The sequence below is a fragment of the Pseudoalteromonas rubra genome, assembly GCF_001482385.1.
Taxonomy (GTDB): domain Bacteria; phylum Pseudomonadota; class Gammaproteobacteria; order Enterobacterales; family Alteromonadaceae; genus Pseudoalteromonas; species Pseudoalteromonas ardens.
Map to the genome: position 1 here is coordinate 3,222,312 of NZ_CP013611.1, position 115,343 is coordinate 3,337,654.

At 49.3% G+C, this 115,343-nt stretch carries 101 protein-coding genes, 1 other RNA gene, 1 pseudogene and 1 riboswitch (2 of these 104 cut by a window edge); of the genes and pseudogenes, 61 read left to right on the forward strand and 42 right to left on the reverse strand.

What is annotated here, in order from left to right:
- The 3 genes in view from kdsC to AT705_RS14055 are tightly spaced (at most 9 nt apart) and all read right to left on the reverse strand, a layout consistent with a single transcriptional unit that may run on beyond the window.
- Positions 1-429 carry the 5' portion of a 3-deoxy-manno-octulosonate-8-phosphatase KdsC gene (gene kdsC, locus AT705_RS14045; protein WP_058797044.1) on the reverse strand. 123 nt of this gene lie to the left of the window's left edge, so only the first 429 of its 552 coding nucleotides appear in the window; the start codon lies at positions 427-429; the stop codon falls past the left edge of the window.
- Positions 430-1,401, reverse strand: coding sequence for a KpsF/GutQ family sugar-phosphate isomerase (locus tag AT705_RS14050; RefSeq protein WP_058797045.1), 972 nt, complete (start codon positions 1,399-1,401; stop codon positions 430-432).
- 9 nt (positions 1,402-1,410) lie between these two features.
- The gene (locus AT705_RS14055; RefSeq protein ID WP_058797046.1) at positions 1,411-2,370 is read right to left on the reverse strand and encodes a calcium/sodium antiporter; all 960 of its coding nucleotides are present in this window, start codon (positions 2,368-2,370) and stop codon (positions 1,411-1,413) included.
- 229 nt (positions 2,371-2,599) lie between these two features.
- Here AT705_RS14055 and AT705_RS14060 point away from each other — a divergent pair, with 229 nt between their 5' ends.
- The 7 genes from AT705_RS14060 to murA are packed head-to-tail and all read left to right on the forward strand — an operon-like array spanning position 2,600 to position 7,258.
- Positions 2,600-3,406, forward strand: coding sequence for an ATP-binding cassette domain-containing protein (locus AT705_RS14060; protein ID WP_157576792.1), 807 nt, complete (start codon positions 2,600-2,602; stop codon positions 3,404-3,406).
- The gene (mlaE, locus tag AT705_RS14065; RefSeq protein ID WP_058797048.1) at positions 3,403-4,182 is read left to right on the forward strand and encodes a lipid asymmetry maintenance ABC transporter permease subunit MlaE; all 780 of its coding nucleotides are present in this window, start codon (positions 3,403-3,405) and stop codon (positions 4,180-4,182) included. Before AT705_RS14060 ends, mlaE begins: the two co-directional genes overlap by 4 nt.
- A gap of 14 nt (positions 4,183-4,196) precedes the next feature.
- Positions 4,197-4,742, forward strand: a complete 546-nt coding sequence (mlaD, locus tag AT705_RS14070) for an outer membrane lipid asymmetry maintenance protein MlaD (RefSeq protein ID WP_058797049.1) — start codon at positions 4,197-4,199, stop codon at positions 4,740-4,742.
- A 5-nt stretch (positions 4,743-4,747) separates the two neighbouring features.
- A complete protein-coding gene (locus AT705_RS14075; RefSeq protein ID WP_208856737.1) occupies positions 4,748-5,431 on the forward strand; it encodes an MlaC/ttg2D family ABC transporter substrate-binding protein in 684 nt (227 codons plus the stop codon).
- A complete protein-coding gene (locus tag AT705_RS14080; protein ID WP_058797050.1) occupies positions 5,424-5,717 on the forward strand; it encodes an STAS domain-containing protein in 294 nt (97 codons plus the stop codon). The genes AT705_RS14075 and AT705_RS14080 overlap by 8 nt, the downstream gene beginning before the upstream one ends.
- 5 nt (positions 5,718-5,722) lie before the next feature.
- Positions 5,723-5,980: a BolA family protein gene (locus tag AT705_RS14085; RefSeq protein ID WP_010386610.1), complete on the forward strand. Its 258-nt coding sequence runs from the start codon at positions 5,723-5,725 to the stop codon at positions 5,978-5,980.
- Between the two features lie 12 nt (positions 5,981-5,992).
- Positions 5,993-7,258, forward strand: a complete 1,266-nt coding sequence (gene murA / locus AT705_RS14090; RefSeq protein ID WP_058797051.1) for a UDP-N-acetylglucosamine 1-carboxyvinyltransferase — start codon at positions 5,993-5,995, stop codon at positions 7,256-7,258.
- A gap of 68 nt (positions 7,259-7,326) precedes the next feature.
- On the opposite strand, the gene AT705_RS14095 is transcribed toward murA, so the two are convergent.
- The 3 genes from AT705_RS14095 to AT705_RS14105 all read right to left on the reverse strand — a co-directional run bounded on the left by AT705_RS14095 (position 7,327) and on the right by AT705_RS14105 (position 10,598).
- Positions 7,327-8,409, reverse strand: coding sequence for a trypsin-like peptidase domain-containing protein (locus tag AT705_RS14095; RefSeq protein ID WP_058797052.1), 1,083 nt, complete (start codon positions 8,407-8,409; stop codon positions 7,327-7,329).
- A 272-nt stretch (positions 8,410-8,681) separates the two neighbouring features.
- Positions 8,682-10,034, reverse strand: a complete 1,353-nt coding sequence (locus tag AT705_RS14100) for a DegQ family serine endoprotease (RefSeq protein ID WP_010386607.1) — start codon at positions 10,032-10,034, stop codon at positions 8,682-8,684.
- A 111-nt stretch (positions 10,035-10,145) separates the two neighbouring features.
- Entirely contained in the window at positions 10,146-10,598 is a 453-nt protein-coding gene (locus AT705_RS14105; protein WP_058797053.1) for a YhcB family protein, read from the reverse strand.
- Between the two features lie 143 nt (positions 10,599-10,741).
- On the opposite strand from AT705_RS14105, the gene zapE reads away from it, so the two are divergent.
- From zapE to AT705_RS14145, 8 genes are all read left to right on the forward strand, one after another.
- On the forward strand, positions 10,742-11,836 hold the full coding sequence (gene zapE / locus AT705_RS14110) for a cell division protein ZapE (protein ID WP_058798006.1): 1,095 nt from the start codon (positions 10,742-10,744) through the stop codon (positions 11,834-11,836).
- 260 nt (positions 11,837-12,096) lie between these two features.
- Positions 12,097-12,525: a 50S ribosomal protein L13 gene (gene rplM, locus AT705_RS14115; protein ID WP_010386604.1), complete on the forward strand. Its 429-nt coding sequence runs from the start codon at positions 12,097-12,099 to the stop codon at positions 12,523-12,525.
- A 12-nt stretch (positions 12,526-12,537) separates the two neighbouring features.
- Positions 12,538-12,927 (forward strand): 30S ribosomal protein S9, encoded by a 390-nt coding sequence (rpsI, locus tag AT705_RS14120; protein ID WP_049862864.1) that lies wholly within the window; start codon positions 12,538-12,540, stop codon positions 12,925-12,927.
- Positions 12,928-13,432: 505 nt separating this feature from the next.
- Positions 13,433-14,023, forward strand: coding sequence for a ubiquinol-cytochrome c reductase iron-sulfur subunit (petA, locus tag AT705_RS14125; RefSeq protein WP_010386601.1), 591 nt, complete (start codon positions 13,433-13,435; stop codon positions 14,021-14,023).
- Positions 14,023-15,315, forward strand: a complete 1,293-nt coding sequence (locus AT705_RS14130) for a cytochrome b (protein WP_049862863.1) — start codon at positions 14,023-14,025, stop codon at positions 15,313-15,315. Before petA ends, AT705_RS14130 begins: the two co-directional genes overlap by 1 nt.
- Positions 15,312-16,049 (forward strand): cytochrome c1, encoded by a 738-nt coding sequence (locus AT705_RS14135; protein WP_058797054.1) that lies wholly within the window; start codon positions 15,312-15,314, stop codon positions 16,047-16,049. Before AT705_RS14130 ends, AT705_RS14135 begins: the two co-directional genes overlap by 4 nt.
- Positions 16,050-16,176: 127 nt before the next feature.
- Positions 16,177-16,803, forward strand: a complete 627-nt coding sequence (sspA, locus tag AT705_RS14140) for a stringent starvation protein SspA (RefSeq protein WP_049862862.1) — start codon at positions 16,177-16,179, stop codon at positions 16,801-16,803.
- Positions 16,803-17,252: a ClpXP protease specificity-enhancing factor gene (locus AT705_RS14145; RefSeq protein WP_058797055.1), complete on the forward strand. Its 450-nt coding sequence runs from the start codon at positions 16,803-16,805 to the stop codon at positions 17,250-17,252. The genes sspA and AT705_RS14145 overlap by 1 nt, the downstream gene beginning before the upstream one ends.
- A gap of 271 nt (positions 17,253-17,523) precedes the next feature.
- Here AT705_RS14145 and dolP read toward each other — a convergent pair whose 3' ends face one another.
- Genes dolP through AT705_RS14165 form a run of 4 tightly spaced genes read right to left on the reverse strand, consistent with a single transcriptional unit; the run spans position 17,524 to position 20,941 of the window.
- The gene (dolP, locus tag AT705_RS14150) at positions 17,524-18,090 is read right to left on the reverse strand and encodes a division/outer membrane stress-associated lipid-binding lipoprotein (protein ID WP_058797056.1); all 567 of its coding nucleotides are present in this window, start codon (positions 18,088-18,090) and stop codon (positions 17,524-17,526) included.
- 3 nt (positions 18,091-18,093) lie between these two features.
- Positions 18,094-18,678 carry an SIS domain-containing protein gene (locus tag AT705_RS14155; protein WP_010386593.1) on the reverse strand — a complete coding sequence of 195 codons (585 nt, stop codon included), beginning with the start codon at positions 18,676-18,678 and terminating at the stop codon, positions 18,094-18,096.
- 1 nt (position 18,679) lies between these two features.
- On the reverse strand, positions 18,680-19,045 hold the full coding sequence (locus tag AT705_RS14160) for a YraN family protein (protein ID WP_058797057.1): 366 nt from the start codon (positions 19,043-19,045) through the stop codon (positions 18,680-18,682).
- Between the two features lie 3 nt (positions 19,046-19,048).
- The gene (locus tag AT705_RS14165) at positions 19,049-20,941 is read right to left on the reverse strand and encodes a penicillin-binding protein activator (RefSeq protein ID WP_058798007.1); all 1,893 of its coding nucleotides are present in this window, start codon (positions 20,939-20,941) and stop codon (positions 19,049-19,051) included.
- Positions 20,942-21,004: 63 nt separating this feature from the next.
- Here AT705_RS14165 and rsmI point away from each other — a divergent pair, with 63 nt between their 5' ends.
- A complete protein-coding gene (gene rsmI / locus AT705_RS14170; protein ID WP_058797058.1) occupies positions 21,005-21,868 on the forward strand; it encodes a 16S rRNA (cytidine(1402)-2'-O)-methyltransferase in 864 nt (287 codons plus the stop codon).
- A 59-nt stretch (positions 21,869-21,927) separates the two neighbouring features.
- An RNA gene (gene rnpB / locus AT705_RS19530) (RNase P RNA component class A) lies at positions 21,928-22,298 on the forward strand.
- A gap of 169 nt (positions 22,299-22,467) precedes the next feature.
- Here rnpB and AT705_RS14175 read toward each other — a convergent pair.
- Entirely contained in the window at positions 22,468-24,606 is a 2,139-nt protein-coding gene (locus tag AT705_RS14175) for a winged helix-turn-helix domain-containing protein (RefSeq protein ID WP_058797059.1), read from the reverse strand.
- Positions 24,607-24,732: 126 nt separating this feature from the next.
- Between AT705_RS14175 and AT705_RS14180 the strand changes: the two genes are divergently transcribed.
- The 4 genes from AT705_RS14180 to secF all read left to right on the forward strand — a co-directional run bounded on the left by AT705_RS14180 (position 24,733) and on the right by secF (position 29,799).
- Complete coding sequence (locus AT705_RS14180; RefSeq protein WP_157576794.1) at positions 24,733-26,274, forward strand: serine hydrolase domain-containing protein; 1,542 nt, start codon at positions 24,733-24,735, stop codon at positions 26,272-26,274.
- Between the two features lie 220 nt (positions 26,275-26,494).
- The gene (locus tag AT705_RS14185; protein ID WP_157576796.1) at positions 26,495-26,968 is read left to right on the forward strand and encodes a hypothetical protein; all 474 of its coding nucleotides are present in this window, start codon (positions 26,495-26,497) and stop codon (positions 26,966-26,968) included.
- Between the two features lie 112 nt (positions 26,969-27,080).
- On the forward strand, positions 27,081-28,895 hold the full coding sequence (secD, locus tag AT705_RS14190; RefSeq protein WP_058797062.1) for a protein translocase subunit SecD: 1,815 nt from the start codon (positions 27,081-27,083) through the stop codon (positions 28,893-28,895).
- 1 nt (position 28,896) lies between these two features.
- Positions 28,897-29,799 carry a protein translocase subunit SecF gene (gene secF, locus AT705_RS14195; RefSeq protein ID WP_058797063.1) on the forward strand — a complete coding sequence of 301 codons (903 nt, stop codon included), beginning with the start codon at positions 28,897-28,899 and terminating at the stop codon, positions 29,797-29,799.
- Positions 29,800-29,853: 54 nt separating this feature from the next.
- On the opposite strand, the gene AT705_RS14200 is transcribed toward secF, so the two are convergent.
- Positions 29,854-31,962 (reverse strand): winged helix-turn-helix domain-containing protein, encoded by a 2,109-nt coding sequence (locus AT705_RS14200; RefSeq protein ID WP_058797064.1) that lies wholly within the window; start codon positions 31,960-31,962, stop codon positions 29,854-29,856.
- A gap of 192 nt (positions 31,963-32,154) precedes the next feature.
- On the opposite strand from AT705_RS14200, the gene AT705_RS14205 reads away from it, so the two are divergent.
- The 4 genes from AT705_RS14205 (at position 32,155) to AT705_RS14220 (ending at position 34,546) form a co-directional block, all read left to right on the forward strand.
- Entirely contained in the window at positions 32,155-33,048 is an 894-nt protein-coding gene (locus tag AT705_RS14205; protein WP_237113732.1) for a hypothetical protein, read from the forward strand.
- 159 nt (positions 33,049-33,207) lie between these two features.
- Positions 33,208-33,717, forward strand: a complete 510-nt coding sequence (locus AT705_RS14210; protein ID WP_058798009.1) for a hypothetical protein — start codon at positions 33,208-33,210, stop codon at positions 33,715-33,717.
- Positions 33,710-33,934 (forward strand): helix-turn-helix transcriptional regulator, encoded by a 225-nt coding sequence (locus AT705_RS14215; RefSeq protein ID WP_010383398.1) that lies wholly within the window; start codon positions 33,710-33,712, stop codon positions 33,932-33,934. The genes AT705_RS14210 and AT705_RS14215 overlap by 8 nt, the downstream gene beginning before the upstream one ends.
- Positions 33,935-34,084: 150 nt before the next feature.
- Positions 34,085-34,546, forward strand: coding sequence for a hypothetical protein (locus AT705_RS14220; RefSeq protein ID WP_049862843.1), 462 nt, complete (start codon positions 34,085-34,087; stop codon positions 34,544-34,546).
- A 44-nt stretch (positions 34,547-34,590) separates the two neighbouring features.
- Here AT705_RS14220 and AT705_RS14225 read toward each other — a convergent pair whose 3' ends face one another.
- On the reverse strand, positions 34,591-35,160 hold the full coding sequence (locus AT705_RS14225) for a DUF4879 domain-containing protein (RefSeq protein WP_237113733.1): 570 nt from the start codon (positions 35,158-35,160) through the stop codon (positions 34,591-34,593).
- Positions 35,161-35,434: 274 nt separating this feature from the next.
- Between AT705_RS14225 and AT705_RS14230 the strand changes: the two genes are divergently transcribed.
- The 3 genes from AT705_RS14230 to AT705_RS25295 all read left to right on the forward strand — a co-directional run bounded on the left by AT705_RS14230 (position 35,435) and on the right by AT705_RS25295 (position 39,628).
- Positions 35,435-38,290 (forward strand): WD40/YVTN/BNR-like repeat-containing protein, encoded by a 2,856-nt coding sequence (locus AT705_RS14230; protein ID WP_058797065.1) that lies wholly within the window; start codon positions 35,435-35,437, stop codon positions 38,288-38,290.
- A gap of 214 nt (positions 38,291-38,504) precedes the next feature.
- A complete protein-coding gene (locus AT705_RS14235; RefSeq protein WP_208856738.1) occupies positions 38,505-39,365 on the forward strand; it encodes a PD40 domain-containing protein in 861 nt (286 codons plus the stop codon).
- Between the two features lie 110 nt (positions 39,366-39,475).
- A complete protein-coding gene (locus AT705_RS25295; RefSeq protein WP_156202128.1) occupies positions 39,476-39,628 on the forward strand; it encodes a hypothetical protein in 153 nt (50 codons plus the stop codon).
- Positions 39,629-39,685: 57 nt separating this feature from the next.
- Here the strand turns inward: AT705_RS25295 and AT705_RS14240 are convergent, their stop codons facing one another.
- A complete protein-coding gene (locus tag AT705_RS14240) occupies positions 39,686-40,009 on the reverse strand; it encodes a putative quinol monooxygenase (RefSeq protein WP_058797066.1) in 324 nt (107 codons plus the stop codon).
- The gene (locus AT705_RS14245; protein ID WP_058797067.1) at positions 39,999-40,220 is read right to left on the reverse strand and encodes a DUF2798 domain-containing protein; all 222 of its coding nucleotides are present in this window, start codon (positions 40,218-40,220) and stop codon (positions 39,999-40,001) included. The genes AT705_RS14240 and AT705_RS14245 overlap by 11 nt, the downstream gene beginning before the upstream one ends.
- An 86-nt stretch (positions 40,221-40,306) precedes the next feature.
- Between AT705_RS14245 and AT705_RS14250 the strand changes: the two genes are divergently transcribed.
- Positions 40,307-41,161: a LysR family transcriptional regulator gene (locus AT705_RS14250; RefSeq protein ID WP_058797068.1), complete on the forward strand. Its 855-nt coding sequence runs from the start codon at positions 40,307-40,309 to the stop codon at positions 41,159-41,161.
- Positions 41,162-41,322: 161 nt separating this feature from the next.
- On the opposite strand, the gene AT705_RS14255 is transcribed toward AT705_RS14250, so the two are convergent.
- Complete coding sequence (locus AT705_RS14255; protein WP_058797069.1) at positions 41,323-42,354, reverse strand: hypothetical protein; 1,032 nt, start codon at positions 42,352-42,354, stop codon at positions 41,323-41,325.
- Positions 42,355-42,627: 273 nt separating this feature from the next.
- Between AT705_RS14255 and AT705_RS14260 the strand changes: the two genes are divergently transcribed.
- The 3 genes from AT705_RS14260 (at position 42,628) to mutM (ending at position 45,652) form a co-directional block, all read left to right on the forward strand.
- A complete protein-coding gene (locus AT705_RS14260; RefSeq protein ID WP_082668999.1) occupies positions 42,628-44,271 on the forward strand; it encodes a methyl-accepting chemotaxis protein in 1,644 nt (547 codons plus the stop codon).
- Between the two features lie 83 nt (positions 44,272-44,354).
- The gene (locus AT705_RS14265) at positions 44,355-44,843 is read left to right on the forward strand and encodes a hypothetical protein (protein WP_058797070.1); all 489 of its coding nucleotides are present in this window, start codon (positions 44,355-44,357) and stop codon (positions 44,841-44,843) included.
- The gene (gene mutM / locus AT705_RS14270) at positions 44,843-45,652 is read left to right on the forward strand and encodes a bifunctional DNA-formamidopyrimidine glycosylase/DNA-(apurinic or apyrimidinic site) lyase (protein WP_058797071.1); all 810 of its coding nucleotides are present in this window, start codon (positions 44,843-44,845) and stop codon (positions 45,650-45,652) included. Before AT705_RS14265 ends, mutM begins: the two co-directional genes overlap by 1 nt.
- Here the strand turns inward: mutM and AT705_RS14275 are convergent.
- Positions 45,649-46,779 (reverse strand): M20 family metallopeptidase, encoded by a 1,131-nt coding sequence (locus AT705_RS14275; protein WP_058797072.1) that lies wholly within the window; start codon positions 46,777-46,779, stop codon positions 45,649-45,651. The two genes, mutM and AT705_RS14275, sit on opposite strands and share 4 nt — an antisense overlap.
- Before the next feature lie 189 nt (positions 46,780-46,968).
- Here AT705_RS14275 and AT705_RS14280 point away from each other — a divergent pair, with 189 nt between their 5' ends.
- From AT705_RS14280 to AT705_RS25300, 5 genes are all read left to right on the forward strand, one after another.
- Positions 46,969-47,916 (forward strand): ATP-grasp domain-containing protein, encoded by a 948-nt coding sequence (locus tag AT705_RS14280; RefSeq protein WP_058797073.1) that lies wholly within the window; start codon positions 46,969-46,971, stop codon positions 47,914-47,916.
- Between the two features lie 58 nt (positions 47,917-47,974).
- On the forward strand, positions 47,975-49,369 hold the full coding sequence (locus AT705_RS14285) for an ATP-grasp domain-containing protein (RefSeq protein ID WP_058797074.1): 1,395 nt from the start codon (positions 47,975-47,977) through the stop codon (positions 49,367-49,369).
- A 75-nt stretch (positions 49,370-49,444) separates the two neighbouring features.
- Positions 49,445-52,036, forward strand: coding sequence for a M14 family zinc carboxypeptidase (locus tag AT705_RS14290; protein ID WP_058797075.1), 2,592 nt, complete (start codon positions 49,445-49,447; stop codon positions 52,034-52,036).
- Between the two features lie 82 nt (positions 52,037-52,118).
- Complete coding sequence (locus tag AT705_RS14295) at positions 52,119-54,593, forward strand: cation:proton antiporter (protein ID WP_058797076.1); 2,475 nt, start codon at positions 52,119-52,121, stop codon at positions 54,591-54,593.
- 82 nt (positions 54,594-54,675) lie between these two features.
- Positions 54,676-54,849 (forward strand): hypothetical protein, encoded by a 174-nt coding sequence (locus AT705_RS25300; RefSeq protein ID WP_156202127.1) that lies wholly within the window; start codon positions 54,676-54,678, stop codon positions 54,847-54,849.
- Between the two features lie 59 nt (positions 54,850-54,908).
- Here the strand turns inward: AT705_RS25300 and AT705_RS14300 are convergent, their stop codons facing one another.
- From AT705_RS14300 to AT705_RS14310, 3 genes are read right to left on the reverse strand one after another with little or no spacing between them, the layout of a single operon-like run.
- Positions 54,909-55,364 (reverse strand): DUF3299 domain-containing protein, encoded by a 456-nt coding sequence (locus AT705_RS14300; protein WP_237113831.1) that lies wholly within the window; start codon positions 55,362-55,364, stop codon positions 54,909-54,911.
- Between the two features lie 52 nt (positions 55,365-55,416).
- The gene (locus AT705_RS14305) at positions 55,417-56,913 is read right to left on the reverse strand and encodes an ABC transporter permease (protein WP_058797077.1); all 1,497 of its coding nucleotides are present in this window, start codon (positions 56,911-56,913) and stop codon (positions 55,417-55,419) included.
- The gene (locus AT705_RS14310; protein WP_058797078.1) at positions 56,910-57,596 is read right to left on the reverse strand and encodes an ABC transporter ATP-binding protein; all 687 of its coding nucleotides are present in this window, start codon (positions 57,594-57,596) and stop codon (positions 56,910-56,912) included. Before AT705_RS14310 ends, AT705_RS14305 begins: the two co-directional genes overlap by 4 nt.
- Positions 57,597-57,791: 195 nt before the next feature.
- On the opposite strand from AT705_RS14310, the gene AT705_RS14315 reads away from it, so the two are divergent.
- The 5 genes and pseudogenes from AT705_RS14315 to AT705_RS14335 all read left to right on the forward strand — a co-directional run bounded on the left by AT705_RS14315 (position 57,792) and on the right by AT705_RS14335 (position 63,563).
- Positions 57,792-58,895 (forward strand): phosphoribosylaminoimidazolesuccinocarboxamide synthase, encoded by a 1,104-nt coding sequence (locus AT705_RS14315; protein WP_058797079.1) that lies wholly within the window; start codon positions 57,792-57,794, stop codon positions 58,893-58,895.
- Positions 58,896-59,045: 150 nt separating this feature from the next.
- The gene (locus AT705_RS14320) at positions 59,046-59,831 is read left to right on the forward strand and encodes a methylamine utilization protein (protein ID WP_237113734.1); all 786 of its coding nucleotides are present in this window, start codon (positions 59,046-59,048) and stop codon (positions 59,829-59,831) included.
- Positions 59,821-62,136 (forward strand): putative bifunctional diguanylate cyclase/phosphodiesterase, encoded by a 2,316-nt coding sequence (locus tag AT705_RS14325; protein WP_058797080.1) that lies wholly within the window; start codon positions 59,821-59,823, stop codon positions 62,134-62,136. Before AT705_RS14320 ends, AT705_RS14325 begins: the two co-directional genes overlap by 11 nt.
- Positions 62,123-62,338, forward strand: a pseudogene (locus AT705_RS24950) (DUF3034 family protein); the annotation flags it as partial. The gene AT705_RS14325 and the pseudogene AT705_RS24950, both read left to right, overlap by 14 nt.
- Positions 62,339-62,999: 661 nt before the next feature.
- Complete coding sequence (locus AT705_RS14335) at positions 63,000-63,563, forward strand: hypothetical protein (RefSeq protein ID WP_237113735.1); 564 nt, start codon at positions 63,000-63,002, stop codon at positions 63,561-63,563.
- Between the two features lie 179 nt (positions 63,564-63,742).
- Here the strand turns inward: AT705_RS14335 and AT705_RS14340 are convergent, their stop codons facing one another.
- Together AT705_RS14340 and AT705_RS14345 are read right to left on the reverse strand one after the other, a co-directional pair.
- Positions 63,743-64,552 (reverse strand): FkbM family methyltransferase, encoded by an 810-nt coding sequence (locus AT705_RS14340; RefSeq protein ID WP_058797082.1) that lies wholly within the window; start codon positions 64,550-64,552, stop codon positions 63,743-63,745.
- A gap of 242 nt (positions 64,553-64,794) precedes the next feature.
- A complete protein-coding gene (locus AT705_RS14345) occupies positions 64,795-65,808 on the reverse strand; it encodes a glycosyltransferase family 9 protein (protein ID WP_058797083.1) in 1,014 nt (337 codons plus the stop codon).
- Positions 65,809-66,088: 280 nt separating this feature from the next.
- On the opposite strand from AT705_RS14345, the gene AT705_RS14350 reads away from it, so the two are divergent.
- Positions 66,089-66,463 (forward strand): hypothetical protein, encoded by a 375-nt coding sequence (locus AT705_RS14350; protein WP_058797084.1) that lies wholly within the window; start codon positions 66,089-66,091, stop codon positions 66,461-66,463.
- Between the two features lie 133 nt (positions 66,464-66,596).
- Positions 66,597-67,427, forward strand: coding sequence for a sulfurtransferase (locus AT705_RS14355; protein ID WP_058797085.1), 831 nt, complete (start codon positions 66,597-66,599; stop codon positions 67,425-67,427).
- Between the two features lie 12 nt (positions 67,428-67,439).
- Here AT705_RS14355 and AT705_RS14360 read toward each other — a convergent pair whose 3' ends face one another.
- The gene (locus AT705_RS14360) at positions 67,440-68,621 is read right to left on the reverse strand and encodes an ROK family transcriptional regulator (RefSeq protein ID WP_058797086.1); all 1,182 of its coding nucleotides are present in this window, start codon (positions 68,619-68,621) and stop codon (positions 67,440-67,442) included.
- Positions 68,622-68,915: 294 nt separating this feature from the next.
- Here AT705_RS14360 and AT705_RS14365 point away from each other — a divergent pair, with 294 nt between their 5' ends.
- From AT705_RS14365 to AT705_RS14390, 6 genes are all read left to right on the forward strand, one after another.
- Entirely contained in the window at positions 68,916-70,001 is a 1,086-nt protein-coding gene (locus AT705_RS14365; protein ID WP_237113736.1) for a substrate-binding domain-containing protein, read from the forward strand.
- 8 nt (positions 70,002-70,009) lie between these two features.
- Positions 70,010-70,978, forward strand: a complete 969-nt coding sequence (locus AT705_RS14370; protein WP_010383359.1) for an ABC transporter permease — start codon at positions 70,010-70,012, stop codon at positions 70,976-70,978.
- On the forward strand, positions 70,971-71,744 hold the full coding sequence (locus AT705_RS14375; protein ID WP_010383357.1) for an ATP-binding cassette domain-containing protein: 774 nt from the start codon (positions 70,971-70,973) through the stop codon (positions 71,742-71,744). The genes AT705_RS14370 and AT705_RS14375 overlap by 8 nt, the downstream gene beginning before the upstream one ends.
- 197 nt (positions 71,745-71,941) lie before the next feature.
- Entirely contained in the window at positions 71,942-73,540 is a 1,599-nt protein-coding gene (locus AT705_RS14380; RefSeq protein ID WP_058797088.1) for a glycoside hydrolase family 3 protein, read from the forward strand.
- Positions 73,541-73,706: 166 nt separating this feature from the next.
- Positions 73,707-76,310 carry a TonB-dependent receptor gene (locus AT705_RS14385; protein ID WP_058797089.1) on the forward strand — a complete coding sequence of 868 codons (2,604 nt, stop codon included), beginning with the start codon at positions 73,707-73,709 and terminating at the stop codon, positions 76,308-76,310.
- A gap of 541 nt (positions 76,311-76,851) precedes the next feature.
- Positions 76,852-79,026, forward strand: coding sequence for a carbohydrate-binding protein (locus AT705_RS14390; RefSeq protein WP_058797090.1), 2,175 nt, complete (start codon positions 76,852-76,854; stop codon positions 79,024-79,026).
- A gap of 220 nt (positions 79,027-79,246) precedes the next feature.
- Here AT705_RS14390 and AT705_RS14395 read toward each other — a convergent pair whose 3' ends face one another.
- On the reverse strand, positions 79,247-80,020 hold the full coding sequence (locus AT705_RS14395) for a hypothetical protein (RefSeq protein ID WP_058797091.1): 774 nt from the start codon (positions 80,018-80,020) through the stop codon (positions 79,247-79,249).
- Positions 80,021-80,159: 139 nt separating this feature from the next.
- On the reverse strand, positions 80,160-81,128 hold the full coding sequence (locus AT705_RS14400; RefSeq protein ID WP_058797092.1) for a class 1 fructose-bisphosphatase: 969 nt from the start codon (positions 81,126-81,128) through the stop codon (positions 80,160-80,162).
- A 159-nt stretch (positions 81,129-81,287) separates the two neighbouring features.
- Between AT705_RS14400 and AT705_RS14405 the strand changes: the two genes are divergently transcribed.
- Entirely contained in the window at positions 81,288-83,714 is a 2,427-nt protein-coding gene (locus tag AT705_RS14405) for a zinc-dependent metalloprotease (protein ID WP_058797093.1), read from the forward strand.
- Positions 83,715-83,771: 57 nt separating this feature from the next.
- Here AT705_RS14405 and AT705_RS14410 read toward each other — a convergent pair whose 3' ends face one another.
- The 6 genes from AT705_RS14410 to argE form a co-directional block, all read right to left on the reverse strand.
- The gene (locus AT705_RS14410; protein ID WP_237113737.1) at positions 83,772-84,803 is read right to left on the reverse strand and encodes a heme-binding protein; all 1,032 of its coding nucleotides are present in this window, start codon (positions 84,801-84,803) and stop codon (positions 83,772-83,774) included.
- 113 nt (positions 84,804-84,916) lie between these two features.
- Positions 84,917-86,890: an alkaline phosphatase family protein gene (locus AT705_RS14415; RefSeq protein WP_058797095.1), complete on the reverse strand. Its 1,974-nt coding sequence runs from the start codon at positions 86,888-86,890 to the stop codon at positions 84,917-84,919.
- A gap of 1 nt (position 86,891) precedes the next feature.
- Positions 86,892-87,980 carry a ferritin-like domain-containing protein gene (locus AT705_RS14420; RefSeq protein ID WP_058797096.1) on the reverse strand — a complete coding sequence of 363 codons (1,089 nt, stop codon included), beginning with the start codon at positions 87,978-87,980 and terminating at the stop codon, positions 86,892-86,894.
- Between the two features lie 13 nt (positions 87,981-87,993).
- A complete protein-coding gene (locus AT705_RS14425) occupies positions 87,994-89,829 on the reverse strand; it encodes a GMC family oxidoreductase (RefSeq protein ID WP_058797097.1) in 1,836 nt (611 codons plus the stop codon).
- Positions 89,830-89,839: 10 nt separating this feature from the next.
- Positions 89,840-90,328 carry a hypothetical protein gene (locus tag AT705_RS14430; protein WP_058797098.1) on the reverse strand — a complete coding sequence of 163 codons (489 nt, stop codon included), beginning with the start codon at positions 90,326-90,328 and terminating at the stop codon, positions 89,840-89,842.
- A 399-nt stretch (positions 90,329-90,727) separates the two neighbouring features.
- The gene (gene argE, locus AT705_RS14435) at positions 90,728-91,900 is read right to left on the reverse strand and encodes an acetylornithine deacetylase (RefSeq protein ID WP_058797099.1); all 1,173 of its coding nucleotides are present in this window, start codon (positions 91,898-91,900) and stop codon (positions 90,728-90,730) included.
- 173 nt (positions 91,901-92,073) lie between these two features.
- Between argE and argC the strand changes: the two genes are divergently transcribed.
- The 6 genes from argC (at position 92,074) to AT705_RS14465 (ending at position 98,666) form a co-directional block, all read left to right on the forward strand.
- Positions 92,074-93,084 (forward strand): N-acetyl-gamma-glutamyl-phosphate reductase, encoded by a 1,011-nt coding sequence (gene argC / locus AT705_RS14440; protein ID WP_058797100.1) that lies wholly within the window; start codon positions 92,074-92,076, stop codon positions 93,082-93,084.
- A 3-nt stretch (positions 93,085-93,087) separates the two neighbouring features.
- Positions 93,088-93,870, forward strand: coding sequence for an acetylglutamate kinase (gene argB / locus AT705_RS14445; protein WP_058797101.1), 783 nt, complete (start codon positions 93,088-93,090; stop codon positions 93,868-93,870).
- Positions 93,871-93,878: 8 nt separating this feature from the next.
- Positions 93,879-94,799 carry an ornithine carbamoyltransferase gene (locus AT705_RS14450; RefSeq protein ID WP_058797102.1) on the forward strand — a complete coding sequence of 307 codons (921 nt, stop codon included), beginning with the start codon at positions 93,879-93,881 and terminating at the stop codon, positions 94,797-94,799.
- A 31-nt stretch (positions 94,800-94,830) separates the two neighbouring features.
- A complete protein-coding gene (locus AT705_RS14455; RefSeq protein ID WP_058797103.1) occupies positions 94,831-96,045 on the forward strand; it encodes an argininosuccinate synthase in 1,215 nt (404 codons plus the stop codon).
- A 24-nt stretch (positions 96,046-96,069) separates the two neighbouring features.
- Complete coding sequence (gene argH / locus AT705_RS14460) at positions 96,070-97,935, forward strand: argininosuccinate lyase (protein WP_058797104.1); 1,866 nt, start codon at positions 96,070-96,072, stop codon at positions 97,933-97,935.
- Positions 97,936-98,147: 212 nt separating this feature from the next.
- Entirely contained in the window at positions 98,148-98,666 is a 519-nt protein-coding gene (locus AT705_RS14465) for a hypothetical protein (RefSeq protein WP_058797105.1), read from the forward strand.
- 49 nt (positions 98,667-98,715) lie between these two features.
- On the opposite strand, the gene AT705_RS14470 is transcribed toward AT705_RS14465, so the two are convergent.
- Complete coding sequence (locus tag AT705_RS14470; protein WP_058797106.1) at positions 98,716-100,080, reverse strand: capsule assembly Wzi family protein; 1,365 nt, start codon at positions 100,078-100,080, stop codon at positions 98,716-98,718.
- Positions 100,077-100,559 (reverse strand): pantetheine-phosphate adenylyltransferase, encoded by a 483-nt coding sequence (gene coaD, locus AT705_RS14475; RefSeq protein ID WP_058798014.1) that lies wholly within the window; start codon positions 100,557-100,559, stop codon positions 100,077-100,079. Before coaD ends, AT705_RS14470 begins: the two co-directional genes overlap by 4 nt.
- A 176-nt stretch (positions 100,560-100,735) precedes the next feature.
- Between coaD and AT705_RS14480 the strand changes: the two genes are divergently transcribed.
- Together AT705_RS14480 and thiI are read left to right on the forward strand one after the other, a co-directional pair.
- The gene (locus tag AT705_RS14480; protein ID WP_058797107.1) at positions 100,736-101,392 is read left to right on the forward strand and encodes a TetR/AcrR family transcriptional regulator; all 657 of its coding nucleotides are present in this window, start codon (positions 100,736-100,738) and stop codon (positions 101,390-101,392) included.
- 125 nt (positions 101,393-101,517) lie between these two features.
- On the forward strand, positions 101,518-102,975 hold the full coding sequence (gene thiI, locus AT705_RS14485) for a tRNA uracil 4-sulfurtransferase ThiI (RefSeq protein WP_058797108.1): 1,458 nt from the start codon (positions 101,518-101,520) through the stop codon (positions 102,973-102,975).
- Positions 102,976-103,026: 51 nt separating this feature from the next.
- Here the strand turns inward: thiI and AT705_RS14490 are convergent, their stop codons facing one another.
- The 7 genes from AT705_RS14490 to AT705_RS14520 form a co-directional block, all read right to left on the reverse strand.
- Positions 103,027-104,040 carry a twin-arginine translocation signal domain-containing protein gene (locus AT705_RS14490; protein WP_058797109.1) on the reverse strand — a complete coding sequence of 338 codons (1,014 nt, stop codon included), beginning with the start codon at positions 104,038-104,040 and terminating at the stop codon, positions 103,027-103,029.
- 3 nt (positions 104,041-104,043) lie between these two features.
- Entirely contained in the window at positions 104,044-104,976 is a 933-nt protein-coding gene (locus AT705_RS14495; protein ID WP_058797110.1) for a hypothetical protein, read from the reverse strand.
- Between the two features lie 70 nt (positions 104,977-105,046).
- Complete coding sequence (locus AT705_RS14500; RefSeq protein WP_058797111.1) at positions 105,047-106,741, reverse strand: thiamine pyrophosphate-binding protein; 1,695 nt, start codon at positions 106,739-106,741, stop codon at positions 105,047-105,049.
- Positions 106,742-106,759: 18 nt separating this feature from the next.
- The gene (locus AT705_RS14505; RefSeq protein WP_058797112.1) at positions 106,760-108,253 is read right to left on the reverse strand and encodes a flavin monoamine oxidase family protein; all 1,494 of its coding nucleotides are present in this window, start codon (positions 108,251-108,253) and stop codon (positions 106,760-106,762) included.
- A gap of 24 nt (positions 108,254-108,277) precedes the next feature.
- Positions 108,278-109,108: an alpha/beta hydrolase gene (locus AT705_RS14510; protein WP_058797113.1), complete on the reverse strand. Its 831-nt coding sequence runs from the start codon at positions 109,106-109,108 to the stop codon at positions 108,278-108,280.
- A 589-nt stretch (positions 109,109-109,697) separates the two neighbouring features.
- Complete coding sequence (locus AT705_RS14515) at positions 109,698-110,612, reverse strand: ketopantoate reductase family protein (RefSeq protein ID WP_058797114.1); 915 nt, start codon at positions 110,610-110,612, stop codon at positions 109,698-109,700.
- Positions 110,605-110,958, reverse strand: a complete 354-nt coding sequence (locus AT705_RS14520) for a VanZ family protein (RefSeq protein WP_208856739.1) — start codon at positions 110,956-110,958, stop codon at positions 110,605-110,607. The genes AT705_RS14515 and AT705_RS14520 overlap by 8 nt, the downstream gene beginning before the upstream one ends.
- Before the next feature lie 169 nt (positions 110,959-111,127).
- On the opposite strand from AT705_RS14520, the gene AT705_RS14525 reads away from it, so the two are divergent.
- A complete protein-coding gene (locus AT705_RS14525; RefSeq protein WP_049863200.1) occupies positions 111,128-111,610 on the forward strand; it encodes a YajQ family cyclic di-GMP-binding protein in 483 nt (160 codons plus the stop codon).
- Positions 111,611-111,715: 105 nt separating this feature from the next.
- A riboswitch (cobalamin riboswitch) is annotated at positions 111,716-111,897 on the forward strand.
- A gap of 39 nt (positions 111,898-111,936) precedes the next feature.
- Positions 111,937-113,808: a TonB-dependent receptor domain-containing protein gene (locus AT705_RS14530; protein WP_058797115.1), complete on the forward strand. Its 1,872-nt coding sequence runs from the start codon at positions 111,937-111,939 to the stop codon at positions 113,806-113,808.
- 57 nt (positions 113,809-113,865) lie between these two features.
- On the opposite strand, the gene msrA is transcribed toward AT705_RS14530, so the two are convergent.
- Together msrA and AT705_RS14540 are read right to left on the reverse strand one after the other, a co-directional pair.
- Positions 113,866-114,399, reverse strand: coding sequence for a peptide-methionine (S)-S-oxide reductase MsrA (gene msrA, locus AT705_RS14535; RefSeq protein ID WP_058797116.1), 534 nt, complete (start codon positions 114,397-114,399; stop codon positions 113,866-113,868).
- On the reverse strand, positions 114,399-115,343 hold the 3' portion of the coding sequence (locus AT705_RS14540) for an efflux RND transporter permease subunit (protein WP_058797117.1). 2,166 nt of this gene lie beyond the right edge of the window; the window shows 945 of its 3,111 coding nt (coding positions 2,167-3,111); the start codon falls outside the window, past its right edge; it ends in the stop codon at positions 114,399-114,401. Before AT705_RS14540 ends, msrA begins: the two co-directional genes overlap by 1 nt.

Sequence of the window (115,343 nt, forward strand, 5' to 3'; positions counted from 1 at the left end):
CATAGGGTGAGCGTCTTGCACGGCCACAGACAGACCGACTTTGAGCATCACAGGTAAGTCGGGTGCATCATCGCCAATATAGGCAATCTCGTGATCCGCCAGCTGTAATTTGTCTTTCAACTCAGCATAGCCTTGCAACTTGTCTTCCATACCCTGATAGATGTGCTTAACGTTAAGGCTAGTCATACGCTGCTGAACAATGTGTGAATGACGTCCCGTGATCACAGCCACTTCAACGCCGCCATTGATCAGGGCTTTAATGCCGAAACCATCTTTGGTATTAAATGCTTTTAGCTCCTCTCCCTGGTTGCCCAAATAGATGCGGCCATCAGAAAATACCCCATCGATGTCGCAGATCAGCAGCTTAATCGCCTGCGCTTTTTGTACAACGGTATCGTCGATGGGTTGATATAGGTCGGAAAACAGCATTTATAATACTCCTGCTCGCAGCAAATCCTGCATATTTAACGCGCCGATTGGGCAATTTTGCTCATCAATGACAACCAGGCCATTAATACGTTTTTTCTCCATGATATGCAACGCTTCAGCAGCCAACATATCTTGTGTCGCTGTAGTACAGTGCTTTGTCATGACCGAGTCTATCGGGGTACTGTGTAAATCCAGTCTTTGCTCGATAATACGGCGTAAATCGCCATCTGTGAACAAGCCCTGTAACTGCCCCTGTGCATCGACGATGGTGGTCATGCCCAGGCCTTTGCCTGACATCTCAAATAAGGCATCGGTTACCGTGCAGCCTTGCGATACAACAGGCACCGCATTGCCCGAATGCATTACATCCGCCAGTGTCAGCAACAGACGCTTACCCAGGCTGCCTCCAGGATGGGACAAGGCAAAATCATCTGCCGTGAAGCCGCGGGCTTCGAGCAGTGCCACAGCTAAGGCGTCTCCCATGACCAGAGTGGCCGTGGTGCTGGCCGTTGGTGCAAGCCCTAACGGGCAGGCTTCTTTGGAGACTTTAATGCACAAATGAATATCCGCCAGCTTTGCCATGTTGGACTCGGGATTACCGGTCATGCTGATGATTTGTGCGCCAATGCGTTTGATTACCGGCACGATGGCCAATACTTCGTGCGTCTCACCTGAGTTAGAGATCAGCAATACTACATCATCAGCTGTGATCATGCCTAAATCACCATGACTCGCTTCACCAGGGTGAACAAAAAATGCTGGTGTGCCCGTGCTGGCCAGTGTCGCCGCTATTTTATTGCCAATATGACCTGACTTACCCATGCCGATCACTATGATTCGACCACGGCATTGCAACATGAGTTCACAGGCAGCAGAAAATCGTGCATCAACATACTGGGCAATTTCGACAATCGCTTGTTGTTCGATTTCTAGTACCTGTTTGGCTGAATCAATAAAATTGTGCGTGCTCATGCTGAACCCTTAAATAATAAAGTACATATAACCACAGAATGCACCAAGGAGTAGCCCGCCTTCAACACGGTTAATTTGACGGTGCCCTTTGAGGCTGAGACTCATCAGCACCAGCGCGGCTGTTGCACCGAGCATGACATAGATATCCCGGTTTGCAATATTGCTGTCCAGTGTTGCCGGATTCAGGATCCCCGCAATAGATAACACCGCCAGAATATTAAAGATGTTTGAACCAATAATATTACCCAGTACCAGGTCGTCTTCATTTTTGAGCACGCCGGCCACACAGGCGGCCAGCTCTGGTAAACTGGTTCCAATGGCGATAATCGTCAGGCCGATCAGCAGGTCGCTCATGCCAAAGTATTTTGCAATGTCGACGGCTGCGTCGACCAGGTAGTCGGCACTCACGGGCAATAAAATCATCCCTACAACCAGCCAGAATATGGCTTTACTCATGGGCACATCACTAGGGACTTCATCACATGCTTCTGAAATAAGCGGATCGTCCTCGTCGGCTTTACCTGTTTTTGAGATATAGATTAGGCCACCGATAAACACGCAGAAGCCAATTAACAGCAGCCAGCCTTCCAGCGCGCTAAACTGGTTATCACTGATGATCAACCACGCGCCCAGTGACACGACCACCAACAGCGGCATTTCACGCTTTAAAATGCCAGAGCCAACCGCTAGTGGGCGCAATAATGCAGTGATACCAAGTACCATGAGGATATTGGCGATGTTGGAGCCAACAGCATTACCAACAGCGGTGTCAGTTTTGTCAACCAGTGCAGCTTGCGCAGCGACCATCATTTCAGGTGCTGAGGAGCCCATTGCAACGATAGTCAAACCCACAATTAACGTTGGTACCCCGAGGTTTTTGGCCAGCGCCGCAGCGCCATATACGAAGCGATCGGCACTCCATACCAGGGCAATGAATCCAAGAATGAGTATGACAAACGATAAAACCATGAAGTCTAAGCCAAGTTACTAAATTCAATGGCGCAGATAGTATCAAATCGCTCATCAAATGTATAAATAAAGTCATCGCTTTTGCGAGCGGACAAAACCCCGAGAGGCGCCCATTTCGCACAACAAATATGGCGAATCAATTACAAAATTTTACCATTAAGGGTTTTCCATCTCACAGCAAAACAACGTATTATTCCACAATTGAAAAAAGTATGATGTGGAGAGCGACTTGACGCAGTCAATAGTTGAAGTCAGGGATTTGACCTTTTCTCGTGGTGAAAGGACAATCTACAAAAATATGAGTTTCTCCGTCCCTAAAGGGAAAATTACGGCCATTATGGGGCCCAGTGGTATTGGTAAAACCACTATGCTAAGACTGATCGGTGGTCAGCTTAAGCCCGATAGCGGGGAAATCCTCTTCTCTGGTGACAGTATTCCATCTATGTCCCGCCAGACACTGTATCAGGCGCGTAAGCGAATGAGCATGCTGTTTCAAAGTGGTGCCTTGTTCACGGACATGTCTGTATTTGACAACATTGCTTTCCCGCTAAGAGAGCACACTAAGCTCAGTGAAGAATTAATTCGTCTTGTGGTACTGATGAAATTACAGGCGGTTGGTTTGCGTGGTGCGCGCGATCTTATGCCATCTGAGTTATCGGGTGGCATGGCTCGGCGTGCCGCTTTGGCCAGAGCCATTGCGCTTGACCCTGAGTTGATCATGTATGACGAGCCGTTTGCAGGGCAAGATCCGATATCGATGGGCGTACTGGTACGTCTGATTAAATCACTCAATGAAGTACTGGGTTTGTCGTCTTTAATCGTCACCCACGATGTAACTGAAGTACTCAGTATTGCCGATCATGTCGTGATCATCGCTGAACAAGGCGTGATTGGTAGTGGTACTCCTGAACAAATGTTGGCGCATGACTCGCCACTGGTACAGCAGTTCCTGCAAGGCCACTCCGACGGGCCGGTGCCGTTCCATTTTGATGCCGCACCGTATGAGGATGAGTTACTGGCAGGAGGAAGCCATTGATGGATTTTTTGCAGAAGTTAGGTCACAAAACACTGAGCCGCTTTGCGTCGCTGGGCCGGGCAACTCGCATGTTATTGGGGGCTTTGTGCAGCATGCCCAATTTCAGAAAAGGTGGCCCTTTACTGATCCGTCAACTGTACATGGTGGGCCATCAGTCGTTGCTTATTATTATGGTATCAGGCCTGTTTATCGGCATGGTACTGGCGTTACAGGGCTACACTGTACTAGTCGAATATGGGGCAGAAGACAGCCTGGGGCCACTGGTGGCACTGAGTTTGTTACGTGAACTGGGACCTGTGGTCACTGCATTATTGTTTGCCGGGCGGGCGGGCAGTGCATTGACAGCGGAGATTGGTCTGATGAAGGCCACTGAGCAACTTTCCAGTTTGGAAATGATGGCCATTGACCCACTGAAACGCGTGATTTCTCCCCGTTTTTGGGCAGGTTTTATCAGTATGCCGCTGTTAGCCTTGATTTTCTCAGCTATTGCGATTCTCGGCGCACACCTGGTTGGTGTTGACTGGCTTGGGGTCGATTCAGGTAGCTTCTGGTCCATTATGCAATCTCAGGTGTCTTTTGAGCAGGATATTGTCAATGGTCTGATTAAAAGTTTTGTATTTGCGCTCATCGTGACCTGGATTGCGCTATACAAAGGGTATGACTGTATCCCAACTTCCGAGGGGATCAGTAAAGCCACCACAGAAACGGTGGTTCATTCTTCTCTTGCTGTTCTGGGCTTCGATTTTGTTCTGACAGCAGTGATGTTTTCAAGTTAAGGGTTTGTAGAAACATGAATACACGGAAAATAGAAATACTGGTCGGCCTGTTCGTGGCTTTGGGCGTGGCCGCCTTTGTAATGCTGGCACTAAAAGTGGCCAATGCAGGGATCAGCGGTAATGGTGAAACCTATACTTTACAGGCTAAATTTGACAACATCGGCTCGCTTAAAACGCGTGCGCCAATCAAAGTCGGCGGTGTGGTGATAGGTCGTGTCGAGGGGATCAGCATCCACCCGCAAGAATTTGTACCGGTCGTAAACATGAGCATTGATAGCCATTATGAATGTCAGTTTTCGGATACCACATCAGTGTCGATCCTGACGTCAGGCATTTTGGGTGAGCAGTATCTGGGGATTTCTCCGGTGATTGCATCTCAATCTGCTAAACAGACTTGCCTGGGTGAAGAAGTGGTAAGCAATGATGAGCTCGACCTGGGCGATTTGTTTGGCGTTGAAAGTGCCGCACTGAAAAATGGTGACATGATCACGGACACCAAATCGGCATTGGTTCTGGAAGAACTGATTGGCCAATTCTTGTTTAATCAAAGTAGTGAGTAATGACCATGATGGCGAAAGTTTTGGGTTTCTTCGCAAGTATTTTTCTAATTGGACTTGCCTGCACAGTATCTGCCAGTGAGGTAGATATGACCAACCCTTACACTATGGTGCAACAAGTTGCAGACAATACCTTTAAGCGCGTGACCAAAGATCAGGATAAGATTGAGTTGGATAAAGAGCACCTGCGCGTGATTGTGGAAGAAGAGCTACTGCCTTATATCGACTACAAATACGCCGCTTATCGCGTACTGGGCAGCCACATTCAAAAAGTCCGCAATATTGAGGACAAAGAAGAGAAACGTCAGGCAATCGAGCACATTCGTACGTTTATCGACGTGTTTAAATCTTATCTGGTTGCGACCTATGCAGGGGTGTTTACTCAGTACACAGATCAGAAGGTTGAGTTTGAACCTGCTCGCGATGCTGATAGTGACAAAATCGCCATAGTTAAAACCAAGATAATTGAAGCGGGAAAACCGGATATTAAAATTGATTTTAAAGTGCGTCGCGACAGTAATGGCGAATGGCGTGCCTTTGACATGATGGCAGAAGGGATCAGCCTGCTTGATGCAAAGCAATCTGAACTGCATGGCATTCTACGCCAGCAGGGCATTGAGCGTGTGATTGAGTTACTGGACAAGAAAAGCAAACTGCCTGTGCAGTTTCGAGGTGACGACGGCAATGCCTAATTTGCAATTTAATAAACCCGCGGCTGACACAGTCGCGGTGATCGGTGAACTCACTCGAGATAGCCTGACAAATGAATCGCTTCTTAACCAGTTGTTAGAAAATGCGCAGTCAGTCCTGTATTTTGACCTTTCTGAGGTATCCAGGGTTGACACCGCGGGCTTAGCTTGGTTAATTCACTCTTTAGGCAAATTAAAACAGCAAGACGTGCGTCTTGAGTTAAAAAACGTGCCTGACCAGCTACAAAATCTGATGGCGCTGGGACAGGTCAGCAACCTATTTGAGTGAGTCCAATGGAAACAAACCAAGTCGAAGCTTTACTACAAGAAGCGCTGGAACTTGACGAAGTCAAAGTTAAATCAGAAGGCAGTCATTATGAAGTTATCGCGGTTGGCGGTTGCTTTGAAGATTTGCGCCGGGTTAAGCGCGAACAAATGGTCTATGCCCCTCTGATGGAAGTGATTAAAGATGGCACTATTCATGCCGTCAGCATTAAAGCCTTTACGCCAACTGAGTGGCAACGCGAGCGCAAATTTATCTTACCTCAATAATCTGGAGCCACAATGGATCAGTTTGTTATCCAAGGTGGCACCACTTTAAACGGTGAAGTCACTATTTCCGGGGCTAAAAATGCAGCCCTGCCAATTCTGTTTGCGGCGATTCTGGCCGATGGAAAAAGCACATTCAGTAATGTACCCAGACTCAGGGATATAGGGACTACAGAAGCCTTACTGCGCACCTTAGGGGCTGAGGTGAACTGGCGCGGTCAGTTGTTGGAAATTGATGGTGCTAAGGTCGATAAAGTACTGGCACCTTATGAACTCGTTAAGCAGATGCGGGCATCCGTGCTGGCGCTAGGGCCACTCCTTGCACGGTTTGGTAAAGCGCAGGTGTCATTACCGGGGGGGTGTGCCATTGGGGCACGACCCGTGGATCTGCACATTGCCGGCCTGGAAAAAATGGGCGCGACCATTCGTGTTGAGAATGGTTATATCAATGCACACATCGCACAAGGTGAGCGTTTGCATGGTGCCGAAGTCTTCATGGAAACCGTGTCAGTTGGTGCGACTGAAAATCTCTTAATGGCAGCAACATTGGCCGAGGGCAAAACGGTGCTGGAAAATGCCGCGCGCGAGCCTGAAATTGTCAATTTGGCTGAGTGCCTGGTTGCCATGGGGGCCAAGATATCCGGAGCTGGTACAAGTCGTATCGAAATCGAAGGGGTAGAAGCCCTGCAAGGGTGTGAACACAAGATCCTCCCGGACCGGATCGAAACTGGCACCTTCTTGGTGGCAGCGGCGATGAGTCACGGTGAAGTGCTGTGTAAAAATACAGACTACCACAGCTTGGAACCTGTGCTGGATAAACTGCGCGACGCAAATGCACTGGTTGAAGTCTCGCAAGACAGCATTTTTGTCAGTATGCGTGATCGGGAATTGCAGGGGGTGAATATCAAAACGATGCCACACCCGGGTTTTCCAACCGATATGCAGGCACAGTTTACCGCGCTGAATGTGGTCGCGAATGGCAGTGCAACCATCACTGAAACCATCTTTGAAAATCGCTTTATGCATGTCCCTGAACTGCAACGTATGGGAGCAAATATTCGACTTGAAGGTAACACTGCGTATTGTGGTGAAACGGCATTTCTGTCTGGTGCACAGGTGATGGCGACCGATCTGCGGGCATCGGCCAGTTTGATCTTAACTGGGATCGTGGCTGAAGGTGAAACTGTGGTTGACCGTATTTATCATGTTGACCGGGGTTATCAGCGCATTGAGGATAAACTTAGTCAGCTGGGTGCTAAGATAAAGCGACGCCATAATTAGGCTGAACAGGTATGATAAAAAAAGCGAGCAATGCTCGCTTTTTTGTTGCTTTGAATTCGTTTAAGGCGTTAATAAATCGGGGTTTCCAGTTCAGCTACTTCTACCATAAAGGTGAGGTGATGATTGCCCCGATACACCTCAAACTCCAGTTGTGTGCCTGGTGCTGTGTTACCTATCTTACGCAAAGTCTGCTGCGGATTTTTAACTGGCTCACCTGCCACTTTTGTAACTATGTCATTTTCTTTCATACCGGCTTGCCAGGCAGGGCCCAGCGGGTCCAAGTCGCTGATCCGTAAACCCACAATGGTGGTGTAGACATTCGTTACCTCCTGACCTGTATTGTCGACTGGTGTGCCTCTGAAGCCGAGGTAGCCACGGATCACCCGGCCATCTTTGATCAGTTTAGCCATCACATCTTTGGCCAGTGAGTAAGGTACGGCAAACGAAATGCCCTGGATATCGATATTGTATCGGGCTCTGAATTGTGCAGATGTGATCCCGACCAGATCGCCGTTGGAATTGACCAGTGCGCCACCCGAGTTGCCCATGTTTACCGCTGCATCCATTTGCAGCAGGCTGTTGTACTGGCTGTCAGTGAGGGTTTGCTTGCCGGTAGCACTGATGATCCCCTGAGTGATGGTTTGTCCCAGGTTTAACGGGTTACCTATGGCCAGCACGACATCTCCGACTTGCGGGGTAAAGGCATCGTCAACCGGGATAACGGGCAGGTGCTCTGCCTTGATTTTTAACAGCGCGAGATCCGTAATGGTGTCATACCCCACCAGTTGCACTTCATTGAATAAACGGCCATCCGGCAGCAACACAATGATCTGATCGGCGTTATTAACAACGTGATAGTTAGTCAGGATATAGCCTTCACGGCTCATGATCACACCAGAGCCGAGTTCCTGGACGGTATTTTGTCGTTTGAATCTCGGTTGATTACTGAAGCTCTCAGAAAAAATCGATACCACGGCTGGGGCTGCGCGATTCACACCGGATGCAAAGCTCATGTGCTGCGCTGTGTAATGGCCGTTGAGGTCAAGGCGCAGGGCATTCTGGCGCAAGTCGGGCGTGAACCAGATGATAATCAATGCCAGACCTAATCCGACAAAGACTGGAGGCAGAATAAGCTTGAGTAATTTGAACACGGTTATTTTTTATCTAGTTATCTGTGTAGAGGGTAATAATGGCATAATTAACAGCAATCTGCATTAATACATAGCTGATTGGAGCGCTAAGCTGATCATACTATGTATAAAAAATTATTCATCAGAACAAAAGAGTAGAAAATTTCACAGAAGCTCTCGCTGCGCTTTTTGTTCGCTTAAGGTGGTTTGTTTACTGCGCTGAACAAATAAAAACACAGCGACAAGTGTCGCTGTGTTTTCGTAACTATAGTGAATGGGGTGGCGTTAGTTCATTACTGAATAAGGTAAAAGACTGAATCGCGTCCACGTTTAATACCCAGTACAATATTGCCCTGAATGTCGTCTATCAGGCGTTTCATGTCCCGCACAGAGGCAACACGTTGGCGGTTGACCTGCATAATCACATCGCCTTCTTGCAGGCCCACTCTGGCGGCAGGTGAGCGCTCTTCAACGGAGACAACGACGATGCCTTGATTACCGTTACGTTCACCGCTTTCCAGCACGGCGCCTTGCAGGCTCGGGTGAATACGGTCGGCTTCGGCGCGTTGTTCACTCTGACCTTTTAATTCAACCTTAAGCGTCCGAGTATCGCCATCACGATAGACGTCAATCTTAACTTTTTTACCTTCGCCGAGGGTCGCAATCTTACCGCGCAGCTCTTCAAAGCTCTCAATCTTGTCGCCATTAAGGGCGATGATCACGTCATTGGCTTTAATGCCTGCCTCATCTGCGGCGGAGTCTTTAACGACCTCCTGAACAAAGGCACCTTGTTTGACATCAAAGCCCTGTGCTTTGGCCAGGCCTGCGTCCAATGTACGGCCTCGGATCCCCAGCGAGCCGCGACGTACCTGGCCATATTCAATAATTTGGTCGACCAGGTTTTTCATCATATTTGAGGGGATAGCAAAGCCAATGCCGACATTCCCGCCTGAGGCACCCAGGATCGCGGTATTAATACCAATGAGTTCTCCGCGCAAATTAACCAGTGCACCACCTGAGTTGCCCTGGTTAATGGCGGCATCGGTCTGAATAAAGTCTTCGTACCCTTCGATGTTCAGTCCACTGCGGCCCAGGGCACTGACGATGCCTGAGGTCACAGTGTGGCTGAGGCCAAACGGGTTACCGATAGCCACGGAGAAGTCACCGACTCTGAGCTTGTCAGAGTCTGCCAGCTTCACTTCGGTGAGATCCTCACCTTCAATTTGTAATAGTGCAATATCTGATTCTTTGTCTGTACCGACCAGCTCAGCTTTAAACTCCCGGCCATCTTTGAGGGTGACCACGATATTGTCTGCTTCGTCGATAACGTGGTTATTGGTAACCACATACCCTTCATCTGCATCTATGATGACGCCGGAGCCCAGACCACTGAAGGGGCGTTTTTGAGAGCGCGGGGCAGGGTTACCAAAAAAGAAATCAAATGGATCAACGCGTCGGCGTACTTCTTTGGCACCAGAGACCTGGATACTGACCACCCCAGGGGTGACCTTTTCGAGCATTGGAGCCAGCGTTGGTAGCTGTTGGCCATCAACAGCTACCGGCAGGCGCGCATGACCGGTTTCTGGTAATAAAAATAAGCTTGAAGAAAGTAGCGCTGCGGTAAGTAATGATAATTTCAGTTTCATAGTCGTGGAATTCTCCTGGAAACAGCGTTAGTCCGTTGGGCGACGCGCATTCGCGCATCTCCCATTATTCAATTGCTATTTCTACTGACTATGGGGTCAAAAAAAAGTTCATCAAGAAGCTTTTAATTGCTCACTTTGTGACCCTTCTCCTTTGAACAGACCGCTTTCTCCTTCGACATAATCACTTGGCGGGGCGTCGTGTGTTTGCTCATTGGCACGACGTTTTTCACCTCGCATGTGTAATGAAGCGTGTAATTGCTCAGTGGTCTCTTTTGAGAAGAAAGGCTCGCTTGGTGCAGATTTCTCCTGGCTAAGGAGCTGTTTGCCGTCTTCAAAGTGACGGTTCAAAAGGGCGTAGTTTTCTTCCAGTTTGGCCATCAGCTTTTTGCTGTCTGCAAGATGATCGCTGACATCCTGGCGATACTGTTCCAGTGCATGCTGTGCTTCTTGCGCTTTTTGCTCCAGCTCATCATGCTTAAAGCGTTTTTTAGTCAATTGCGTACCGGCAATAAATGCGGCCACTGCAACGAGTACAAGGATCCCGAACCAGGCGATTGTCGTCATAAAATACTCCTGTTGATGATGCGACTAAGCGGCGCACCGAATGCAAAAAAATAATCGACTTTGATAGCTTAAATATACGCTGAGTTTCGATGCGTGTTAATATAGCGGGCAAATAAAACTGCTCTTCGACAATAAAAAAGATGATGACGCCCTGGGAAAAGTACCAACAAGACTTACAGCGTGATGATTTTCATCACGACAGCGCACAGGAAAATGCCGTCCGGCACCTGCAGAGACTTTATGATGATCTGGTTAATCAGGTGCCGGTCAAAAAAAGCCTGCTGGGTAGCTTGTTTGGACTGAAAAAGACACAACAGCCCAAAGTCAAAGGGCTATATTTCTGGGGTGGCGTAGGGCGTGGAAAAACTTATCTGGTTGATACGTTTTATGAGGCTTTGCCCACTGAGCGTAAGATGCGGGTCCATTTTCACCGCTTTATGCATCGCGTTCATGATGAGCTCAAAAAACTGAAAGAAGTGAAAAACCCACTGGAAGTGGTGGCAGACATTTTTAAAGCCGAAACGGATATCATCTGTTTCGATGAGTTCTTTGTGCAGGACATTACCGATGCCATGTTGCTCGGAGGCTTAATGGAAGCGCTGTTTGAGCGCGGCATTGTGCTGGTTGCAACGTCCAATATCATTCCCGATGAGCTGTACCGTAATGGCTTGCAACGCGCACGCTTTTTACCTGCAATCGCGCTGGTGAATGAAAATACGGAAGTGGTCAATGTGGATTCTGGGATCGATTACCGCTTGCGAACGCTGGAGCAAGCCGAGATCTTTCATAGTCCTCTGGGCAAAGATGCCGACGATAACCTGTTTGAGTACTTCGATAAATTGTCGCCTGAACCAGGCAAACTGGACGAGCCAATTGAGATTGAAGGGCGTCTGATCCAGACCCGTAAAGTGTCTGACTGTATTGTGATGTTCGATTTTAGTGCGCTGTGCGAAACGGCGCGCTCTCAGGTGGATTATATGGAGATCAGTCGCCTGTATAACACCGTTATCTTATCGGATGTTAAACAGATGGGGCAGAACAACGATGATGCGGCAAGGCGTTTTATTGCTCTGGTGGATGAATTCTATGAGCGCAATGTGACGTTGATCATTTCCGCAGAGGCGCCCATCACAGAGCTTTACACTGACGGTACACTGAACTTTGAGTTTAAGCGTTGCATCAGTCGTTTACAGGAAATGCAATCACTGGAGTATCTCGCCCGCGAGCACCTTGCGTAACGCCTTAGCACAGTGAAATCGACACCCATTTCAGAGAATGGCATGTTTTTTGTGGAAAAAACAGCCATCCCCTAGCATCGTGGCAAAACCCTTGCTATAATCCGCGGCCTGCCACGTTGCGTTACTATTGCCCTCGTCGGCTTAGCCACTGACTTGAGCGGCAAAAAAGTCTTAAACTCGAAGGGGTTAAAGCACCAAAAAGTAGAGCGGTAGTCATTCGGACTACCTGTGGTTTTAACTGAAAACTTTGGATTTTTATAATGAAAACGTTTGTTGCTAAACCAGAAACTGTAAAACGTGACTGGTACGTAGTTGACGCTGAAGGTAAAACTTTAGGTCGCATTGCTACTGAAATCGCTTCTCGCCTACGCGGTAAGCATAAAGCTGAGTACACTCCACATGTTGACACTGGTGATTACATCATCGTTATCAACGCTGAGAAAGTTACTGTAACTGGTAACAAAGCTCAGGACAAAATGTACTATGCACACTCTGGTTACCCAGGTGGCCTTAAATCTGTAAACTTCGAAAAACTTCAAGCTAAAAAGCCTGAAATGATCATCGAAAAAGCAGTTAAAGGCATGTTACCTCGCGGTCCTTTGGGTCGTGAAATGTTCCGTAAACTGAAAGTTTACGCTGGTAACGAGCATAACCACGCGGCTCAACAGCCTCAGGTTCTAGACATTTAAGGAGCACTACTCATGGCAAATCAATACTACGGTACAGGTCGTCGTAAAAGTTCAAGTGCTCGCGTATTCCTACGCCCAGGCACTGGCAACATCGTAATTAATCAGCGTTCTATCGAAGAGTACTTCGGTCGTGAAACTTCTCGCATGGTTGTTCGTCAGCCTCTAGAGCTAGTTGAAATGACAGAAAAGTTTGACCTATACATCACTGTTGCAGGTGGTGGTATGACTGGTCAAGCTGGTGCTATCCGTCACGGTATCACTCGTGCACTAATGGAGTTTGACGAGTCACTACGTCCTTCTCTACGTAAAGCTGGCTTTGTTACTCGCGATGCTCGTCAAGTTGAGCGTAAGAAAGTTGGTCTTAAGAAAGCACGTAAGAAGACTCAGTTCTCAAAACGTTAATTTATTACGTTTCAGAATTGCAAAAACCCAGCCTCGTGCTGGGTTTTTTGTTTTTTGTCGTCATAAATCTTCGCAATTTTTGCTGTCCATTTTCCTTCTTAATGCCACGTTTGATCCTTCGGCCAGATTTATGGTCAAAAAAGTTCAATAATTATAATAATTAGTCGAGTTCGGACGATATCTCAGCGCATTTTTTTGCTACAATTGCGGGGCAAGTAATGAGTCGCGAAAAACACTGGTTAAATTTTGATAGCTCGTCTGCTGAGCTTGATCTTAGTCAGTGAAAGGTCGCGTATGACGTTTTACCATAGTAAATCGGCTTCATGCTCGAAGTAACCAATCCCCTAATATTCGTGGGTTTATTCGGGCATGGTGCTGGAATAACCTTGTTTTAATCAAGGGATTTATTTATGATCGCGTCTATTTTGTAGTTTCTTAAAATTAACCTGCTGTAACTGATGTTCTCAATATAGCAAGTGTTGAGATTCATAGTGGAGATAAGTGGATGAGCAATGCGCCTGTAGACAACAGCCGACGTCGCTTCTTAACTATCGCTACCTCTGTCGTAGGTGGCGTTGGTGCGGTTGGAGCTGCTGTTCCTTTTATTGCGTCTTGGAATCCGAGTGAGCGAGCTAAATCTGCAGGTGCGCCTGTAGAAGTAGATATCAGCAAGCTTGAGCCTGGACAATTGATTCGTGTTGAGTGGCGAGGCAAACCTGTATGGGTTGTGTATCGTACGCCTACGATGTTGGATGAAATGAAAAAACACGAAGGAAACCTTCGTGATCCTAACTCAGAAGAGCCACAACAGCTCGACTCTGCCAAAAACCCTCATCGTTCTAAGCGCCCTGAGATTTTTGTCGCAGTCGGTATTTGTACTCACTTAGGTTGTTCTCCGTCGTTCCTCAATGGTGGTTTTGGTGAGAAGGTTGAAGGAACGGAGCACGGCTTCTTCTGTCCTTGTCACGGTTCTAAGTTCGATATGGCCGGCCGGGTATTCCAGGCTGTACCAGCTCCTCTGAACCTGGAGATCCCACCTTATACCTTTATTGACGACACTACCATTTTGGTAGGTGAAGAAGAAGGGGTTGCATAATGACTGCGAAGGTTGATAAGCCAGGCGCAATCGGCGCTGTGATGAACTGGATTGATGATCGTATTCCAATGACCCGTGTCTGGAATATGCATATCGCGCAATATCCAGCACCTAAGAACTTTAACTTCTGGTATCTGTTTGGCTCACTGGCTATCCTGGTACTGGTAAACCAGATCCTGACGGGTATCTGGTTGACTATGAACTATGTTCCTTCAGGCGAAGGCGCGTTTGCTTCAATTGAATACATCATGCGTGATGTAGAGTACGGTTGGTTACTTCGTTACTTGCACTCGACAGGGGCGTCGGCATTCTTCGTCGTTGTCTATTTGCACATGTTCCGTGGCATGATCTACGGCTCTTATCAGAAGCCGCGAGAGTTGCTGTGGGTCTTCGGTATGCTTATCTTCCTAGCGTTGATGGCTGAAGCATTCATGGGTTACCTGTTACCTTGGGGCCAGATGTCATTCTGGGGTGCTCAGGTAATTATTTCACTGTTTGGTGCGATCCCGGTTATTGGTGAAGACCTGACATTGTGGATCCGTGGTGACTACGTAATCTCAGGTGCGACTCTGAACCGCTTCTTTGCACTGCACGTGATTGCACTGCCACTGGTACTGGTCATTCTGGTATTCCTGCACATTGTTGCGCTACACGAAGTGGGTTCAAATAACCCTGACGGTATCGACATCAAGCGTAAAAAAGGCACCGTTGCTGAAGAAGACAAGCCAAAATTCAAGTTCCACGAGTACTATACAAGTAAAAAAGATATCGTTGATGCGATCCCTTTCCACCCGTATTACACCGTTAAAGATATTCTGGGTGTGGCTGGTTTCTTAATTCTGTTCTGCTGGGTGGTATTCTTCATGCCAGAGATGAACGGTTTCTTCTTAGAAGCGCCTAACTTTGAAGCGGCTAACCCGCTGAAAACACCAGAGCATATTTTCCCAGTTTGGTATTTCACACCTTTCTACGCCATCCTGCGTGCAATCCCTGACAAGCTGCTGGGTGTTATTGCGATGGGTGTATCTATCGTGATGCTGGCATTACTGCCTTGGCTAGACCGTGGTAAGGTTCGTTCAATCCGCTACCGTAGTGGTATCCACAAGCTGAACATTGCTCAGTTCGTTGTTACCTTCTTCATCCTGGGTTGGGCTGGTGCAACACCGCAGACAGTGACTTCAACGATTCTGTCGCAAATTTGTACCGTAACTTACTTCATGTTCTTCGTACTGCTGTTTGTGTACTCGAAGAATGAAACTACTAAGCCATTGCCTACGAGGTTGACGAAATGATGAAAAAGCTACTAATTGGTTTATTCGCATTGCTGCCTACCTTTGCAATGGCAGCCGGTCCGTCGGTTCCTTTACTGGAGTCGAACCATGACCTGACTGATAATGCGTCTTTGCAACGCGGTGCTAAGTTGTTCATGAACTACTGCCTGGGTTGTCACCAGATGCAGTATCAGCGTTATGAGCGTACTTTCCGTGACATCGGTATTCCGGTTGATATTGGTAAAGAGACCCTAATTTTTGATGGTTCAAAAGTGGGTGGTCACATTCTGAATGCCATGGATACCGATGACGCAGCAAAATGGTTTGGTGCTGCGCCACCAGATCTAACTTTGGTTGCTCGTGTACGTGGTGCTGACTGGATCTATACTTATCTGAAGTCATTCTACGTTGACGAAAGCCGTCCGTTTGGTGTGAACAACTCAGTGTTCCCACTGGTTGGTATGCCACACGTACTGCAAGAGTTACAAGGTGTGCCTACTGCGGAGTTTGAAGAAGTAGAAGAGAACGGCGTAGCCGTTCAGAAAGTGAAAAGCATCTCAACAGATGGTTCAGGTGAGCTAAGCTCAGATGAATATGATCAGGCCGTTCGTGACCTGACTAACTTCATGGCCTATGTTGGTGAGCCTTCACGTCTTCAATCAGAAGCTATGGGTATTAAAGTACTTGGCTTCCTGGTTATCTTCTTTATTCTGGCATTCCTGCTGAAGAAAGAATACTGGAGAGATGTCCATTAATCTGGACATTTACCAGCAATTGATGCAATAGGGGCTTAAGCCCCTATTGCTGTTTTTATCGATTTTATTACATAAAATTGGTATTAAAGTGATTTTATTACTTTGTCATTAATTTATGGAGGTAGGCATGGCCGTTGCTGCCAATAAGCGCCCTGTTATGACTCTTTTCTCCGGTGCAAACTGTATGTACAGCCATCAGGTTCGTATCGTATTGGCCGAGAAAGGGGTAAGTGTCGATATTCATCTGGCCGAAAAGGACAACTTGCCAGAGGCACTGCATGAGATTAACCCTTATGGTACAGTTCCCACTCTGATCGACAGAGAATTAGGCCTGTATCAGGCAAATATCATAATGGAATACCTTGATGAGCGTTTCCCTCATCCTCCATTAATGCCTGTCTACCCTGTTATGCGTGGTCGCAGCCGTCTAATGATGCACCGTATCGAAACAGACTGGTACAGCCTTGCAGAAAAGATTGCGCACGGTGGTGCAGATGCCGAACAGGCACGCAAAGAGCTGACAGAAGCGTTACTTGCGATCGCACCTATCTTCAGTGAAGCACCTTACTTCATGAGTGAAGAGTTCAGCTTGGTTGATTGTTATCTGGCTCCTCTATTATGGCGCTTGCCACAGCTTGGCATTGACCTGTCAGGTGCTGGTGCAAAAGAGCTGAAAGAGTACATGCTGCGTTTATTCGAGCGCGATTCATTCCAGGCTTCATTAACTGAAGCTGAGCGTGAGATCCGCAGCTAATGACTTCAAATCGCCCCTATCTATTGCGTGCTTTTTACGACTGGATTGTCGATAACCAGTGTACACCCCATATTGTGGTTGATGCTGAGTTTCCGGCGGTTGAGGTACCACGTCAGTTTGTTCAGCAGGGGCAGATAGTGCTGAATGTTAGCCCTTCAGCAGCTGCTAACTTTTTAATGGACAATGATGCATTGAGCTTCAACGCGCGTTTCTCTGGCCAGCCCATGCAGGTTTATGTGCCAATTGGTGCTGTACTGGCTATCTATGCGCGTGAAAATGGTGAAGGTACGATCTTCTCTGAGCCGGAACATCCGCAGGATGATATGCTCTCAGAAGACGATACTCAGACTCAAGCAGAAGAACGTGAGGGATCAGTTGAAGTCACTTCAGCCGATAAAGAAACGCCTGAAAAGGCGAAGAAAACCTCGCATCTGAGAGTGATAAAGTAGCACGTCAAATCATAAAAAACCTGCCATAGGGCAGGTTTTTTTATATCTCTTTATTATACCAATTTGCTTAATTAAGTGTTCTATTTTGAGGCGAGAAAATATCGTCAATAACACCGCTCCCGCGTCCTGCTACTGCTGAGACACCTACATCCATGTAGGCGAGGCAAAAATTTTCCTATTTAGTTGTTCTAAATGAAAAATCTTTAACACAGTTAGTGTCATATTTGCTCCTTCAAAGTACACAGGTATTAAGTGAAATTGGTATTAACTATTACAAGATTTCGAAGGCTTTAACGACTTTCAGCACCCCGTGCACATTGCGTGCAATATCAACGGCTCGCTCGGCTTCTGTGTGATTGACCAGGCCCATCAGAAAGACTTCGCTGTTTTCGGTGACTACCTTAATATTGCTGCCATCTATGTGGTCGTCGGCAATCAATTTGGTTTTTACTTTGGTGGTTAACCAGCTGTCATTTGTCTGGGTGGTGATACCAATGTTGCTGCCGATCCGCAGCTGATTGTATATTTGCTTAATGCCCTGAACGCCTTTCAGAGTGCTGTGAGCTTGTTGTTTCATTTCTATGGTGCTTACCTGACCCACCATCAGCACGTGGCCGTTGACACTCACCAGGCTAATATTAGCGTGGTTAGCCAGTGCCGGAATGCGCTTAAGTGCCAGCGTTCCTTTGATCTCGATATTGTTATCATCAATTTGTGAGCCCAGTGTTCGTCTGTCATTGGCTGACGTGACAGCGCCAGCGGTACCGGCCACAACTGCGGCTGCGCAGCCCTGGATCAATAACACAGAGCAAAGTATCAGTGCAGGTCGTTTTAACATCTTTTATGCGTCCTGTGGAAAGAGAATATTGTCGATTAACTGGCTCAGGCAGTGTACGGTAAACAAGTGGGTCTCGAGAATGCGGCTGGCACGTTTACTGGGCACCCGTATTTCTACGTCATTGGGTCCCAGCAGTCCCGTTAGCTCGCCACCATCATCGCCGATCAGCGCAATGACATTGAGATCATTGGTCAGCGCGGCCTCTACGGCACTGATCACGCTTTTTTCATGCCCGTCGATGGCCACAACAAACAGCAGATCATTTTCATTTGAAATAGCGCGAACCTGGCGGGCAAAATAGTCCGACCCCTGGTTCTCGTCGTTGTTACTCAAGTTGATCTGAGTCTGGCTCAGGGTTAGTGCAGGCAGACACGGGCGTTCAGTCTCAAAGTAATTCACCAACAGATTGCTGAAGTGTTCTGCCATCATGTGGCAGCTTGGTACGCCACAACAGATCAGTTTATTGCCGTTGATAAGGCACTGTGCAATTGCATAAGCCGTTGATTCAAGTACCTCAGGGAGCGCTTCACCTGCGGCAATTTGTGCTTGAATACTTTCGGTAAAGATCTCTTTAATTGATTCTTGCATACTAAGTTATATTTCTAATCCATTGGATATCTGGGTTTTTATCGCCTTGAATTGCTACAAAGTCGATTCGGACAGGGACATTGTGCAAAGCCGATTGTTGCAGGTAATTATATATACTGCGACGCAATTTTTGTAACTTACTTTGACTCAGCGCCTGTATTGCGCCACCAAAGCCTCCGCCACGGCGGAATTTTACTTCGACGAACACCCAGGTATCGCCTTCTTTCATGATCAGGTCGATTTCACCATAGCGGCATAAATAATTACGCATTATGGCTTTAAGACCCTGTTGTTTAAGATAAGTTTCAGCAACCTCTTCATAGTGTTGGCCTTTTTCTCGGCTATGACTGAACAGGTTGCCAAACATCGTTTACTGCTGTGCCTGGTAATTGTCATACAGCTGTTTCATAAACAGCGGTGTAGGCGGGCGCTGGTCCAGGCTAACCAGTCTGATCTGTTTTTTGTGATATTGTGCCCAGCTCAGCTGACGATCAATCCGGTTAGCCTCTTTGATGGTGAGCGCACCAGTCAGGCCGTCAAATTCTTTGCCTGGTATTTTACTCAGCTGCTTAATTTCAGGGAGCAGGTTCAGGGCATCATAGGCCATGGCAAACAGGCGTTGCTCAATGTCTGATTGCTCCGGCCATAAGGCAGAGTGTTGTTCGCGCAAGTTTTGCAATTTGACCGCGCCGGGTAGCATCCAGGGTACTTCGGTGAAAAACAGCCCTTCTAGGTCCCCTTTGTCTGTTTTGTCTATCTGCTTGCTGTAACTTCGTGAGCTGGCATAGAGCGGGATACGATCGGCAAAGGTACTGACATTCACGTCCAGATAAGGTTTGAGTAAACGAGTTTCAATGGCATCCCCTAAAATATAGATAGCATCTATATCACGACGTGAGCGGGTCTCACTTTCCAGCTCTTTGCGAAACATACGCTTAATGGTGCTGATCCGCTGTTTTGAGCTGTCTACTTCAAGCAATTGGCCAACCACTTCGGCCATGTTTTCACTGTCTGAGTAAAAGCCGACTTCCGGGTGGGTTTCGCTATAACGCTGCCACTGGGTTTCAAAGTGGCTGATCAAGCGTTTACCGGATGCGGTATCGGGCGCCAATAGCATCGGCTTTTGATAGCCTTTGGCGAGAAAGTGCACCATGGCCTGCTCAACCTCATGCTCGGGGTCCAGTGCAAAGTAATAATGGTCTGGATTATCGGCCTGTGAAGCGGTATCCAGAGTGTTTAAAAACAGGGCAGGTGTGGTCGTTAAATATGTACTGGCGGTGAGCTTCTCTACATTGCTTTTGAGTAACGGACCAATGACAAATTCGGCCTGACTTTGTTGTAGCTCTTTATCAATTTGTGCAACATCCAGCGTTTCATCAATAAAGAAAATTTCTTCAATCCGGTTGTTGTCCATTGCGGCCAGGAAGCCATTTTTGAGGGCTCTGCCCAAGCGTTCACTGTTGCCAGAAGTTGGTAATAAGACCGCGATGCGGGTCACGTCATAGGGCGCGAGGTCCAGCGTGGTTTTTACCTCTGTGGGGATGATCTCACTGCCTGGATGACTGGTATATCGGCGTTGCCAGTTATTTAATGCCTGATGAAGTTGCACCGTCGACCCGAGGTAGATCTGATGATACTTGGCCAGTTTAACCCAGCCTTGCTGGATAACCGTGCCGCGGTCGAAGCGCTCCAGCGCATAAGAGGACAACTGCTGTAATACTTGCCAGATGTCCCGGTTCAGACCGGCAATCGACACTTGGTGTTTGTTGGCCAAGTCAGCACTTTTAAAATAATGGACCAGTGCTTTTTTGGGCAACTGCTGGGCGGCATACACGCTGCCCATCAAATACTGATGCCAGGCCTGATGCTCTGGTAGTTTTAATTTGCTTTCCAACGTTTGCAATAAGGCCAGCGCGCTGCTGAATTTCTGCTGTTGTTGTCGGGCCAACGCGGTATACAGTTTGTTTTGTACATGATCGACACTGGCTTTGCTTTCAAGCTCGCTACAAGCCTGTTCCAGAATGGGCCAGTTTTGTTCGTCAATGGCGGCTTGCCTTGCCAGATAGAGCAACTGGATTTTACTTGCGCCTTGTTTGCTGCTGGCCTTATCGAACAGACCTTGCGCATCCAGTTGTTCAGCTGGTGCGGTAGAGGCTGTGGCCAATGTCTGTTTGTCTTGCGTTGATGCCGTTTTAGGGGTTGTGCCACAGGCCGATAACCCTGACAATACCGCAATCACTAGACTTATATTTTTCAGTCTCACTCGCAAACCTATACTCATACCTTTTGTTTGTGGATATCTTACTGACTGACCCTGGAGAGCTCAATGACAAATGCCGAAATCTCAGACAAAATTGGCACCCTGTATATCGTTGCCACACCCATAGGCAATTTAGAAGACATCAGTGAACGTGCGCTGAAAGTGCTGGCAGACGTCGACTTAGTGGCTGCCGAGGACACGCGTCACACAGGTAAATTATTGAGTCACTTCAGCATAAAAGCAAAAACCTTTGCATTGCACGACCACAATGAGAAACAAAAAGCACAACAGGTTCTGGATTGGCTGGAGCAGGGCATGGATATCGCGCTGGTATCCGACGCCGGCACACCGCTTATTAGCGACCCTGGCTATGCGGTGGTGAACTTATGTCGTGAAGCTGGCGCTCAGGTTACCCCTGTCCCTGGCGCCTGTGCTGCAATTGCGGCAGTAAGCTGCTCTGGATTGCCAACGGATCGCTTCCAGTTTGTTGGTTTTACGCCCGCTAAAAGCCAGGCTCGCCAGAGCTTCTTTACAGAGGCACATGAGTCCGGCATCACCAGCATTATGTATGAAAGCACTCACCGTATCATGGCCAGTCTGGCTGACTTGCAAACAGCACTGGGTGAGCAGCAGCAGATAGTGTTCGCCAAAGAGTTGACCAAAACCTATGAAACCTTTTTCAGTGGGCCAGTGTGTGAGCTGATCGCTTTTCTTGAAAACGAACCTGAGCGTCAGCGGGGCGAGCTGGTACTGATGCTACCAGGTAAAATCCAGGTGAGTAGCGAAATGTCGCCGGAAGCCAAACAACTGATCGGCTTACTGGAAGGAGAAATGCCGCTGAAAAAAGCCTGTGGCATTGCTGCTGAGTACTTCGGATTGAAGAAAAACGCCCTGTATAAAGCCATCATTGCCGAGCGCGAAGGAGAATAATCATAAGCAACGCAAATTAATGCTGCGTTTTATGGCAAAGGTGCGTATAATCGCCCGCCTGAGTCAGCCGGATAATCGCTGCCTGTGACGAAAATGATCAGGGGGAGGAAAGTCCGGGCTCCATTGGGCAGGGTGCCAGCTAACGGCTGGGGGGCGTGAGCCTACGACAAGTGCAGCAGAGAGAAGACCGCCTAAGTTCTTCGGAACCGGTAAGGGTGAAAGGGTGCGGTAAGAGCGCACCGGGCCACTGGTAACAGTTGGTTGCAAGGTAAACTCCACCCGGAGCAAGACCAAATAGGGTTCCTTATGGTGTGGCCCGCATCGGAACCGGGTAGGTTGCTCGAGCTTGGGAGCGATCCCAAGCCTAGACGAATGATTATCGATCTCCCTCGGGAGAGAACAGAACCCGGCTTACAGGCTGACTCACCCTTTTCAGTAACCGCTTGATTTACCTCTGTAGATCAAGCGGTTTTTTATGATTCCCATCCACCACACCATAAAGCTTGAACTTCTGGTAGACGGTTATCAAGTTCAACACGCCATTTCTTATTAAAGAATGAAATTAAGGGCGGCGTGAAATTGAGCTTTTGAGCGTGTGGTTATTTGATCGATAGTGTCATGATATCGGTTTCACTTTCGAATGTGCTAAATACCATCAGATCTTGCCTGAAATCAGAAATATCCATTCCTTTATCAGTTAACTCAATGATCAAGTCTGCCGTTTGCGTCTCGAAGGCAAAATACCATACGGTTCTGCTGCTCCTCGTGTTATCTATCACAATGAAATACAGGCCTGCATCGGCAGAAAAATGCTGAGTTATGCGGCCGTCGTTAGGAGCCCGCCATAATATTTGCCCTTCATCATCATATAACTCCCCCTGATAAATGGACATCGATTGGCCTAAATTAGTTAATACGCCAACGTGTTTGTCAGGGAAATATTGAGAGGTCTGTGTTTTATTTTTCACATCAAAGGTGAACCATTTGGGGGATTTACCATTGCTATCCCTGATAAATAGTGCATTTCGATCTTGATGCCAGGCTTCTGGTTGGCCGACTAACGTATCTAAATGGTTTATTTTATTTGTCTCTAAACTGACAATAAAGACCCGATCATTTCGAGCGCTTGCCAGCTTATCACCCTTTGGGCTCCACACCGGTTTTGATAATGCCAAATATTGCTCCTGATTGGCATATACGAGGTGGTCAACACCCGTATTTAAGTCCTTAACAAACATCTGGCTGTGGCCATTTTTATTGGAAATATAGGCAAGCTTGTTACCATCTTGCGATAATGTGCCCTGCCAGCTATGTGCATTAGCATCTGTCCAAAAAGCAGATTCTGCGCTTCGTATATTGTGCCAGCCAATGTCGCCTTTGAATGTTGCCTGTGTGTAGATCAGTTTTTGTCCATCAGGACTAAAACCGGGAAAATGTAAAAATGCATAGTTCTCAAAGGTAATCGGCAACAGGTGTGCAGAAGCATTTAATTGAAATAGAGATTTTCCGTCACTTAATAAATAGGCATTGAAGTTCGGGTTTGTATCAATGAAATACCAGTTTTGGTCTAATGAGGCGAATAAAGTGAAACTGCGATCGGGTATTGAAAGATGCCAGATTTGTGAGGTGTGTTGTGCATTAAAGCCTAAAACTGCGATGCCTTTCTTATCAAGTGAACGAGAAATGCGATAAGGGGTAAAGTTGTCATGGCTTGTTAGCAATTGCTCAACTGTACCGTTTTCTATTGATCCTGAATAGAGGCTGGTTTTTCCCGCAACCTTTCCTAAAAAATATATATGTTTCGTATCTGAGTAAAATGCCGAGATGCCGGTAATTTCAGGAACACTAAAAAGTACGTCGCTTTGGTCTAGCTTATATTTTTTGTTAAAAATTAAATTGCTAAACTCAACTCCCTTGCTGGTTTTAATCGCAATAAGTATTTCGGTTTGGTTGTTTGGTTTGCTTTCTATCCCGGCTTTAGGCTTAACCTCAAAAAATAAAATACTGTCCTTGCTTGATAACAACAATTGTTCTGCATTTGTTTGCAACGACTTTAGCCATAACTGACTAGGGCCATCGTCAGAATGACGAATAAACACAATATGTTGATTTCCATCTATGTATCTGGCGTAGGTTTCGTTGTCATTGCTGGCTGTTAGCGGACGGAAATGGCTCACTTGCCATACGTTAGGTGAATCAAAAGTTGTCTTTGTTGGGGGGGGAAAAAATAGAGCCAGCGCAACTGCCGAAAGTAACAGTAACGATAGAGCGCTAACAAGCATGGTTCGGCCAGTTTTACTTTTAGTTGAAAAAGGCGGCAAAACATCAGAGTGAGTCGGTGTCGCTTCTGCTGGTGAAGGGGGGGGAGTCACCTGGGCTTGCAAAATATAACCGCGCTTAGGGTGGGTCTTTATCAGCGATTTAGAGTCGTCTTGTAAGCACTTTCTCAGTATCGCGATACACCGCCGGATAGAGCTGGGGTTATAAATGGACCGTGGCCACACTTGTTCAAAGATATGCTCAGGCGTTACCACGTTATTGAGCTGGCGGCACAAAACCAGCAGTACTTCCATGACCTTAGGCTCAACTGAATGCAGTTGTTCTCCGAGTTTTATTTCGCCTTTTTGAGGGAAAATTTGCGCATCATTGATGAAGAATATCTCGTTGCTTGACTGTTGATGAGCTGAAATTTCCTTGATTTTACCCTCTGTGTTTTTTTCTAGTAATTTGATATTCATTAATAAATTCAACTCTTAAGCTTTTCTTAACGCAATCCGAACGGTTTCTCCATCGCCATTTAAGCACTGCCCGGTAATGCTGGGGGTCAGGTAAATCAATTAACCCACTGTTAAAAGGATAAAAATGTGAACCTACATCCTACCAAAAAACAAATTTTGTTCGCAGAAGCTGTTCGTTCTTTTTTGTGTCACTATATAAACCGTTTGAGTGTAATTAGGCACTTGCTAACATGTTGCGTGCTGCTTTCCACTGTCTTATTTTACAGCCAATCAAGTCTCGCCAAGCCGGCAGAAAATGCAGAGGAATTGATCCATGAATTTATTCGAGTGATGAATGACAAGCAACAGGCATCCGTTGTTAAATTTGTTGATCATCATATGGCACAATCGAGTATTGAGGCATTTGGTGGAGAAGGCCGAGCGCGTTATATCGGTTATATTACCGGTGAACGGCGATTTCATGGATTTCTCGAGCTTGATACCATTGAACCGTTATCTACGCACAATGGTACTGAGCGATTTAGGATAAGAGTAAAGTCGAGAAACACCGATTTATGGTACAACTTAACCATGACAATGCCACAACAATCACCAAACAAACTGGCCAATTTTTATCTGCAACCCACGTCACACCCTAATGAAGAAAATAGCAAAATATCGAAAACGGAACTGATAAGCCAAGTACGTCACTATATTAATAGTCTTACTGCTAAGGGGTTGTTCTCTGGGGCAATACTTATCGCTGACACTGATACTGTGCTCTACCAAGACGCAAAAGGCTTCACCAATCTCGAACGGACAGCAAAAAACAATGTAGACACTAAGTTCAATCTGGCATCAATGAATAAAATGTTTACCGCGGTGGGCATTTTACAGCTGGTTGAGCAGCAGAAAATGAGCTTGGATGATAAGTTAATCAAGTTTATTGACCCGGCAATGTTCCCTGCTGGAGAGTTCGATCAAATAACCGTGCGCCAATTGTTAAGCCATACCGCCGGATTAGGTTGGTCACAAGCACCAGATACAGAGCAAAGCTCAGGTAGTGCCGAAAGAGAAGTTACGAAAAACTTTAAACACCTAACCTTAGCTGCAACACCAGGTGGTCAATTTAGGTACAGTAACGATGGCATGGTTTTATTGGGGGAAATCATTGAAAAGGTCAGTGGTAAAAGTTATTACCGCTATATTCGAGAGTACATCTATCAACCTGCCGGCATGATTCATTCTGATAGTTATGACCCCAAGCAGGCAATTGAAAATATGGCCATTGGTTACTACTACGATGCAGAGCAACAAAAAAGCCTAAACAATCTCGAATTTATGGGGACTCGTGGCGGCGCAGCTGGCGGCGGGTTTTCAACGGTTGTTGATTTACATAAATTTTCGCAAGCGCTGACGCAATATAAGCTTCTGTCTAAAGCCTTGACCCAGGCAGCATACAGTGCGAAGCCTGAATTACATTCACCGGGTTATGGCTATGGTTTTTCAACTCAAGGTGAACAAGGGAATAGAATTATCGGTCACTCGGGAGGTTCGATAGGCGTAAGCTCTCGATTGAGTATTTATTTAGACCAAGGTATTACACTGGCTATTTTGTGTAATAAAAACTTTGTTAGTGAGCCTGTGGTTTGGAAAGTTAATCAGCTAGTACGGCGTTTAAACAACTGACGAAATAATGACATTCCAACACCGGACCCTGTAACAGATTCTGTGTAACGCCAGTTAGTTCCAGCATTTAATTAGTTAAGTGCTGGAACCTATTTTTTACCCCATATCTGTTTCACAGGTAAGCAAACTATTTAGCCTTGTCGCTCTTGAAAAACCGTTTTTCCGTCTATATCTTCACCACATGAATTGTGAGACATTTGCCAAAATACTACGGTGTTTAGTGCCGCTTTTGCTGTTATGTACGCTACTGAATATGGGTAGTCGTGATGCCGTGGCCGCAGATTGGCAAACTCAGCACGTCCCAATGATTGTGTTGTCACATGCTGTGAATGCAGAACCTGACACCAAGGACTTCTTGCATAAAGCCACTGACACTGCACTGATAAAGCACTTGTCTGCGCCAGGTACTGAGGTGTCACACTCACAACCGGCAAGCTATCCCGCACAATTGCCGTCACAGAGCCGATTAACGCATCCCAGTTACTTTCTGCATCCGGACCAACAGCCAGATTATGACCTGCTCTATGTCTTTGCTGATCCCGACTTGTACCGAGTGAGCCAGCAATACATTCACCAACCTTTGACACGACCCTGGCATCAGTGTGCCTCGCGTATGCGCACTGGCCTGATCAATGACTGCCAGCCTGCTAATTTAACTTACCGTGCAAAACTGACTTATCAGCTGAGCGCCTGATCTCACGATACGCAGCGACCAGAACCTTGGTTGAGCTGCGACATGTTTTATCAGGTAAATAGCAAAGTGTGAGCTGCTCAGCGATGCAGCTCATCGATAAGTGAGTCAAATTATGAATAGAAGAACGAACGCTGCGAATACGGCCTGGCCGACGCGGCTCAAACGGCTGTTAGTGGTGGCTGTGATCCTTGTACTGGGTTTGTGTGCCATGCCCAACTTATATCAAAACAAAACCCAACTCAGTATCAGTGCGCTGCCACAAGCGCAGACCTTGCCCAGTCCCGACACACTCGTGCAATTGCTACAAAGCCATGGCTTTAACGTTGCACAGATAGGTTCGGGCGAGCCAACGTTGGTGACGTTAACGCCACAGACTGCCTCAGCCTCTGCACAAGCTGTGTTGGCCGAGGCGTTGCAGGATCAGGCGTCTGTAAAAGTGGTTGAACAAGCCACTGCGCCATATTGGTTGCAACGGCTGGGGTTATCACCCATTAAGCTGGGCCTCGATTTAAATGGCGGGGTGCTGTTCGTGTTGAAAGTCGATACCGACAAAGCACTGGAAAAGCGCATGGAAAATATCGCGCTGGAGGCAAAATCCCAGCGCATCCGCGATAAATTAAAAGGCGTGCGTATTGAACGCAGTTCGGTTGCAGGTCTTGAGTTGGTGGCGCTCCCTCAGGGGACGGCAGCATTGCAGCAGTTACAGACGGCATTGCTGGCCCAGTTTCAACACCTGAGCGTCCAGACACATAAACAGGGTAATTTATTACGGGCAACACTCAGCTACGATGAGGCTGGCAAAGCGGCTTTTGAACAACAAACCATGACCCAGTCGCTGACCACACTCAGATCGCGGATCGAAGAGTTAGGCATTACAGAAGCTGTGACCCAGCGTCAGGGGGCCAATTACATTCGCATTGAGCTACCCGGGGTTCAGGATCCGGCGGCAGCAAAGCGGATCATCGGTGCGACAGCACAACTGTCTTTCCATGCGTTGCAGGAGTTCGGTGGCAAGCGCGTCAAAGCAGAGCATGGCATGGTTGGGTTAGATCCGCTGGCGATTTTTACCGGTGCCGATATTGATTCGGCGCAGGCTGGCCGGGACGAGTATGGCAAACCTCTGGTGCAGTTATTTTTATCATCCCGGGGCGGCGATAAAATGTTGCGCTTTTCCCGCGCCAATGTGGGTCAGCCTATGGCGACTATGTACAGTGAGTATATCGCCGACAGCCGGGGTGAGATCCGGCAAAGCAGTCAGGTGATCTCAGTTGCCACCATACAACAGGTGTTGGGGCAGCGCTTCAGCATAACGAACCTGGGGTCATGGCAAAAGGCACAGGAGCTGGCGCTGTTATTGCGGGCAGGGTCCTTAGATGCGCCTTTAACCATAGTAACTGAACGCACCATAGGGCCTAACCTGGGTGCGCAGAACATCGCGAGTGGCTTTGGTGCACTGGCACTGGGCCTGTCGCTGACATTGGGATTCATGTTGTTGTGGTATCGCAAGCTGGGTGTCATTGCCTGCATGGCGCTGGTGGCGAATCTGGTGTGTTTAGTGGGCCTGATGTCGTTACTACCGGGCGTTGTGCTGACCTTACCCGGCATTGCCGGCCTGGTCCTGACGATAGGTATGGCGGTCGATACCAATGTGATTATCTTTGAGCGGGTCAAAGAAGAAAAGCGACAGGGAAGCAGCATGCGTGCGGCGCTCCAGCGTGGTTACCAGCAAGCGCAAAGCAGCATCATAGATGCCAATTTGACTACCATGATCACCGCGCTGGTGTTGATGTCCATTGGCTATGGCCCGGTTAAGGGGTTTGCCATCACTTTGGCGTTGGGGATCATCACCAGTATGTTTTGCGGCGTGGTGGTCTCCGGCCAATTGTCGCAGTGGTTCTATCGCATCAAATCGGAAAAAGGAGCCTGATATGCATAAACTCTGGCAAACAATTCGTACCTCAGGTTTACTACTGAGTCTGATAGCGGTCATACTCAGCGCTGTGTTCGTCAACCAGTACGGACTTGAGTTTGGACAGGACTTTACGGGTGGCTATGTCAGTGAGTTCCAACTCGCTCAGGATATCTCCAGCAGTGAGTTACGCGACCAGCTGACGCCCTATGTTTCCGGGGAGTTTCGATTATCTGAGCACGATGCCCTTCACTGGCAATTATTTCAGCCACCGCAGAATAACAGCCCGAAACCGCTCGACTGGCACACTCAGTTGCCCGACGAGCTGGGGATGGAGATCCTCGACAGCCGCTATGTGGGGGCGCAGATAGGCGCTGAGCTTATCGAGCAGGGCGGGCTGGCTTTGCTCGTGAGCTTGTTGGCAGTGGGCTTGTATCTGATAGTACGATTTGAATGGCGACTGGCTGTATCGGCAAGTCTGGCCCTGCTACATGACGTGCTTATCACACTGGGCTTTTTCGCTGCGACCGGAATGGAATTTGACCTGACGGTACTGGCCGCCTTGCTGGCCATCATTGGCTACTCATTGAATGATTCGATTGTCATTGGTGACAAAGTCAGAGAGTTGGTTCGCGCCCGTCCGGATAGCACCGTGAGCAACACCATTAATGCGGCGCTGGGCAGCACCCTGGGCAGAACAGCCATTACCTCGCTGACGACATTGACCACCATAGCTGCACTTTGGTGGCTCGGTGGAGCCAGTTTACAGGGGTTTGCGAGTGCTTTATTCATTGGGGTTGCAGTCGGGACCTGGTCTTCTATTTTTGTCAGCGCAACATTACCGCAGTGGCTGGGCCTGAGCCACAGTAACTATCAGCGCACGCTTAGCGAGCAGGAAAAGCAGCAGCTTGCTGAGCCTTAAGAGCTGCATTGTGTTGCTCAAGGGCAGGCCGTAGTTTGCCCTTGAGCAACGCTGTTAATCCGCCAGTAGTAACTCCACCACCTCTTTACGCGATGTGAGTTGTTTGATGAGGAGGATTTGCGCATCGTTGACGGCTGAAATGCGGATAATATCGTCTGCCACAGTGGTGATAATTTCAAAATCACCACTGTGCAGATCGTAAGACCACAACTGGGCATCCTCGTTGATCCCATACAAGGTATTACCAAATGCGGTAAACAGTCGCTCGCTGCCTTGTGTCAATAGCGGTTCAATCAGCTGATCTTCAACCGGGCCGGATCGCCAGAAACGATCCATGTGATCGGTATAAACCAGGCTCCCGTCGGCGGTTTTGAGCGCCCAGGTTACGTCGCGGTCTTTGAGAATACGTACATCAGCGGTGTTAAGATTCAGCTCTGCAAAGGTGAGTATGCCATTGACCCGGATCAGAGATAAGGCTGTCTGATTGCGACTGTCCCAATGGAACAGCTGCACTACCGGGTAGTCCAGTGGCACAGTATGTTGGCTGCCATCCAGATTGAGACGCACCAGCGTTTTGTCGGTATTGGCTAACAGCTGTGTCCCATCGGCGGACCAGTGGGTTTCATATAAAGAGGTGTCCATGGGGAAATTGCTGAGCTGGCGGGGGACTTGCCCATCACTGAGCCAGATCTGCATTTGTCCGGAGCGTGCAGAATTAAAGGCGAGCAGCTCACCCCCTGGCTGAAACAGCGCGTTGCTCTCTTCCCGGTTCGAGCGTTCCAAAATCTGACGTGCTTGTGCCTGTGTTGCCTGGTGTAAAGGCATGGCATAAATATCGCTGTCGTATTGTCCTTTGATCACCAACATACGGCTGTCACTGGGATGAAACACCGGTGAGCCCATAGGTTCATCCACCGGCAGCGTCACCGGGTTAACCTGTCCCTGATAGGTCAGGGTGTATAACTGGCGGCCGGTGCTGAAGGCGAGTTGATTCTCATAGGGAGAAAAGTTGGGGTAGATGGACTTAAAGCGAGCAATGGTATTGGGGTAGTGAATGCGGTGGCTGGATACCTGCTCACCATCGGGCTTGAGCATATCAAGATAATAATGTGACCCTTCGCCGAGGCGCACGACCGCCAGCAGACCGTCTTTACGCGAGTAATCATAGCTGATGATATCGCCATCACTGACCTCATAAAGAAGGGTGCTGGTGTTATCTTGCAGTGAGTAGCGGATTAATTTCCAGCGTTCATGGTTTTTTTGCAGCAGTGCAATGTGGTCACTGTCCAGCCATTGTGGCTCTCTGATCTGTGAGTTTTTGCACTCCAGCACGCGAGTAGGCGTTTGTGGTGATTGCAGTGCTTTATCGAAATCCAGCGTCATAAGGTGGTAGCAGAGCTTTTGTGTCAGGGGCTGAATACAGTTAGAGGTTTGTACGAAGGCCAGCGTTTTGCCATCGGGCGAAAACTGATGTTGTCCGTTGATATCCAGGTTGTCCGTGAGACGAAACTCTTGCTGGGTATCGATACGTTTTGCCCAGATATTATTACGGCACACTTCAGTAGAATAACGATGAAACACGATATATTCACCGTCTGGGGAGTATATTCCGGCAACTTCGCGGTTATCTGTGGCAGTCAGTGGCCGGAATTCGCTGATCGTGAGCTGTGCGCTTGAGCTTGGTTCGAATAAGACTGAGGCTGCGAGGCCAACAATAAAAAACGCCGCTGCAAACAGGGCAAAACCAAATTGAGAGCGAGAGCGTATCTGAGCGGGCCCAGGTGTGTGGCGTGGTTTGGGTTGAATGCTCTCTGTGTGCTGTTCAGGCGTCGTACTTTGCGATTGTGCTTGCCAGCGTACTTCGCATTCCAGGCTGTAGCCCTTCTTGGCATGGGTCTTGATGATATGCTGCTCTTTGCCATCATCACCTAATGCTTTTCTTAACTGCGCAATGCAGCGCTGAAGGGTGTTCGGCGAGACGATGGTATCTGGCCACACGTGATCCAGCAGCATGTCCTGACTAAGCACTTGTCCCTGATGTTTTGCCAGCACCGTGAGTACAGACAGTGCCTTAGGCGCTAAGGTTTTTATCTCTTCTTCGACGGTGATTTGATTACGTGATAAGTCTACGTAAAACTCACCTATCCAGTATTGCTGTGTCATAGTGTTCCTAATGCGCCATGCGCTCCTCGCACCTGTATCAAAATCACACGCTAATTTTAATTTAACTATTTGATAATAATGCTTTTTGTAATTTTCATAATAAAGTCAGCAAGAAGTCACCGTCAGGCCCAGATTTTTTACTCTACACCGGTATTTTGATTGCTCTGCTTACTCGCTTACTGGGAGAATAATATGATGAAGCCTGAATTACCAAAGTTACTTTTGTCTGTTGTGGGTCTGTTTGTATGTAGCAATGGCAACACTCAGCCTGTGTTGACTGAGCTAAATGGCCCTTACCTGGGCCAGGAGCCACCCGGATTAACTCCAAAAGTGTTTGCTCCGGGACTCGTGTCTATGCCCGACTGGGGCGATGCAGTGCATTTCGCGCCTGATAAAGCAGTGCTCTATGTTTTTCGTTGGCGGATGAACAATGGGCAGCGTGAAACGGCATCTGTGACCTTTAACCGGGCAGCTGGTGGATGGCAGCAGGTCATTAATACGCAAACGGGAAGAGCGCCCTATTATGCGCCGGATGGGCAAAGGGTGTTTTATGGCAAGCAATATAAAACGCGTACCCCGGATGGGTGGTCAGAGATGAAAAAGCTGGGTCCGGCCTTTGATGATATTCCAATGATGGGCCTGAAAATGTCGCTCAAGGGCACAATTGTGTTTGACGAGTTTACCCGGGATGGCAAGGGGGTGCTGAGGTACTCTAAATGGGAAAATGGTGAGTGGCAGAAGCCAAAGGCCCTCAGCGAAACAATCAATACCGGTAAATGGAATGCGCACCCCTTCATCGCCCCAGATGAATCTTATGTGATGTGGGATGGCCATCGGGAAGCGGGGTTTGGCAGTGCTGATCTGTATATCAGTTTTCGTCAGCCTGATGGGTCATGGGGCGCGGCGATTAATCTGGGAGAGCGAGTTAACACGGCCGCCGAGGAGGGCGGGCCGCAAGTGACACCCGATGGCAACTACCTGTTTTTCAATAGAATGGTTAAGGCTGAAGGGAAACAGGGTAAAGCGCAGTCTGACTTATTCTGGGTCGATGCAAACATCATCGAAACGCTCAGGCCCACTCAATAAGGTCATAAGGGTTGCTACAGCTGGACGTGCGTACTAAATTCGCTTCGACACTTAGTGTAGTCATACACTTCTAACCTTAGGTAAAAGATGTTTGACATTGGGTGTAATATCAACCAATATGAGTTAAAGATTTTTTACTTTGAGTTAAGGGGGGTATTCATGACAAGTAATGAAAAGCTGAAAGTACTGAAAGCATTACTCGACTCTCTGAGTTTTCGGGACCTGACACTAACGTTAGATCTGCTAGTGACTGGTGCTGTGGTGTATTTCTATGCAACCAGCCTGATGGCGGCCAGCGCTGAGCAGCTAGCCAGCGGTACCTGGATATCTCAGTTGTTGATCAAGGTGGTGGGGGTCTCTGTCGTCCTGTCAATTATCAGTCAGTTGTTGCTGGAGCTGGTCAGCGACGGGGATGTCGAAAAACCGCTGGATGAGCGCGAAAAATACCTGTCGCTGGTAGGCAACAAGTATGCGCTTTGGATACTTCAGGCTGGGGTGTGTTTTGCGATTGGCCAATATGCTTTGGAGCAAAATGGCCTGGGTGCAGCGCAGCGTGCGGAATTGCCGTTCCTGACTTTGCACATTATGGTGGGCGCATTTCTCCTAGCGGAATTGGTTAACTATGTCACCCAACTGATCCAAAATCGGATGGGAACCCTTCATGGCTGAGTGCACAATCACTAATCAGATCAGAATGTTGCGATTTATGGCCGGAGAGATGACCCAGAAAGAACTCGCTGAGCGTGTTGGGGTAACCCGCCAAACCATCATGGCGATTGAGGCAGCCAAGTATTCGCCATCGCTGGAAGTGGCATTTAAAATTGCTGAGGTTTTCGATCAGCCGCTGGAGTCCGTCTTTCAGTATAAACACCGCGCCGAGCCGTGAAAAAGGTGTGTATCAGGAGGTACACTAGTAGGTAGAATGTATGATATTCCTGGCACTCTAATTGCATTAACAGAATGTAAATAGCGGGCCTGCTTAGTTTGCCGTAGAGAGATGACCCGCCCTAATCTCCCCAAAGGAAGGATATCATCTATGAATGCAATCAACGCAAGCGCTGGCGCCAGTGCAGCCAGCCAGGTCTACGCAACACGCAATACTTACACTGCCGAGGAGTCATCTGGCAATCCACACAAAGCCGGCGCAACAAGCGACACGGTCACACTCAGTGATAAAGCCCGGCAAGCGGAAAATAAGTGGCAAGAACTTGCAGCCAAGTATGACGTGCACAATATGTCGGCAGGTGAAATGCGCAGCTTGTCCAGAGAATTATTTGATGGTGGATTTATCGGTACAGGTGAAATGATGGTCATAGGCGCACCCACCTCGATGAATGAAGATCCGTTCAAGAAACACGATCTGCTGAACGATATGAAACATACCTATCAGCTGTCATCAGCTATGGGTGGGCATAGCAAAGAATCAAGCGAGTTATATCTGAAGTCCATTGAGATAATTCAAAGGCTGGGTCAAACCAGAAATGGCTCAGTAGCTTAATCAAATGGGTGCATAACTGCACAATGCACCCGTACGACTTTGTATTAGTTGATATACAAAGAGTCACTCCAGTAACCAAACGGAGAGGCAACCGAGTTGGCAGAAGCTTTTACCTGACCTGCAGACTGGCCGGTGAAGTCCCAACCGTATAACCAGCCTGTGACTGTTTCACCAGCCTGGCAACGGTGTAGATCTGAGCCACATCGTGCTTCACGGAGCGCCGCAGACTTTGACACCCCATTCATGGTTGCGTTGTTTGGATTGCCGTAGCCGACTTGCCAGGCATATACATATAAGTAGCTGCCACCGTGATTGGTGCCAGTAGAAAAATCTCCGGCAAGAATCCTCTGATCGCCACCAAGCTGTGAGCGGACCAGGCCAAATTCAAAGTAGGAGATACCTGTGGCGGGTGCCATAGGTTGAACATCAAAGCGCGGATATTGCTGAGGTGCTGTTTTATACTCAGGTGCCTGTTTAACAATATCGGCAACCTGGTGTGCGACGCCGTAGTAATTCTCTGCATTTTTCATAATGCCATTTTCAATATCACCCGCCAGTGCTGATCCTGACATGAAGGCAACTAATCCTAATACTGCATTTCGTAGATTGTTCATAAAATTGTCCTTATTACAAAGAGTGTTTCACTGCGGAGCAGAACACCCCACAGAATTGTATTGTTTACTTTTTGTGAATCTTTTTAAGCTTTTATTTTACATTTTTTGTGTGGGATTGTTTTGGATCAAAAAGCCGTGATGTCTGAGCTTGGGCGCGAAGGCTGTAACCCAATGTTTGAACTATATACAGAAATGTTAAGTATCTGATAAGGTGACAAGTGACCTGTTTGTCAGGTAGTTATAACAGGAAAACAATAAATAAAAAGGAGTGGATATGAGTGATAAAACAAAAGTAGGTTTGTTCGGCGGTATTGCCTTGTCGGCGATTGCTGTTGCCGTGCTTTATGCCAGTAGTAAGCCATCTATCAACGATATAACCCCAAAAACCAAAGTACACGAAAAAAACATTCGTGAGCCGGATAAGTCGATGCAGAGCCTAATTCGGGTGAATCCGGCGCGTCAGTTAGATATGCAGGCTAAGTATGATGAAGCGTTCAGACAGGTTCAGGCGTATCGTGCACGTGAGTCATCAGAGCATCAATGGGAGAACCTGGGCCCTGAACGTGTGGGTGGGCGCACCCGCACCTTGGTATTCCATCCGCAAAATCCCGACATTTTATTTACCGCAGGTATTTCCGGGGGAATATGGAAATCTGTGAACGCAGGTGAAAGCTGGCAACCCATTGCCAGTGAGTTGCCCAGTATGGCGATTGGTACCCTGGTCTTTGATCCTGATGACAGTGAACGCTTGTTTGCAGGCAGTGGTGAAGGTGTTTATGTTGGGCGCGGTTTCACTAACAGCATCGGGTTTGCCGGTGATGGCATTATGACGTCTGAAGATGGTGGTGAGACCTGGTATCAGCTCGAGAGCACCAATAACAATGTCAATTTTCAATATGTGAATAAGCTACGCTTTGGTGCGCAAGGTCGTCTCTATGCAGTCACAAATACGGGGATCTGGTTGTCTGATGACAAAGGGGAACGCTGGCAGTTGGCACTTGATCAGAGTGATGTATTGGGTGGGTGTCTGGAACTGGCCGTGAGTCCGTTAAGTGATGAGCAGGATCGGATCCTGGCTAGCTGTGGCAACTTTGGTGAGGGGGGCGCGGTTTACCTGAGTCAGGATTCAGGGCAAAGCTGGCAGCCAGTGATTGCCGAGCCCAATCAGGGCCGCACGACGTTGGCTTTTGCACCATCAGATCCCAACATTGTGTATGCGCTGGCTGCTTTTAATGCACAAGGAGATATACCGCATGCATTACAGGGCCTCTACAAATCAGTGGATGGTGGAGAGAACTGGGCGCTGGTGACCGGACCACAACACCCGGATATACTGGGACGCTATGTGCTCTCAAACCCCAACAGTTTGTATTGTCCCGATCCGGAACAAAGCTTCATTTATGGTCAGGGCTGGTTTGATAACACACTCACCATTGATCCTACCGATGCCAACGTGATCTGGGTGGGGGCTGTCGAAGTTATGCGCTCCGAAGACAGCGGCCAAAACTGGCAACAGGTGTCCTTCTATTACTTTGGCGCTGACACACCACATGTTGATCACCATGGCTTATATTTCCACCCCGAGTATGACGGCGTGAATGAAACGCGCTTATATAATGTTAATGATGGTGGTATCGCATTGACCAGTAATCCATTTGCGAAGGGCATGAGTGCCTGTAGTGAGGAGCCAGCAGACATTGCCTGGCGCTCGTTGAATTCAGGTTACAATGTGACCCAGTTTTACCATGGTGATGTGTCAGAAGATGGTAGCCAGATTGTTGGCGGTGCCCAGGACAACGGCAGCAGGGCTTTCTCACCAGATACCGGCTGGCAGCATGTTGCTCAGGGAGACGGTGGTTATGCCTTCTTTATAGATGACGCGCGGATGCTGGTATCAAGTCAGAATGGTAACGTGATCCTCCGTGAAAATGGTGAAAATCGTTATCTGGAAAAGGCCGAGTACGAAAGTGGTCTCTTTATCGCGCCCTATGCAGTGGACCCAAATTACCCCGATCGTGTTTGGCTGGGTGGGCAAAGTTTGTGGCGGCTGGATGAGTTATCAGACGGGAGATTCGAGCGTGCTTCAGAGCGCTTTACCGAAGAATATCGTCGGGGGATCACAGCGTTAGTGGTGAAACCAGGCGACAGTAATACTGTGGTCTATGCTCAGACGGATGGCGCGCTGAAACGTCTGAACAACGCGCTGAGCTCCGACAGCACGACCACGCCACAAGATATTAGCTTCTCCGATACCGCCTATGTACGCGAATTACACTACAGCATGCACGATAACACAGACATGTATGCGGTTGTGTCAACGTTTGGCGAAAAGCACATCTGGAAAAGCGAGGACGAAGGAACCAGCTGGCGCGCACTCGATGGTGAAGGTGAGGGAGCATTTCCGGATTTACCGGCGCATACCCTGGTGGAGTTAAGAGAAGATCCGGACACCTTATTTGTGGGTACCGATTATGGCGTATACCACACAAATGATGGGGGAGACAGCTGGCAGCCCTTCATTCATGGTCTGCCCAATGTAGCGGTATACCGCATGGTGTTAAGGCGGATTGAGCACGTTAACTATCTGTATGCGTTTACTTATGGCCGTGGTGTGTATCGTATCGCATTGGATGTGGCTAACCAGGCACCGCAGTGGCGTCAACAACCTGATGTACTCAGTGTTAAGCCAGATGAAGCCATATCCATGGAGCTTATTGAGCTGGTGGTTGATCACAACGGCGACAACTACTTTTTCAGTGCACCTGAACTGCCCGAGGGCTTTGAGCTGGCGGACTGGGGTAAATTGACCGGGCAGTTTGCGAGTGCGGGAGAATATGCGATTAACATTGAAGTCAGTGATGGCCAGTTGAGCCAGCAACTGACACTGCAGTTTCAAGTAGAAATCTCAGACGGTGACTCAGATGGTGGCTCAGGCGGTGATTCATCAGGTGGTGATTCATCAGGTGGTGATTCAGCAGGTGGTGATTCAGCAGATGAACCGGATACGTCAAAACCGGATGGAAGCAGCGGAATGTTAGTGCATCTGTTTGGGTTGCTTGGTGGCGTATGCTGGTTGCGCAGAAGAAGTGCACGGCGTGCTGCGAGTAAGAAAGCGCCATCGCTTCAGTAGACATTGCTGAACTCGATATAGATGGGCAAGCCACCTGATAGTTGGGTGGCTGGCCTGTGACATTGTTGTATTTATCAATAACTATCTAATTATATTGCTTTTTAACTTTTCAGCGAAACATCAGCAAAACTTCAAGTTATCTCCGGGGTTGTCGGTAAGCTAGGTTTGTGTTTGCAACAGATTATGAAGTAGGCTTAGCCAAAGGAGTTTTATTATGAAGTTAACCAGATTGCTGGTGGTGCTGTTTTCAGCGTCACTGACGAGTACCATCAGCCAGGCCGAGCAGGTATCTGATGTGCTAACAGGCCCTTACCTGGGCCAAAAAGAGCCGGGTACTACGCCACAAGTCTTCGCCCCGGGGGCTGTTTCCACACAACATCGTGATTACAACGCGTTCTTTTCACCCGATATGACGGAGTTTTATTTTACTCGAAAAGATAATCACACGGGTAAGTGGACTCTAATATCCTACATCCAACGCGACAATCAGTGGCATGAGCAGGTGGTGGGTCCACGGGTGGGGCGTCCGTTTTTAGCGCCTGACGGGAAAACCATGCATCTGGGTAAATACTATATGACGCGCACAGCCTGTGGCTGGGGGTCGTTGCAGGTATTGGGTCCGATGTTTGACAGGGACGACTGGGGGATCATGCGTCTGACTTCATCCAGTAAAGGCACGTATATACTGGATGATTACAAGAGCGGTGATGTGATCCGCGTCTCTGAGGTAGTCAACGGAAAGCGTCAGCCGCCGAAGGCCCTGGGTCCCGAGGTGAATACGGGTAAATACAATGCACACCCGTTTATAGCCCCTGATGACTCGTACATTATTTGGGATGGTCAGAGAGAATCCGGATATGGGGAGAGTGATTTATATGTCAGTTTCCGTCAAAAAGATGGTAGCTGGGGTGAGGCGATTAACCTAGGGGACAAAGTGAATACGTCAGGCCGGGAAGCATCAGCCAGCGTGACCCCGGACGGTAAATATCTCTTTTTTAACCGCAATGTAGGAGATAAAGAAGGCGATGTCTACTGGGTTGATGCGCAGGTCATTGAGGTGCTCAGGCCAAATTAAAATCCAGTCGCAACAGGCTTTGGTTGTTCTTTTTTTGTACCATTTTTCTCAAGCCTGTGTTAAATCTGGATCGCCCTCTGAGGCATCAACATTAAGATTAAGGACAGAATATGAAACTGAAATTAAATAAAAAAGCAGTGAAAACCTTACAGAGCAAAGGGTTAAATACAGAGCAGACGCAAGTTATCGCGGGCGCAGGCAATCAGGCAAGTGTTGATATTTGCTGGACACACCCGGCCTATGCAGCTTGTCGAATGCACTAAGTTGTAGATGCTATAAATAACTATAATGCCCGCGATTTGCGGGCATTTTACTGCCCGTTATACAGAGACGTCTGTCAAAAAGTGCAGTTCCGGAGGACACGTGAGCCCGTCCTGATATAGTCGGTATACGGCCTGGGTATAGGGTTGATGATGATGGAAATCAAATGCACTTTGCCGGGCAAACCGTTCTATCAGGATCAGCTGAGTGTGCGTTGTGTTTTCATATAGCTCAAAGCGCTGGCACCCGGGCTCCTGTCGTGTTATCTCCATGATCTCTTCTATGGCAGACTTACAGTTTTGGTAGTAGGCGGCTTTTGGATTAATATAGGCAACCAAATTGATTGCATCGTCATTCGTGGTGTGTTCAGTGTCATTTGACATGGTTTCGCTCCAGAATAAAGTGAGTAAGGGAGTGGATTGGCCCGCTGAGCAGATAAGCCGTGACTAAAGCAACGGGCCAGGCATGAATAAACGCCCTGAACCAGTGCTGCAAAAATCCGGGCGCTACACCCAGATTGACATAGGTGACCCAGCCCGACACCAGTGTCGACAGGCAAAATGAAAATAAAGTAGTGAATATCAGTTTTTGCATCGCGCTCCTCCGTTTCATACCCATCATAACGGGCTTGAGCAGAAGCGGAATGTCAGAATAAGCAAGCTAAGATTAAGGAAAACCACATGCTCGATGATCTGCTGCTCTTTGTTGAAGTGGCTCGCCGGGGCAGCTTTGCGAAAGCCGCTGATGCGTTAAGCCTCAGCGCACCAACCATTTCTAAACGGATTGCCGCGCTGGAAGCTCGGCTTGGTTATAGCCTGTTGAATCGCTCAGCGCGCGGTGTGTTAGCAACATCTCATGGCCAGGCCGTCTATGAAAAAATGGCTCCGTCGCTGCTGGCCCTGCAAACTGACTGCACCGCGTTGTTAAGCCCGCAAGTCAGTGCATTTCACTTATTGTGTCCGCAGAATTTGATCAATGGCCCTTTATATCCTGTGGTTGAGTCTTTTCAGCGCACCCATCCGGACATTGTGTTGCACATTGAACCGGACAATACCAATGTGTTGCTGAGCCAGAAGCGTTTCGATGTGATTATTCGGGTAGGCACATTGCAGGATTCCAACTGCTATCACACGCGTATCGGCGAGATTGCACTAAAGTGTGTGGTGCCTGAACAGGCTAAAGAAACGAACACCTTGTTCATGCCATTTAAAAAGGAACAAATTCCGGATTCTGCACAGTGGCGCGATCTATTGTCCCGCTTTGAGCACTTCTCTTACGTGGGAGACATCACGTTAGCCAGGCAAATGGTTGCATCCGGCCTGGGAGCGGCCGTCTTGCCGATGACAGAAGTCGCTGAACTGGACAAACCGTTTTGCTATGTGGGCGAGTGGCAACATCTGCGCCCGGTCTATGCATTGTGGGCCAACGTACAGCAACCGCCCCCTCTTGCGCAGGAGTTTATTACTTTGCTGCGTCAGGCGGCTCAGTGCTCAGATGTGCTTCGGGGTAATCTGGTTGATGTGGTGAGCAAATGAGTTTTTATCGGTTTGATAAAAGAGAAAACGCGCACTTAAAGTGCGCGTTTATCAGTGCCGTCGCGAAGGGGATTGTTTAGTACACCGTACTGCGAACCCTTCATCTTATAAAACGAGCGGCCTAGATATTCGGATCACTCATTTTTCATTTTTTGTCAAATTTACAGATAAAGCCTAAATCGGGCTTCGCCTTCTTCTCGGTAGCTGATTTGGGTGTCTGCATCACCTTGCACCGCCAGGTAGCAGCTGCCGTAGGCTTCAGGAACCTGATAGTTTTTCACCGGCAGCTCGTTAAAGCGCTGATAGCCATTTTGACAGTATAAAGCGACAGTACTTAGGCTACCATTTTCTGCACTGAGTGAAATGGTGCTGCGGTTAAGTGTATGGCGCCAGGTGCGTAATTCAGCCAGTTTGGCAGTGACCGTGATGACCGGGTTAGCGTCAATTTGTTCCTGCAGCTGCGCACTAAACTCAGTGATAGTTTGCTTAGACAGTTGTTTGTTTTTGATCTCTCGCATTTTGAGCAGGGTGGCAAACGCATTACCGTATTGCTTCTGATAGACCTCCAGGTTCATCAGGCTTTGCATCGACATCAATGCCAAATCTGGCGTAAGCAAGTGATGTAGGTGCACAGCTTCTCTCAGGTGATATTCGTACTGATGCCAGTCTTGCACGTTGTAGAAATAGGCGCTCAGTAGCCAGGCGCTATACGCACGCTCTGTGAGATTTTTAGTGTGATCCTCAACCAGGCTATCGAGTGCGGGTTTGGCTTCGGTCATTTGGTTGCTGACCACTAAACGCTTTGCCTCGTCAAAATACTTGCTAAAGACAGTGGAGACATTGTCGTTGGAGTATTGCTCAAACACCTTATTGAATCTGATCGGCAACTGGCTGGCAGAAGAGATTGCGTTTTCACCCAGCCGGGCAGGTTGATAAGTGCGTATTGTCAAAGCTGATTTAGCTCTGTGAACAGGCTTGGTAGCTGAGGCTTCGACCAGTGCATGTACGGGTTTGCCGTTCGGATCTACCATGTAGTCGACAAAAGCCCAGTGTTCGCGCCGACTGCCCTCTATCGCTTCTGAAGGGCGTATTGAGCCACCGTCTTCAATTACTTTGGCCGGCACAAATTGCGCATTAGCGAATGTAGGTGAAGAGAGTAGGCCTGTGATCAGGCAAAATAGTGCTTTTTTCATTGTAAGTATTCCAATTTCTAGCTCCGACAACCATATCAGAGCGTTACGCCTAAAGAAGTCGATTAAGCGCGAAGAAACAATTATACACGTATCATCCGTGCGCGATAAGGACAACGCTTGGGTGAGTCCCTGATATAGTTTCAAATGAATATGGCTGTTGTAAAAGCAACCAGCTGTTTTTTCTATCATAGTAATTCGTTTTATCTGCTTTACAGCTTTATTTAGTACGACTAACTTTGAACTTTCAATATGTTGCTATCATGGAGGCACAATATGGTGCAGTGGTTAATGGGATTGTCGGTAAAAAGCCGATTGGTGGTCGGGTTTGGTATTGCGTTGGCATTATTGGTCGTGATGACCATTATTGGCAGTAATCGCGTGGCATTTATCGATCAGACGCTAACAGAGATCACGGACGTCAACTCGGTGAAGCAACGTTATGCGATTAACTTTCGAGGCAGTGTGCACGACAGGGCGATTGCCATTCGGGATGTCGCGATTGCCAGAAGTGCATCCGAAATAGCTGAATATGAACGGGAAATCGATCAGCTTGCCCGCTTCTATCAGGATTCAGACGCAAAAATGACGCAAATGATCAATTCAGGCGGGCACTTTAGCGCTCAGGAACGTGAGATCCTGGCTCGTATAAAGCGCATTGAAGCTCGGACATTACCGCTTATCCGCACCATATTGAGCAATAAAAAAGCCGGCCAGAGTGTCGATGCCCTGGTACTGGATGAAGTGCGCCCGGCTTTTATCAGCTGGCTCAATGTGATCAACGAGTTTATTGATTATCAGGAGCAGCAAAATCAAACGCTGACCCCCGCAGCGCGTGAAGCCGCGGGTGGATTTTCCCAGCTTATGTTGTGGTTTACCTTTATTGCGGTGGCCATCAGTGTGCTGGTGGGCTGGGCGATAGAGCGCAGTTTCCAGCGCTCACTGGGTGGAGAGCCTCAGGATGCGGCGGCTGCGGTAACGCGGATCGCAGGGGGCGATCTGACTATGCAGATTGACACCGAGTACCCCGATAGCATGCTGGATTCTGTCTGTCGAATGTCTGGTGAGTTAACCCGGATCGTCACCAGCATTAAAGAGGTGTCTGAGCAGCTTTCTGTGCAGGCAAGCGCTGTGACTGGTGCTTCTGGTGAGATTTATGATGCTGCGCAGCATCAGGCAGAAGCCACCAGTAATACGGCGCAGATGCTCGACTCGTTGCGGGAAAATATGATGCGGGTGAGTGACATTGCCAAACAGACGGAAGAAAATTCAACACAAACGGTGACTTTTGCTGATCAGGGGCGCCAGGCCATTCGTAATACCGCTGATGCGATGGACACCATTGCCCAGACGGTTGACGGCACAGTATCGCAGATCCAAAAACTGGCAGAGCAGACCAAACAGATAGGTGGCATCGCCAATGTGATCAGTGGTATCTCTGAGCAAACCAACCTGCTGGCACTGAACGCAGCCATCGAAGCAGCACGGGCCGGCGAGTCTGGTCGCGGCTTTGCGGTGGTGGCAGATGAAGTCAGGCAGCTGGCACGCAGAACCTTTGAAGCGACGGATCAGATAGAAACTATGATCCGGGAAGTGCAAAGCGAAACCGCTGCGACGGTTGCTGCGATGGAAAAAACACAACCTCAGGTAGAGCATGGTCGCACACTCACGTTTGAAGCCACCGAGCTACTTGAACAAATAGATAATCAGGCACAAAATTCACTGTCACAGGTGGGTGAAGTGGCCAGTGTTGCACAGCAACAAGCATCGGCAATTAATGAGGTGGCATCGAATATGGAAGAGATCACCCTGGCAGCTCAGGATGCGATGAGTGCCCTGAATGACAATAAACAGGCCACCGGAAAACTGTCGGAAATGTCTGGTGTATTGAGTAAAAACATCGGCTTCTTTCGGATCTGAGTGTACTTAACTGACTGTGCAGGATATGATCCAGAGCCTCATCAGCCCGCAGTATGGCGGGGTAAGCAAGCCGTGGAGTAGTTATGCGTTTGAGTCGTAAAGCATGGAACAATGTGGTGATCTTCTCTATGTTGATCATGATCTTTTTCCTTAACGGCATACACCAGAAAATTAATCCGCCAGCGGAAGAGCGCGGGAGCATGCCGCTTTTTGAACAGCAAAGTTTCGTACTGGCGCTGGGCTTTCCGGGTTATAAAATTGAGCGCATAGGTACATCCTGGCGGCTCAGTGCCGATGCCCAGGCAAATTGGCAGGCGCAGCCGAGTGTATTGGAGGCGTTAGTCACCCAGTGGCAGGAAAGCGAACTGACCGTCATTGATAATCCAGGCTTGCCAGCGAGCGCTGCACTGAGTGTTGCTCAGTTCTGGCTGGCCGGCAGTGAACTGCCGCTCAGCTTTCAGCTGTATCATCAGCAGCACAGCTATTATCTTTTTGCCAGACAATCACAGCGTTGGTTTAGTATCAGTAAAGCACAGGCGCAACAGCTATTTGCCCCAATTGAGTTGAAGTAATGCCAGAATTACCAGAAGTAGAAGTCAGCCGCTTAGGCATTGAACCCCATATCCTGAGCCAGGGTGTCAGTAAAGTTATTGTACACCAGCGTCAGTTGCGCTGGCCGGTCCCTGAGCAGGTAAGCCTGTTGGAAGGGCAAGTGATCAGTGCCGTGAAACGGCGGGCAAAATATTTACTGCTGGAAAGCCCGCTGGGCACGGCCATCTTACACCTTGGCATGTCGGGCAGCCTGCGCGTTGTGGCGCAGAATACGCCGTTAAAAAAGCACGATCACATTGAGTTTCATTTTGCCAACGGGCTGGCACTGCGCCTGAATGATCCCCGCCGTTTTGGTGCCTGTCTATGGCAAGGGACCACTGAAGAGCACAGCGTATTTGCAAAATTGGGGCCGGAGCCGCTTACTGAGGCGTTTACAGCCGAGCACTTGTATGCAGCCAGCCGTGGTAAAAAGGTGGCAATCAAACAGTTCATTATGGACAACCATGTCGTCGTCGGGGTGGGTAATATTTATGCCAATGAATCTTTGTTTAAGGCCGGGATCCATCCCAAACGGGAAGCCGGTAAAGTATCATTGCAGCGCTACCAGCGTTTAACTCCCATTATTAAGGAAACCCTGGCGAGTGCCATAAAGCAAGGTGGCACCACCCTGAAGGATTTTGCGCAAAGTGACGGTAAACCGGGCTACTTTGCGCAAGAATTACTGGTTTATGGGCGCAAGGGCGAACCTTGTGTCAGCTGCGAAACAACCCTGAAAGAGATCCGCCTGGGTCAACGCAGCACGGTATATTGCCCACAGTGCCAGCGTTAATCGTTGTCGCTTAGTGCAGCTTCTGGCTCGGCCTGATAGCACAGGCTTGCCAGGATCTGTGTTACTTGTTCAATACGCAGTGCAAAGCTGGACTTCAGTGCCCGCTCATGGATGGTGTGATCGCCATCGCCGTAGGGTCCAAAACCATCCAGAGTTGGAGTCCCTGTTGCAGCTGCGGTGTTTGCGTCGGATACCCCACCGCGATGTTCCACCGGCAATTCGTATCCCAGGATCTCATTGATCTCAGACAGTAAAGCGGATTGTTCATCCGTTGGCGCCATCACACTGCGTTGCAACCCGCCTTCTAACTTAACGGATACACCGGTTACTTCAATGGCCAGACAAATGTTCTCGATGCCTTCGAGTAAACGTTGTTGTTCAGAAGCTTTGGTGAAACGGGCTTCGACGACCATAGTGGCGGAAGGTGAAATGGTATTGGCACCAATCCCCCCCTGGATCTTGCCCACATTGACCGTGCTGCCTCGTTTCAGGTCGGTCAGGGCAGACATTTCCATTAACATGTTTGCCAGTGCGAAGTTCGCATCAATGCCATCTCGATAGTGATTACCTGCATGGGCTGCTTTGCCGGTAATGGTGATGGTAAAGGTGGCAATGCCTTTGCGGGCCACAACCAGCTCATGATTTTTACCAGCAGCTTCAAAGACCAGACAGGCATCATATTGCTTGGCGATTTTTGTCGTTAGTGCTTTGCTGTCATCGCTGCCAATTTCTTCATCGCTGACCAGCAACCAGTCAATATTGTGGAGCTTGCCATAAGTGCGTTTAAGCTGGCGCAATGCGTTCAGTGCAACCCAGTTGCCGCCTTTCATATCGCAGACACCAGGGCCATAAACACATTCTTCGTCCTGGCTGAATTCAACAAAAGTCTCCGGCGGATACACAGTGTCCAGATGGCCCAGTAACAGGATCTGTTTGCCTGCGCCTCTGGGGGCACGCAATAACAGATGATCGCCAATATGCTCCCTTTGATATCGAGTTAGTGTGTAGCCCAGAGGGGCGGCCAGTTCAATCATCTGCTCGCCGTGTGCATCGACACCCGGTTTGTGTTTACTGTAAGAATTACAACGAATTAAAGACGCGAGCTCATTAAAGTCAAGACTATCCATAACATGTCCCTGCGGTAATTTTGGGCCCATCGTGGCGATTTTCGATGACAGTTGGGTGACGGAATTATGAACAGTTTTTGGATCCCGGGAGGTACAGAGGAACGATCAAAAATCTGTCACACAGTGCCCTGTAGAATAGCCTTCCTGACCAAATTTTATGCACCTGTTCAAGGACCAAGGAGACACTTTATGACACGCTCTGTTGCGGCGCCGCACGTTGGCATCTGGATGTACGAAAATGGTGGAGGGCGCGAGATTGAACAGCGCCTTGTTCACGCTCTGGCTGAGCGTGGGATCCAAACCAGTACCGGGCTCAATTTACGAGATGCCCGGGCAAAAGATGGCCAGATAATCTGTAATGGCGTTGTGATGGAACAGCTGGATACGTTTTTGAGTTATAACGCCGGCCAGCAAACCCAGTTTCAGGTGTATCTCTATCAGGCGCTGAGCCAGGCCATTCCCACGTTAAACAACTATGATGCGTTTGCGCTTGCCGAAGACAAGTTTCGCACCTCACACCTACTCAACAGCCAAGGGATCTGCACGGCGGATTATCGTCTGTGCCACAAAAACGACATGGATGGGTTGAAGCACGCACTCAGGGACTTTGGTGGCAAGCTGATCTATAAGCCCACTGATGGCTGGGGTGGTGTCGGCATTGTCAAAATCGACAGTGAGCAGGCGCTGGACATGTTGCTGCCTTTTCTGAGCCGTACCGACTTACGTTACTTTTATGTTGAGCGGTTTATTGATTATGACAATACCGATTTCCGTATCGATGTGGTGGATGGCAAGTTTGTCGGCTGTTATGGCCGTAAAGCGCCCAAGGATGACTGGAAAACCAATATTACCAGTGGTGGCTCTGTGTTTGTTCGTGAACCCGACGACGAAGTGGTCGATCTTGCGATCCGTGCCGCGAACACATTAGGTCTGGAGATAGCGGGTGTTGATCTGATCTACGATCGGGAGCGGGAAGAATATGTGGTGCTGGAAGTGAATACCATACCGGCTTTCGCAACACCTGAGCAAGAAGCGCTGGGGCTTAACTTCAACCAGGCCAAGATCGACGCCATGGTGGATTTGATTGAGCGCACTGCGACTCAAAAGCATGCACTGAATACGCACAAAGTGGCCTGATGGCCATATTACTGACCCATTTTACTAACCCATTAATTTTGCCAAGGTGGCCCGAGCAATGACTGCAAAACCCAAACTTCCAAAGATCGGACTTCTCTATCTGGATTACGTGTTACGTTTTTTTGATAAATCCAACTTCAAAGGTTGGCCAGATAAAATCGAAACTGTGGTATATCACTGGGGCAATGACAAAGCGCGTTTTATTGCCGAAGTGAAACAAAAGCAAATTGATGTGCTGATTGGCAATATACCCGCAACTGCCTATGAAACGTTCCGCGAAATTGCCCGTGCATTGCCGCATGTACGCTTTTTGCCCTCACTGGACAGTCAGTTCTCTAATAAATCAAAAGAGAACGTGACGCATTTTTGTCGTAAGTACAAGTTGCCGGCACCGCATACTGAAATCTTTTACGTGCCTGAAAAAGCAAAACGTTATCTCAGTCAGGCCACATATCCTAAGATCATCAAGCGCTCGTATGGCCCGTCAAATTATGGTGGCTACTTTGTGCATAAAGTCGATAACTACGACGAAGCCATGGCACTGCTGACGGAGAAAAAATACTACCCGGCTTATGTACAAGACTTTGTGCCGATGGAAGCAGATATTCGTGTCATGTTGGTGGGTCATAAACCCGTCTGTGCTTTCTGGCGTCGTCCTCCTGAAGGAGAGTGGTTAACCAACACCAGCCAGGGTGGCAGCATGGATTATCAGGCAGTCCCTAAGTCGGTACTTAAGCTGGCGACCGCCGCCTCAAAAGCTGCCAACGCCGAATACTGGGCCTGCGATATTGCGTTGGGCAAAGATGGCAAGCTACGCATTTTGGAGTGTGCCACGGCATTTGCTGCGTTCCCATATATTCGAGATTGGATAGGCCAGTATCTGATGTGGCTGCTCTCGGATGGTCACTTCCGTAAGCCAACGATCCCGCTATATAACTGGGAAGAGCTTGGCAAAATTGATTCACGTTTGCTACGCACGATGCGCCATATCGGCTTTTCCAGCTATACACCAAGCCAGGATTGTGGCGAGGTATTTCATGGTATGGATGAGCAGCACTTTCCTATCCTGGATACCCAGTATCAGCGTCTTGAAGAGTGGCCAAGTGAGATCTGGAATTTGCAGGATAACTTTGTGTTGCACGCTAAATCAGCCGCAGCCAAAGCCTGTCAGCCTATTCCCGGTAGTGATGAGCAGGCTGGCCTGGAGCTGAATAGTTACCCTGCGCCTGTGTTCGATGATGCTCAGATCCGGGAGATCCTGGCACAGGTGAAAGGCATTGGCGACAAGATGATCGATGAGATCATGTCGACCTTTGGTGCACATGGCGTCGTTGAAGCGCTAAACACTGAGCCGCAACAACTTTGTGTGGTGAAAAACCTTAAGGACAAAAAATTAGAAAAGATCGTTGCACACTGGCAACAGGTCATGCCGTCTGGAATGACCACACATTAGTGTTTCTTGCTGTACCGGATCAGGCTGGCCTGATCCGGGTTATAGCTTTTCGTTTTCCGCAACTGAGCAACCGCTATGAAAATCCAATACGCGTCCTATCAGGACACCATAGACTTCCTGCAAAGTGCCATGAGCGCACATCCCCATTTGATCCGTTTACAGAGCATAGGTGAAACCTGGGAAGGCCGACCGATCATGCTGGTGACCATCTCGCTGGATGTCACCTACGCCGACGATAAACCGGCGTTACTGTATACCGGATCAATTCATGCGCGGGAGTGGATTGGTAATGAGCTGGCGGTAAAGTTTGTTCAGTATGTAATTGATAACTATCGATTCAACCCAAAGCTGCAAAATGCTTTGACCCGTAATACTTTGTATATGGTGCCGTGCCTGAATCCGGATGGCTTTGAGTATTCCCGCAACCACTTCTCATTTTGGCGCAAGAATCGACGTAACAATGGCGATGGGACGTTTGGGGTAGACCTGAACCGCAATTTTGATGCGAAGTTTATGCGTAATCAGAACACAGGCTCGAATACCTATGGCGGGCCTCACGCGTTTTCTGAGCCAGAAACATGTGCTATTCGTGACTTTGTAGAAAGTCACGAGAACATTCGTATCGCACTGGATTATCATTCCCAGGGCAATGTGTTTTTTCCGGCGCATAAGTTCAATCATGAGGTAGAAATCGAAGGGACCGATCTGAATGTGCTGTGTGCCAATATGAACCACGAGATCAAAAAGGTAACTGGCCGCCAGTACGGGATCCATCGGGGCAAGCCGCCGGCTCAGCTGATCCACGGTAGTGGCCGAGAGTACTATTATCGCAAGGGGATCATTGCCACCGTGGTGGAAGTGGGTACGCGTAATATTCCGGATTATATGAAAAATATGTCCGAGAGTGTGGCCGAGAATATTCCGGCCGTACAATATGCGCTGAGTGAGGCGATCAATTACTCGCCGTTGGCACCCAAGCGAGTGGAAGGCTTTACCATCAAATCCGTGGCCCATGACAGTGTTGAGCTGGAATGGCAATATGAAGACCGTGATGACATCTATTTTGAAGTCTATCGCAGTCAGCATAACAAAAACCCATGTGGCGAAGAGACCTTAGTCGCCATTACTAAAACGCTGAGCTTTACGGACAGTCAGCTGCTCAGCGGGCACAGTTATTTTTACAACATTCGTGCCGTGGACAAGGTGACCAAGATAAAGTCGCCATTCAGCCCGGAGCTGCGTCTGAAAACCCGTCTGGCACGGACCGAAAGTGCCCGCACTTTGTTTCCTGCCCGTGAATCGGTGGGCTACTTATCGCAAAATAACCAGGTCAAAAATAAAGAGCACTTTGGTTATAACTCTATGTTTATCGGGGTTGATAAGAAGCGAGGTGTCAGCATGGGCGTGGTACAGTTTGATCTCAGCAGTATCAACGCAGGCTCGCAGATCTTAAGCGCCCAGTTCTTTATTTATCCCATGAACCGGGTGGCGGCCAAAATTGAAAAATATGGTGAGTGGTCGGTGGCGATCCTTGATGCTGATCAGATTGAAGACATCTATGACTACGCTGCCATTGCTGAGGCTAAGCCTTTACATACGCTGGGACAAACCATTGAGTCTGACAAACTGACTCAGGGGATCTGGCTGAAATGGCAGTTTAACGGGGTTGAGCGTAGCTTGCTGGCCAAACTCTTAAAACAGCAGCGTCTTTTGCTGCGGTTGCAGGGGCCTAAAAAACTACCGCTGGGCAAAGACTCTCAGGTGATGCAGTTCGATATTGGCTATGGACCGTTTGGTAGCGGCTTACATTATCGGCCCAATCTGGAGCTGGTTTATCAGTTGCCCGAACAGCAACTGGTCCTGAGCCCATTGGCCTGTAATACCATTTATAAAGACAAGGTGGTGGCCGACAAACTGGCATCCGGGTTCGATACCGAAGGCGATATTGTGTACGGACAGATGTCGTTTGACTTAAATGTGGACTTGCCTGTGGAGCGTACGGTGTTTACTAGTGCCTGTCTGACTGTGCGCTCGTGTAATTCCATCGCATCCGCGCGGGATGTGCGCTTTACCATAGAGTTGGTGGAATTGCGGGACGTGGATTATCAACACGTTAAACAGCGCCAGAAAATAGAGTATATCGGCTATGAGGTCAGCAATGAGCAACTCAGAGAGCGTGCCGAGCATCACTTTATTTTCGACAGCTATAGCTTGCAGGAGCTGGAGCGTTTACATCAGGCACAGACACCCTTTTACTTTATTATTCGCGCTACGGCGGAGTCGCAGGCAACGGATGCATTGGTAAACTGGACCAACTGCCAGGATCAGCAACCCGCTCAGCTGAAAATAGATTATATTGCGCGACGCAAACATCCGGTGGCTGCACCACATAATCTACAAACTCAGGTCGAAAACGGCGTGGTGAAACTGACCTGGGACAATGAAGAGGATGAGGATCTGGTGGGCTTTTTCGTGGTACGTAATCGCTTCCATCCGCCACGTTCCCCGTTTGATGGCGTAAAGCTGTATGGCGGTCGGGACAACTATACTCTGGATAATTTTGGTACGCCGGATATCGCCAAGTATTATGCGGTGTTTAGCTATGATGATGTGCCCAATTACTCGCAGCCGGTGACGATATACTACCCGGGCAAAACTGAGGGCTGAGTTTTTTGCCCATAAACTAACAGGACCAGTCTGAGTGAACTAAGCTTACTGCATTCTGAGCGCATCGGTTAAGGTGGCTGGTATGCAGTTTGAGTCTGGCATTCTGGTCCTGGTATTTTTGATTTTGGCCCTGTTTATTGGAGCGCTGACCCGTCATGTCCTGAAAAATACCCAGATCCCCTATACCGTAGCGTTGCTGGTGATTGGGATCTGTATTGGTCTGGCACAGCGTGGCGATGTCTTTAGTGGTGACACTGAGATGGTCGGCGATACCTTAACCCTGGTTGCCGACATCGACCCACACCTGTTTTTATTTTTATTCCTGCCCACGCTTATCTTCGAGAGCGCTTTTGCGATGGAAGTGCACTTGTTCCGGCGCATGTTTACCCAGATTGCGATTTTAGCTGTGCCCGGCCTGATGTTGGCCATCTGGCTGACAGCCGAGTTATTGCATATCAGTGTGCCCGAGCACTGGCAATGGAGCTGGGCTATGTGTCTGATGTTCGGTGCCCTGATCAGTGCCACCGATCCAGTTGCTGTGGTGGCTTTGCTGAAGGAAGTCAGTTCGCGTAAACGCCTCGAAACCCTGATTGAGGGTGAGTCTTTGCTCAATGATGGAACCGCCATCGTGTTTTTCAGTCTGTTCTATGTCTGGGTGCTGGCCAGCAGCGGGGGTGAGGGGGCCATGATGGCCTCTCCTGTGCAGGCTGTCGGGCAGTTTGCTGGTGTGGTATTGGTCGGACTGGCGATAGGCCTGGTACTGGGTGGGTTATGTATTATGTGGATCGATCGGGTATTTAACGATCCTATGATAGAGATCACGCTGACCATTGCGGCAGCATATTCAGCCTTTTTCATCTCCGAGTCGTTTCATGTTTCTGGCGTGGTGGCTGTGGTGACGCTGGCATTAGTACTGGCCAGTGTGGGACGAACCCGGATCAGCCCGGAGGTGGCAGGGTTTTTACATCACTTCTGGGAAATGATGGCGCACATTGCCAATACCTGTATTTTTCTGCTGGTGGGGATCCTGGTGGCCATTCGGGTGCCGCTGGATGATCTACAGGCGTGGCAGACACTGGGTATTTTATATGTCGGGATCATGCTGATCCGCGCGACATCCATCACTGTGTTTACGCCATTGTTGAGCCGCATAGGAGTTGGCATTACCTTTGAAAAAGCCAGTGTCTTATGCTGGGGCGGGTTGCGAGGGGCTGTATCACTGGCGCTGGCTTTGACGGTGGCAGCGAGCGAGGCGATCCCAAAGGAGATCAGTGATCGCATGTTGTTTTTATGTGCCGGGATTGTGGTCCTGACGATTTTAATCAATGGCGGCACGATGGGCATGTTGCTGAAGTTCCTGCGTCTCGACAGCCTGCCCCCGGCTAAACAGGCTACGGTCGACAAAGCCAATCAGCAAGTGGCCAATACCCTGCAAACCATGCTGCCGACTATGATGGATAGCCCATTTTTACGCGGGGCTGACTGGCAACAGGTGAAAGCCCAGGTCAAGCTCGGAGCAATGGCGCAAACCGATCAAGAGGCGCCGATCGACCAGGCGGATTTAGACACGGCTTTTTTGCGCCGCTTACTGGAAACCGAACGAAAACATTACTGGACTCAGTTTGAGCAAGGTACATTGGGAAAACGGGCAACCAATTTGTTGGTTGAAGCGGTTGAACTGGCCCTGGATGGCGAGCCCTGTATCGGGCAGCGTGATAGTTTGTTTGCAACCTGGCAAGTGCCCGGCTGGCTGGAACGAATGCGGGGCATTGCCTGGCTAGAGCGGACATTATTGAGATTGTATTTTGAGCGTCTTGTGGTGGGGTATGATGTAGCCAGGGGCTTTATTCAGGCGCAGGAAGCGCTGGAAAGTCATATTGATACCTTGTCACCGAACGCCCAGGTAGCGGCACAGGTGCGCCAGCAGGTGCAGGATAACATGGCTCAGACCATTGCACGCATCAATGAGCTACAGGAAACGTTTCCGGACATAGTGCAGGCGCTTCAGTCACAGGCTGCAACCCGGCTACTGCTGAACCGTGAGCGTGCTGTGATTAAAGAGCAGCTCAAGCTGGCAGTGCTCGATAAACCCGAAGCCAGCCGGTTGCTGGAAGACGTCGAAAAACGTATGGCGGCGCTGCAACAGGCATCTATTTTTCGCCAAACGGAGGCGGCACAATTGGATCAGCAGATCCCCTGGTTAAACGGCGTCACACAAAGTACCCGCGAGCAAATTAGCAGTTGTCAGGAGCGCGGTATTTACGATGTGGGTCAGGTGCTGATAAGGCAAGGTAAATCGCTGAGTAAACTGGGGGTGATTTACAGGGGCAGTGTGCGTGAAGTGGTTGCAGGTGGACAGGGCAATAGTCAGGTTGTTGTCAGGGGGCCGGGCGAGACGCTCGGTATAACGGCTTTACTGACGGGCTCATCTGCCCTGGATTATCTGGCTGAAACGCCCTGTGAAGTGGTGTGGATCCCGGTTGATAAACTGAAAACACTGATGCAGGAAGATCTCATATTGATGCATATCCTCTGTCAGCAGCTGGCACTGAGGTAGCTTTGCATTTGGTTGAAATATATGCAAAGGTGGCGGGGTGCTAAAAAGCACACCTTTCAATTCAACAATAAGGAAATATACTATGAAATTACAACTAAACAAAAAATCGATCAAGCAGTTGGGTGGTCAGGCGCGTTCACTGGATGGTGCACAAACACCGCAGGTTGCCGGTGGCGTAAGGTATACTGAGCGCGATTCGTGTAACACGGTTGCCGTTATATGCGATACCTATCATTTCAGAAGCTGTCTGTGCTAAGCAGGTACTGATTGTCCTGTGGCTCATCAGTGAGCCACTTTCAGACAGATAACCTACGTTTATAATTCAAACGGCGCGACGCCGACTGCGTCCATCTTATAACCGGTTTGTGCCAGATCGCCTTTCCAGGTTGCGACCTTCATAGTACCTGTCACGGTAATCGCATCATACAGACTGTCGATGGGCACCCCATTCTTGATTTTGACATGCACAATCTGGTTGGGCGGCGGTGGTGGCACGTGAATACAGGCCCCGAAGTAAGGCACCAGCAAGAACTCAGTGATCACTTCACTGTCTCCTTCAAGCGGGACTACAAACCCGGGTAAGCTCACTTGCTTACCATCTAAACTTTTAACCACCGGGGCATCGAGATCAGGTTGTACCCAGTTTTGCTGATCGCCATCATGACTGGCCGCAGCGTCCTGATTGCTGATTTGGACATGGCCTTTTGGGATCAGATCATCCCAGAAAATTTCTTTAGGCGGTGCTGCCTGCGCCTGCACGCAAAACAGCATCAGCGTTGTGCAAAGCCAGAAAATAGTGCGTAATGGTGTCATTCAAAACCTCTTATAGCTTGATGCTCATGCCATCGCTGAGCGAATAAAAATAGGCCCGGGTCGCAGGCAATATGCCCATCAATGTGCCGGCCGCCATAATAACGCCGATCAACATGAGTTCATAGTGACTGAGCAGTGAAATGCTCAGGCTGATCCCGAACTGACTTTGCAGTGTACCTTGTGCCAGTGCAATCAGGGCGTAAAACAAGGCAATGCCCAGTATGCAGCCTGCTGCTGTAATCAAGATAGCTTCGCTGCTCATTAGAGTGAAAATGTGTCGTGGTCGCGCGCCCACAGAGCGCAAAATGGCCAATTCACGGCGGCGCTGATTTAGCGTCGCCAACAAGGTGGTCAGCATGCCCAGCAGGCTGCTCAAAACCACCACAGCAGAAAACAGCAGCAGGATCTTTTCTACCAGGCCCAGCATGCGCCACAGCTCACGCAATGTGACGCCGGGCATGATGGCCAGCAGCGGCTCTGCTTTGTAATTATTGATATTACGGCGGATCTGCAAGGTGTATAGCGGGGAGTCCAGCCCCATTAAAAATGCCGTGATCTGTTTGGGTTCACCAATCAGATCGCCATGCAGATCTGCGGGGGCTGGTACCGCAACTGCGATGGTGTCGGGTTTATCGTGCCCATGACCGTGGTCATGGCTGTCATGGTGCTCATGTTCATCTGCGTGACCGTGGTTATGGCTGTCATGGTGCTCATGCTCATCTGCATGGTTGTGGTTATGACTGTCATGGTGCTCATGTCCATCTGCATGGCCGTGGTCATGGCTGCTATTGTGGTCATGCTCATCTGCATGAGCATGCGTGTGTCCAGCTGGTTGTTTTGGCTTACCTATCATGCGGGGAGTTGATTTAGGCTGGCTATGCATGGCCTCGATGGCCGCCAGTGGCACATGCACGGTTTTATCGACCGGCGTGCCGGTCGGTGCCAGGATCCCAACTATGGTCATCGGGTTGTCATCGTGATGATGGAAGCTGGTATTGCCCATACCGTGTGAAATCACAATTTGCTGACCAAGCTGGTAATGCATTTTTTTGGCGACGTCACTGCCTAGCACCACTTCCTGCGCATTGACAAAAGCGCGGCCTGCGGCGAATGCCAGCGTTTGCTTCTTACCATAGCGAAAGTGTTCAAAGTAAGCGCTGTCGGTGCCCAGTACCGCATGACCTTTGTGGCTGTCGCCCAGGCTGATGGGAATAGTCCAGCTCACACCTCGCTGAGCCTTGATATCCTGATAGCTGTCCCAGCTTACGCTATTATTGGCATGACCAATGCGAAAGACACTGGACAGCAGAAGCTGGATGTCACCACTGCGGGCACCGACGATCAGATCGGTACCTGATACGGTATTGCTAAAGCTGCTTTTCGCTTCCTGACGCACCCTTTCAATGGTCAGCAGTAGCATCACACTGATGGCAATGGTGAACAGGGTCAGCAGCACACTGGCTTTGCGGTTGAGCATACTTTTGCTCGCCAGACTGATTAATCTCATTGGCTTGCTCCGTTTAATTCAACCAGGCTCAGGTGTTTGTCGAACAAAGGGGCCAGGCCGTTGTCATGACTGACGAACAAAATAGTTGCGCCATATTGGCTGGCCTCTTTAAAAAGTAACTCGATAAAGATATTGCGATTGTCGGCGTCCAGTGCGGAGGTGGGCTCGTCAGCAATGATCAACTCAGGCTGACCGATAAAGGCCCGGGCTGCGGCAACACGCTGTTGCTGGCCAATACTCAGTTGAGCCACAGAACGTGACATAATGCTGGCATCCAGACCAAGTTCCTGTAATAACAGTTCGGCCTGCTGAGCCAGGGTTTTACCCGATGTCTTAATGCGGTCGGTACGACTGCGGGAAAAGTGGCAGCCGAGCATGACATTTTCAACCGGACTCAGGTAGGGCAGTAAATTGAAGTTCTGAAAGATTGTGCCGATGTGATCGGCTCTGAATTTGTCTCGGGCGGCATCGCTTAGCTGTGCCAGATCACTGTTAAGCAAGCGGATGCTGCCGGCTTCTGGCTTGTTAATTCCGCTCAGCAGTCCCAGCAGCGTTGATTTACCACTGCCGCTTGGGCCATGTAAAAAGACCCGCTCACCGGCGGCGACTTCAAGTTTGGGTATGTTGAGTGTGGCGTCGGCGGCACCGGGCCAGCGAAAAATCAGGTCGTTAATCTCTAACATAGTCTCACATCAATGGCGGATCACGCCCGCATCATAAAATACTTGCGCTGCAAGCTAAACCCACCTGCGGCATATCGCCGTTCAGTGCGGTAAAGCAATTGTGATTTGTTGGCTGCTCGACTATCATACACCGCTCTAACCCCCTCTGTATTTTGCGTCCTTTAGCAAGACGCAGCCGTTCTCTATGGAGATACAATGAGTAGCTACAAAGTTCTAGACGTCAATGACGATCTACCCATTCGCACCAAAGGTGCTGTGCACAGTGGTAAAGTACGTTCAGTTTATTGGTTAACCGACCAGGACAGTGCCCGTTTGATCGAAGAAAAAGGTTATGATGTGCCTGCCGGGACAGAGCTGGCGATCATGGTGATCTCGGATCGCATCTCGGCCTTTGACTGCATCTGGCAGAGCGAAAATGGCCTCAATGGTGTACCGGGCAAAGGTATCGCACTGAACAGTGTCGCCGCCCATTGGTTTAAACTATTCGATGAAGCGGGTCTCGCTGGCAATCACATTGTGGATATACCTCATCCATACGTGTGGATCGTGCGTAAAGCCAGCACTGTGCGCGTCGAAGCCATCGCCCGCCAATATATCACCGGCAGCATGTGGCGTGATTATAGCAAAGGTGTGCGCGAGTTCTGTGGGATCAGTTTGCCAGAAGGCCTGACTGCGCATCAAAAGCTTGACGATGTGCTGATCACGCCATCAACAAAAGGGATCATTCGTGGCTTGCCAGATGTGCCGGAAGTTGATGATGTGAATATCACACGCCGCAATATCACGGATAACCTGGATGCGTTTAACTTTAAGTCAGACGCCGATGTGGCCCGTTATGAGCAGCTGCTGAGTGAAGGTTTTGCGTTGATCTCTAAAGAGCTGGCCAAGCTGGATCAAATCTTTGTGGACACCAAATTTGAATTTGGTTACGTAGAAGATAAAGATGGCAGCGAACGTTTGATCTACATTGACGAGGTGGGCACGCCGGATTCATCGCGGATCTGGGATGGCCCGGCATACCGTGACGGTAAAATTGTTGAAAACTCTAAAGAGGGCTTCCGCCAGTTATTGATCAACAATGTACCGGACAGCGACGTTTTGCTGAACAAAGATCGCATGAGCGAGCGCGAACAGCTGGCTGCCAGTTATAAGTTGCCAGAGCAGGTGATGATGTCGGTGTCAGATACGTATGTGGGTATCGCCAGTAAAATTGTTGGCCAACAGCTTAGTATTCCTCAGAACCCACGTGATGAAGTGATTGCCGTACTGGATAAAGAGTATGGCCTGATCGACGCCTGAGCAGTCTGAAAAACATAAAAAAAGCGGCGATGAGCCGCTTTTTTTATGGCTGTTTAACCGCTGGAAGCGGGCGTGAATGTGTATTCGTTCTTGCTTTTCTTTTCAGCGTCACTTTTACTTAAGGTATGCAAGTGGCTCAGGCAAATTTCCATGAACGTCAGCGGGCATAACCCGGTAAGGATCGCACAAGGGCACCTGATCGTGATCAGGCGAACGATGGAGTGTGCACGAAAGATAGTTGGCCTGCGTATTTTTGCCTGGCCTGTGTACGCCTGGATACTTGCCAGCTTTGGTGGTCCTATTTATGGGGCTGATAATGCACTCGACAATGGTGCTGGTAAGGGTGTCGGTAACGGATCCGGTAACGGGTACACTCTTCAATTGCGTGATCAGCACGGTGCACCTTTACCTGATGTGGTGGTTGAAGTGGTTGCCCCCTTACGTGCGAGCCAGGTGCAGCAAGTCGCCGTAATGGATCAGGTCAATAAACAATTCCACCCCAGACTACTGACCATAATGCAGGGTCAGGCGGTGAGCTTTCCCAACAGTGATGATATTCGTCATCATGTCTATTCTTTTTCTGAGACCAAGCGTTTTGAGCTTAAATTATATGCGGGTACACCTATTCAACCGATACGATTTGAACAACCGGGTGTCGTTGTTCTAGGATGTAATATTCATGATTCGATGGTGGGCTATATCTATGTTTCTCAATCAAAAGACGCGCTTACCAGCAATCAGTCGGGCACAGTGCAGTTACCTGCTTATGCGCCGCAATTGGCTATCTGGCATGCACTACAAACACAGGATATCGACACTCGCAGGATAGTGACGGTGACAGAATTACAACAATCCGGGTCTGTTATTGTAGAAACACAGACACCGGCACCCAGAAACACATTCTCGGAGATGTTTAAGGATCATCATGGGCACTAGTTTTAAAAATCGTATTATCGCCTTGTGCGTCGGGTTGGTGCTGCTGACAGCGGTTGCCAGCTTAGCCAGCTTCTGGTGGTCTACCAGCCAGTTCAATGAGCGCAAGGTGCAGCAGGATATTCAGACGGCGCAAAATGTCTATCAGCAATATCTCAGTGCCCAAGAACGTTTGCTGGTGACTGCTGCCACGGTACTGACGCAAGACTTTGGCTTTAAACAGGCGGTTGCAACGCGCGATGCGCCGACCATTGAAAGCGTGCTGTTTAATCACAGTCAGCGTATCGATGCTGATCTGATGTTGCTGCTGGACGTGCGCGGTCAGCTGATCTCTGCCAATCAGGCCGAAATTGAGCTGGCTGAAGATCTGCGCCCGTTGCTCAGAGAGTTGTTAAATCATACCGAACAGTCTGCTTTTGTCAGCCTGGACAAGCAGTTGTATCAGGCGATTATTTTGCCCGTGAAGGCACCGCGTACCATTGCTTTCGCGATTGTTGGCTTTGCCGTTGATACGGAAGTGGCAGGTCAGCTGCGTGAACTAACTGGGATGGAAATGAGCTTTATTGGCCATGGTGAGCAGATCAAGGCCAGTTCGTTGCGTTTGCCCGAATCCCAGGATTTATTCGCCTATCTGCATGAGCAAAAAATTACCCGTTGGCTGAGCGAGTTTCCGGTTTATATTAATGCGGAGGTTGCTTTGCCCGCGTTAAACTCTTCTCCGGTTAGCCTGGTATTAAGTGCTGATATGACCAAAGACTATCAGGAGTTCGATCAGCTGGTGTTAACCATTATTTTATCGTCCTGTGTGACTATGTTGTTTGGCTTTGTGGCCAGTGGTTTTTTAGCTCGGAATCTGGCTACCCCGTTACAGCAGCTAACTGTGATGGCACGTCGATTTGCCCTGGGTGACTACGAAGCCACCGTACACGAGTCGCGACCGACAAAAGAGATCTGCCAGCTGGTCGATGCCTTTCATGAAATGGGTGATGACATCCAGGCGCGGGAAAAACAAATTCGCTATCAGGCCAGCCACGATGGTCTGACACGCTTTTATAATCGCGCAGCCGCCATGGAGAAGCTTACCCGCTTGTTGCAAGATGGTCGCGTTTATTACCTGCTGGTTGTGGACATAAAAGGCCTCAGACACATTAACGATAAGCTGGGTCCTCGCGTGGGCGATAGCTGTATTCAGGCCGTTGCACAGCGGATTGAACAAATCGGCGCCAGTTTTGAAGGGCTGAATGCCCGACTCGGTGGAGATGAGTTTTTAACTGTGCTGGCAGCCAAAGAGGACAGTTCAATGGAAGGCTGTGTCGCTGGGTTTCTGAGTGCGTTGAATCAGCCTTACCAGGTACAGAAACTGGAGATCAATCTGCGTTTTAGTGTGGGGGTGGTCCATTACCCGGAGCAGGCAGACGATCCGGAAGATCTGGTACGCCGTGCTTTGATTGCCGCAGACAATGCGGCGCAGCAGGGCAGTAATTCGGTGTATTTTTACCAAACCGGTGAAGACGAAGCCTACCTGGAACGCTTGTTGATCATTGATGAGCTCAAAGCAGCGCTGCAAAGTGACGACGGCCAGCTGTTTATGACCTATCAGCCTAAGCTCAACATGCACAGTCAGCAGGTCGATAAGGTGGAGTCTTTGATCCGCTGGCAGCGGCGCAATGGTGAGTGGATCTCGCCCGAAGTTTTTATTGATCTGGCGGAGCAGTCAGGCCTGATCGTCGAGCTGACTCAGTGGGTGCTTAAAACGGTGGTGGCGCAGGTTGCCAACTGGGTCGAGCAGGGGATCACCATGAAAGCGGCCATTAATGTGTCGGCACAGGATATTGCGGATCCCGATTTTGTGCCCCACCTGGAAGCCATGCTGGATCGCTATCAGATATCGCCTTCCTTGATCACCATAGAGCTGACAGAGCGGGATATGATCGAGAACGAAGAGAAGGGGATTGCCGCGCTTAAAGTGCTCAAAGAGATTGGCGTACATATTTCTCTGGACGATTACGGTGTCGGACAGACCTCACTGGGTCGCTTAAAAATGCTGCCAATTGATGAACTCAAGCTGGATAAAGTGTTTATTCTGAAGCTGGCCGAAACGCATCAGGATCAGTGTATTGTGCGTTCCACCATCAGCCTGGGTCATCAACTTGGTTTCTCTGTGGTTGCTGAAGGGGTAGAAGATAAAGCCTCTTTGGAGCTGCTCAAAGAAATGGGCTGTGATTATGCTCAGGGATATTATCTGAGTAAACCATTGAAGGCGGAGCTGTTAACACAATGGCTTGGCCAGTATCATGAAGCGGGCTAACCCGCGCGTAGTGGTTTTGTCAGGTTGCGCATTAGGAATAACTGCCACTTGTATGGCAGACTCCGGTAAGTTACTGGCCACACCCGGTGTTTCTCAGGTCGAAGGCAGCGCAGGTGGGGGCATCGTGCCCTGGGCACAGCTGGCGGGGTATGCCAGTGACGAGCAATGGAGTCTTGGCGGCTTTTGTAGCCGCGCCAGCGTCGATACTGAAGCAGGCATTGCGCATACCACACAAAACCAGATCCTGGCCAGGCTGGCACCGCTACGTGGTGAGGTGATAAAGATCTGAGTGTACCTCTCTTTGTGCTTACCAGAATCAGGGGTCTCCGTAAAATTGCTATGCCAAACCCTGTCTTACTTCGTTGTTACAACACGCACTGTGTAGATAAAAGCTGTTCATCATCCATCTAAGAACTGTATGCCATGAGTGTGTTGTGGATTTTAGCTTTTACACTGCATCTTTCTCCATCTTTGTTTCGACGTTTAAACTGATTTTTTAATTTTTTTTTGAAGCAATAAACTAAGCTGAAAATGACGATTTTTGAAATAATAAAGGATAGCTTGTCTCTGATTTTTATTCTTATGTTTTAATTGTTTTGTTTTTATTATTATTTCAGCTTGTATTGTTTTTTATTTATTTTTATTTTGATTTTTCTACTATTGTTATTTGTGTTTTTGTTGTTTTATTTTTGTTTTAAAATTGTCTTTACTTTGTAAATTGTAAATTGTAAATTGTAAATTGTAAATTGTAAATTGTAAATTTTAAATTGTAAATTGTAAATTGTAAATTGTAAATTGTAAATTGTGATTTGTAGAGTTGGCCTGCACTATTTAGTACGTTAACGAAATAAAAGGATATTAATATGAATCTTAAAAAAGTAGCGGTGTCTTTGTTGATTGGATGTGGGTTTGCAATGACTGCCACAGCACAACCTGCTGAAGAATTTGTGACTGTAAGCAGCGGCTCAAAATATAATTTTAGAATTGGTTTACAGGCATTGGATGACGCTGGCAGAGATCCGGGCAGGGTTGAATATACCAAGTATTTATCTGCTGGTTCAAATGTACAATCTGAGTGGGCAGTTGACAGAGACGCCTATGATCCTGATGCGTTAAAACTTCACCTTTCCATACTGAATCATCTTCCCTCGGATCGAGATTTTCGTATTGCTATTCAGGCTGCAGACCGCGGTGGCCGCGGTGGCCGCGGAGATTTTGGTTACTGGCAATATACGCCCTGGGCGAGTGAAGGTGGCGGCTGGTCAGGCATGGCATTTGATACTGACCGGTTTGACCCGGATGCATTCCGTATTCGAATCGAAACGCGTACCTGGAGTGGTAGCCACTCATTCAGTGATTTTCGTATCGGTCTGAGAGTATCTGACCGTGGAGGTCGTGAAGTGGGTAATGCGACTTACACACCTTGAGCTTCGTATGGTGGTGGCTGGACTGGTCTGGCTACGGACAACGATGCTTATGATTTTGATGGTTTTGAAGTAAATCTGGAAGTGCGCTAAATCTGAGTACTTCAAAGTAGATAATATTAGCTCAACAATAATATTATAAATTATTGTTGAGCTTTTTAATTGTTGTGTTTTTTTATTTTCTATTCAAAGGCAATGTTATAATCCGGTTTTTTTGGGTTGTTTGGGAAGTCCAGCCCCTCTACCGGGTAGCTGTGTTGAGAAGGCGCTGGATCTGACATCAGACTTTTATTGATAAAGGTGATTTCCACCGTCTCAGGAAAATCAATCTCGTCTACGTATTTACCGTAGTTGTTACCATGAATATGTACGACATGGAAATACTCAGACATGGCTGTAATAAAATTATTGAATTGCGTTGTTTTTGTATCCAGGTGATGAAACTCTGCCGCCACCACATTGATCCTGTTGGCATGCTTACACAAGTCATTGATAATCTGATATTCAGCCCCCTCAATATCCATCTTCAGGAAAACGGTGTCTTGGTGATCGCCACAGTGGTGCTCGATTAACTCATCCAGGCTGATATCCAGCTGACCTGATGTTTCGCTGACACGGCGTTGTAAATGACGATTCTGGCCACGGAAGAAGCTGTAAAAGAACACACAGTTTAATAAACGGGTCCAGTACTTCTGGCGCTTGTCATGGCGAAACAGCAGTGTATTGATCAGCGACTTAACGCTATTTTGCAGGGTTTTTCGTACAATGAAGTTAAGCCCAACGGTATAGTCTACCCCCACCACCCGGCAATCGGGGTTGAGTGCCTGAAATTCTTTATCAAATCGCCAGTCATCATTGATACCCAGTGAGAGTAACACGTCAGTGTCTTTGATATGGGTTTTGGGGATGACATAGCCCCCGTCAAATTGGTTACCCATGCGGATAAGATCCGCGCTGTGTTTAGGGTGCAGCTCTTGCTTCTTAATTTTCATGCAGACATTCCAGTAATTTATTATTACGTACTCGACTTTATCTTCTGCTTTATGAAAACATTTTTATATTAAAGTTCACCTATGTTTTTATTGTTTTAATCATTTGTTTCGGTGTGTTTGGGGAGCGCGTTGACAGCTCATTTTTTCTGGGGGAGTTGATTAGGTTATCGATTTTTGGTTTTTTTCTTGTGAAAGTCTCCTTCATCACCCTTGGAATAGGCAATGAAGGTGGTGTGTGATTGTTAACTTTTTGGTTTTTCGAGCAGTGCAATATACTGACGCGCAATCATTTCGGGGCTGATATCATTGATGATCTCATGCTCGACCATGCTGGTTGATGGACTTTCCAAAGCTATCAGGTTGTTTTGTAATGGCCTTACAATAGACCAGGGAGAAGTCCCTAACCCGACCAGGGCCAGACAAGGTACGTTACAGGCAGCTGCTATATGCATAGGACCTGAGTCTATGGAGATCATGGTATCCATCGCGGCGATCGTATCAACCAATTCCCCAAGCGTGGTTTTGCCGGCCAGATTCGTGGCAGGAACCCTATTCTTTGTTAACGCTTGAGATAAACGGACTGCGTCTTCTGATTCGGATGGATCCCCCAGAATGTAAAAGTGAGTTTCTGTAGATTTTGCTATGCATGTGAGGGCATCGACACTTTTGGCGACGTCATAGTGTCGGGTCCCTTTGTTCTTACCACCAACGTAGACCGCTGTTTTGTGAACGTGCTTCGGTAGCGCTATGGTGCGTGGTGACAAAGAGGGTAACTCAAAGTGAGAAAAAGGACGATTATGAACGTCATTCACTAGTCGGCAGTACCGATGAATATAATGATGACACTCGTTGAGCTTTAGGGCGTGGCTGAGCAGCGGTTTTCGGCCATTCTGTGCATATCCAATAATGAGCGGTATGTGAGCCAGTTTCGCAAGTAATGCTTCACGTATTGATCCTCTGAACAACACCGCCATAGCATACTTCGTCTTTCTTAGCGTACGTGCAAAAGAAAACATCCCCTGCTTGTGTTCTTTGCAATAGCGATTATCTGCAATTAGCTCAATATTGTAATGTGCTGCGCGTTCAAGGACTTCAAGCATATAAGGACGCGCCAGCAGATGTATCGAATGCTCCGGATATAGCGACCTGAGCATAGCAATTGCAGGCAAAGTATTGATGGCATCACCGATAAATTTAGGTAAAACCACCAGTATCGGGCCACGTACTTTGTCTTGTGTGATTGTTTTCGAGGACATAACGTTATAAATAATCAACGGATTTTTTCGAGTATAACCTGTCTAAAAAGGGATATCACCACTGTGTGTTTCTGAGTGAAGCTATGCGCCGTGCTTCGCTAAGCTGTGTGTGTGTTTTCAACGGGTAGTGTTCAGAGCGATAGCGGGTGTGCGGGCAAAAAAAGTCGCGACCAGGATGGTAATTGGGTGTAGCTAGGATTTTGATTTTTATAAGGAAAGGGGGGTATTTATGAACAGGTACTTGCTCGGTTGCGCTTCATGATTGCTCTGCAACACAGCCGTGTTGACCCAGCAGACAGACTACAACTACCTTGCGCTTGGTCATAAGACCTTTGATTTTTCAGATGACTCATCAGGTTTCTCGTTTGCTGCTGTGGGTAGCTCAGGCAATGTTTACTGGGAGGCGCAAGCAATGTTTGGCATGAGCATGCCGATATTTATGGTGCACGCGTTCAGTATCAGCGTGTGTTTGTTGGAAAATGGGACGCTAAACTGGGAATTGGCTTTGAGCATGCTTCGGGAGAAGGCGCTGACGACAACGTGTTTTTTGGTCGGTTTAGGGTACCGCTGTAATTCAGACCGGGTGACGAATATGGCTTATCGCGACGCAGGTGACTATACGTTGACCACGGTGAGTCTGAGGTTCGCTTTCTAATCAACAGGCGCATGCAGTGCCGATGTCTCAGAGCCAGAGTCCGGCTGGTTCTGTTCAATCTCGCATTGTTTCTGAGATATTTCCCATCTAGTATTAATGGCAATCTGAATCACTCAAGACACTGTGTTAATAAATGAAAAACATCAAAAGTTGTCACTGGTTACTGAAAAACCTCAATCGCGTCACTGTGCTTGATTGCGGCATGCTCAAACCAGGAACAAAAGGAAATTATGTGCCATCGGAGATCATTGCCGGGGCAAAACGTTTTGATATCAGCCACGCCTTTAGCGATGCAAATGGCGCGTGCCCCAATACAATGTGCAGCGCAGCGCAATTTCAGCATGGCGTCAGGGCGTTGGGCATTAACCAGCAGGATACTGTGGTAGTTTACGACAATTTTGCTTTGTTCAGTGCTGCCCGGGCCTGGTGGATGTTTAAAGCCATGGGGTTTGAGCAGGTTTATGTGCTGGATGGGGGCTTAGTCAAGTGGCTAGAGCTGGGTCTCCCCGTTGCGACTGAGTATGCGCACAGCTGCGAGCCTGGAGATTTCGTTGTTGACCCCCAAAGCGGTTACTTCATTGATAAGCATGCTGTGCTGGCGGGGATAGAGAGCGCTGAAGTGTTACTTCTGGATGCTCGCAGCCCGGCGCGGTTTAGCGGTCAGGAACGAGAACCCAGAGTCGGGATGCGCAGTGGCCATATTCCGGGCAGTGCGAATGTCCATTATGCGAGCGTACTGGATGACAGCGGATTAATTAAACCTAAAGCGCAGTTACGGACATTATTAACGGACGCCGGGGTCACTAATCAGGCCTTACAATTTAGCTGTGGCTCCGGGGTGACAGCCTGTATTTTGGCTATGATTGCGGATGAATGTGGGTTTTACCCTTTATCCGTTTATGACGGATCCTGGAGTGAATGGGGGCAAGACGCAAGTCTGCCTGTTGCCACTTGCCCCGCATAAGACTTTACTAATCTAGTAAACCAGCTCCTGAAGTTCACTGGGCTGGTTAATGGCAGGAAAGTACAAAGTCTGCATGTTCTTGGCGCTGAGCGCGCTGTGCAGCGGCAAAGTCGCAATGCCCTTGAGGGCAATGTTGGCAACGTCCGGGGTTTTGACTAGCCGCACCACCTGGCGTTCACCAAACTGCGCAATGGATGGAATGAATGGACGCAACTCAGACGTGAGTTTATCAAGCAGCCAGTCATTGATGTCACCGCCCAAAATGATGGTCTGCGTATTCAGCAGGGACTCAATGCTGTGGATCGCTATCCGCATCGGCTCCGCAGCCTGTTCTAGCCAGCGCTCTATCACCGGGTGTTCCTGTAGCTGGTGATGCAGCTCTTCGGTGCTGCAACCAGGGCGTCCGAGGCTATTTTTTAGGGCACTTAACGAGGCGAAGTCGTTCAGTCGACCCAGCTCAGCGGTGTCATCATCTGTTTCAGGGGTCACAAACAGCTCACCCAATGCGCCGGTCAGGCCATTCTGACCGAGCAGGATCCGCCGATCGTATACCACCGCCGACTCTACCTGATTGCCAAGGTGTACATAGACAAAGCTGTCCAGCAGCCTGGCTTCGCCAAACAGCATCTGAAAACTGGCGCAGGCAGAGGCTGTTGTTTCCAGTGCCACGGGTACGCCCAGCGTATCGGCCAGCTGTTGCTGAAGCTCCCGGTTGTGAGCAAAAATCTCGACGCCCTTAAGATGGCTCAGTTGAACCGACAGGCCGCAGCCAAGCACCTGAGAGACGCTCAGGTTGGCGACGGTCAATAGGGTGTCAATCAGGTATTTGGCCTTGTTGAGCAGGGTATCACCTGTGTCAAGGTGGGTGTGCAGTCGGTTGAGCAGCTCACCGTTGAGATAAAACAGGCCGACTTCCAGCTCGCGGTCAACGATGCGTATTGCCAGTGTGTATGCGGCCTTTTTATTCAGAACCAGCATCTTTGAGGGTTTACCTGCCCCTTCTGACTTTTTTATACCGGTTTCTTCAACAAGTTGAACGCTCAGCAGTTCTTCCACCATGTTGGTAATGGTTTGCTTGGTCAATTGGGTATTGCGGGCAATCTCAACACGGGAGATTGGCCCCTGAGTGACAATCTGAGAGAGTACAAGACGCAAATTTATCGATTTATTCTGTTTTGCGTTGGAGCCTTTCAATGTGTTCGCCTTACTATTTGAATCTAATTTGGGGGCTTTATCATGATATTGCCCCAGTCAATGTGCCGTATGTACCTGCTTACACAACACATTATCCCTGAACTAAGCCGATCATCTTACTCGATCATGAGGCTAAACCGAATAAAAAATAATTAGTCAAACTAATTGACATAAACGGTTTGTTGGCTGAATATGACTATAAATACAACAAAACTGATCCTAAATGCCAGTATAAAAATGGCAGTTAGGACGTTCGCAAGCGCGAATTTTAATAATCAACAGCAGGATCTACCTATGTCTACAGGAACTCAGATGAATGGCCACCGCCGTCGGACGTGGTTTAGCGGGATGTTTGCCGCTGCTGCGCTCTGCGCAACGTCGATGAGCTGGGCGGCACAAAGTATTGACTGGAGCAAAGCGGCAAAATCCAGTGATATCCACCTGACAGAGCAGCAGAGTGAACAAATTAAATCAAAAGATTTGACTGCAGCGCTAGTTTGGCATGGGGCCAGCCCCTGGGTGGCAGCGGTATCGCGCGGTGCACGCGCCGAATTTGAAAAGTTAGGCATTAAAGTGGTGGCTGCGACTGACGCGCAGTTTGACCCTGCGAAACAAGTGGCCGATCTGGAGAACATTGCTGCATTGAAGCCCGATATTATTCTTTCGCTCAGCGTCGATGGGGTCAGTACCAAACAAAGCTATGCCAAAGCCATTGAGCGTGGTGCCAAACTGGTATTGCTGAGTAACCCCATCCCGGGGTTTGAGCAAGGCAAAGATTTTGTCGGTATTGTGACGGATGACATGTTTGGGATGGGTAAAGCGGCGGCTGATCTGACGGCCGATGCCTTGGGTGATAAAGGTAAGATCGGCATGATTTACCACGATGCCAGCTACTTTATCACCAATAATCGTGATAATGCTTATCGCAAGGGCCTGAAAGCTTACCCCGGATTAAATGTGGTCATTGAGCGGGGGTTCATCAAAGAGCATGAGACCAGCAATGTCGCAGCGGCGATGGTATTGCAGCACCCTGAGCTGGAAGCCATTTATGTGTCCTGGGATGCCGCCGCGGAAGGGGTGGTGGAAGCACTGCGTTCTTTAGGTCGACGCGATATTAAAGTGATCACCCACGACCTGGGCGTGAACAACCTGCTGGATATGGCGATGGATGGCAATGTGTATGGCACTATTGCAGACAGGCCATTCGACATCGGGCAAACCATGGCCCGGCTCGGTGCTGCTTCTACCCTGGGTTTACCGGCGCCACACTTTACCTTAGTGCCGTTTGACACCGTTAAGCGAGACAATATTGCTGAGATCTGGCAGCGCGCCTTTCAGTCGCCCCTGCCAAGACTCCTGAATTTAGCGTTAAAACAATAAGGAATACCATGAGCGTTAATCAACTACCTATGCAGCAACTCAAGTTGCTGGCTGTGAAACGAGAGTTTTTTATCTACTATATATTCCTTGCAGTGATGCTGATTTTTGCAGTCGCACTGCATGATACGGGCTTTTTTAGTCTGACTAACTTTATGAACATCGTGCGTCAAACGGCACCGATCACTGTGATGGCGGTGGGGCTGACCTTTGCGCTGGCAGTCGGCCATATTGACTTATCGATAGGCTCTGTGGTGGCTTTATCTGCCCTGGTGGGCGCCCTGCTGTTGCAACATGTGGGTATTCCTCTGGCCGTGCTGGGGGCACTCAGTGTCGGTTTGATTGTCGGCCTGATCAACGGTTTGTTGATTGAGCGTTTGCAGGTGTCATCTTTGTTGATCACCCTGGGCACTATGGGCGTGATCACCGGTCTGTCGCGCCAGCTGACGAACCTGGAGTCGGTGCCAATCATTGATCAAACTTTCACCGCGTTTTTTGGTGCTGGTGAAGTGTTTGGCATTCCTTCCTTATTTATCTGGACCCTGGTGATAGCGGCACTGGGCTATGTGGTCCTGACTAAGCTTGCCTTTGGTAAGCACTTACTTGCAGTGGGCGGCAGCCCTAAAGCGGCTCTGGCGATGGGGATTAAAGTGACTCAGGTGCGCATTTATGCCCTGGTTATTTCTTCTATGGCGGCTGCGCTGGCCGGACTCTTGTATGCCGGTCGTTTGCACGGCGCGCGTTATACCCTGGGTGAGGCAGATCTGCTGACAGTCATTGCAGCCGTTGCGATTGGCGGCACCAGCCTGTTTGGTGGTCGCGCGTGTATTATCGGCGCCATTCTGGGGTCCTGGTTAATGGGCATGATCAACAACGGTCTGATCTTGTCTGGTTTTTCCACAAACGAACAAATGATAGCGCGCGGCGCCATCTTGATTGTGGCAGTGGCAATTGGTGTCAAGGAGTTGAAAAATGGTTAGAAGTGCATTGGATCAAATCGCCCTCGAAGTGAGGGATGTACATAAGCGTTTTGGTGGTGTACATGCGCTTAAAGGCGTGAGCTTTACCATCAACAAAGGCGAAGTTGTGGGGTTGCTCGGCGACAATGGTGCTGGTAAATCAACCCTGGTGCGCTGTATCTCCGGGATCCACCCGCCCGATGAAGGGGCCATTCTGGTCAATGGTCAGCCGGTACATATTGACTCTCCTTTGGCATCACGTGAAGCGGGAATAGAAACGGTGTTTCAGGACCTGGCCATGGTGCCGGAGTTCGATATCACAGAAAACCTGTTTCTTAACCGAGAGATCCGTCATAAGAATCCAATCTTACGCCGACTTGGCTGGCTGGATAAAAAAGCCATGGAGAAGCGTGCGAAGAAAGCCCTGAACAGACTGAACAGTCGTATCCCCAGTTATCAGGAACAGATCCATCGCCTGTCTGGTGGTCAGCGTCAGGCTGTTGCCATTGCTCGTGCGGTGAACTGGGGAGCTGACATTGTGATCATGGATGAGCCGACGGCAGCGCTGGGGGTTGAGCAGAGTGCGCAGGTCAATGAACTGATCAATGTGATCAGCTCTCAGGGGGTTGCCGTTCTGCTGATCAGTCACAACATGCAGCATGTGGTCGAAACCTGTGATCGTGCGGTGGTTTTGTATCAGGGGCAGTCAGTGGCAGATGTGTCGGTCAGCGATGTGACCAAAGAAGACTTGGTCGGGCTGATCACGGGCGCTAAATCCGCCGCCTAACACAGTGTCTGTCCGGGCTCATGCCTGGCCAACAAGCAGAAGGTGGAAGCGTATTGCTCCGCCTTCTGGCCAGGCTAGGTATATAAACGGATCAGTTTCACCCGCGAGGTGCCAGACAGGCGCTTCCTTATCTGAACGAATAATAAATCGGTGCCGTGGCGCTGAGGGCTTTGTTTTGCCAAAAATCAGAGGGCAGTATGGATATTGAAAAGAAAGTAGCACAGCTTATCGACACACTTTCTATCGAAGAAAAGGTTGGACAGCTGTTTGTTCTGGCATTTGCCGGAGAAGATCGTGATTACGCAAAGACGCTGGTCAAGGAGCGGCATATTGGGGGCTTTTACATTACCGATGATAATGCCGCTAACCCGGCCAGTGCAGCGCAGTTAGCCCGTGAGTTACAGCATGAGGCGGCATTGAGAGCCTGCGATGCGCCTTTACTACTGGCCGTTGATCAGGAAGGTTCCTGGGGGATCCTGACTCAGTATACCGATCTGGGACCGGGTAACCTGGGTCTGGGTAAAGCGGACAACACGGCGCTGACGGCAGACATGTATCAGGTCTTTGCTGAGCAGATGCAGGAAGTTGGCTACAACACGCTGCTGTCACCCTGTGCGGATGTGAATGCCAACCCAGATAACCCGATCATTGGTTTGCGTGCCTTTGGTGAGCAGACTCACCATGTTGCCCGTCATGTTGCTGCTGCGGTGCGTGGCGTGCAGCGTAGTGGTAGCCTGAGTTGTGCCAAACATTTCCCGGGTCACGGAGATACCCACAATGATTCGCACCAGACACTGCCCGTGGTTGATAAGTCTTTGCAGCAATTGATGCGCGAGGACTTGCTGCCTTTTAAGGCGGCGATTGAGTCTGGTGTTCCGCTGATCATGACCAGTCATATCAGCTACCCGCAAATCGATGCCGACTATCCGGCGACCTTATCGTCCACTATTTTGCAGGGCGTATTGCGCCAGCAGTTAGGGTTTAACGGCATTATTATCACCGACAGCATGAATATGTGGTCTATGCGTAAGAACTATGCACCAGAAGAAGCGGCCATCCTGGCATTACAGGCAGGTGCTAACCTGGTGATGCTCAGTGAAGAACACTACGAAAACAGTACGACCCCTTACAAAGCGATCCAGGCACAAACCATTGATGGCGTAATCGCTGCGGTTAAACAGGGCAGTTTAAGTGAATCGGTTATCGACGCCCGCTTGCAGCAGGTACTGGCATTTAAATATCAGCATTTTGCCACCTCATCGCAAACAACGGCCAGTGTGCTGGAAAGCGCGAATGAACTGGCGCGCGAGGCGGCAAGTTCGGCCATTCGGGTATTACGTAATGACGACCAGCAGTGGCCACTTGAGGGTCGCGCATTTACGCTGGCATTTGCCGCTGATCCCAAAGGGTACGACAACATTGTTAATAGCCGGGGGATCGGTCCTAACGATCCGAACTCAGCCCGGGATGTGATCCTTGAGACGCTGGCAGAGCGCGGGCGGGAATATCGACTCTGGCAGCATGAGCAATTTATGGCTGCGCTGCAGGCACCCACCGAACCGCTGGCTGAGCCCTTGGTGTTGATCACTGAAGATTACCCCTTACCGGGAGAAAGCTTCGATGTGGCAGACCAACAGCAACGTGTCCAGCAGGCACTACAAAAATGGCCTGGCAGGGTCATAGTGATCGCCATGCGTTCCGACTACGAATTATCGCAATATGCTGATCTATCAACTTATGTTTGTGCTTACTCGAGCAGGGCCGTGAGTGCCCGGGTTATCGCAGAGCAACTTTAAAAAGATCAGCAAAACGAAATAATAAGTGCTTGACAATTAGTCAAAATGATTTAATAAATACTTAGTATATCAATTTTACTAATAAAAAATGACAGTTTGATAATAACACAAGCCAGTCGACTCACTGGGAATGAACGGCTTGGGAAAAGGCAAAGGGGAGAAGAGCATGAAAAATCAGGGCTCAAAGGTAAAAACCAAGTATATGAATAACTATCTGAAATCCAGTTACGTGGCAGTATGTGTAGCAACAGCGTTGTCGGGTATGTCGTTTGGTGCTGCGGCTGAGGAACAGACTGGTGCGAATCAGGCAATTGAAACCATTGAAGTAAGAGGGATCAGACGTAGCCTCACGGAGGCGCTGAACACCAAGCGTTTCGCCAACTCTGTTGTCGACTCGATTTCGGCTGAAGACATCGGTAAATTCCCGGATAAGAACATCGGTGATGCGATGCAGCGTATTCCGGGTGTGACTGTGGTCAGAACCTTTGGTGAGGTCAGCGGTGTAACAGTGCGTGGTACTGCGCCTGAGCACAGCATGGTGTTGCTGAATGGCCAGAACGTTGCCAGTGTCGGTTGGTTTGACCTGGGTGGTGTGAACCGTAGCTTTAACTTTGAAATGCTTGCGTCAGAACAAATCTCCGGTATGGATGTGTATAAGTCGGTTGAGTCGGATATCAACGAGGGCGCTATGGGTGGTACGGTTAACCTTAAAACCCGCAAGCCTCTGGATATGGACTCAGGTACCGTATTTGCGTCCGTAGAAAATGCCTATCATGGCAACGCCAAAGAGTGGTCGCCAGCCTACTCAGGTCTGGCAAGCTGGAAAAACGAGCAGGAAAACTTTGGTATCCTGGTTGCCTATTCAAATGAAGAGTCGAAGGTATATCGCGAGACGTTATCCACATTCGGCCCTCCTGGTGCAACGACACTCGAAGACAGTAATGGTGTACTCAGAAAAACGTCTTGTTGTGCGGCATCTATTCTGTTCGATGAAGACAGAGAACGCAGCAGTAGCCAGATCAGTGTTCAGTATGCGCCGAGCGATGCGCTGACACTTGGCCTGGATTACAATTTGTTCGAACTGGAAAACGACCACATTAACTCGGCTCTATTCACCATCATGGATTACGGTACCTTGCAGGGTGATTCGGTCAGAGTGAATGAGCAAGGGATTGTTACCGCAGCAACGGTCACAGCCTCAGGCCCAGGTCGCGCTCCTCTGTTCAACAACACGGTATTGCGTACGCCAGATATGCAAACGGATGTTATTAACTTTACTGCGAATTATCAGGCAGAGTCCTGGTCTGCCGACTTTGTCCTTGGTCAGTCAACCGCCCAAGGCCGAATTGGCCAGACAAGTACCTGGTGGGGTGATATCAGTGAGCGTGCCAATTCAGGTTTTTCTTATGATGTGAGCGGCCCGTTAGAGCTTATTCCGGTCAACCCGGATTATATGAGTAGTCATGATAATTTTGAACTGTTCCATGAATATACCTATATCAATTATGAACGCGATAATGAGATAGATTACATTCAGGCCGATTTTACCTTTGAGCTGGATTCACCTGTGATGACTTCAATCCAGGCTGGTATTAAGTTCCAGGAACAAGTGTTTTCATACCAGGAAAATAACCAGGATCTGAATGTTGACGCCATCCGTGAAGGGGGGGAACGACTGACTCTTGGCGACTTTAACGGTGGTTTTGTGTCGGGCCTGCATAGTGCCGAAGGGCGTGCGGGTAGCTTATCAGGTTTTCCAATCGGTACTCGCGGGTTGTGGGACTATGCGCGTAGCAATGCGCCGGGCACTGTCACAGTGAAAGATGCCTTCTCTATTGAAGAGGACATTGCCGCTGCGTACGTAAAAGCCAACTTCTCAGGAGAAGGCTTCCGCGGTAACTTAGGCTTGCGTGTAGTCGAAACCGATATTCTCTCCAAAGGTGAAATCAATGGGGTGAAGGGAGAAGTCGATAAAAGTTATACGAATTATCTTCCCAGCCTGAACCTGGCGATCGATCTGAGCGAAGACATGATCTTCCGATTTGCGGCGGGATCAACGGTATCACGACCAGACTATGACGACATGAAAGTTGCGGACATTATTTCAGAGAGCTTTAAAACAGCGAATGTCGGTAGCCCGGATCTGGACCCGTATAAGTCAGACCAATACGACATGGGTGTCGAATGGTACTTCAACCCGTCTTCCGTGCTAGGTGCGACCTTGTTTGTGAAGAACATCAGTGACTACATTGAGCAAACGACTGCTGCTGAGTTCTACCCAGGATGTGGTGAAGGGTGTCTGGTGACGCGTTCGCGTAACGTCGGTACAGCCGATGTACGTGGTATTGAATTACAGTATCAGCATGCGTTTGAAAACGGCTTTGGTATACAGGCAAACTACACCTATACCGATAGCAGCCGCACTGACTCGACGGGTAAGGAAATGCCCATCGAAGAAGTATCACAAAACTCCTATAACCTGTCGGGTTACTATGAAAACGACCTGTTCAGTGTGCGCCTCGCTTACAACTACCGTGATGACTGGGTACGCCAGTATAACGGCAGCAGCCTGGATAGCCTGAACGATGCATACGATCAGGTTGATGCCTCGGTGGTGTGGCATGTTACCGACAACGTTGATGTGTCGTTTGAAGCGATTAACCTGCTCAATGAGGCGCTGGTGCTAAGACAGCCAACAGCAGGCAATATCGTCCACGCTGTCGATGAGTTTGGTACGCGTTACTTTGTGGGTGCCAGTGTTCGCTTCTAACACTGACTTTGTGCACGGTATCCCATGCCGTGCGGCCTCAGAATAAGGGAAGTGCCCGCTTCCTTTAGACCAGTTCGGTTTTAACTGGTCAATCCGCACATCACCTGGCAAGGAGGGTTGCCCAGGTGTGCGGATAAGGGGACATTCACTGAATGCCCTGGCACTGTTTGCCGGGCTGGTGCGATGTGCCCACACTTCTACTCGGTTAAGGCAAGTTTGCCCGGCTTGCCTTATTTCATCTGTTGTCGCCTGATTTTACCCGTGAAACTTTATTGCAATAAATTTTGTAAAAACGATTGACTTATTATTTTGCGAACGCTAGCTTGTATATTAGTTGAGCAAATAGAAATGCCTGTTTTGTAGATTCAGCAAGATAGGTTAGCTCACTGCTTCAGCGATATAAACCCGGTGTGGATAACTAATGCGGGTTTATTGGTAGGCGGCTTAGGGTTGGGTCGCGGATGTTCATTAAAATTGTTGCCCTGATCGGGTTGATATTGCTGGATTTGTTTCGATTAAAAAAATAATGAGGAAACACCTAATGAAATTGAAAATGACAGGATGTGCAGTAGCCGTAATCTTAAGTTGTTCTGCGTCAGCGGGAACAGGCGTACAGGACTTTTTGGATAGCTTAAGAAACTTCGAATCGGGTATTAACCCTGCTCTGGCTGACTTTTACCTTGAGAACCTGAATAACCCGGTTTACAAGTATGCCAAAGTGTCAGCGCCTGGTCGTATGGTACGTGACTGTTCAACAGGCAGCATGATCCCGGAAGATACCACCATTAATCAGTTCTTCACTAAGCTGGGCATTGACGGCATCTACAACTCACAAACTCCGTATAGCGCCGAGATGTTCAAAACCATGCAGTATAACTCGATGAATGCCTGGGGTTTCGTGGGTTATCAGCTGGGTGAAGCGGTACTGATCGATGCTGGTTACTATAGCCCGAAAGTAGTGACAGTGGATGGTAAGGAATACGACAGTTTCTATGTGTTTGTGGAAGACAGCACCTGGATTGGCTGTAAAACGGAAGCCCTGGTTGAGATCGTCGGCTCAGGCGGTAACCAAATCCAGGCAACGGATGTAAACCGCTGGGAAGGAACCTTTGTTGGTAAGAATGGCGTCAACTCGTTTGCTGATCTGCTGATCCCGGATAATCAGGAACTGGTGATGCGCGATGCTATGCGGTTTAACTATGGCGTGATGACGCAGTTGCTGACCGATGCCAACATGACCTGGGAGCAGGCACTGGCTAAGAGCTGGCCTGGCACAGACGACAATGGTAACGCCATCACAGTACAAGCAACCATGTCTGGCCTGCTGGCTGCGGCACACTTACGTGGTGCCTGGGGTACAGCACGCTTGCTGACCAAGGATGAAATCACCTGTGATGAACTGGGTACCTGTATCACCAAATATGTACATAAGTTCGGTGGCTACAACACCATCTTCGACACGCCAGCAGATGACGTTATCGAAGGTTCTAAATACGATGAAAAGCTCTCCGCGGGTTGGGGGAACGACTTAGTACTGCCAGGCGGTGGTGCAGACACCATTGAACTGCACGAGCAGAGCGGCTCAGTGACCACAGTACGTGATTTCACTGTTGGCGAAGATCGCATCATCTTGCGTGATTGGCAGGCTGCTGCACCACTGAGTAACCTGTCTGTGTCAGATGTTCCTGCCGGTGTTGAATTAGCGTTTGCTGGTCAGCGTGTGGTGCTCGAAGGCGTATCGGCTGCGGCTGTGAACGTTAATACCGAAGCGGTGATCGCCCAGTCGGATATCTATGAAATTGCGTGGTCTGGTAAGCAAACCGTGACGGGCTTCAATCCTCAGTTGGATAAGATCCGTGGCACCGCAGGAATTGGCTTTAAGCACCTGAAAGCCTACGAAACAGACACCGCTTTGGTCGTCGGCGTACAGGCTAAAGATGGCGGTATTTACAGCTCGGTTGAGCTGGTAGGCCTGACAGTGGCTGATCTGACGCCTGAGATGTTTGATAACGTCACTGGTGGTTATGACCGCCTGGGCTTCATCGTGCCACTGAACAGCCGCAACTGGGGCTGGAATATGTCACTGACGGTTAACAGCTTCGACCCTGCAAAAACTGTGATCAGCATGCCACTGTTCAACTACACCTTCTCTATGCTGGTGCTAACGCAGGAAGGTGCTGATACGGTTATCACGCTGGATGAAACGGCATCAAAAGGTGACAAGAAGCGCCTGGTACTGAAAAACACCGATCTGAACAGCCTCAGCGCTGCAAACTTCGATTACGTATCGGGTAACTTTGTTGATGCAGTGATTGACGTGCCGGTATTCTACGATATCACGGCAACGGTTGTGGGCACGGGTGGTAGCATTTCACCAGCGCCGGATGCAAGTGGTGTGATCAGCGCGAAAGGCAACACCGACTTTACGCTGACCTTTGTACCAGACAGTGGTTATCGTGTCGCCACTCTGAAAGTCGATGGCGTGAGTGTGACAGCGCAGTCAAGCTACACCTTCCCGGCATTGTCTGCGACGCACAGCGTACAGGTGACCTTTGAACCTGGCAATTCTTGCCCGGCACCCTGGAATGAAACTCAGGTATACACCGGCGGTGATCAGGTGACCTTTGGCGGTAAAACCTATGAAGCGAAGTGGTGGACTCAGGGCAACAACCCGGCCTCATTGGGCCCATGGAAAGAAATTGCCAATTGTCAGTAATGACACGTTAGTACGGTTTGATTAAGAGAAAGCCATGGCACGCACAAGCGGCCATGGCTTTTTGTTCTGTGTGGCATGGCACCTGATTACAGCGAATCTGGCTGGGGTGGGGGTGCCATTTCGTGGAGATCCTCGGTGATCAGCCATTGCGGCAGATAAGGGTGATCTGGGATCAGATAGCCTTTATTGCGATAGGCCAGGCGAGCAGACCCGAGCAACTTTAATGCAAAGTGCTGAAAGATTTCGTCCTCGTCATGTGCTTTTTTACATATAAGCCAAACTTATCCAGCGCGTCGCACATCTTTGCGCAATAGGTTTGTTCGTCCTCATGGCAAAAGACGCTGAACAGACAGTCGATTTTCGGCAAAGCGATGTGTTGCGTATAAAACGCATCATCACCGGTCAAATTCGACAAGTCTACTTGCATATAGGCCTGGATGGCCTGCACCAGATCCCGGGATTGCGGCTTTAAAATGGCTTTGACAATGTGAAACTCAGCCAGCTGTAAGGGCTGAATAAATCGGGCGTTAGCGTCGTATTCCATCGCCTGCTCGTCAAATTCATCCAGCCAGGCCAGTGCTTCACCGTCGTTGTAAGCCAGTGCCAGCATAATGGTGTCGTACCAGCCCGACGGATGAATGCCGTGACTGAGTCGCTCCCCCGGGCGGCTGATAGCCACGTCGTCAATACGCAGCTCATGGCGCTGTTGCGGGAATAAATGGCGCTTAAAGTGCACTAGCTGGTAATTGTAAGCTTGACGTAAAAACCAGCGTGCTTCGTTGTGCGGGCGTTTGGCATGCAGGGCAAAGTTAAATCCGTCTTCCCAGCTTTTTGACTGTGAATATTCATAGCTACTACCAGTTGAAGCTTCTAGATGTTCTTTGTGGGCAATAAAAGCTGACTTTGCAAAATAGGCTCCATCTACGCAGTCTCGGTAAATATCTAAGTAAAAGTCATGCTCTCTGAAGCTGCCATAATGGTGTACTTGTGTCATTGTTCGGCTCAGTTTACCATGGTGCAGAAGGGGTTGTGAGAGGCAGGTTGCAGTGACGGTTATGATGAGAAAAGCAGGGAGATAAAAACGCCATGGCGAACTCACCATGGCGTATAAAGTGTGTCGCTAAATAAGGGGGTTACTTATGATATCCAAGACACGCTTCGACTTCGTTTTTCGAGCCTAAGATCACCGCTACGCGCTGGTGGATATGCTCCGGGTCGATATCCAGAATGCGTTGCTCACCGGTATGGGCCAGGCCGCCGGCTTGTTCTACCAGCATGGCCATCGGGTTGGCTTCGTACATCAGGCGCAGTTTGTATGGCTTTTCCGGGTTTTTGGTGTCGGCCGGGTAGGTAAACAGGCCGCCGCGACATAGCACGCGGTGTACATCACCTACCATGGCTGCAATCCAGCGCATGTTGAAGTTTTTACCGCGCGGGCCTGTGTCGCCTGCCAGCAGGTCGTTGATGTAGCTTTGCATGGCCGGTTGCCAGTGACGCTGGTTTGACGCATTGATGGCAAATTCTTTAGTGTCTTCCGGGATTTTGGCAAATTCTTCTGTCAGCAGGAAACTGCCGTGGGTTTTATCCAGCGTGAAGATACGTGTGCCTTTACCTGTGGTCAGTGCCAGTGTGGTGCACGGGCCATACAGGACGTAGCCAGCGGCTACTTGCTTGTGGCCCGGCTGCATAAAGATAGCCGGATCAGCCGGATCCGCGTCTTCCGGGGCTTCCATAATGGAGAAGATGGTGCCTACCAGCGAATTGATATCGGTATTAGAAGAACCGTCCAGCGGATCGAATGCGACAATAAATTTGGCATCCGGGCTGCCTGCTACCGTGCCTTCTTCTTCTTCTGAGGCAATGGCTTTTACATAGCCAGATTCCAGCAGAATGTCTTTGAGTAGCTGGTTAGACAATACGTCGAGTTTCTTCTGAGTTTCGCCCTGAATGTTTTCATCCAGCGTTGAGCCCAACACGCCTGACAGCGCGCCCTGACCTACGCGGAAAGAGATTTCTTTACAGGCAGCCAGAATGGTTCGGATCAGAGAAACCAGTTCACGGGAACAGCCGTCTTCAATTAACACCGGTGGAAGTCTACGCATAAATTTTAGTCCTGATAACGGTTATGTTGCAGCCCTGATAGAGTGAGAGAGCAGGCCACAAACAGCGCTGAATTTTGTCCTAAATAACTGTATTTTGTATACGATTTAATATACAAATGAGGTACCAGTCATCTAACCTAACACAACAAAGATAAGAAAATGCGAAAAACACGCTTTGCACCTCACATGCTCTCGGCTTTGCTGCTTGCTATGATACCCCAAGCGCACGCTGCAATTAAGTCTATTGATGAATTTACTGACAAACTCAACCATTTCCCTGGGTTTTATGCGTTCTACAGCGACCCTGCCAGTGGTAAAATTTACCTGGATGTGGATAAACTCTCGCAGCCATTCTTACTCCAGCATAGCCTGCCGTACGGTGTCGGATCCAACGACATTGGATTAGACCGTGGTCAGCTGGGCAGTACTTACCTGGTGCAGTTCGAGCGCTTTGGTGACAAGGTGATGCTGCGTGCTCTGAATACCTATTTTCGTGCCAGTGCCGACAATCCGGCAGAGCAGCAAAGCGTGAAAGAGGCGTTTGCCTCCAGCATTTTAAATGGCTTTAAAGTGGTCGCCGAAGATGATGACAGTGTCTTGATTGATTACACCCCTTATCTGTTGTCGGATGTCCACGGTGTGTCGCGGACGCTGGCAGCGCGCAAGCAGGGCAGTTACAGCCTGGATTCCAGCCGCAGCGCGACTTATATGCCACGCTCAAAAGCCTTTATGAAAAACACCGAGCTGGAAGCGGTCCTGACTTTTAAAGGCAGCAAGCCCGGTGAGTATGTGAAGCAGGCGACGGCCAACCCCTATGCGGTGACAGTCCATCAGCACCACTCGCTGATTGAGCTGCCGGATGACAATTATCAGCCCCGCGCATTCCATCCGCAGTCGGGTTACTGGAGCATTGAGCATAAGGATTACTCAGCGCCGCTGAGCGAGTCTATGTATGTGCGTTATATTCCTCGTCACCGTTTGAATAAGAAAGACCCGACTGCAAAAGTCTCTGAGCCGGTCGAGCCCATTGTATATTACCTGGATCCGGGCGTGCCCGAGCCGGTGAAGACTGCACTACTGGATGGTGCGCGCTGGTGGGATCAGGCCTTTGCTGCGGCGGGTTACAAAAATGCCTTTCAGGTCAAAGTACTGCCGGAAAATGCTGATCCTATGGACATTCGTTACAACGTGATCCAGTGGGTCCACCGCGCAACCCGTGGTTGGTCATATGGAGCATCTGTGATAGACCCGCGGACTGGTGAGATCATTAAAGGCCATGTCACCCTGGGCTCGTTGCGTGTGCGCCAGGACATTCTGATTGCCGAAGCGTTAGCTGCGCCATTTGTAAAAGGTGATGAAGTGACCGCGCATCTGCATGCCATGGCGCTGGACCGTATTCGTCAGCTCAGTGCCCACGAAATTGGTCACACATTGGGGATTGCCCATAACTTCTCGGCATCTGTGAAAGACCGTGCCTCCGTAATGGATTATCCGCATCCGCTGGTGGGCATGAACGATCAGGGTGAGCTGGACATCAGCAAAGGCTACGCATCAGGCATGGGGGAGTGGGATACCCAAGTGATCAAGTATGGCTACAGTGACTTTACCGCACAAGACGAAGCTCAGGCACTGGCGGCGATTCTGGCTGAAAACAAGAGCAAAGGGCTGGAGTTTATCTCGGATGCCGATGCCCGTCCTAAGGGCGGTGCACATCCGACTGCCCACCTGTGGGATAACGGCGGTGACCCGGCAGCTGAATTAACGCGGGTGTTGGATATTCGTCGCAAGGCGCTGACCCGCTTTGGCCTGAATAACATCAAAACCGGTGAAGCCTTATCTCAGCTGGAAGAAAAGCTGGTGCCGTTGTACTTGTTCCATCGTTATCAGGTGGAATCGGCAGTGAAACTGATCGGTGGTGTAGACTACGACTATGAAGTGCGTGGCGCGCAGACTGCGAAAGGTGCACAAGTGGTAGGCAAGGCGCAGCAGCAAGCTGCACTCTCAGCCCTGCTGGATACCTTGTCTCCTGAGCAGCTGATGATCCCGGAATCGGTGCTGGCGTTGATCCCGCCTAAAGCCTATGGTGAGTATAAAACTCGTGAAAGCATCAAAGGCCGTACCGGTCTGACACTGGATGCGATGGCGTTGCCAGAAGTGGCGGCTCAGCATACTTTGAGCTTATTGCTGAACCCGCAGCGGCTGAATCGATTGGCGCAGCAGGGGGCTCGTAATCATGCCAACCTGAACAGCGACGATCTGCTGAACACGGTATATCAGCATGTTTTTCAGCCGAAAGCAGAGTCGGGCATGGCTACAAAACTGGCGCAGCGTGTGCAGTTTTTAACAGCTTATCGCCTGGCAGAACTGGGTAGCAGCGATAAGCTGGCACCGGAAGTCCAGGCTCAGTTGCGTTACTATCTGAGTCAGCTGGTAGAACAGTACAGTGACGACTCTCTGTTTGGTGGCAGCAGCAAGGCCGATGCATTCGACACTTATCTGGCGGACTTAGTGGCGCAGTATCTGGAAAGTGGTCAATGGCCGCAAGGCTTTAAAGCCCTGCCGATGCCGCCAGGCTCGCCTATCTAAGCTTGTAAAAAAGAAAACCGGACTGATGTCAGTCCGGTTTTTTTATGTCCGCTGCACTTAGGCCTTTTTGACTAAGGTATTGGTCGTGATGTGCGGGAAGGTGACGAGCTGGCTCTGAATGGGGATCTCCATGGTGATATTTTGCGAGTACTGCAACTGGGTAAAGTTATCACTGCCATCGAGTGATTCCAGCCAATAGCTGATGGCGTAACGGCTGACGTTGGCGTGTTGCTGTTCAAAGCCAATGTTGGTGACCGGAATGCCGGAGTGCGCGGTATCGACTTCCAGCAGAATAAACTTCTTAGGCGGTGAGACTTCCAGTGCATTATTCAGTGGCTGATTGGGGTTCAGGGTAAAATCCGGATTCAGGTTACCGACACTTTTGGTGCTGTACTGATCGGTGCTGACATCATGGGGCAGGCCCATGGGCAAGACGTCGCTCTTGCTCAGCATCGGAATGGTGGGCACACCTGTGCCTGACTGAAAATGCCCGCTGGCCAGAATAGAGTTACCATGTGGTACCGACATTTGCTTGATAAAGTCATAGGCTTGTGTGGGTGGTACACTGTTAGGTACTGTTTCAGTTCCGATCCCTGGCTTTTCCCCGTTGCCATAAGGCCCCAGCAGTTGTTTCTGATCGGTCAGGAACAGCAGTGAGCCATTTTCGGCATGCACCAGCTGATCTTTTGCCGGGCCATCGGCAAAGTAGACGCGCTGCTCGTAAAACAGGGTGTTGGCAACTTGCGTGCCTAAGCCTCCGCGGTTGGGGGCCGTGCCGTGAATGGCCGAAAAGGTTAATTCTTCATAGTAAGCAAAGTTTTTCAGGATATAGCTGGTTTCCTGAGGCAGTGGCATCAGGCAGTAAGAAAACGGTTTGTCCGTTCCCCCCATGCCGGAGTTACCCAAAGGTTGATTGGTCCAGGTACCGACCAGGTGTTGTAGCGGGCCCAACTCTGTTGTTGGCGCTGGCGGGTTTTCCTGTGCCGGGTCGATCAGCAAAGGTTTTGAAAGATCTGGGGGCGTTACGTCAGTCATGATGGTTTCCTCATTAATTGCTACTGGCACCCTGGGGGGTTCCCAAAGTGCCATAGGCTGATCCCTACAGTGACTGCTCGAAGGCGGCGGGATCCCTGGCTGCCTTCGTCTGTACTTACTGATTCATCTTAAATCGATTGTCATTGTTAGTTGCCTCTGCATGACCTTTATGTAGCGCGATGATCTGTCGATAAGTAAGCGGCTACATGGGCCCGCAACTGCTGGTCATGGCTACTCATATAGAAGCACCAAAGCTGATCCTGATAGCGCGTAGCGCACAGCGGGGTGCCTGGGTCGCGATGGGCGTTGTTGAGCATCTGTTGCTCACTCCAGCCTGCTTCGGCCATAGTGCCATAGCCGTTGCTGGTGGTATCGGCTTTAGCTGGATCGTAGGAGACTGCCTGCTGACTGGTGAGCACACCCGGAATAGAAAAGCAGGCGCTCAGTAGCTGCTGGCTGTTGGGAGCATTGTGAAACAAGTGGAGCACACCATCGAGCGTTGCTGCGGCCAGATTGCCTTCACTCTGATAACTGTGTTCCTGCGGCTCTGGCTCATCGGGCGTCAATTTACAGGGAGCCTGTGAAAAATGGCCAATGCCAAACCCATTGGTAGACCACTGGTGACTTACTGCATTATCTTGTGGTCCGGCATAGCTGCTGTTACTCACATCTGTGACATTAAATTCTGCACTGTTATAGCTCAGACAGGCCAGCGCCTGACCATTGCCTTCGCGATATATCAGCAGGGTATTGCTGCCCAATGAGGCTAAAGTGAATGGGCCTGTGGGTTTGCACACCAGAGGTTGTGGCTGAGGTTGCCACTGTTGCTGGGCATAACGCTGTGCTTGCATGCAGCCCTGCTGATCGCGATATACCACTAGCAAGTCGTGGCTCTCTGGTAACACCTGTAATGCCAGGGCTGATATGCTTTCATTGCTCGGAGCAGATAAGGTTTGCCAGCCCTGATCGGTTGATAGGGTGTGCAGAGTAATACGTAAGTCCATATCACGATATCCCAGCACCAGTGTATTGCCCTGCGCACTGAGCTGAAGCTGATCTTTACAATTCGCCTGAAGCTGCAATGGCGCTGACCAGCTATGGCCGTCAAAGCTGGTGCAGTACAACTGACCGGGCTGATCATGTCGTGTATAGAAGAGGTAAAGTTGCTCATCCAGGCTGGCGGCTTGCAGCTCGCAGACCTGTTCCAGCTGCGGCACCGACTGAGCTCGTTGCCAGTGCAGCGATTCATCCCATAAAAAGCGGAAATAGTTCGCATGGCGGTCGTTCTTGCCCAGCGTACCGAGCGAAAAGTTTTCTTCGATGGTCCGCAACAAAGAGTAATGGTTGTACCCTTCGTGTTGCTGTGAGGGGGTCAGGGTATCGCCCAGTAACACCGTATAAATCTGATTCGGCCCGTCGTAGTAATATTTGTACTTCTGTTTGGTGTCATAATCCGACTCAAAATCGGCCTCGTCGTAGGTAACGACCACCAGGGTGTTGTCGGGGAGCTTGCTATCCGGGCCGGGGAAATTAATCGAGGCAAAAAACGACTTCAGCCAGTCTGCCTGCTGATCCACCAGCACTGGCGCACGCTCGCCTTTGAGGTCGTTGTCTTTGGTGCCAAGCAAATAATGCCCATCGTGCCACATGTTGGGAGTAAACCAGGCAAACTCGGGCAGGTTATCGTTGAGTAAATCCTGGTAGAACTGTGCCTCGTTACCAATTTTCTGCCAGCGCGCTTCGCTGTCGAGAATGCGGGCAAATGACGAAAAGGGGTCGTGCTTGAGTACATACGGATAGCTGTCTATGGGCGTGAAGTTGTTTGCTTTCCAGGGCGTCCAGCCCGCCACATAGCTTTCCATGTAGGCACGCCAGTCGAGGTTTTGCGCTGAGTCCTCTATCAGGTCAACCAGGGTGCGTTGCGGTAACCTGGGTGGCACTTCATCGTCGGTCACATTGCACAGCTCACCCGCGAGTGAGGCGATATAATTGGTTTGCGACGGGTGCATCACGCCAAAACTGTTGGTCAGTTCAACGCCCTGTGCGGCCAGGTTGCGCATGTAAGGGTTATTCATCACATAACCACGATACTGGTTTTCAAACATGATCACGATAATGTGATCGAAGCGTCTTGTGGTCATATCAGCATGCTCCCGGACGTTTATCTATGGGGATGTAGCGCCAGGTGGGGGCTGCGTGATGACCGCTGCCATCAGGCAGTGGCACGCGCATCATATTCTGGGCTTTTTCTTTGAGTCCAAACATAGTGCCTACCGCAGCAACCAATATGTCAGGCTGGCCATTGAATGCGAGGTGAAGTTGATCCAACAGCAGGCTCAGGGTCAGGTTAAATTCCGTATCTAGCCGGGCGATGGCCTCGAAGGGTTGATAGCTTTCTGGCTGAGGATTTTTCAAAACTGGATAAACCTGCCGATAATCAATGGGAATAGCGGGACCAGTTGGTCCCGAGTTGGGCGTATTGCCTTGCACGTAGCGACAACCCAGCAGCAATTCATTAAAGCGATAATAGTGAGACAGCTCACGGGGTTGCATGAAGAGCTGATGGTCGCCGCTGTCTATGCCTGTGGTTTCCCCAAGCGGGAAAGGTTGTTCTGGGTTCCAGTGTTTTTCTGGTACGCCTTCACCCTGGGCAACAATGGCATTGAGTGCAAAATTGGCCGAGTCCAGATCGGTGATCGGCGTGATCTCTCCGCCGCCGCCATAGTAATACTTATGCGCGATTTGTTTGTCATGGCAATCTGCAGGGAACAGCGCGGGGCCATAGCGGTTATGCAGAGCTTCTAAACCTCTCTCAATACCGACATAGAATTCACCTATGGTGATATCCCCCGCTTTTGCCAGATCGGCGGGCATTTCAATTTTGAGAAAGTTTCGCAGTGCTGTCGGGCTGAACTTTTGCAAGTCTGCTTCAAACCAGGTCTCGCCGTCAGGCAGTTTAGTCGGAAAGGTGGGCAGAAACTCCGGGCTATTAATCGCGGGGCTGCCTCCGGTGGCGATCAACAGATTTGCGGCATTGGTCAGGTGAAACATCTCCTCCATCACGACTGAGCGGATCACTGTGTAGGCGCACTGATTAGTGCCTTCTTTTATGGAATATAAGGCGGTGAGATAGACCGGTAGTGTGGAGAACTCCAGTTCAATGGCCAGTTGCAGGTCATGATGCAGCTGTTCGAGCGTTTCTATTGGGCGTTTTTGCAGTTTGTGATACATGGCTGGTCCCTCATCAATACTGGTCGAGTGCGTTTAACACGTTGTCAGCAGCCCAGAAGGTCAGTGCTGCCATGGTTAAAGTCGGATTACTGGTCGCAATGGTGGGCATATTGCCGCAGCCAACCAGGTAGAGGTTGGGGTGATCCCAGCTGCGCTGATCGCGATTAACCACTGAGTCTGTCGGGTCCTTACCCATCAGGTGTGTCCCAACCAGGTGTCCGGCACCGTTGTAGACATAGCCCTTGCCCTGATATTGCACATAGCCCGGATCGCTGGTTTTGTACTGGGTGAAGGGTTCTACACCAAGCCGTTGGAAAATGGCATCCGACACTTCTTTGGCTTGTGCCATCCCGGCGCGCGTGTAGTCTGTCACTTTGTAATGGATCACGGGTCGGTAGTTGCCCAGCTGATCCCGGTATTGATCGTCTATGGTGACGCGGTTATCAGGATCTGGTAACTGCTCGACCAAAAAACCAAAGCGGAACATGCGCGGGTATTCCTCTGCGATTTTGTGACGCAGTGCCGGGCCAAATAACCCTTGTTTGTCGATCAGATCAGGCACCGTGGCAATGGGGGCGCCTTCTGGCCAGCTCCAGCCCCAGTTGCCTATCTCAATGCGAAATGCGGCCTGATCGGCACGAAATGCGCCACCGCGCAGCGACGGGATCCCGGACGTTGAGCCAGGTCCCCGGAATGCGCCAATTTTGCATGGCATCAGACCCCAGGTCAGCATAGTTGGATGGTCCATCAGGTTGCGACCAACCTGATCACTGGAGTTAGCGACATTGGAGGCCAATAAGAGTTTGGCATTTTCGACGGCATGGGCGGCAAGGACCACGATTTTGCCTGTCACGGCTTTATCTTCGAAAGCCGCAGAATCTGTAGAGTGGTAGCGCTTGTAGTGCACTTTGGAGATGTTCTGGGTGTTGTCATCTACGGCCAGGTGATAGGCCACTGCCTGTGTTTCTATGGTTACATTGCCAGTCTGTTTGGCTTGCTCCAGTGTTTTTAAGGCAGAATATTTGGCCTGAATAGGACAAATGGGCACACAGTTTGAGTTACCTGCGCAGCGCTGGCCAAGGTCTGGATTACCGACAGCCCCCACCGGGCGATAATCACCGCGTGGCATGCCGTTGCGCCCTTGCGGTGTTGCGACGACATCAATGGGGTAGGTGTGATCATCAATGTTAACTTGCATACCTTGCAGCCCTTTGGCGAGGTACTGATCGAGAAAACTCTGCGGTATTTGCTCCATCGGGTAATTGTAATTTTCTGCAAATGGTAACTGCACACTGGGATTGTCAATCTGATGATAGTTTTGCACGTCGGCATTTGCCGAGACCCCGATATGCTGCTCTGCTATTTCGTACCAGGGTTGTAATTCCTGATAGCTGATTGGCCAATCCCGGCCCCGGCCGAACCGGCTTTGCAGTTCAAAGTCTTCAGGCAGCATACGCAAACAGGTGCCAAGCCAGTGCAAAGTTGTACCACCTTCGCTACGGGTATAGGTGCTGGCAAAGGGATCCGGGCCATACTGGACAAAATACCCATGGTCGCTAACGGGTTTATCGAGCGGTGGCTTCTGAATATCTGTCACTAAGGGTTGAGGGGCATTGGGGTTATTGGGATAGGGCGCATTGGGGATCTTAGCCATGGCAGTAAAAAAGCGCTCCATGTAGGATTCATAACCCTGTTCTTTACCCTGATCGAAGAAACGTCCGTCAGTGCCTGTACCGGCTTCCAGGACCAACACGTGTTTGCCTTGTTCACCCAGTTGTTTAGCCATAATGGCACCTGCAATACCGGCACCGACGATGACAACGTCGTAGTCGTTATGATGATGTGTCATGTGTGGCTCCTTAATCCAGGTTGTGTGTTTTTGCTGTGTCTCCGGGGAAGGCCCAGGTACCATATCCAGGCTGTTTAGCACCCATAGGGTGACTGCCCAGTGCATTCCAGACCAGGCCCTGAATATAGGCATTGCTTGAGATCACATAGTCTTCAACGGGTTGTTTATCGGCGCTGAAATCGTCGACCCCATAGAGGGCATTCCAATCAGCTGGCAGCTGATACCAGATGGAGAGGTACCACATTTTGATAATGTTTCTGGCAACGGGCCCGAGTTTGGCGCTATTCCAGATCTGGTCGTAAAAGCGTGCCTGACTGGCATCATTGTCGAGTGCACCAATCTGCTCTGCCTGAGCGTAAAGTGCCTCAATGACGTCCTGGCGGACCCATTTACTGAGTGTCTGACAGTAAACAGAGCCGACGCCTGTGCCTTGTAACTCGACTTCTTCGTAGCCAGTTAGTGCGGCACTGAGGCGATAAAAGTCGCTCAGTCTGTACATAAGTTTGCCCCTGATAGTGTAGTGAGAAAAATCTGCGAGCGGCACGCATCAGAGGAAGGAGACAAACATAACTGGCAGCCATATGCCAGCCGAGACGAACACGGCTAAACACATAGCAGATGCTAGCTGGATTGTGATGATAAGAGAGTAGATTGCACATCTTTTGCCCCCTTCCTTGTCAGTAGACCAATACTGCGGTGTCCTGTGCTGACAGTCGATGGCCCCGAACGGCCGGGGTGAGCCGCTGCTATAAAGCAAACGGCACACCTTTACAGGTAAAAGTCTGTCGAGATACGATTGACGGGTTGTATCTCGACAGGCTGATACCGACTATGTATTACATCTGTTCAGGTATAGTCGTTGAGGAGGCGTCTTTCAATTACATGTTATTACACTGCGCTATGCTGAACAGGTAAAACACTGCTGCTTGATCAGCTCAGTCAGGATCTGCTGACTGGGTTTGATTTTTTCCATCGCGAGATATTCATCTGGCTGATGTGCTTGAGCAATGGAGCCCGGCCCCATAACAATGGTTTCGCATCCAAGCTGCTGTAAGAACGGCGCTTCCGTACAATAGTTCACGGCAACGGCCTGTTGACCTGAAATTTTTTCAGCCAGTTTCACCAGTGCGCAATCCCGGGTGCCATGAAACGCGGGAATGGGATCATGCAAGTCTATGACTGATACGCTGTCTGGATAGCGCTTATTGATGGGCGCAACAGCCTGCATTAACAAGGCCTGTAGCTCGGTAATGCTGAGTCCGGGCAGTGGACGCAGGTCGATATGTAGCTCGCAACAGCCGCAAATGCGGTTGGCATTGTCACCCCCATGAATATGACCTAAATTCAAGGTCGGGTAGGGAATGATGAAATCAGAGAGTGAATATTTATTCTTTAAATCTTCTTTTAACTGTAACAGATTAGCAATTACTTGCTGCATGACTTCAATGGCATTGAGACCACGATCCGGGTCGGAACTATGACCAGAGCGGCCAGTGATCCGAATGGCTGAAGACATGTGTCCTTTGTGCGTATAAACCGGCACCATATCGGTTGGTTCGCCAATGATACAGCGTGCTGGTTTTAGGTTGCCGTGGCGTGCGATTTCTTGTGCACCTGCCATGGTGATCTCTTCATCTGCAGTTGCCAGGATCATCACCGGGGCACTTTGTTGTGCTTCTTGCAACTCCTCTAGTGCTTTCAACACAAAAGCAAAAAAGCCCTTCATATCAATGCTGCCTAAGCCATATAAGCGGTTGTCTTTTTCACTAAGCTGGAAAGGATCAAAATTCCAGCGACTGTCGTCAAAGGGCACGGTATCTGTGTGTCCGGCCAGCATCAGCCCCCCAGTTTGCTCCGCCAAACCGGGTGGACACTTGCGGGCGAGTAGATTGAATTTACCGGGAGCGCTGTGTAGCTCGGTGATTTCGGTGCTAAAGCCCAGTTGTTCACACCAGTGTGCAAGCAGTTCAATGACTGCGCGGTTACTTTGATTGAGGCTGGGATCGAGCGCACTGACAGAGGGGCGGGCGATGAGCTCGCTGTACATGGTTCTAAAGTCGGGTAGTGGCATTTATTTATCCTAAAATATTTATTCAAACCTGTTGCATAAAAATCTATATGTATGTAAGGTGAATATCAATTCATTTTTTTAGCATAAATATAGAGGGTGCAACAATGCGACGATAACATCATCAATAGCAGATTTACATGGTCTTTGTGTTTACTAATTTATAAGAGTTATCGATGTTTAACGTAGCAATTGTTGGCGCCAGCGGATATAGCGGCGCAGAGTTGGCCAGTTTGGTGGCCCGTCATCCGGGTTTGCACCTCAGTGGCTGTTATGTGTCCGCACAGAGTTTAGATAAAGGGAAGTATCTGAGTGAGTTATATCCTGAACATACAGGTTTACTTGATGTCTCCCTGCTCCCTTTGACGGATGAGACGTTTGCAGGCATAGCCGACAGTGATGTCGACTATGTCTGCCTTTGTACCGATCACAAGGTGAGCGTTGAGCTTGCCCAGACTTTCCTGGCCATGGGTAAAAAGGTCTTCGACCTCTCCGGGGCTTATCGACTTAAAAGCAGCGCTGATTACGAACAGTATTATGGCTTTAGCCACCCTTATTCGCAGTGGCTCGATAAAGCACAATATGGTCTGGTGGAGTGGTACGGTGACGCTTTGAGCGAGGCACAGCTGGTGGCGGTGCCCGGCTGTTATCCAACCGCTGCATTGAATGCGCTGAAACCCCTCAAACAGGCAGACTTACTGAGCGATGACACCATCATCATTAATGCGGTGTCAGGCGTCACGGGGGCCGGGCGTAAAGCCAGCCTCACAACACATTTTTGTGAAGTTTCGTTGACGCCTTATGGGTTGTTTAATCACAGACATACGCCTGAAATCGAGCGCTACCTTGCGCATCCGGTGTTGTTTACACCCCACCTGGGAAACTTCCCCCGTGGGATCCTCGAAACCATTTATGTTTCGCTTAAACCGGGAGTATCTGACCATCAGGTGGCTCAGGCTTATCAGGTGCTGGCAGACGAGCCACTGATCCGGCTTAAGGGTGCTGCACTGCCTTCAATTAAAGGCGTGGCAAACCGGGCTTTTGTCGATATTGGCTGGCAGCAACAGGGGCAGCAACTGATTGTCACAGTGGCCATTGATAATTTATTGAAAGGTGCGGCAGGACAGGCGCTGCAATGTATGAATCTGGCCAGTCAGTATCCGCATGAACAAGGGTTGATGGGGTAATTCATGACAAATAAAAAAACCTGGGTGATCAAACTCGGTGGTGCTGTGCTGAATTCAGATCACGCCGCGCATGATTTGTTTATTGCGCTTAAATCACTGGCTCAGCAAGGTCGTCCAGATAACTTTGTGGTGGTACATGGCGGTGGGGCGCTAGTGGATAGCTGGCTCAGTGATGCCGGGTTTGCGACCGCTAAACATCAGGGGCTGCGGATCAGCCCTAAAGAGCAGATGCCATACATAGTCGGTGCACTAGCTGGGTGCGCAAACAAACAGTTGATGGCACAGGCAATTACTGCGGGTCTGATGCCGGTTGGGATCAGTTTATACGAAGCTGGCCTGCTGACTACGCAGAAACTCAAGGCGCTGGGGCAGGTTGGCACCTGTGAAGCAGCTCACGAAAGCCTGGTCCCTGAACTACTCGCAGCAGGAAGAATTCCCTTAATCAGCTCGATTGGCATTGGTGCAGACGGCGCGTTGTTTAATGTCAATGCGGATGAAGCAGCGGCAGCGCTGGCACATCAGCTCGGTGGTGAGCTGATTTTTATGACGGATGTTGAAGCTGTGCTGGACGGCGCAGGTCAGCCATTAGCGCAACTCAATAGTGACCAGATTGAACAACTAATAGCACAGAAGGTGATTGTGGGCGGGATGGAGGTCAAAGTTAAGACCAGTCTTCACGCTGCCCGACATTTACGACGTGGGGTGTATATCTCAAGCTGGCAGAAGCCAGATAACCTGCTTGCCCTGATTGAGGGGCAGCACGTCGGAACCCATATTCTACCGTAGGAAGCCTTATGTCGAGTCACTTTATTACTGGTCTGGAGTTTGATAAAAGCCAGATCCTGAAACTGCTTGCGCTTGCAAGTGACATCAAACAACAACCGCAGGAATTTGCCCACGCACTGGCGGGTAAATCTGTGGTCACGCTATTTGAAAAACCCAGCCTCAGAACCCGTTTGTCATTTGATATTGGGATCAACAAACTCGGAGGGCACGCGGTTTATTTGGATCAGCAAAACGGTGCCATGGGCAGCCGTGAATCGGTGCAGGATTTTGCATTGAATATCGCCACCTGGGCAGATGCGTTGGTCGCTCGGGTTTCTTCACACCACACTTTAGAGGTGCTGGCTGAATATTCTGATATTCCGGTGGTGAACAGTCTCTGTGATTTATATCACCCTTGTCAGGCGTTGGCTGACTTTTTGACGTTGCAGGAGGTATTTGGTGATGTCAGTCAGATCAAATTGGCTTACCTGGGCGAAGGCAATAATGTCTGTCAGTCTTTATTGTTGCTGGCCGCGACTCTGGGGGCCGACTTTGTTGCGGTTTGTCCTAAAGGACATTCTCCTGATGCCCAGATTGTTAAGCAGGCAGAGCAAATTGCGGCCGTAAACGGCGCATCAGTGCTGATCAGCGATCGTATCGAAGCCGCAGCAGGTGCCAATGCTTTGTACACAGATACCTGGGTATCTATGGGTAGTGACACCTCACTGGAGCAGGCGAAAGCGACTTTTATGCCGTATCAGCTCAATCAAACATTGTTCGACCAGACCGGGGCTAGCACGGTACTACACTGTCAGCCTGCTCATCGTGGTTATGAGATCACATCTGAGGTGATGGACGGGCCTAAAGCACGGATCCTGCAACAGGCCGAAAACCGTATGCACGCACAAAACGCCCTGTTACTCGCGCTCATGAACAAACAGATCGTCTGAACCAATCGAATTAAGTATTAAGGTAAATATTATGAAAAACATTAAAAAAGTAGTGCTGGCTTACTCCGGTGGTTTGGATACTTCAGCAATTGTGCCTTGGTTAAAAGAAAACTATGGCTGTGAAGTGGTCGCGTTTGTGGCCGATGTGGGCCAGGGTGACGAGGAGCTTCAGGGCGTAGAAGAGAAAGCCCTGGCATCGGGCGCCAGCGAGTGTCATATCGTTGATCTGAAAGCTGAACTGGTCAGCGAGTATATTTATCCGACTTTGCAAAGTGGTGCGGTGTACGAAGGCACCTATTTACTGGGCACTTCGATGGCTCGACCTATCATTGCTAAGGCGCAGGTAGAAATTGCCCGTAAAGTGGGCGCAGATGCACTGTCTCATGGCTGCACAGGTAAAGGCAATGATCAGGTGCGGTTTGAGTCCTGCTTTGCTGCGCTGGCACCCGATCTGGCAGTGATCGCACCATGGCGTGAGTGGTCTTTGTCTAGTCGTGAATCTTTGCTGGATTATCTGGCTGAACGCAACATACCGTGTGCAGCTTCAGCAACCAAAATTTACAGCCGTGATGCCAATGCCTGGCATATTTCTCATGAGGGCGGCGAACTGGAAGACCCCTGGAATCAACCGAGCGATCAGGTCTGGACCTGGACGGCTTCGCCTGAGCAGGCACCCAATGAAGCCGAGCTGGTGAGTGTGCAAATTGAGTCTGGACAGGTGGTGGCGGTGAATGGCCAAGCCCTGACTCCCTATCACTGTTTACTCACACTCAACGAAATTGCCGCAAAGCATGGCGTGGGTCGTATTGATATTGTCGAAAACCGCCTGGTGGGCATGAAGTCACGTGGGTGTTATGAAACGCCGGGAGGCACAGTGATGGTGGCCGCATTACAGGCCATTGATGAGCTGGTGCTGGATAAGGCGAGCCGAAAATGGAAAGAAACCGTTGCCAGTGAATTTGCCCATCTGGTGTATGACGGGCGTTGGTTTACGCCGTTGAAAGACTCTTTGCTGGCCGCTGCACAGTCTTTGGCCCAGGTGGCGACGGGTGAAGTAGTACTGAAGCTATACAAAGGGCAAGTCAGTGCAGTGCAAAAACGTTCTGTGAACAGTTTATACAGTGAGGACTTTGCGACTTTTGGAGAGGACGATGTGTACGATCAGTCTCATGCCGAAGGCTTTATACGCCTGTTCTCTTTATCCAGCCGTATTTCGGCACTGAACAAACAAAAATCGGTCAAGTAAAGGTAATCAGAGGAGTAAAGTAACATGGCATTGTGGGGTGGGCGCTTTTCGTCTGGGCCGGATGAGGCCTTCAAACAATTTAATGATTCCTTGCCGTTCGATTATCAGCTGGCTGAGCAGGATATTGTTGGCTCGATTGCCTGGGCAGGGGCACTCAAACAGGTTCAGGTCCTGACCGACGATGAGCATGCCCAACTGGTTGCGGCGTTGCAGGCGCTGCTCGAGGAAGCCAGTGCTGATCCGCATGCCATTGCTACGGCCGGGTATGAAGATATTCATTCTTATGTAGAGGCGCGCTTGATTGAAAAAGTCGGCGACCTGGGCAAAAAGTTGCACACGGGTCGTAGTCGTAATGATCAGGTGGCCACCGACTTTCGCTTGTGGTGCCGAGAGAGTAGCTACAAAATACTGGACGCACTGACGATGTTAAAAACGGCTTTCGTTGCGTTGGCAGAGCGTGAACTGGGCACTATTCTGCCTGGTTATACTCATTTGCAACGGGCACAACCCGTGTTGTTCAGTCACTGGTGCATGGCTTACGTGGAAATGCTGGAACGTGATGCGTCGCGTCTGCAAGATGCCATAACACGGCTGAATGAATGTCCGCTTGGCAGTGGTGCGCTGGCAGGCACTGCCTATGCTATCGACAGAGAGCGGCTGGCTGCTGAGTTGGAGTTCAACTGTGCCACCCGCAATAGCTTAGATGCCGTCTCAGACAGGGACTTTGTCCTGGAGCTTCTGAGTTGTGCTTCCATCTCTATGCTGCATCTGTCACGTCTGGCCGAGGATATGATTTTTTATAACTCCGGTGAGGCTGGCTTTATTGATTTGGGTGATAATGTGACATCTGGCTCTTCTTTAATGCCTCAGAAGAAAAACCCTGATGCGCTAGAGCTTATCCGAGGCAAAACGGGGCGCGTGTTTGGTGCCTTCAGTGCCATGATGATGACCTTGAAAGCGCTGCCTCTGGCCTATAACAAGGATATGCAGGAAGACAAAGAAGGGGTGTTTGACGCTATGCCAACCTGGCTGGCAGCACTTCATATGGCTCAGTCTTGCATTGAAAGTGTGAAAGTGAATGCAGATAAAACCAAACAAGCGGCACAGGGAGGGCATGCCAATGCCACTGAGCTGGCCGATTATTTGGTGGCGAAAGGGATCCCTTTCCGTGAAGGCCACCACATCGTGGGGCAACTGGTACAGCTGGCGCTGAGTGAACAAAAAAACCTTGAAGACCTTAACCTGGCACAATTTCAGTCTGTGTGCACGCACATCGAACAGGATGTTTACCCGGTATTGCAACTCGATGCCTGTATTGCAGCGCGCAGCGCGAAAGGGGGGACGTCAGTCACTCAGGTTTCTGCGGCTATCGGCGCGGCGAAAAAAAAACAGCAAATCACGGTACGTGATGCCTCTTTGAATGATGTGGAGGCCATCGCGGGGTTGATCCAATACTGGGCGAAAGTGGGTGAAAACCTGCCTCGTGCCAAAAGTGATATGATCCACAGTATCAATGAATTTGCTGTGACTGAGGTCGATGGCAAGGTCACCGGTTGCGCATCGCTTTATATTTACGATACAGGGTTAGCTGAGATCCGCTCACTGGGCGTTGATCCGACGATCCCTGTGAAAGGCCAGGGACAGCAGCTCGTTGCGCACCTGCTGGCTAAAGCCAAACGCCTGGCGTTAAAGCGGGTGATTGTACTGACTCGGGTGCCAGGCTTTTTTGACAAGCAAGGGTTCAGTGGGTGTAATAAAGACAGTCTGCCCGAAAAGGTCATGAAAGATTGCGAGTTGTGCTTGCGCAAAAACAACTGCGATGAAGTCGCCATGGAATACATGTTACAGGCTGCGGAACCTGCGCGGATCCCGTGTCAGTTTGTGGCCTGAGTGTTTGGTGACTGTTTCAATGAAAGTGCCCTGTCGGGCACTTTTGTCATTTCTGGACCCATGCTAACCATGACGCACAAAGCATTTGCACAAGGCTGGTCAAAGTGTGGCAGTGTTTGCTAGAGTAACGCCACACAATAAGAGTTTGAAATACATAACGAAGCCTAAATGGCTTGGCCTATGTTCTGACAAACCACAAAACAGCGATATTTATGTTATTTGACTATTTTGGCTTAAGTACTGGTGCCATGGTGCTCTGGGGCTTTTATATGGCTTTTTTGCTCAGTGCCGGGTTGGCGGTGCTGGGTATAAACACGAACAAGCAAGTTTTTTCTGCCTCTTTGATCCTGTCGCTGTCGTATAGCCTGAGCGATCTTTTTATGTCTATCGATATGGTCGCCAGCGATTTTATTTATTGGGCGAGTTATGACGTCCTGACCGTGGTGGCCTTGTTTATTGCTCGGTACAAATGGTTCAGGCATGCACCGCAGCAACCTGCTTTCTTCTATTGCGTGTTGGCGCTAAGCATAAACGCCTCGATGTTTTTCATGATGTACGTGGACTCCTATTTGCTTGGTACCAGGGACCCTTGGATGTTATGGTACGTTTATTCCTGGACAGTGATCAGTGCTGACTTTGTGATGGTGGGGGCCCTGATAACGAATCGTGATTTTTTAGCCCTGTATCGTTTGTTTTATCCGCAACCGTATACGGCACAAAGGGCAATATGAGCGATTTGGGTAGAGTCGGTACCGCCCGAATAGATCGGGCGGTAAGGGATTAGAATCGGTACTCCCAGCTGACGGATGCTGATGTTTCATTGTTTGAATTTGTGGCGCCTTTATCACGCCAGTGCGCCAGATCCAGTTTTAGCAAACCGTTAAACAGGCCTTGCTGATAGCCAACCTGAAGTAAATCCCGGTCGATATTTAGGGTGTCAAATTGTAGCCGTTTTATTTTGGCATAACCGCCGTAACCGCCCATACCATAGTAGGTTGCGCCTAAGCTAATGGAGGTTGCTTGTGGGCCCATGTGTGCACCCAGCCAGCGGTCACGTTCACGGTAATCTGCCCCTTCACCTGCCGTCGCAAAGTGACACTGAAAACTGGCTTGCTGTGCCTGGCAATTCGTTTCTGTATCACTGTATTCAAGGTAAGATTTTATGCGATATTCCGATGTCCCCCAGAAGGTTTCAGCCCCTAAGGTGAAAGCGCCATTGTCTGGTAACGCGCCTTGGTCATTGTCGCCACTTACTTCACCATAAAAAGCCACGGGCATGCCCGCAATGCGAGAGGCGTATTTGACATCGATGCTGCTCAGGCGCTGTTGATCCTGAGTTTCATCTTGTGGATCTGTCCGGTATACGAAGTCACTGGCTGTGGTGGCATAGGAGACTTCCAACCCCTGTAAAGGAAAGGCTGATACTCTGATGCCCCAAAAGTCTTTTTCGTTGTCGACAGCCAGCTGCGGACGTTGCTTTGCTGCGATAGCGGTGATCTGCCAGGGACCGATAAAAGATAAAAAGCTTGGTCCGCTGTAATTGGTATTGGCGCGGCTGATGCGGAGTGCTTTCATCGGTGCTGCGTTGTTAGAGAGTAATAAGGCGTTTTCATTGCCCGGACCCCACCAGTAATCAAGTCGTTCTGCGCTAAACGCCCAGTCACCCAGCAACACTGCCAGGTGGCTGCCATGATGGCTGACCTGTTTACCGTCTTGCGGGTTATCAGCATAGTTAACTTGTACCCGGGCACTGACATTACTACCAGTGATCTGACCATAACTGCTAATCCCGCTGCGAGATCGGGTTTGCTGACCAAACCCTGCCGGCATGGTCTGCTCATCACTATAATGTGTGATGATGCCCGAGTGGGTGTCTCGCTTTGCCTGTTCCAGAGCATGCTTTACGTGTTGCAGCGCAAACTGGACATCTTCGGGTAACTGAGCCGCGTCGGCTTTAACCAGATCGTCCACCAGGCCATTCCACATTAAGGGGTATTGGTTAACTGGACGTTGAATGACCCCAGCGCTGACGAGCAGGTCAATTGAGTGTTTAAGGTGGCTTTCCCCGGCATCAATCCAGGGTGAAGAGAATGCAGACGCTGAGGCCAGTGCCAGGCCGCTTAATATAAAACAGGAACGCTTCATCCGTGTAACTTTTCCTCTAAAGCTTTAGCCACTAATGGGCTGACAAATTCACTGACATCACCATGATGTAAAGCCACTTCTTTGACCAAAGTGGAAGAGATAAAAGAGTTTTTCTCTGAGGGCGTCAGAAACACACTTTCTAATTCAGGAAACAAACGGCGGTTCATATTTGCCAGCTGAAACTCATAATCAAAATCAGAAACTGCTCTGATCCCACGGATCAGCACATTGGCTTGCTGCTGACGGGCGAGGTCGACTAACAGCCCGGTAAAGCCAATGACTTTGACGTTGTCATGTTCCGCCAGTACCTCTTTTGCTAAAGCAACACGTTCATCCAACGTAAAACAGGGTTTTTTGTTTGGATTATGTGCAATGGCTAAAATGACAGTGTCGAACATTTTGGCCGCGCGTTTGATTAAATCGGCGTGTCCGTTGGTGAGCGGATCAAAGGTGCCCGGATATAAAGCGGTTACTTGCATGTCTGGATCATAAAAGTTCAAATTCGTTCTATATTATCAAGCTTACGACACAATATCACTGGTCTGATTTCAAAATGAAAATTTAATGTTATTCCCATTTAGTGCTATTTTCACTGTGCGTTATAACCGAAAGGTCAATATCGCTTCATTAATTACGTGTTATCAGAGAACCGAATATGAATACCAAGGAAAAAATTATTCGTACCAGTATCGCCTTGTTTAATTTACATGGCGAGCGAACAATCACCACTAACCACATCGCTTCTAATATGGGGATCAGTCCTGGTAATTTGTATTACCACTTTAAAAATAAAGAAGACATTATTCGTAATATTTTTGCGCTATATAGTGAGCACCTAAGTACCCACTTTAAGCCATTAGCAGCCCATGATGAGCCTGTTGAGCAGTTGACTCAGTATCTTGACTCGCTGTTTGAGCTAATGTGGCGCTACCATTTCTTCTACGATAACCTCAATGATATTTTGGTCCGCGACGATGTCCTTAAGAAGGATTATATTGCGTTTCAGGCGCGGTTGTTTGAACAGGTAAAAGCGGTCGTTATTGGTCTGCGAACGGCTGAAGTCATTGCGATCAGTAATGAAGATGCCAATGAGCTGGCCCATATGCTGAAAATGGTGGTGAGCTTTTGGACGCCGTATGTTAAAGCACGCAGAATGACTGGAGTGCTGGAGCAGCAGGATATCTATAATGGTATTGTTAAAGTCCTGATGCTGTTTAAACCCTACGCGACTTCACTGAGCCGGGACAAAATTCAACACTTGCAGCAGCATTATCAGACAATGGCGGATGCGTCTTTGCCCAGCATAGCTTGATCCCACAGACCAGAAAAGCTGGTTATCCTCTGTATATTTCCTAGTCTTTAATAAGTCTGCTATAATCGCGCGCCCGTTGTCGGCGCGCCAATTGCGCATTCATGTCCAAACCAAGAGTGACTTCTATGTTTAAATTTATCGTCAAATTGCACCCCGAAATCGTGATCAAAAGTAAATCGGTTCGCAAACGCTTTACTATGGTACTCGAACGAAACATCAAACTGGTGCTGAGCCGCTTTGACGAAAAAGTGACGGTAAAAAATAACTGGGACAACATCACGGTGGTAACGCATAGCGACGATCCTAAGATCCGCAAAGCGTTTATCAGTGGTTTGGGCCGTATTCCTGGCATAGTGCAGTTTCTTGAAGTGCAGGAAACCACTTTTGAAACGCTGGACGACATTTATCAAACCGCACTGCCTTTGGTGGGCCCACAAATCGAAAATAAGACGTTTTGCGTTCGGGTGAAACGTCAGGGGGATCACGACTTTACCTCCAGTGATGTAGAAAGATATGTCGGCGGCGGTCTGAACCAGAATGTGCCGGGCGCACGGGTGCAACTGCGCAAGCCTGAGGTCACGGTTAAAATCGAAGTAAAAGGCGATCGCGCCTATATCGTAACGACTAAACACCTGGGAATGGGTGGTTTCCCACTGCCAACACAGGAAGATGTACTGTCTTTGATGTCAGGTGGCTTTGACTCCGGTGTGGCCAGCTACCAGATGATCCGTAAAGGGGCGAGAACCCATTTCCTGTTCTTCAACCTGGGTGGTGCGGCGCATGAGATCGGTGTAAAACAGGTGAGCCACTACTTGTGGAAGCAATATAGCTCAACCCACAAGGTGCGCTTTATCACGGTGGACTTTGAGCCGGTGGTGGCAGAAATCCTTGAGAATATCGAAAACAGCCAGATGGGCGTCGTGCTCAAACGTATGATGATGCGAGCCGGTTCCGCCGTTGCTGAGCGCTTTGGTATTCAGGCGCTGGTAACAGGTGAGTGTATTGGTCAGGTGTCGAGTCAAACACTGGCAAACCTGAACGTGATTGATCGTGTTACTGAAACCCTGATCTTACGCCCTCTGATCCAATATGATAAAGAAGAGATCATTCGTATTGCGCGCCAGATTGGCACCTGTGAAATGGCGGAGTCAATGCCTGAGTACTGTGGTGTGATCTCGAAAAAGCCGACGGTTAAAGCGAAGCTGGAAAAAATCGAAGCTGAAGAAGGCAAGTTTGACTTTGATGTGCTGGATACCGTGGTGGAAAATGCCATCGTGAAAGACATTCGCGAGATTGAAGCAGAGGCAAAAGAAGAGGTTAAAGAAGCTGAAAATGTCAGCGATCTGCCTGCCGGTGCCGTGGTGGTTGATATTCGTTCCCCGGAAGAGGAGGATGCGGATCCGCTTGAACTGGAGGGAGTTGAAGTGATCCACCTACCGTTTTTCCGCCTGGCGACGAAGTTTGGCGATTTACCACAGGACAAAGATTACTACCTCTATTGTAACAAAGGCGTGATGAGCCAGCTGCAGGCTCTGATCCTGCACGAAAATGGCTTTGCCAACGTCAGAGTATATCGCCCATAAGGATTACCCCCTAAATTGTGGCTGAGCAACGGCGCTCAGCCACACCACATTTTACCCCAGCGTTACTTTTTTTAATGCCACACCGGAACGGCTCAGGGCTGATTCAACCAGCCGAATAGTCAGCGGATCGCGGCTGCTGCCATGTTGCATCCAGACTAATGACTGAGCAGTGCGCGCTGTGACCTGTGTATTATTGTGCAGCGCACTGAGGTAATGACGCGCGAACACCGCCTGGCTGGTCATATCATTAGAGATATTCAGGATCCCCGGATGGACACATTTTTCCTCGCACTGCGCAGTATCTGTGGTTGCGACAAATCGCGTTGCGTTGTTTGCCACTAACCTGACTTTGGCAAACACCGCACGGTTGAGCACGGAGATTTTGGTGACATCATCCAGTTGCCCGGCATACTGAGCCAGCCCATCAGCAGCCAACAGGGTTTGTGCAATGGCATGCTCAGGTATGACAGGCTGACCATGTTGATCGGTCAGCTGACCCAGATACACAATATGATCTGCACGCTTAGCACTGCTCAAAACGTGTAAACCCGGCAACCCCTGGGGGAGCGTCAATGTCTCCCAGTGTGTATTACCCAGGGTATTAACAAAATGCTCTGGTTTAAATGCCTTGCCCAGCGCCTTGCTTGCCGAGACCACCAGTGACGAGGTCGGTTGGAGGTCGTGTTTACTGCGATAAGCAATGGTGATTTGCTGCGCTTTCACCCCTTGTGCCAGCAGATGCATCAGGCTTGCATGCAGGAGTTTACTGTCAACACTATAAGGAAATGGTTTATCCGACACGACGCCCAGGACTATCAAAACTTGATGCCCTGTCCGGATCGGCAAATCCAGCGTGTCTGCCAGTGCTATGTATTGATCCTGCATGTGCGCTTGTTCTTGCAAGCCTGCATTTTTCAGTGTGGCTGTGGCGACGACGCCCTGATGCACATCAATGGTGTTTTGCCAGGCAAAAGTAGAAGTGCTGGTTGCCAGCGCGCCCAGTCCCAGCCCGGTTCCTTTTAAAAAGGAACGCCTGGACACAGTGGTGTGTTGCTGATTTTTCATAGATTAAGAAACCTTTTGATAGAGAGCCAGGTATTCAGGAAGCGCCTGGTGTGAGTTCAGCGTGTGCATATCGACCAGTTTGAACCCATATTGCGCCATTTCCCGGTGCCATGTTGTTGCGGAGCGTAGTCGTGTGCGTTGTGCTGCTGCTTGCTGCCAGGATTGCCCTTCAAACAGATTGGTCCAGTCATTCAGCACTGCCGCAAAGTGTTGTTGCACTGGCTTTTGTACGTCATAAAGGCGCATGGCAAGGTGGCCGCCGGAGGTCATTTGTCGACTCAGCCCTGACATCATTCCGGTAAACACCTCTTGGCTGTAACAGTGTGGGCCGTCATAAATGGCAGCCAGTTGCAAATGAGCGTCTTTGTTCAGCGCCAGCGCGTGCTGATCTACTTCAGTGGTTGTGGCAATACTGATCACATCGGAGCGCGCGATGGGGCTGTAACTTGCCGGCATAGGCCGGGTAACAGTCAATTTGCGACCACTTACCTGTGGCAACAGAGCAATGGGATCAAAGCTGCTGTTGGGCAAGCCAAAACTGATGTAACCGTCTACCGGGACTGCAGTGATGAGATCCTGTAATGACTCAATACACTGGATTTGACGATCCTGATAGCGATGCATGTTGATCAGATTCAGGTTCATTGAGTCCTGCGCCACCAGTTCGTGAAGGCGCGTGTAGATGGCGTGCTCACTCTCTAGTTGCGCGATACATTGGATCGCCTGTGTATGGATCTCTGCATCCTGATAAAGGTGTAATTGCTGAGCCAGAATAGGCAGCAATTCAGTCAGTCGGTTTTTGTCCAGGTAGAGTGCATGATAGCTATTCTCCTGATTTAACAAGGCCCTGACTAACGGAGAGGCTGCCACCTGACAACCAGTCAGTCCTGCAAGTGCGAAACTGCTTTTTAAAAACGTACGCCGCGACAATGTCATCCTTATACCCTTGTGCTGAAGAGGCGCAAACGCCTCTTGAAACGATTAAAAGAATTAATATCTGATTGACTTAAATACCCAAGAAAGCGCGGTTCTCAGCCGGCAGATCTTTCATTGGGATCTGTGCTGCAATGACACAGGGTTGATCCGGACGAGCATGTGCGTGACGCAGCGCGCCCAGCAGATCATCATAACTGGTGACTCTGAGGCCGATCCCGCCATTGTAGACATGGGGCATGTTTTCGTACTTCCAGCCGTTGAGCATCACGTAGTCCAGTGGTGCTTTGTTCGGTTCAGTAAAGAAAGTACCGTCGATCAGGAACTGTTCAATGGCATATGAACCGTTGTCGATGATCACTATGATGCCAGGTATCTGATTCTGGACGAATGACGAGAAGGCTTGCGACACCATTTGGAAACCGCCATCACCTGTCACTATCAGTGGCCGTTTGCCAGTTGCAAAGTAAGCGCCGATTGCGGCAGGTGTGCCCTGACCGATTGACAGCCAAATGGGGTTTGCCAGGAAGCATTGGGTATCCAGTACCGGAATATCTGCTCCCGGGAAACTGGCCAGACAGGTATCCAGGCTGATGTAATAAGGGTCGGGCTGCTCCGTTAGGAAGTCACCAATCGCAGCAAAAATGCCGTCGTGACCGAGCGTGCCGTTATACGGGTCATCACCTAGTTTGGATTGCCAATGCGCACGGCGATCCTGATACGTTTGTCCCGCTACGGTAGGGATTTGGCGATCTGTGCGGGTCAACTCAGGTAATTGATTCAGTGACTCTAAAGAGGCGCCCAGTGACAGTTTAGGCAGCACCTCGGTCCCTATCATGGCTTTATTGAATGCGACACGAAGCAGTTTGTCGCCCAAAGAGGTGACCATGTAGCGATGGTCGATACCGAATAAACACCCAAGCGCAATGACGCAATCTGACGATTCAACGCCCTGAGTCACAGTGGACGGTGCCAGATCGCTATCATAAACGCCGCAGAACAGCGGGTGAGATTCACTGACCAGCGACTTGGACAGCAAGGTGGTATAAAACGGCAAGTTTTGGGCTTCAACAAAACGCATGGCTTCATCGATCAGACCGAAGCGCACCAGCTCAGCCCCTAACAGGACGACCGGGTTACTTGCCTGCGCAAGTTTGTCGGCGACGGCTTGTGTGAATGGCCGTGCTCCTCGCTTAAAGCGCTTCGGACTGTAAGCCAGATTAGGAGAAAAATGACCAATCGGTTGTTTCCAGAGATCCTGTGGGATCTCAATATAAACCGGGCCTGAGCGTTCAATGGCCATGATCAACAAACGATCGATGCGGTCTGCTGCGCCTTCCAGAGTGCGGATTTCCGCTGCACCCAGAGTCAGCTTGCGAAACACTTTCAGGTCGGTTTTGCCAAATCCGGTTGAGTGGGAGAAGAGGACGTCATATTCAGCTTCCAGGCGTAAATCCTTGTCTGTCGGACCGCCATTGATCACGGCCAGTGGTACGCGTTCAGTGAGGGCACTGGCAATACCGTTTGCCATACTGAGCGTACCAACACCATACGCGACCGATACCGCACCGATTGCCCCTTGTCTGCCGTAACCATCAGCAGCATAGCCGGCTTCCAGCTCGTTGACTGTATTCACAAACTGCATATCCGGGTCGGCTACCAGACTATCAATGAAATCTGAGCATGAGGTGCCGGGCACCCCAAATACGTGATAACAACCAAGTTGCTTTAGTCTGAGTGTAATAAACTCAGCAACAGTATAAGACATGTTTTTTCCTTAAAATAGTTATGCTTTTTGACTTATGTACTGGACGGCTTCCAGCGCCGATACCAGGGCACCCTGGATCCATGAGTGGTAAAGGGAGCAATGTTCTCCGGCGAAACATAAGCGCTGTTCAGGCTCGCTCATCAGTGCGTAATAATCCTGATGGTCTCTGGGGTTAAAAAAGGCGTAAGCGCCTGCTGAATGGGTGTGATTCGTCCAGCTCCAGCGCAGCACACTCAAAATATCGTCGCGTTCGATATAGGGATGCACTTTCTTCAGCTCAGTGTAAATAAATTCTTTAAGCTCGAAGTTATTCAGTGTATCGACCCGGCGCGCATGCTGGCCCCAGGTGTAAGATGCCAGCAAATAACTGGGAGAGCGCGATACCTGCGGATCTTTGCGTTGCGCGTTGTCTGCCGGGAACCAGGTATGACCCAGGCCCACATCGTAGATGGTGCTGCCGCCATAAATGCCTTCGTTGAGTTCCCAGAAACGGTTTTTCGTTCGGATCAGCACTTTGGTCGCCGAATCATAATTGACCTGTGCAAATGCTCGGGACTTGAGCGGGTTGATGGACTGCTTAAAGTCTACCTTGCCGAGTACACCAAAGGGCAATGTACAAATTACAAAGTCTGAACGCAGTGTGTGTTTAGAGCGATCTCTGAGCTGGTAAGTGACAGCAACGCCACTGGCCTGGTTGTCTATGGCGATTACCCGCGCGCCCGCTTTAAACTGCACGCCATGCTGGATTTTTTCGAACAGTTTGCGAGGCAGTAAATCGGTGCCCCCAACGACTTCGTCGAAACCATCAAACCAGACGCGCTCCAGCTCTTCTCTGAGATGCTCGGAAAAGGACGTTTGCATCAGTGTGGATACGCCATAAATGGCACTGACGTATTCCAGTGCATCGAGGCTTAACCCGGCCGCAACGAACGCGTCTTTTAACGACATGTCATCCAGTGCTTTGAGCTTCTCACTGTCTAATGTTCTGTTATAAAGCGCTTTTTTTTCATCGCTGCTGAGTGAATTGAGGACCTCAGTGACCGCAATTTCCCACATGTTATCGGCGGACATTTTTTGCTCTGCCGGTCTGAGGGAAAAATGCTGTTTTAACTGTTCGAACCCGGCTTCACTACGGGGGACTTTCTGACCTCGGATCATGGCAAAGGTCTTGTCATTTTCCTGAACAAAATGACGCATTTCCAGTCCCATTTCGCGGATGTAATGACGCGTCAGGTGGTGCTCTGTCGGGATCCGCATTGCCCCCAGCTCCGCGTATAATTTGTCAGACTCTCGCAGTGTTCTGACACGTCCGCCAATGTGACTGGGGTCTGCTTCCAAAAGGGTCACTTTTGCCCCCAGTCTGAGCAGCTCATAGGCCGCACTGAGGCCTGCGACACCGGCACCAACGATAGTCACAGTCGGTTGCGAGGCAAGGCTGTTGTCTTGCAATGCCCGCACGCTATTGAGCACAATCATTGGATCGGGAATACTGTTTGAAATACCTTTTTGCATACTTTTCAATCCTTGTTTGCGTGTTTAAAGTTGCAAGGCCTGAGTGATGACCTCAGCCAGTTCAAGTGGTTTGGTGAGCATCGGCAAATGGCCGGAATCCAGGCTATAGGTTTGAGTAATACCGATGGATTCAGCAATTTTCTTTTGCGAGGACAGGGAAATAATTTTGTCCTGAGTGGCAAAAACATAGGCTTTGTTAATGGGTGCCAAAGTGGTTTTGCTCAGCATCACTTTGCCATCTCCGGTGATGGCTGGCTCATCGACTGAATTGTCCAGTACAAACTGTTGCTGGGTTTTGCTGTGCGCTTCAGTGAACGAAGATAAATAGGCAGACTTGTCGGAAATCTTCATCCAGCCATCTTCATACGTGATACCGGAAAAATAATGCTCTTCGTCCTGTTTACTTAGTAAGGCAAAAGGCTTTGCGCCTTCTATCGGTGCAACGGCGCTGACGTAGATGATGTCGCTAATGTTGACATCACTGCATAGCGTGATGGCTTTGTGGACAATAGCACCGCCCTGGCTATGTGCGACCAGTGCCTGTGGTTGGGGATACGATCGTAAATGTGTACATAAACTTTGAGCTGCGTGATCCAAGGTGATGGATTTAGGATCTATGGTGGTTTTGCGCCCAGGTAAGTCAACGACGTAGTTTCTGATCCCCTGTTTTGTCAGTTGAGATTGTACTGTCGACCAGGCTGTTCCTTTAGAATGCGCACCATGAATAAATATGACTGATTTTTTTAGAGCGTCTGTCTCTTGAGCAAGAGATTGCACTGGTGCTTGTTGAGAAATGCTATTACAGCCACTCAAAATAACAGCACAGCACAGCGGCAACCAAACCTTTGAGTTCATATTAAATCCTTCTTGATTAAAGTAAAGGCTGTTGAAATCGCGGGCATGGTAGCAAAAAAATTTCCCAATATTAAGTACGGTTTATACTGTGTTTTCTTGTTGTTTACATTTCATAAACCTTTGAATTGCGTATTCTGTTTTCAATGCTGGTTGAATGGGTGAATATATATTACCTCACACATGGGTAATTATTCAGTTGGGTTCAGGTGTTACAAAATAGACTTTTGTCTAATCGATAAGAAAAAATATTTCATGTTTGCCGTATCTATAGTTGGACTGGATACTAAATTAGTCTCCATTATCGAACCATTTACATGCTCTTTATTCACGCGCATCATTTGACAATGAATAATTCATGCATGGTCTGTAGCGTGACAAATGTGTCATTTTATTGCTTAACGTGCGCTGTTGGTCTGGGTGTGCATAAAGTGACGCTGCATCATGAAAGACGATTGTTGTAAAAACTGCAGATAATCTAAATAAAAATCATTATCTAAAAATTTGAATTTTATGAGTCCGGGGTGCTTTTTGGGCGCTCAGGTTACTTTTTACAGAATAAAGTCGTGAAAATAGAGCACTGTAAACGGGCTTAATACGACTTATTGATGGTGTGCAGTGACTGTACCTGCTTGAGCAGGCGAGCATTGTGCGGGGCTGTGATCCCTAATTGTATTGCCAGCTCGTTGACATAACCACACATAGCATCTATTTCTGTACGTCTGTGGTTGCTGACATCCTGAGCCATTGAAGAAAAGTTGTCAGCCGTCAGGGTCATGACCTGGTAAGCGCGCGTCAGCTCTTCGCTGAGTTTTAGTGGTACGCCAATATGATTGGCAATCGTGCAGGCCTCATTTAATACAGATAATACCAGGCTGGCATAGCAAGGCGCACGTAGGCGACCATTTTTGAGTCCGGTAAGGGCACTGAGTGGATTGATGGCCAGGTTGACACACAGCTTTTGCCATCGCAATAGCTGAATATCATAGGTCAGCTCTGCGCCTTGCAATGCAGGTTCAACGAGATGCTTAAATACCCTTTGTGCGCGCTGCTGTGCCACTGGGTTACAGGGGCCGAATAGGCTTTTGCCGGGGCCGGTATATTCAACGGTTGTACTGTCAGGCTTCCACCCACCCATACTGGTAGAAAGAAAAAACAATCCCTGCTGAGCGTCAAGTGTCTCGATGATGGGCGTTAACGCCTGGATCCCGTTGTGGCTCAAAATGACATTGGCATTCTGAGTAAGGTGAGGCTTCAGAGACATAAAGGCATGAGTAAGCTGATAGGATTTAACCGGAATAATACACAGTGAAACAGGCTGTTGTTGTTGCGCCAGAACTTGCCAGGTCACGCACTTCACGGCCAGCTGCTGGCGCTTTAGATGCGTTTGAAAAAATACCGCCTCAGTAGGTGTTCGGGTGATTAGGGTAACCTGATGGGTACTCGCCAGTTTTTCGGCCAGCAACAGGCCTACTGCCCCTTTGCCGACAATAAACAGCTCAGCCATATGATTTGCCTGTTTTGCGATAATAAATCCAATAGGCAACAAAGTAGCTGACAGCGCCCGCAAGATCGGCAATAAAGTCACCCCAGGAGGCTTGGCGATAGGGGAGTGAATCTTGCATCCACTCAATGCCAGCACCGTAGAGTGTTAACAGCACGAGATGAAACCAGATCTTAAAGCGAAACGCATGGTGAGAGAAAAATGCCAGGATGAAAAACACTCCAAAGTGGGCGACTTTATCGGCGTGTTCAAATCTAACAATTTGATTGGTTTGGATCTCTTTGGCAAACAAAAAGGTGCACACGGCCAAAGAGAGTAACAACAGGCATTGATAAAGTCGACGCGCCACAAATACTTCCAAATCATTAGGGGTGAAAAATCCAGTATATCATTGAAATCTGAAAATGGGATGAAGCTACGTAATTCCGTTCCGAATTATAAAACGTGTGTTCAAAGGGTAGTCGCGCCGTGGCCCTTGGGTTGCTATAATCCGGGAAAACATTATCCAGGAGCTAGATATGCCTTCTTTTGACATTGTGTCTGAAATTGATATGACTGAGGCGAGAAACACTGTTGACAACGCTGATCGTGAACTGAGCACGCGTTTTGATTTCCGTGGTGTAGAAGCCTCATTTGAGCTGAACGACGAAGTGATCACGCTGAAAAGTGAGTCAGAACAGCAGGTGATGCAATTGTTCGATATGCTGGTTGGGAAAGCCGCAAAACGTGGTCTGGACGTTGCCAGCTTCGAGCTAAAAGCGGTTGAAAAGTCGGGTAAGTACGTGTCACGTAAAGTGATGCTGAAGCAAGGTATCGACAAAGATATGGCAAAGAAAGTGGTTAAGGCCATCAAAGATTCGAAGATCAAAGTGCAGGCTTCAATTCAGGGCGAAACGGTACGTGTGACTGGTAAAAAGCGTGATGATTTGCAAGAAACCATGCAGTTGATCCGAGGCGCCGAGCTTGGTCAGCCTTTCCAGTTTAAAAACTTCCGGGATTAATCACGTAAGTTCCACCTTTCTTGTGTTTGGCATGTTAAAGATCAATAAATATTTTTAGCATGCTAGACGTCCGTTGCTTTTTATTCCCAAATCTCCGACAATAGCGCCAATTTTTCAGGGTGTCAGATCAGGAGCCTGGAGTCTCTTAAAGATCTGAATAATCGGGAAGCTGGTGCATGCCATAGGAACAGGCATTAGTCCGGCACTGCCCCCGCAACGGTGAGCTTATCGCAACCAAGAGGTTGTGGTAGGTAAGTCCGGAAACCGGCCCTGAAGCACACTCATATAGTTGTAGTTCACGCGGTGGGCGTGGATCAGGGGAACCCATGTTTAAAAAATCTACTTTAACCACGGCCATGCTGGCTGTGCTGCCTTTCTCTGTGTTGTCAGCGCAAGACATTGAACATATCACGATTACAGCGAACAAATTTGAACAAGCCAGTGTGGATACGTTGACCTCTGTGGCGGTGGTTGAGCGTGCTGAAATTGAGCGTGCTAATGTGCGTGATGTGCCCACCTTGCTTAACAATTTAGCAGGCATTGATGTGGTGCGAAGCGGTGGTTATGGCCAGAAGACCAGTGTCTTTGTACGTGGTGCTGCCACTAAATATACCTTAGTGTTAGTGGATGGCGTGCGGATCAGTGATGCCAACTCGGGCGATGTATCTTTTACGAATATTCCGGTAAACAGCATTGAGCGCATTGAAGTACTCAAAGGCGCACGTGCGGCCATTTATGGCTCTGACGCCGTTGCCGGGGTGATTAACATCATTACCCGTGAACAGAAGGGCCATCAACTGGCACTGACTTCGGGCAGCCGTAACTATGGCGGCGCTCAGTTGGCTGGCCAATTTGAGGCAGATAAGCTGACAGTGAATTATCATTTTGGTTATGAGAGCACTGATGGTTATGACGTGACAGCCAAAGATCCCGCAGCACCGCGCTCTAAAGAGCATGACAGTGACGCTTATGACAACACCAATATGGGCATTAAACTGGGCTACGACTTGGCGCAATACGGCCAACTTGCGCTCTATGCACAGCGTAGTGAGGGAGAAGCGGATTACGATGCCTCCTTTGGCAATGATGCGTACAAGTTTGATAATCACACCACTAAGCTGGCGTGGCAGAAGCAATCGGACGTATTGATCCAGGAAGCGTCTATCAGTCTGGCCCAGGAAGAAAATACACAATTCCTGTCGGTTGTACCAGATGGCACACAACCACCACCCAATGATGTTTACAGCACTAAGCGGGATGAAATTGAATACCGCGCACGCTACAAAATGACACCAGCTGTTCAGCTGATGGGCGGTGTGAGTCGTCTGAATGAGGACCTGTCTTCATCAAGCGCGCAATTCTCGATTGCAGAGCGCGATAATACCGCTGTATTTGCCGCTGCATTTTACGACGACAAGCGCTGGTTGCTGAATGCAGTCGTGCGCAGTGATGACTATGAACATCACGGACGTGCGAATACGTATACGGCTGATGTTGGCTTCAGAGCATCCGACATCGTCACCTTTCGGGTAAATCATGGCACTGCATTTCGTGCCCCCAGCTTAACCAATGCGTTTGTCAAAGACAGCCCCTGGTATTTGCCTAACATCGAAATTAAGCCGGAAGAAGGTACCTACAATGAGTTAGGTGTGACGGTGGAAACGGCCTCGGTACGCTATGATGTGGCCATCTTCGATAACCGCATTGATAACCTGATCAGCAACGAATTTGACGCGCAAACAAACAAGTACATTCCTGCTAATGTGGGCCGTGCGCACATGAAAGGAATTGAGTTAAGTGCACAATTTTCGGCGCTGGGCCTGGAGCATGCAGCCAATCTGACCTTTCTGAATGCCAGAGACAAAGAAAAGCGCGAAGACTTGCCTCGCCGCGCTGGCAAAGCGTTTAACTATGTTCTGTCAAAGCAGTGGGACAAGCTGGATGTGAGACTGGCGATGCAATACCGTGATAAGCGTCCGTCGATCAGCTACTTTGATACCGATCTGCCGTCTTACACTGTCTTTAATCTTAGCGCCAACTATCAATTGCTTGAACCCGTTGCACTGACAATGAGACTGGAAAACCTGACTGATAAGGAATACTTTACCTCAGTGGCCAGTAAAACGGCCGACGGTACCTTGTTACCTTATGAACCGCCGGGCAGACAGGTCTATGTAGGTACTCGGATCACCTTCTAAGTAGAAGGGGAGTAAAAAAGGAGGCTTAGCCTCCTTTTTTGATCTGAAGTACTGAATTCACGAGTCGAGATGCTCAGCAAACTTCTCAGCGAATGCGGCTAGTTTGGGGGCTATCATCACGCTACAGTAACCCTGGTTGGGGTTATTGGTGTAGTAATCCTGATGATACTGTTCTGCCGGGTAAAAGTGCGTGTTGGCCGTCACTTCGGTAACTATCGGCGCACTCATAGTGGGGGATAATTGCTCAATATAGTGCTGAGTTAATGCCCGTTGCTCTTCTGAATGATAGAACACTACGCTGCGATACTGAGTGCCAATGTCATTGCCCTGACGGTTCAGCTGGGTTGGGTCATGGAGCGCAAAGAACATAGCTAATAAAGCTGAAAAATCGATCTGCTGAGGATCAAAGCTGATCTGGACCACCTCGGCATGACCGCTTTGGCCGGTGCAGATCTGCTCGTAGCTGGGGTTGTCGGTGTGGCCGCCGGCATAACCAGAAGCCACGTTCGTGACGCCTTTAACTCTGCGAAAGGCGGCGTCGATACACCAAAAACAGCCTCCACCAAAGGTGGCAATACACTGATTCATCATTATATCTCCCGTTCCTGTTGTGTTTGAGGGTGAGCATCATGTTGTTCAAGCAGCTTGTCACTGGTGGCCTGTGGTGACTGAGTGCGGCGTGCAAGCATGCTGTACGCACAGGGGATCACAAACAGGGTTAAGATGGTTGCGACACTGACCCCGGCAAACACCACCACCCCAATCACCATCCGGCTTTCTGAGCCCGGACCCGACGCCAGCACCAGTGGGATGGCGCTCATTACCGTCGTCAGAGAGGTCATAATAATGGGTCTGAGTCGCTGTACAGCAGCATCAATAATCGCCTGTTCGAATGCAACCCCTTTGTCTCTAAGCTGGTTGGCAAACTCAACGATCAGAATACCATTTTTAGCACTGAGGCCAATCAGCATGACAATGCCTATCTGGCTGTAAATATTCAGTGAGCTGTCAGTGGCGTACAGACCAAACATGGCACCCACCAGGCCCAGTGGCACCGTCAGCATGATCACCAGAGGGTGAACAAAGCTTTCAAACTGCGCAGCCAGCACCAAGAATGTCACGGTCAGGGCCAAAATAAAGACATAGGTCATGGCCGATGCCCCTTCATAAAACAGCTGGGATTCGCCCTTATAGTCGATGGCACCGTCAATGTCATTTTCTTCTGCAGCGACCTGGTTCAGGAAGTCCAGCGCCTGCTCCAGTGTGTAGCCAGGTGCGAGGTTAGCCGTGATGGTGATTGCACGCATTCGATTGTAGCGATTCAGGCGAGAGGCCGTGGCTTCTTCACGAATGGTGATCAGGCTATCCAGCGGCACCAACTGATCGCTACGCGAAGTAACATAAATGTCAGCAATGTCATGGGGGGCGCTGAAATCGGCCTTAGTTCCTTTGAGGATCACATCGTATTCCTCACCTCTATCTATGAAGGTGGTTACACGACGCTGGCCCAGCATGGTTTCAAGCGTGCGGCCAAT

Coding starts and splice junctions, on each gene's coding strand:
- AT705_RS14050 (WP_058797045.1), bottom strand. CDS start 1,401: ATGAGCACGCACAATTTTATTGATTCAGCCAAACAGGTACTAGAAATC.
- AT705_RS14055 (WP_058797046.1), bottom strand. CDS start 2,370: ATGGTTTTATCGTTTGTCATACTCATTCTTGGATTCATTGCCCTGGTA.
- mlaD (WP_058797049.1), top strand. CDS start 4,197: ATGAATACACGGAAAATAGAAATACTGGTCGGCCTGTTCGTGGCTTTG.
- AT705_RS14075 (WP_208856737.1), top strand. CDS start 4,748: ATGATGGCGAAAGTTTTGGGTTTCTTCGCAAGTATTTTTCTAATTGGA.
- AT705_RS14080 (WP_058797050.1), top strand. CDS start 5,424: ATGCCTAATTTGCAATTTAATAAACCCGCGGCTGACACAGTCGCGGTG.
- AT705_RS14085 (WP_010386610.1), top strand. CDS start 5,723: ATGGAAACAAACCAAGTCGAAGCTTTACTACAAGAAGCGCTGGAACTT.
- murA (WP_058797051.1), top strand. CDS start 5,993: ATGGATCAGTTTGTTATCCAAGGTGGCACCACTTTAAACGGTGAAGTC.
- AT705_RS14100 (WP_010386607.1), bottom strand. CDS start 10,034: ATGAAACTGAAATTATCATTACTTACCGCAGCGCTACTTTCTTCAAGC.
- AT705_RS14105 (WP_058797053.1), bottom strand. CDS start 10,598: ATGACGACAATCGCCTGGTTCGGGATCCTTGTACTCGTTGCAGTGGCC.
- zapE (WP_058798006.1), top strand. CDS start 10,742: ATGACGCCCTGGGAAAAGTACCAACAAGACTTACAGCGTGATGATTTT.
- rplM (WP_010386604.1), top strand. CDS start 12,097: ATGAAAACGTTTGTTGCTAAACCAGAAACTGTAAAACGTGACTGGTAC.
- rpsI (WP_049862864.1), top strand. CDS start 12,538: ATGGCAAATCAATACTACGGTACAGGTCGTCGTAAAAGTTCAAGTGCT.
- petA (WP_010386601.1), top strand. CDS start 13,433: ATGAGCAATGCGCCTGTAGACAACAGCCGACGTCGCTTCTTAACTATC.
- AT705_RS14130 (WP_049862863.1), top strand. CDS start 14,023: ATGACTGCGAAGGTTGATAAGCCAGGCGCAATCGGCGCTGTGATGAAC.
- AT705_RS14135 (WP_058797054.1), top strand. CDS start 15,312: ATGATGAAAAAGCTACTAATTGGTTTATTCGCATTGCTGCCTACCTTT.
- sspA (WP_049862862.1), top strand. CDS start 16,177: ATGGCCGTTGCTGCCAATAAGCGCCCTGTTATGACTCTTTTCTCCGGT.
- AT705_RS14145 (WP_058797055.1), top strand. CDS start 16,803: ATGACTTCAAATCGCCCCTATCTATTGCGTGCTTTTTACGACTGGATT.
- dolP (WP_058797056.1), bottom strand. CDS start 18,090: ATGTTAAAACGACCTGCACTGATACTTTGCTCTGTGTTATTGATCCAG.
- AT705_RS14155 (WP_010386593.1), bottom strand. CDS start 18,678: ATGCAAGAATCAATTAAAGAGATCTTTACCGAAAGTATTCAAGCACAA.
- AT705_RS14160 (WP_058797057.1), bottom strand. CDS start 19,045: ATGTTTGGCAACCTGTTCAGTCATAGCCGAGAAAAAGGCCAACACTAT.
- rsmI (WP_058797058.1), top strand. CDS start 21,005: ATGACAAATGCCGAAATCTCAGACAAAATTGGCACCCTGTATATCGTT.
- AT705_RS14175 (WP_058797059.1), bottom strand. CDS start 24,606: ATGAATATCAAATTACTAGAAAAAAACACAGAGGGTAAAATCAAGGAA.
- secD (WP_058797062.1), top strand. CDS start 27,081: ATGAATAGAAGAACGAACGCTGCGAATACGGCCTGGCCGACGCGGCTC.
- secF (WP_058797063.1), top strand. CDS start 28,897: ATGCATAAACTCTGGCAAACAATTCGTACCTCAGGTTTACTACTGAGT.
- AT705_RS14200 (WP_058797064.1), bottom strand. CDS start 31,962: ATGACACAGCAATACTGGATAGGTGAGTTTTACGTAGACTTATCACGT.
- AT705_RS14205 (WP_237113732.1), top strand. CDS start 32,155: ATGATGAAGCCTGAATTACCAAAGTTACTTTTGTCTGTTGTGGGTCTG.
- AT705_RS14210 (WP_058798009.1), top strand. CDS start 33,208: ATGACAAGTAATGAAAAGCTGAAAGTACTGAAAGCATTACTCGACTCT.
- AT705_RS14215 (WP_010383398.1), top strand. CDS start 33,710: ATGGCTGAGTGCACAATCACTAATCAGATCAGAATGTTGCGATTTATG.
- AT705_RS14220 (WP_049862843.1), top strand. CDS start 34,085: ATGAATGCAATCAACGCAAGCGCTGGCGCCAGTGCAGCCAGCCAGGTC.
- AT705_RS14225 (WP_237113733.1), bottom strand. CDS start 35,160: ATGAACAATCTACGAAATGCAGTATTAGGATTAGTTGCCTTCATGTCA.
- AT705_RS14230 (WP_058797065.1), top strand. CDS start 35,435: ATGAGTGATAAAACAAAAGTAGGTTTGTTCGGCGGTATTGCCTTGTCG.
- AT705_RS14235 (WP_208856738.1), top strand. CDS start 38,505: ATGAAGTTAACCAGATTGCTGGTGGTGCTGTTTTCAGCGTCACTGACG.
- AT705_RS25295 (WP_156202128.1), top strand. CDS start 39,476: ATGAAACTGAAATTAAATAAAAAAGCAGTGAAAACCTTACAGAGCAAA.
- AT705_RS14240 (WP_058797066.1), bottom strand. CDS start 40,009: ATGTCAAATGACACTGAACACACCACGAATGACGATGCAATCAATTTG.
- AT705_RS14245 (WP_058797067.1), bottom strand. CDS start 40,220: ATGCAAAAACTGATATTCACTACTTTATTTTCATTTTGCCTGTCGACA.
- AT705_RS14250 (WP_058797068.1), top strand. CDS start 40,307: ATGCTCGATGATCTGCTGCTCTTTGTTGAAGTGGCTCGCCGGGGCAGC.
- AT705_RS14255 (WP_058797069.1), bottom strand. CDS start 42,354: ATGAAAAAAGCACTATTTTGCCTGATCACAGGCCTACTCTCTTCACCT.
- AT705_RS14260 (WP_082668999.1), top strand. CDS start 42,628: ATGGTGCAGTGGTTAATGGGATTGTCGGTAAAAAGCCGATTGGTGGTC.
- AT705_RS14265 (WP_058797070.1), top strand. CDS start 44,355: ATGCGTTTGAGTCGTAAAGCATGGAACAATGTGGTGATCTTCTCTATG.
- mutM (WP_058797071.1), top strand. CDS start 44,843: ATGCCAGAATTACCAGAAGTAGAAGTCAGCCGCTTAGGCATTGAACCC.
- AT705_RS14275 (WP_058797072.1), bottom strand. CDS start 46,779: ATGGATAGTCTTGACTTTAATGAGCTCGCGTCTTTAATTCGTTGTAAT.
- AT705_RS14280 (WP_058797073.1), top strand. CDS start 46,969: ATGACACGCTCTGTTGCGGCGCCGCACGTTGGCATCTGGATGTACGAA.
- AT705_RS14285 (WP_058797074.1), top strand. CDS start 47,975: ATGACTGCAAAACCCAAACTTCCAAAGATCGGACTTCTCTATCTGGAT.
- AT705_RS14290 (WP_058797075.1), top strand. CDS start 49,445: ATGAAAATCCAATACGCGTCCTATCAGGACACCATAGACTTCCTGCAA.
- AT705_RS14295 (WP_058797076.1), top strand. CDS start 52,119: ATGCAGTTTGAGTCTGGCATTCTGGTCCTGGTATTTTTGATTTTGGCC.
- AT705_RS25300 (WP_156202127.1), top strand. CDS start 54,676: ATGAAATTACAACTAAACAAAAAATCGATCAAGCAGTTGGGTGGTCAG.
- AT705_RS14300 (WP_237113831.1), bottom strand. CDS start 55,364: ATGCTGTTTTGCGTGCAGGCGCAGGCAGCACCGCCTAAAGAAATTTTC.
- AT705_RS14305 (WP_058797077.1), bottom strand. CDS start 56,913: ATGAGATTAATCAGTCTGGCGAGCAAAAGTATGCTCAACCGCAAAGCC.
- AT705_RS14310 (WP_058797078.1), bottom strand. CDS start 57,596: ATGTTAGAGATTAACGACCTGATTTTTCGCTGGCCCGGTGCCGCCGAC.
- AT705_RS14315 (WP_058797079.1), top strand. CDS start 57,792: ATGAGTAGCTACAAAGTTCTAGACGTCAATGACGATCTACCCATTCGC.
- AT705_RS14320 (WP_237113734.1), top strand. CDS start 59,046: ATGAACGTCAGCGGGCATAACCCGGTAAGGATCGCACAAGGGCACCTG.
- AT705_RS14325 (WP_058797080.1), top strand. CDS start 59,821: ATGGGCACTAGTTTTAAAAATCGTATTATCGCCTTGTGCGTCGGGTTG.
- AT705_RS14335 (WP_237113735.1), top strand. CDS start 63,000: ATGAATCTTAAAAAAGTAGCGGTGTCTTTGTTGATTGGATGTGGGTTT.
- AT705_RS14340 (WP_058797082.1), bottom strand. CDS start 64,552: ATGAAAATTAAGAAGCAAGAGCTGCACCCTAAACACAGCGCGGATCTT.
- AT705_RS14345 (WP_058797083.1), bottom strand. CDS start 65,808: ATGTCCTCGAAAACAATCACACAAGACAAAGTACGTGGCCCGATACTG.
- AT705_RS14355 (WP_058797085.1), top strand. CDS start 66,597: ATGAAAAACATCAAAAGTTGTCACTGGTTACTGAAAAACCTCAATCGC.
- AT705_RS14365 (WP_237113736.1), top strand. CDS start 68,916: ATGTCTACAGGAACTCAGATGAATGGCCACCGCCGTCGGACGTGGTTT.
- AT705_RS14370 (WP_010383359.1), top strand. CDS start 70,010: ATGAGCGTTAATCAACTACCTATGCAGCAACTCAAGTTGCTGGCTGTG.
- AT705_RS14375 (WP_010383357.1), top strand. CDS start 70,971: ATGGTTAGAAGTGCATTGGATCAAATCGCCCTCGAAGTGAGGGATGTA.
- AT705_RS14380 (WP_058797088.1), top strand. CDS start 71,942: ATGGATATTGAAAAGAAAGTAGCACAGCTTATCGACACACTTTCTATC.
- AT705_RS14385 (WP_058797089.1), top strand. CDS start 73,707: ATGAAAAATCAGGGCTCAAAGGTAAAAACCAAGTATATGAATAACTAT.
- AT705_RS14390 (WP_058797090.1), top strand. CDS start 76,852: ATGAAATTGAAAATGACAGGATGTGCAGTAGCCGTAATCTTAAGTTGT.
- AT705_RS14395 (WP_058797091.1), bottom strand. CDS start 80,020: ATGACACAAGTACACCATTATGGCAGCTTCAGAGAGCATGACTTTTAC.
- AT705_RS14400 (WP_058797092.1), bottom strand. CDS start 81,128: ATGCGTAGACTTCCACCGGTGTTAATTGAAGACGGCTGTTCCCGTGAA.
- AT705_RS14405 (WP_058797093.1), top strand. CDS start 81,288: ATGCGAAAAACACGCTTTGCACCTCACATGCTCTCGGCTTTGCTGCTT.
- AT705_RS14410 (WP_237113737.1), bottom strand. CDS start 84,803: ATGGCACTTTGGGAACCCCCCAGGGTGCCAGTAGCAATTAATGAGGAA.
- AT705_RS14415 (WP_058797095.1), bottom strand. CDS start 86,890: ATGACCACAAGACGCTTCGATCACATTATCGTGATCATGTTTGAAAAC.
- AT705_RS14420 (WP_058797096.1), bottom strand. CDS start 87,980: ATGTATCACAAACTGCAAAAACGCCCAATAGAAACGCTCGAACAGCTG.
- AT705_RS14425 (WP_058797097.1), bottom strand. CDS start 89,829: ATGACACATCATCATAACGACTACGACGTTGTCATCGTCGGTGCCGGT.
- AT705_RS14430 (WP_058797098.1), bottom strand. CDS start 90,328: ATGTACAGACTGAGCGACTTTTATCGCCTCAGTGCCGCACTAACTGGC.
- argE (WP_058797099.1), bottom strand. CDS start 91,900: ATGCCACTACCCGACTTTAGAACCATGTACAGCGAGCTCATCGCCCGC.
- argC (WP_058797100.1), top strand. CDS start 92,074: ATGTTTAACGTAGCAATTGTTGGCGCCAGCGGATATAGCGGCGCAGAG.
- argB (WP_058797101.1), top strand. CDS start 93,088: ATGACAAATAAAAAAACCTGGGTGATCAAACTCGGTGGTGCTGTGCTG.
- AT705_RS14450 (WP_058797102.1), top strand. CDS start 93,879: ATGTCGAGTCACTTTATTACTGGTCTGGAGTTTGATAAAAGCCAGATC.
- AT705_RS14455 (WP_058797103.1), top strand. CDS start 94,831: ATGAAAAACATTAAAAAAGTAGTGCTGGCTTACTCCGGTGGTTTGGAT.
- argH (WP_058797104.1), top strand. CDS start 96,070: ATGGCATTGTGGGGTGGGCGCTTTTCGTCTGGGCCGGATGAGGCCTTC.
- AT705_RS14465 (WP_058797105.1), top strand. CDS start 98,148: ATGTTATTTGACTATTTTGGCTTAAGTACTGGTGCCATGGTGCTCTGG.
- AT705_RS14470 (WP_058797106.1), bottom strand. CDS start 100,080: ATGAAGCGTTCCTGTTTTATATTAAGCGGCCTGGCACTGGCCTCAGCG.
- coaD (WP_058798014.1), bottom strand. CDS start 100,559: ATGCAAGTAACCGCTTTATATCCGGGCACCTTTGATCCGCTCACCAAC.
- AT705_RS14480 (WP_058797107.1), top strand. CDS start 100,736: ATGAATACCAAGGAAAAAATTATTCGTACCAGTATCGCCTTGTTTAAT.
- thiI (WP_058797108.1), top strand. CDS start 101,518: ATGTTTAAATTTATCGTCAAATTGCACCCCGAAATCGTGATCAAAAGT.
- AT705_RS14490 (WP_058797109.1), bottom strand. CDS start 104,040: ATGAAAAATCAGCAACACACCACTGTGTCCAGGCGTTCCTTTTTAAAA.
- AT705_RS14495 (WP_058797110.1), bottom strand. CDS start 104,976: ATGACATTGTCGCGGCGTACGTTTTTAAAAAGCAGTTTCGCACTTGCA.
- AT705_RS14500 (WP_058797111.1), bottom strand. CDS start 106,741: ATGTCTTATACTGTTGCTGAGTTTATTACACTCAGACTAAAGCAACTT.
- AT705_RS14505 (WP_058797112.1), bottom strand. CDS start 108,253: ATGCAAAAAGGTATTTCAAACAGTATTCCCGATCCAATGATTGTGCTC.
- AT705_RS14510 (WP_058797113.1), bottom strand. CDS start 109,108: ATGAACTCAAAGGTTTGGTTGCCGCTGTGCTGTGCTGTTATTTTGAGT.
- AT705_RS14515 (WP_058797114.1), bottom strand. CDS start 110,612: ATGGCTGAGCTGTTTATTGTCGGCAAAGGGGCAGTAGGCCTGTTGCTG.
- AT705_RS14525 (WP_049863200.1), top strand. CDS start 111,128: ATGCCTTCTTTTGACATTGTGTCTGAAATTGATATGACTGAGGCGAGA.
- AT705_RS14530 (WP_058797115.1), top strand. CDS start 111,937: ATGTTTAAAAAATCTACTTTAACCACGGCCATGCTGGCTGTGCTGCCT.
- msrA (WP_058797116.1), bottom strand. CDS start 114,399: ATGATGAATCAGTGTATTGCCACCTTTGGTGGAGGCTGTTTTTGGTGT.